Consider the following 112,051-nt stretch of genomic DNA (forward strand, 5'->3'; position numbering starts at 1 on the left):
CCGTGGTCGCGGACGCGCTGCGCGGGATGGCCGCCGCGCACCCCGAACTCGTCGTCGACGTGGAGAACCGGGTGATCGTGCGGCGGGACGCCCCCGTCGCGGGCAAGGTCGGGCTGATCTCCGGCGGAGGTTCGGGGCACGAGCCGCTGCACGGCGGATTCGTCGGTCCCGGCATGCTGTCGGCGGCCTGTCCCGGCGAGGTGTTCACCTCCCCGGTGCCGGACCAGATGGTGCGGGCCGCGGCCGCCGTGGACAGCGGGGCCGGGGTGCTCTTCATCGTGAAGAACTACACGGGCGACGTCCTCAACTTCGACATGGCCGCCGAACTCGCCGAGGACGAGGGCGTCCAGGTCGGCAAGGTGCTCGTCAACGACGACGTCGCGGTGACCGACAGCCTCTACACGGCCGGGCGGCGCGGCACGGGCGCGACCCTGTTCGTGGAGAAGATCGCCGGGGCCGCCGCCGACGAGGGGCAGCCGCTGGAGCGGGTGGAGGCCGTCGGGCGGCAGGTCAACGAGAACGCGCGCAGCTTCGGCGTCGCGCTGAGCGCCGTCACCACGCCCGCCAAGGGCAGCCCCACCTTCGACCTGCCGGCCGGCGAGCTGGAGCTGGGCATCGGCATCCACGGCGAGCCCGGCCGCGAGCGGCGGGCGATGATGACCTCGGGCGAGATCGCGGACTTCGCGGTCGGCGCCATCCTGGACGACATGACCCCGCGCAACCCGGTCCTCGTCCTGGTCAACGGCATGGGCGCGACCCCGCTGCTGGAGCTGTACGGCTTCAACGCCGAGGTGCAGCGGGTGCTCGCCGAGCGCGGGGTCGCGGTCGCGCGCACGCTGGTGGGCAACTACGTCACCTCGCTGGACATGGCCGGTGCCTCGGTCACCCTGTGCCAGGTCGACGAGGAGCTGCTGCGGCTGTGGGACGCGCCGGTGAGCACACCGGGCCTGCGCTGGGGTATGTGATCCGGGGCCGCACGAACACGAGCCACCTGCCACGCAAGGAGATCAAGTGCTCGACGCCGACTTCTTCCGCCGTTGGATGACGGCGACCGCCGCCTCCGTGGACCGCGAGGCGGAGAACCTCACCGCCCTCGACTCCCCCATCGGCGACGCCGACCACGGCAGCAATCTGCAGCGCGGGTTCGCCGCGGTCACGGCGGCGCTGGAGAAGGAGCAGCCGCAGACGCCCGGCGCGGTCCTGATCCTGGCCGGACGGCAGCTCATCTCCACGGTGGGCGGGGCGTCCGGGCCGCTGTACGGCACGCTGCTGCGCCGTACCGGCAAGGCGCTGGGCGACGCGGCCGAGGTCGGCGCCGAGCAGTTCGCGGAGGCCCTGCGTACCGGGGTCGATGCGGTCATGGCGCTCGGGGGCGCCGCTCCGGGCGACGCGACCATGCTCGACGCCCTCGTCCCCGCCGTGGAGGCGCTGGGCGACGGGTTCGCCGCGGCGGCGACGGCCGCGCGGGAGGGTGCCGTCGCGACGACGCCGATGCAGGCGCGCAAGGGACGGGCCAGCTATCTCGGGGAGCGCAGCATCGGGCACCAGGACCCGGGCGCCACGTCCTCGGCGCTGCTCGTCCAGGCTCTCGTGGAGGCGTCCGATGAGTGAGGCGAAGGAAGGCCGGCTGGTCGGCATCGTGCTGGTCTCGCACAGCGCGCAGGTGGCCGCGTCGGTGGCCGAGCTGGCGCAGAAGCTGGCGGGCGGCGGGACCGATGTGCCCGTGGCCCCCGCGGGCGGCACCGAGGGCGGTGGGCTGGGCACGAGCGCCGAGCTGATCGCGGCGGCGGCCGCGTCGGTGGACCGGGGTGCCGGGGTCGCGGTCCTCACCGATCTGGGGAGCGCGGTCCTCACCGTGAAGGCGCTGCTGGCCGAGGGCGACGAACTGCCGGAGAACACCCGGCTGGTGGACGCGCCGTTCGTGGAGGGCGCGGTGGCCGCGGTCGTGACGGCGGCGGCGGGCGCCGACCTCGCGGCGGTGGAGGCGGCCGCGGCGGACGCGTACAGCTACCGGAAGGTGTGAGCGGCGAGGGGTGCCGGCCGGGGGCCCCTGTCCGTCACTGTCCGCGCGTGAACTCCCTGGCCACGCGCTCCCCGGCGCGGACGGCCTCGGCCGCGTCCTCGATGGGCTTGACCACCTGGTCCTTGAAGACGATGTAGGTGACCCCGGACGCGGCGCCCCCGGAGCGGGGGTCGGCGGGGATGCCGAGCGCCTCGGCGGCGGCGTACGACGCCTCGCCGATGATGTCGTACGGGCCGACGTCGCCGACGACCGCGTACCGCACCCGGCCCTGGTGGATGACGGCGGCGAGCGAGCCGCCGCGGATCCCGTGGTCCCGGTAGTCCCATATGGTGCTCGGCGTCGGCACCACGATGTAGGGCAGCTTCTCGGCGCTCAGATAGCGGCCGTCGGACTGGGTGAACGCGGTGGCGGAGGAGAAGTGCGGGTCCGTGCGCCGGCTGCAGCGTGCGGTGGGGCGGCCGTCGCAGTCGATGTCCATGTCGGCCTTCCAGAACACCGCGTCCTCGGTCCCGCAGACCGGAACGGTCGCGGGCCGGCCGCTGTCCGTGCGGTAGCGGCCCCGGGAGACCTGGGCGCATCGGTTCACCTTGGCCAGCAGTTCGGCGGCGGTGACGTCGGCCTCCTGACTCACCCTCGGCTCCTCCGGAACGGGTGGCGGCGAGGGCGGCGGGCTCGTCGGGGCGAGCAGGGCGGCTCCTGCCGCGGCCAGCGTCAGCGCGTACGATCGCACGATTCGGGGCCTCACGTCGGGGACACGGACACGCGTCCACCGGCGACCCGGGGATGGGACCCGGCGGTCACGCACCGTGCACCGCACCGGCGAACACTCAGCCCAATCTGGTGGCCGTCCGATCATGCTGCCACCAGAGGGGTCCGTACGGTGCACACCGGCGGTGTCACGGCGGGGCGGCTCCGGGCGTCCGCCGGCGGCCGGGGGCCTGACTCCCTGACGGATCCAGGCCCCGGGCCACCCGCGTCCGGCGCGGGATCAGCGACGACAGCGGCCCACGCCGAGGGCATGAACTCCCGAGCCCTCGAGGGAAGTTCAGCCATGAGGACCTTCAGCATACGGAACGCCCTCCACCGGTCACCAGCGGCCACCCCTTCGCCCGCCCTCCTGCCCGCCCGCTTCCCCGCCCCTCTCGTCCGCCCTCTTGATGTGAGCGCGTCAGCGGGGTCATATTGGTCCGGACCATTGCCGTCGGTCGCCTTCGGGAGGCAGAGCCGTGCGACGCGTGTCCGCCCTCGTCCCCGCCGTCTGCGCCGCGCTCGTGCTCTCGTCCTGCGCCTGGGGCGGGGACGACGGCACGGGCGCCCGTCCGCCGGGGGCGCCGACCGGGGTGACGGCGCGGGCGGGCAGCGCGACCAGCGTCCATGTGATGTGGAACGCCGTACGGGCGGGCGATGCCGACGGGATCCGCGGCTACGAGGTGTACCGGGGCGGCACCAAGGTCGTGGAGGTGCCGGGCTCCGCGCACATGGCCGACGTCACCCGGCTGGAGCCCTCGCGCGGCTACGCGTTCACGGTCCGCGCCCGGGACACGGAAGGGCGGCTCGGGCCACCGAGCCGGACGGTCCGGGCGACCACCCCGGCGGCCGTGGCCGCGGACCGGGCGGCGCCGAGCCGGCCCGGGCGGGCGAAAGGGCGCGCGGTCGGCAGCCGGGCCGTCCAGCTGTCGTGGACGCGATCGACGGACGACCGGGACGTCCTGTCGTACGACGTCTATCAGGGCGACACGAGGATCCACAGTGTGGGCGGGAACCAGACGGCCACCGTGGTCACCGGGCTGCGGGCCGGGACCCGGTACTCGTTCACCGTGCGGGCCCGGGACGCCGCCGACAATCTGTCCCCGGCCTCGGACGCCGTGCGTGTCACCACACCGGGCACCGACGACGGCCGCGGCACCGCGCCGACGGACTTCCGGGCCACGACCCGGCGCGCGGACGGGGCGTACCACGTCGATCTGAGCTGGACACCGCCGCGCACGGACGGCACCGTCACGGAGTACCAGGTCCAGCTCGACGGGCGGGTGGCCACCTCGCTGGTGTTCGGCGGGAACCCGCCGCGCGAGAAGGCCACGTACAGCTTCTATCTGGGGCCGGAGGCCGGGGTGCGGCACCGGGTGCGGATCCGGGCCATGCTGCCGGACGGCACCTGGGGCGGCTTCTCGGCGGAACGGACCGTGACGACCGGGCCGTGAACGGCCTGTCGGGGCCGGCCGGGCGCCAAACCCGCTACGGCCGCCGGTCCCCCGAACGCGGCGCCGCGTCACCTGACCGGCGGATGCCCGCATGCGCCCCGGCCCCGGTACGCGTTGGCTGCACCTGAGGCAGCACGGGCGTTCCCGACCTACGGCGGCGCAACGGACGTACCGCCGACCGTGCCGCCGGAGGGCAACTCATGCGCAATACCTCGCTCTTCCGCTCGGGCCTGACCGTGGCAGCCGCCTCCGCACTCCCCCTGTTCGCGGCCGCCGTCCCGGCCACCGCACAGACGGGGATCTCCGTGAGCACCACCGGCTCCACGGTCTCCGTCACGACCAGCGCGTGCACCCGGTCGAACGGCAGCTGGGGCACCGCCTCGCTGCTCAACAGCCGGCAGTCCAACTTCTCGCAGGGCCGCAGGGTCTCCCTGACCGGCACGGAGGCCCTGCAGTCGGCGGCGTGGTCCGACGTGAGCTCCGGGACCCACACCGTCATCGTCATCTGCTCCGACGGCACCCGGGCCGGCACCCAGGCCGTCATAGTCTCGCCGACCGCGCGGCCCACGATCTCGGCCACGACCACCGCCTCGGCCACCCCCTCGCGCGGCGTGATGGGCGGCGTGGGCGGCAGCAGCCGCGACTACGGCACGCTGACCATGGTGGGCGGCGGTGTCCTGGTCGGCGCGGGGGTCGCGGGGACCGCCTGGTACCTGCGCCGCCGCTCGTCCCGGCCGCGCCACCTCTGACGGCCGCCCACCACCCGCACGGTCCCGGGACTCACCCTGTCCCGGGGCTCACGCGGTCCCGGGCTCACGCGGTCCCGGGTCCGGGCACGTCCTCCGGGAACTCCTCCAGCGCGTGCGTGAGCCACCGGGTCCAGAAGGTCTCCAGGTCGATCCCGGCGCGCAGCACCAGATGCCGCAGCCGGTCCTGGGAACTGTCCCGGCCGGGCGGGAAGTCGCGCTTCTCGATCTCCTCGTACTCGGCGAGCTGACGCCGGTGCAGTTCGAGATGGCGGCGCAGGTCCTCCCCGAGGCCCGCGGTGCCCACGACCGCGGCGGCACGCATACGCAGCAGCAGCGTGTCGCGCATCGGCCGCGGGTCCTGGGAGGCGGCGGTCCAGCGGGCCAGTTCGGCACGGCCCGCGGGCAGCACCTCGTAGCTCTTGCGCTGCCCGCGGGCGGGCTGTTCGGACGGCAGGGCCCGGATGAGCCCGTCGGTCTCCAGTCGTCCCAGCTCGCGGTAGATCTGCTGATGCGTCGCCGACCAGAAGTAACCGATCGACTTGTCGAAGCGACGGGTCAGCTCCAGCCCCGAGGACGGTTTCTCGAGCAGGGCCGTGAGGATCGCGTGCGGGAGTGACATGGGCTCATCCTAGGGACGCGCTCCGGGCGCCCTACAGGCTCGCCGCCAGCTCGGTGCCCTGCTTGATGGCCCGCTTGGCGTCGAGTTCGGCGGCCACGTCGGCGCCGCCGATCAGGTGCGCGCTGCGGCCCGCGGCGAGCAGCGCCTCGTACAGGTCGCGGCGCGGCTCCTGCCCGGTGCACAGCACCACGGTGTCGACCTCGAGGACGGTGCTCTCGTCGCCGACGGTGACATGCAGTCCGGCGTCGTCGATACGGTCGTAGCGCACACCCGGGACCATGGTGACGCCCCGGTGCTTCAGTTCGGTGCGGTGGATCCAGCCGGTCGTCTTGCCGAGGCCGGCGCCGACCTTGCTGGTCTTGCGCTGGAGCAGGTGCACGGTGCGCGGGGGTTCGGGGCGCTCGGGTGCGGTGAGTCCGCCGGGGGCCGTGTAGTCCATGTCGACGCCCCAGAGCCGGAAGTACGTCTCCGGGTCCTCGTTCGCCTTGTCGCCGCCGTCGGTGAGGAACTCGGCGACGTCGAAGCCGATGCCGCCCGCGCCGAGGACGGCGACGCGGTCGCCGACCGGGGCCCCGTCGCGCAGGACGTCGAGGTAGCCGACGACGCTCGGGTGGTCGACGCCCGGGATGTCCGGGACGCGCGGGGTGACGCCGGTGGCGACGACGACCTCGTCGTAGCCGGCGAGGTCGTCGGCCGACACCCAGGTGTTCAGGCGGACGTCGACGCCCTGCCAGTCGAGCTGGTGGCGGTAGTAGCGCAGCGTCTCGTCGAACTCCTGCTTGCCGGGGACCTTGCGGGCGACGTTCAGCTGGCCGCCGATCTCGCCGGCGCCGTCGAACAGCGTGACGTCGTGGCCGCGTTCGGCCGCGCTCACCGCGCAGGCCAGGCCGGCGGGTCCGGCGCCGACGACCGCGACCCGCTTGCGCAGCCGGGTCGGGGACAGGGTCAGCTCGGTCTCGTGGCAGGCGCGCGGGTTGACCAGACAGGAGGTGATCTTGCCGCTGAAGGTGTGGTCGAGGCAGGCCTGGTTGCAGCCGATGCAGGTGTTGATGGCCTCGGGCCGGCCGGCCGCGGCCTTGGCGACGAAGTCGGGGTCGGCGAGCATCGGACGGGCCATCGACACCATGTCCGCGCGGCCGTCGGCCAGCAACTCCTCGGCCAGTTCGGGGGTGTTGATGCGGTTGGTGGTGACGAGCGGGACCGACACCTCGCCCATCAGCCGCTGGGTGACCCAGGTGTACGCGCCGCGCGGCACAGAGGTGGCGATGGTGGGGATACGGGCCTCGTGCCAGCCGATGCCGGTGTTGATGATGGTCGCGCCGGCGGCCTCGACGGCCTTCGCGAGGGTGATGACCTCGTCCAGCGTGGAGCCGCCGGGGACCAGGTCGAGCATGGACAGCCGGTAGACGATGATGAAGTCCTCGCCGACGGCCTCGCGCACCCGGCGCACGATCTCGACCGGGAAGCGCATGCGGTTCTCGTAGGCGCCGCCCCAGCGGTCGGTGCGGTGGTTGGTCTGCGCGGCGATGAACTCGTTGATCAGATAGCCCTCGGAGCCCATGATCTCCACGCCGTCGTAACCGGCGCTCCGGGCGAGGCGGGCCGCGCGGGCGTAGTCGTCGATGGTCCGCTCGACCTCGGCGTCGGTGAGCTCGCGGGGCGGGAAGGGGCTGATCGGCGCCTGGAGGGGGCTCGGGGCGACCAGGTCCTGATGGTAGGCGTACCGCCCGAAGTGCAGGATCTGCATCGCGATCCTGCCGCCCTCGCGGTGCACGGCCTCGGTGATGACCTGGTGCTGCTCGGCCTCCGCCTCGGTGGTGAGTTTGGCGCCGCCCTCGTAGGGCCGCCCCTCGTCGTTGGGGGCGATGCCGCCGGTGACGATGAGGCCCACGCCGCCGCGTGCCCGCTCCGCGTAGAAGGCCGCCATGCGCTCGAAGCCGCGCTCGGCCTCCTCCAGGCCCACGTGCATCGAGCCCATGAGGACCCGGTTGGGCAGCGTGGTGAAGCCCAGGTCGAGCGGGCTCAGCAGATGCGGGTAACGGCTCATGGGGGCCTCCGTCGCGGTGTCGTCTGACGTAGTTGTAGAGGACCGCGGCGCCTTTATGCAACTAGTTGCACAACAGCTTGGGCGTGACTCCGGACACGGGGGGCGGGGAGCGGGAGTGGGGGTGGGTGGGTACTGGACACATGGCGTCCGCGCACACGGTGTCCCGGCACACGGCGTCCGGACACACGGAGGCCGCACACATGGCGTCCGGGCACACGGAAGCCCGCGTACCGGTGGTACGCGGGCCTCGGTGTGCCGGTCGCCCGGGGGGCGTGGGCTTCTACGACGCTCCGGAGCGGCTCTCCAGGACCACGTGGAGTTCCCGCTCCTGGTCGCCGGAGGCCGAGGCGAGGTCGTGGACGGTGAACAGGGAGTCCAGGGTGCTACGGAGCCGTTCGATGGCCCAGTAGCCGCCCTGCGCGTCCGCCTCGACGCGCGACGAGAGCCGGGCCGGGGGCGGGCACTGCTGCGCGTCCGTCACCTCGAACGTGCCGAGCCACACCATCGGCCGGGTCTCGTGGAGCTGCTGCGGCACGTCGTCCGGCCCCCGGTCCGACTCGAAGCACGTGGACAGCGCGTCGAAGACGATCCGGGCGTCCTCCTTGTTGCATCCGCTGATCTCGACGGACACAGCTTCGTCGTGCAGTCGTTCACGATCCATCGTGATCGCTCCTCTCGTGGCCACACCGCGGTGCCACGGGTAGCCCGCGGAACCGGACCCCAACCCAAGAAAAGCACCACACATGCCGGCGCACTACCGGCGAGGCCGTTCCCATGGGTCCCCGGCCACCGCTCAGCCCCTGGTGAACCGGTACGTCTTGCTGTCGGTCAGCACACAGAAGCCCGGCGAGATGACGATGACGCGCAGGGTGCCGGTACGGCGGTCGTAGTCGATGCCCTCCGTCTCGAAGGAGCCCGAGCAGGAGCTGCGCAGCGGGAGCTGGCGCAGGGCGGTGACCCGGCCCGTGACGTCGGAGGTGCCGGGGGCGGCGGAGAGGTCGATCTGCAGCAGGGGCTTGGTGGTGCCGAAGAGGCTGCCGTCGGGGTCGTCGGACGAGCACAGCAGTGTCGTGGCGTCACGGAAGTCGCAGCCCTGCACATCGCGGACGGGCCGGTCGAGCCGGATGCTGGAGGTCCAGGGCAGGTTCGCCGAGGGGGACGTGGACGGGTTGACGCCGGGCGTCGGGTGGACGAGCAACCGGGTCATGGTGCCCCACTCGCCGGAGACCATCCACTGCCCGCCCGGTGAGATCGCGACGAAGGAGTTGTTCAGCGCCTCGCCGGGGCCCAGCGCGTGGACGTACTCGGACCAGCCGCCGCCCGGCGCCTGGACCCGGAACATCTTCGCGGAGCCCGAGTCGGCCTGGTACGGCTCGATGTAGTAGCCGTCGTAGGAGGCGTCGGGGTCGCCCACATGGTTCCAGCCGCGGTTCCTGACCGACAGAGGGATGGTGCCGATGCCGGTGTAGCGGTTGGCGCTGTTCGCCGGGACCTCGACGGACGTCAGCCCCTGGCTCTCGGTCAGCGGGTCGGCACGGTCGGAGCCGACCTCCGTCCAGGTGTCGGCCGCCTGCGCGGGCGTGGCGGTGGACAGGACGGCGGCCGAGGCGAGGGCCACGAGGCCCGTCAGCAGGGCGTGACAACGTTGCCGGGCACGCTGGGCCATGGGGCGGCTCCTTGGGGGGGTGGGGGCGCGTCGGCGGACAGTGTGGCGGCCCCACATGGTCATGTACAGACCAATGACAGCCATGTCCGTTGTAGCGTCCGCCACAGTCGCCGTCCCACGTGTGTCTTCGGCACCCACCCGCTGTCGTGTTGAGGGATGGTGGAGGTGAGCGACCGAGGGGGCCCGAACACCGTCGGACGCGGTAGAACAAGGGGAGTCGGCACAGGGGATCGACGTGCCACGACTACGGGCGAAGGCGGTGCGTGGGATGTCTCCAGGCGAACGTCCCATGGCCGGGGGCGACGAGCCGACCCGGGGACCGATGGGTCCGAGCGGACTCCTCGACGTGCTCAAGGTGGCGTCCGTCGTGCTGGACGTCGAGGGCCGCATCGTGCTCTGGAGCCCTCAGGCCGAGGAGCTGTTCGGCTATCCGGCGCGCGAGGCGCTCGGCGAGTACGCCGCCCGGATCATGGTCCACGAACAGCACCTGGATCTGGTCGTCAAGCTCTTCGCCGACGTCATGGAGACCGGCGAGGGCTGGGCCGGCGCCTTCCCCATCCGGCGCAAGGACGGCGGCACCCGCTTGGTCGAGTTCCGCAACATGCGGCTGCTCGACGACCAGGGCGACGTCTACGCCCTCGGCCTGTGCGCCGACCAGTCGACGGTCCGTCAGGTGGAGCGGGACGTCGCGCTGTCCACGCGCACCATCGCCCAGGCGCCCGTCGGGCTCGCCGTCCTCGACACCGAGCTGCGCTACGTCTCCGTCAACCCGGCGCTGGCCGAGCTGAACGGCCTCCCCGCCGAGGCGCACCTCGGCCATATGCCGCACGAGCTGATGCAGGACGCCGAGGCGGCCCGCACCGTGGAGGCGGCGCTGCGCGCCGTGCTGCGCACCGGGGAGCCGGTCATCAACCGGCGGATCGTGGGCCGTACCCGGGCCCACCCCGACATGGACCGCTTCTGGTCCATCTCCCTGTACCGCCTGGAGGACACCGCCGGGACGGTGCTCGGCGTGGCCGGGATGGCGGTGGACATCACCGAGCAGCACCAGGCCGCGGTCGCGGCGGAGACCGCACGGCGCCGGCTCGCACTGATCGCCGATGCCTCCGCCCGGATCGGCACCACGCTGGAGCTGGACCGTACGGCCGGCGAGCTGGCGGACGTCGCCGTGCCGGAGCTCGCCGACGTGGCCGCGGTGGATCTGCTGGACGCCGTCGTGCAGGGCCGGCGCAGCACCCTCGGCCCCGCCGAGCCGGCGGTGATCCGCGCCCTCGCCGTCCGCTCGGCACACGACACCGGCGCCGTGGAGGCCGCCGATCCGCCCGGGCACATCGCCCGCTACGGGCCCGACCGTCTGGTCACGGAGTGCGTGCGCACGGGCGACCCGGTGCTGGTGGCGCGGGTCGGCGAGGAGGACCTGCCGCGTATCGCCCGCTCCCCCGAGGCCGCCCGTCAGCTCGGCCGCGCTGGACTGCACTCGTATCTCGCGGTGCCGCTGATCGCGCGCGGCGAGGTCCTCGGCGCCCTCGACCTCAAGCGCATCCACAACCCGCTGCCGTTCAGCGAGGACGACCTGCTGCTCGCCCGCGAGCTGGCCGCCCGCGCGGCCATCCAGATCGACAACGCCCGCTGGTACCAGAACGCCCGCGACACGGCCCTGACCCTCCAGCGCAGCATGCTGCCCAGCCACCCGCCGGTGACCGGTGGCCTGGAGGTCGCCTCCCGGTACCAGCCGGCCGGCGCGGCCGCGGAGGTCGGCGGCGACTGGTTCGACGTGATCCCGCTGGAGGGCGCCAAGACGGCGCTGGTCGTCGGCGACGTCATGGGCAGCGGCATCGAGGCCGCCGCGACGATGGGCCGGCTGCGCACCGCGACCCACACCCTGGCCTCCCTCGATCTGGAGCCGACGCGGCTCCTGGAGCACCTCGACACGATCACCCAGGGACTCGACCACTCCATCGCGACCTGTGTGTACGCCGTCCACGACCCGGAGCTGCGGCAGTGCCGCATCGCCAACGCCGGGCATCTGCCGCCCGTCCGCGTCCGCCCCGGCCGGCCGCCCGAGCTGCTGGAGCTGCCGACGGGCGCCCCGCTCGGCGTCGGCGGCGTCGCCTTCTCCACGACGACCGTCGACCTCGCACCGGGCGACCAGCTCGTCTTCTACACCGACGGTCTGGTGGAGACCCGCCGGCACCCGCTGGACGAACGCCTCGACGCGCTCCTCGCCCTGCTCGACGACCCGGGGCGTCCGCTGCAGGAGTGCTGCGACCTCCTGCTGCGGACGCTGCACCAGCCCGAGAACTCCGACGATGTGGCGCTGCTCATCGCCCGGGTGCTCGACCCCGCCTGAGCGGCCCGCACATGTGGTCGTCGGCCAGGTCTGAGACCTGGCCGACGACCACATGTGCGTAGAGCTCGTCGGAGACCAGCAGGCGGGCCGACAGCCCACTGGCCGTGAAGGTCTCCATGGCCTGCGGCGCCTGGCGCTCGCTGGTCTCGATCAGCAGGCAGCCGCCCGGCGCGAGCCAGCGCGGTGCCTCGGCGGCGACCCGGCGCAGCACGTCCAGGCCGTCCGGGCCCCCGTCGAGCGCCACCAGCGGCTCGTGCTCCCGCGCCTCGGCGGGCAGCAGCGGCACCTCGCCGGTGGGGACGTACGGCACGTTCGCCGCGAGGATGCCGACGCGGCCGCGCAGCCCGGCGGGCAGGGCCTCGAACAGGTCGCCCTCGTGCACCCGGCCATCGAAGGGCGCCACGTTGCCGCGGGCGCAGCGCACGGCGGCGGGGTCGATGTCGGCGGCGTGCAGTTCGGCCCCGTCGAGCGCGGCGGCGAGGGCAGCGCCGACCGCGCCGGACCCGCAGCACAGGTCGACGACCACCCGGGCGTCGGGGACGTGGGCGAGCGCCTGCCGCACCAGGAACTCGGTCCGGCGGCGCGGGACGAAGACGCCGGGTGCGACGGTGATCCGCAGACCGGCGAACTCGGCCCAGCCGACGACGAGTTCCAGAGGAAGACCGCTCACGCGCCGGTCCACCAGGGCGGCCAGTTCGCCGGGGTCGGCGGCTGCGGAGAGGATGAGCCGGGCCTCGTCCTCGGCGAACACACAGCCGGCGGCGCGCAGGGCGCTCACGACGGCGTCGTGGGAGAGGGGTGAGGGAGAGGCGGGGGGCCGGAACGGGGGCGGGGACGCGGGGGGCATGGAAGCCGAGAGCCTTTCGGAGGGCCGAAGGGTGCTCTGGCGGTCGCCTAGCGGCGGAGGTCCGCGCCGATCCGAAGGGTGAGCACCCGACCTGACACAGCGGTGATGGGTCCCACCTCCCGGCTCCTGGGCCGGGGCTCTCCCGGCTGGACGGCACACCCTACCGCAAGGGTGCGGGGCGTTCCGGGCCTGTCAGGCCCGGGTCTGTCCGCGGGCTGTGGCGACGCGGTGTCCGGTCGGCGTCACCGCACGTGAGCGGCCGGACGCCCGGGCGCGGGTCCGCCGCCGGGACGTCGTACGGTGGTACGCGCACCTGCTGTTCCCGTTCGACCAGCGGGCCGTCGCCCGCGGCGGCCTGGAGGCCCCACCCGCATGCATGTCACCCGAGGCTTCACCGGACGCCCGCGCGTCCCGAACGCCGCCCTGCCGCCGGGTCAGTACGACGCCGGTGACGACTGGCCCGTGCTGTCCGCCGAGGTCACCCCGGAGCTGACGGCCGAGGAGTGGTCGTTCCGCATCGACGGCCTGGTGGAGCGGCCGCACACCTGGAACTGGGACGAGGCGCACGCTCTGCCCGCCTCCGCGTACGAGGGCGACATCCACTGTGTGACGAGCTGGTCCAAGTTCGGCGTGCGGTTCGGCGGTGTCTCGCTGGACGCCTTCCTCGATGTGGTCCGGCCCCATGGGTCCGCCACCCATGTGGTCGCCTACGCGCACACCGGCTACACCACCAACCTGCCGCTCGCCGATGTGACCGGCGGGCGCGCGTGGATCGCCTGGGAGTACGACGGGCGTCCGCTCGCCCCCGAGCACGGTGGGCCGGCGCGGCTGATCGTGCCCCATCTGTACTTCTGGAAGAGCGCGAAATGGATCGCGGGTCTGCGGATCCTCGACCACGACGAGCCGGGTTTCTGGGAGAGCAACGGCTACCACCCGCGCGGCAACCCCTGGGAGGAGCAGCGGTACTCCGGTGACTGAGACCCTCGGTACGACACAGTCCTTCACTCCCCCGACCCGGTTCGCCGTGCCCGGCCGTATCGCCGTGGACGACCAGGTGGCGTCCGAGTGGCAGACCGCGACGATCACGGAGATCCGCCGCGAGACACCGCGGGCGGCCACCTTCCGGCTGGCGGTGCCCGTGTGGCCGGGACACCTGCCCGGCCAGCATTTGATGGTGCGGCTGCGCGCCCGGGACGGCTATGTGGCGCAGCGCCACTACTCGATCGCGTCCGCGCCCGACGACACCGGCCACATCGAGCTGACGCTGGACCATGTCGAGGGCGGTGAGGTGTCCGGCTGGTTCCACACGGTGGCCGAGCCGGGCGACACGGTCGAGGTGCGCGGCCCGGTCAGCGGGTTCTTCGCGTGGCCCGGCGACCGGCCGGCCCTGCTGCTCGGCGCCGGTTCCGGCGTCGTCCCGCTGATGTCGATGGTGCGGCACTCCCGCGCCCGCGGCTCGGACGTGCCGCTGCGGCTGCTGGTGTCGGCCCGCAGCCCCGAAGAGCTGATCTACGCACGGGAGTACGGCCCCGAGACGACGGCCGTCTTCACGCGCTCCGCACCGGCCGGTGTGCCCGTGGGACGTATGGCCGCCGCACATGTGGCGCCGCTCCTGGCCGATCCACCGCACGGTGGGTGGGAGGCCTATGTGTGTGGCTCCAACGGGTTCGCGGAGCACGCGTCACGGCTGCTCGTGGCGGCGGGCCAGCCCGTGGACCGCATCCGGATCGAGCGCTTCGGCTGACCGGCCCGGCCGGCCCGGGCGAGCCGCGGCCGGCCCATGGCGACCGCGTGGCCGATTGAGGTCGATGCGCTGCCGGTGCGAGGGCTGCGCGAGGAACAACGGCCGGTGTTCGGGGTACCTGGACGGCATGCGAAGCCGGGTGCGTGGCTGGCGCCGGCGGCCCAACGAGCTGCGGCGCCGGTCGGATGTCGTCGAGACGTGGACCTTGCTCGGGGTGGGCCTCCTGCTGTTCGTGGCCGCGCCCCTGGTGGGCGTGGTCGCGGCGTGGTGGGCCCACGGGGACGCCCACGCCACGGCGGAGAAACAGCGGGCCGAACGGCGCCAGGTGCGGGCGATGGTGGTCCGCACGGTGTCGGGCGCGCTGCACACCCCGCAGACCGGGCGCCGGCCGTCGGCGAAAGTGACGGTCCGTTGGGCGGAGCCCGGGACCGGCCCCCGGACGTCGGCCGTGCGCGTCCCCTCCGGGACGCGGCCCGGTGACACGGTCCATGTGTGGCTGGACTCCCGCGGCCGGGGTGTGCTGCCGCCGCCGGACGACTCCGCGGTCCGGCTGCACGCGGCGACGATGGGCGTGTGCGCGACGGGCGCCACGGCAGCCGTCGTCGTCCTCGGCCACGGCCTCGTCCGGGGCACGGCGATGCGCCGCAGGCTCGCCGAGTGGGACCGGGCCTGGGCCGCCACCGAACCGGCGTGGACCGGCCGCAACGTCTGATCACGGCCCGCGCCCCAAAGGCCGAGCCGAACACGGATCCTGTGAAGTGGCCCTGGTCAGCGCACCGATCACCGACGTAGCGTGCGGTGGTCCGCGCTCCCTCCCTCTCACAAGGTGAACTCCATGGCCCTCTTCGACCTCCCGCTCGACGAACTGCGCACGTACCGCAGCCGGTCCGTCGAGCCCGAGGACTTCGACGCCTTCTGGTCCACGACGCTGGAGGAGGCGCGCGCGTACGACCTGGACGTCCGCTACGAGCCCGTCGACACCGGCCTGTCCACGGTACGGGTGTACGACGTGACGTTCGCCGGGTTCGGCGGACACCCCGTCAAGGGCTGGCTGCGGCTGCCGGCCGGGGCGACCGAACCGCTGCCGCTGGTCGTGGAGTTCGTCGGCTACGGCGGTGGACGCGGGCTGCCGCACGAGAACCTCCTGTGGGCGTCCACGGGCCGTGCCCACTTCATGATGGACACCCGCGGGCAGGGCAGCACCTGGGGCGCCGGCGGCGACACCCCGGACCCGGTGGGGTCCGGTCCCGCGCACCCCGGCTATATGACCCGGGGCATCGAGGCGCCCGAGACGTACTACTACCGCCGGGTGCTCACCGACGCGGTCCGGGCCGTCGAGGCGGCCCGCGCGCACCCGCTCGCCGACGCCGCCCGTACGGTCGTGGCCGGGGAGAGCCAGGGCGGCGGCATCTCGATCGCGGTCGGCGGGCTGGTGCCCGACCTCACGGCGGTGGCGCCGGACGTGCCGTTCCTGTGCGACTTCCCGCGCGCGGTGACCCTGACGGACCGTCGCCCGTACCGGGAGATCGGCGCCTACCTCTCGACGCACCGGGGCCGCACCGCCGAAGCCCTGCGCACCCTGTCCTACTTCGACGGCGTCCACTTCGCCGCACGCGGCCGGGCACCCGCGCTGTTCTCGGCGGCGCTGGAGGACCAGACCTGCCCGCCGTCGACGGTGTTCGCGGCGTTCAACGCCTGGGCGCACGACGAGAAGGCCATCGAGGTCTACGACTTCAACGACCACGAGGGCGGCGGCCCGTACCACCAGGTGGCCAAGCTGGACTGGCTGCGCTCCTACGCCTGACGGGCGCTCGCGCGGCCGCCGCGCGCCCGTCCCCTTCCGCACAGTCCGACCAGTCGGTACGTTCAGGGAGCCCGGGACCGCTCCGGCGGGCCCCCGGTCACCTCGGTGGACGACGAAGGGTGGAGTGGCTCATGACGGACCTTGCGGCGCGGGTGCACGGGCATTGCGATCCACGGTTCGCGGCGGTGCGCACGGCGTTCGAGGCGAACTTCCGGGAGCGGGGCGAGCTGGGGGCCGCGGTCGCCGTGACGGTCGGCGGCGAGACGGTCGTGGACCTGTGGGGCGGCTGGGCGGACGGGGCCCGCAGCCGCCCCTGGGAGCGCGACACGCTGGTCAACGTCTGGTCGACGACCAAGGGGCCGACGGCCCTGTGCGCGCACATCCTGGCCGACCGGGGGCTGCTCGACCTGGACGCGCCGGTGGCCGCCTACTGGCCGGAGTTCGCGGCGGCGGGCAAGGAAGGGGTCCTCGTACGGCATCTGCTGGCGCACCGGGCCGGCCTGCCGGGGCTGCGCGAGCCGCACTCGCTCGAGCAGCTCTACGACTGGGAGGCGACGACCCGTCGGCTCGCTGCGACGGAGCCCTGGTGGACACCGGGGACCGCGTCCGGGTACCACGCGCTCACCTACGGCTTCCTGGTCGGGGAGGTCGTGCGGCGGGTGTCGGGGCTGCGGCCCTCGGCGTTCCTGGAGCGTGAGGTGACCGGGCCGCTCGGCGTCGACTTCACGATCGGGCTGCCGGAGAAGGAGTCCGGCCGTGCGGCCGAGCTGGTCCAGCCGCCGGCCGGCCCGGAGGGCGATGGATCCGCCGCACTGGCCGCGCTGCCGCCCGTGGCGCTGGCCGCGCTGGCCAATCCGGCGGTGGGCGCCGAGCAGGCCGGCACCGCCGCGTGGCGGGCTGCCGAGATCCCCGCCGCGAACGGGCACGGCACCGCGCGGGCGGTCGCGGCGCTGTACGGGATCTTCGCGGGCGGCGGTTCGTACGGCGGCCGGCGGTTCCTGTCCCCGGAGGCGGCCGAGCGGGTGCGGGAGGGGCAGGGCAGCTGCCGTGACCTGGTGCTGGGGGCCGGACTGGGGCACGACACGGAGATCGGGCTGGGGTTGTGGCTCAGCGGCGCCGGTGGCTCGTACGGGCCCAACCCGCGGGCTTTCGGACATGACGGCTTCGGCGGCTCCTGCGGTCTGGCCGATCCGGAGGCGGGGGTGTCGATGGGGTATGTGATGAACCGGATGGGGCCGCATATCGCCGACGATCCCCGCAAGATGACCTTGGTCGACGCCGTGTATGCCTCACTCTGAGTCAGCGGGCGACCACGCGGTTTCGGCCGAAGTGGAGGCCGACCCTTCCCTCATGGTTTAGACCAATGCTTGGATCTGGTGACGCAAGGAGCCCGCACGGCTACGACACGTCACCGATCAGGAGGCGCGGCATGGTCCGCACCACCCCGCACGAACGCCCCCTCACCACCGCAGAGCCGCTGTACTGGCGGATCGCCACCCAGCTGCTCGGCGAGCTGCGCGACGGCACCATCCCGCCCGGTGAACGGCTGCCGGGGGAACGCCAGTTGGCCGGGCACTTCGGAGTCAGCAGGGAGACCGTACGACAGGCGCTGGAGGTGCTGCGCAGCAGCGGTCTGGTCGCCACCGACCGGCGCGGCAGCCACGCCAGCCTGCCGGGCCTGCCGGTCGAGGCGCCGACGGCGGTGGCGTTCCCGATCGGCGCCCGGGCCACGGGTCCGGGCGCCGTGGACCGGGCCGCGGTCGCCTGGGAGCTTCCCTCGCCGGAGCACGCCGAGGCGCTGGGGGTCGATCCGCACCGCCCGACGCTGGTGCACCGCCACGAGTCCACCGGCGCCGACGGACGCGCCCGGCGCACGGCCGTGACGACGTTCTCGGCCGTGGCGCTCGCGGAGGTGGTGGAGTTGGCCCGCTACCGGGACCGTGCGGACGGCTCCGGTGCGGCCGAACTGCGCCGCGCCTACGACTGGATGCGCCGGGCGGGCCTGACGCTGCATCACCGGGACGCCATCACTCGACTGCCGGGCGGCTCCTCGGTACGGGTCACCCGGCGCTCCCACGACCAGTACGGGCGCCCGCTGGAGATCACGGACCTGGTCGTGGACGCCCATCAGGACGCGCTGGTCTACGAGTTCACGGTCCCGGCGGCGGGCTGAGGGCGGACGACCCTCGACTGCCGGGCCAGGGCCAGCAGGCGGCCGTCGGCGGCGCGGACGACACTGTCGTCGACGGCCCAGCCGCCACCGGCGTGCTCGGTGCGGATGGTCACCAGCGCCCAGCCGTCCACGGCACCCTCGTCGAGAACGTCGGTGAGATGGACGGTGAGTTCGGCGGTGGGCACCGGACGCGGGGTGTCCCAGACGGCGTACAGCGCGGGCGGCAGGACGTCGGTGAGGGTGACGATCGCCGCCGCGTCGAGCGGCCGGCCGTCCAGGAAGCGGATCCACGCGGTGAGTTCCGCCCGCTCCCCACCGGCGAGCGGGCGGTCCGCCGTCGGCGGGCGTATCTCCAACTGCTGAGAGAACGGCGACAGTTCGGCCGGGAGCCGCAGCAGCGGGGAGTCCTCGGGCCCGGGCACGCGCGGCGCCGGTTGCGCGTACGGCACGTCCTGGCGCCGGGCGCCGAAGAGGGCGGACCCCAGGACGACCGGGGTGCCGTTCTGATGGCCGGTGAAGACACAGGTCGCCGTGCGCCGACCCGGGGCGGCCGGGGCCGTACCGGAGAAGTGCAGCGGACTGCCGTCCACGGGGGCGAGGTAGTGGGTGGTCAGCGTGCGGACCGGGTGCGCGCCGCCGGGGAAGCGGTCGCGTACGGCGGTCAGCGCGAGGGCGGCGACATGGCCGCCGTGCGCCCCCTCCCAGGACCACCAGGCAGGGTCGACGCGGGTCTCGGTGTCGGTCGTGGTGCTCACCCGGTCACGATAGCCGGGTAAGTTTGAAAAACAAACCCTCGCCCTGGATTAAGTACGGAAATCCAACCCTGCTCTTCAGGAGCCGTCAGTAAGGCTCACAGGGGCCGGCGCGCCACCACCATCCGCACCCGAGGGCTGCCGTCCCGCCGCGCGCCGAACTCGGGCAGCGGCTGCCAGGACACCTCGAACCCCGCCTCCGCGAGGCCCGCCCGCACGTCCGCCAGCCGGAAGGTGCGGTAGTACATGACGAACGGCGGCCGCCGGACGGCGTTGCGCACGCGCATCACCGCGTCAAAGCCCAGCAGTGCCCAGTAGGCGGGCGACGTGGGGCGCGGCGGCGCCACGACCGGGAAGGCGAAGCGGCCGCCCGGCCGCAGGACCGTGTGGACCTGGGCGAAGAGTCCGGGCAGCTCACGCGGCAGGAAGTGGCCGAACGCCCCGAAGCTCACCACCAGGTCGAAGGCGGACGTGAACGGCAGCGCGCGGGCGTCCGCACGCACCCAGTGCACCCGAGGCTCGTCACCCGCCCGCGAGCCCGGCACCGCCCGCCGCCGGGCGACCTCGAGCATGCCCGCGCTGAAGTCGACACCGGTGACACTGCGCCGGCACAGCTCGCCCAGGACGCCCACCCCGGCGCCCGTACCGCAGCACAGGTCGAGTCCGTCGGCGTACGGGCCGTCGGCGGCGAGCGCGCCCGTGACGGCGGTCAGGACCGAATCCGGCGTGCGGAACGGCGTGTGGTCGAACTTGGGGGCGAGCAGGTCGTAGCCGCGCTCGACCGACGACAGGGCCTGGACGGTGAGTTCGCGCAGGCTGGGACCCTCGGGGCCGAACATCGGCGTCACCCCGCCGCGACGCGTCGGCCGAGGACCGCGAGGACGCGGTCGCACCAGCGCAGGTTCTCCTCCTCGAAGGAGATACCGGCCAGCAGCGTCAGATAGGGCCCGATGCGCTCCGCGTCCCGCAGATACTCCTCCTCGGTCCGGCCGTCCAGCAGCCGTTCGCGGACGCGTTCGTAGCGGTCGAGCTTTCCGCGTGCCCAGCCGCGGCGCTCCTCGACCAGCGCGCGGGCGGTCTCCGGGTCCTCCATGGCCTGCACCTTGATGAGGAGTTCGTCCCGGATGGCGGTGGGCCGCCGGGGCGGTTCGGCGGCGAAGGCGCGCAGGTCCTCGCGGCCGGCCTCGGTGAGCGTGAACATCCGCTTGTTGGGGCGGCGTTCCTGCTGCACGAACCTGGCCTCGACGAGGCCGTCCTGGGCGAGGCGTTCCAGCTCCCGGTAGAGCTGCTGCGGGGTCGCGGGCCAGAAGTTCGCGAACGAGATGTCGAAGAGCTTGGACAGCTCGTAGCCCGAGGCCTCGCCCTCGAGCAGGGCGGCGAGCACGGCGTACTTGAGGGACATGTGGACACCGTAACAGCGGGTGACTATTCTCATCCGCACCTACTCAACTAATTGACTATGAGGTGATCCGGATGCACGCTTTCCGTGCGGCGGTCGAGGCGGGTGACACCGACGCCATCGAGGCGTTGCTGGCGGAGGACGTCGTCTTCACCAGCCCGGCGGTGTTCAAGCCGTACACCGGCAAGGCGATCACGGCGGCGATCCTGCGCGGTGTCGTCCGGGTCTTCGAGGACTTCCGGTACGTCCGCGAGATCAACGACGCGGGCGGCCGCGACCACGCGCTGGTCTTCACCGCGCGGGTCGGCGACAAGCAGGTCACCGGGTGCGACTTCCTGTCGGTGAACGAGGACGGGCTGATCGACGACTTCATGGTCATGGTGCGCCCGCTGTCCGGGCTCCAGGCGCTGGCCGAGGCCATGGGCGCGCAGTTCGACCGGATCCTGGCGGACGCCGAGACGGGCTCCGCGTAGAGGTCGCGCACGGGCGGGCGGCGGGTGTGGTGGTCCTCCCGCCGCCCGTCGCGCTGCTCAACTCCCGTCGGCCCGGGCCCCGTTCCACAGGGCTTGAAGAGCCCCCGCCGTACGCACTGCTCGCCATGCGCTGAAGCCCCGTGGTACCGTCGAGACAGCACTTGTGTACGCCCCGTCGTGGGCGCCGGTGCCTGTCCTTCTCCCCAGTTCGCCGGTCGGCGTACCGGCGGCTTTCTCTTCCACCTCGTGTGACCAGCGATTTCGCGTCGTTCGACGAGGTGCTGTTCTCGCCGCCCGCGAAGGCACGTTCCACGCCTTCCCGTCTCTCACGCGGCCCTTCCCCTCCTCACGCGTGTCCTCTGTCTTCCGTCTGTCTTCCGTCCGAAAGGACACCCACCATGACCACCACACTCGAACACCCCGCGGCACCCGAGCGGGCCGCCGTCCACGCCGTCACCGGCGTCCTCGACATCGACGCGAGCGGGAAGGGGCATCTGCGGTCCCCGAGCCTGCTGCCCTCCCCCGACGACCCACAGGTCTCCCCCGCGCTGATCCGCCGGTACGGCCTGCGCAAGGGCGACCTCGTCGACGGCGAACGCGGCGAGCGCCGCACCCTCATCGGCGTCGTCCGCGTCGACGGGCGCGCACCCGGCCAGGACCGCCGCCGCTTCGGCGATCTGACGCCGCTGCACCCCCGGGAGCGCATCCGCCTGGAGCACCCCGCGTCCGGTGCGGCCGGGCGGGTCGCCGACCTCATCGCCCCCGTCGGCAAGGGGCAGCGCGGACTGATCGTGGCCCCGCCCAAGACGGGCAAGACCGTGCTGCTCCAGCAGATCGCGGCGGCCGTCGCCGGCAACCATCCGGAGTGCCGGCTGATGGTCGTGCTCCTCGACGAGCGCCCCGAGGAGGTCACCGACATGCGGCGCTCCGTGCGCGGCGAGGTGTACGCCTCGACCTTCGACCGGTCGCCCAAGCAGCACATCGCACTGGCCGAGCTGGTCGTCGAGCGGGCCAAGCGGCTGGTGGAGGCGGGCGACGACGTCGTCATCCTGTTCGACTCGCTGACCCGGCTGTGCCGGGCGCACAACAACGCGGCCGGTTCCGGCGGCCGCACCCTGAGCGGCGGTGTCGACGCTGCCGCGTTGCAGGGCCCCAAGCGGTTCTTCGGTGCCGCGCGGCTCGCCGAGGAGGGCGGCTCGCTCACCATTCTCGCCACGGCCCTCGTCGAGACGGGGTCCCGGGCCGACGACTTCTTCTTCGAGGAGCTCAAGAGCACCGGCAACATGGAGCTGCGGCTCAGCCGGGAGCTGGCCTCCCGGCGTGTCTTCCCCGCCGTCGAGATCGACCCGTCCGGCACCCGTCGCGAGGAACTGCTCCTGTCGCCGGGCGAGTTGAACGCGGCACGAGGCCTGCGCCGGGCCCTGCGCAGCCGGGACGGCCTCAGCGGTACGGAGACCCTGTTGGAGCGGATGCGCGAGACCCCGGACAACGCCACGTTCCTGCGGCGCATCCAGCCGACGCTGCCGGCCACCTGACCCAGCGCCCGCCGCCCGCCACCTGACCCCACCGCCCGCCGGGCATCGCCCGTCCGGGTGCCGGAGCGGCCCGCGCGGCCCGGGCAGCGCCCCGCAGCCGTCTCCCGTTCCTACGTTGGCAGTATGAAGATCGGATTTACCGCACGGGCCCTCGTGTCCGCCTGCGCCCTCGGCGCGGCCGGTCTGCTGGCGCTGGCGCCCGCCTCCGCGTCCGCGCACCCCGGGCACGACCCCGACCCGCCGCGCGGACCCCGCACGACCCCGCCACCCGCGCTGCTGTACCGGTCCGGCACCCAGGTGCGGCCCCACGCGGACGCCCCCGCGCTGCCCCGCCTCTCGGCGCGGTCCTGGCTGGTGGCCGACGCCGGCTCCGGCGAGGTGCTCGCCGCCCACGAGGCGCACCGCCCGCTGCCGCCCGCCAGCACGCTCAAGACCCTGTTCGCCCTCACGGTCCTGCCCACGCTCCCCGCCGGAGTCCCGCACACCGTGCGCCCGGAAGAGCTGGCGGGCATCGGTCCCGGCTCCAGCCTGGTCGGCGTCGCGGCGGGCCGCACCTACCGGGTCGCCGATCTGTGGCGCGGGGTGTTCCTCAGCTCGGGCAACGACGCCGTCCGGGTCCTGGCCGCGCTCAACGGCGGCTGGCGGGCCACGGCGGCACGGATGCAGGAGAAGGCGCGCGCCCTGGGCGCCCTCGACACCCGGGTGCTGTCGCCTGACGGCTACGACACCCCGGGGCAGGTGTCGTCGGCGTACGACCTGGCGGTGTTCGGGCGGGCGGGGCTGCGCAACGCCGACTTCGCGCGGTACTGCGGCACGGCGGAGGCCCTGTTCCCCGGCGCGGGCGGCCCGCCGTACGGGATCCGCAACACCAACCGGCTGCTGACCGGCGCGGACGGCGTGGCCCGCTACCCCGGGGCGATCGGCGTCAAGAACGGCTACACCACCGAGGCGGGCAACACCCTGGTCGCCGCCGCCCGCCGCGGCGGGCGCACGCTCGTGGTCACCGTGCTCAACCCGCGGGCGGGCGGTGGGCACGCCGTCTACGAGGAGGCGTCCGCGCTGCTCGACTGGGGTTTCGGTGCGGCTGGGCGCGTGGAGCCGGTCGGCTCGCTCGACGGGCGGCGGGCCAGACCCGGGCCGGGTCCCAGCGCCGTACCGGTGGTGGCCGCCGCGCCGCCCGAGCGGCGGGTGGGCTGGGCGGAGGCGTGCGCGATCGCCGGAGCGGCAGGGATGGGAGCGGGTGCCGTGTCGCTGGTGACGCGGGGCAGGACGGAGTGACCGGAGGCGGGCACCGGTGTCAGAAGACCGAGACGCCCGTGAGCGTGGTGAACCGGTCGAGGGCCGCCACACCGGCCACCGAGTTGCCGCGCTCGTCCAGGCCGGGGCTCCATACGCACAGCGTGCAGCGGCCGGGGACGACGGCGATGATGCCGCCGCCCACCCCGCTCTTGCCGGGCAGCCCGACCCGGTAGGCGAAGTCGCCGGCGGCGTCGTACGTGCCGCAGGTCAGCATGATCGCGTTGATCTGCTTGGCCTGGCTGAGGCTGAGCAGCCGGGTGCCGTCGGCCCGGACGCCGTGCCGCGCCAGGAACATGGTCGCCAGAGCGAGGTCCGCGCAGGACGCCATGATGGAGCACTGCCGGAAGTAGTCGTCCAGCAGGACGGGCACGGGGTTGTCGATGTTGCCGTAGGACGCCATCAGATGGGCGAGGGCGGCGTTGCGGTCCCCGTGCGCCGTCTCGGAGGCGGCCACCTCGAGGTCGAAGTCCAGGCCGTCGTTGCCGCTCTCGGCGCGCAGGAAGGCCAGCAGCTCGCTCGCGGCGTCACCGGTGCGGGTGTGGAGGCGGTCGGTGACGACGAGGGCGCCGGCGTTGATGAACGGGTTGCGCGGGATGCCGTTCTCGTACTCCAGCTGCACCAGCGAGTTGAACGGGTTGCCGGACGGTTCGCGGCCCACGTGCTCCCACAGCTCGTCGCCCTCGCGGGCGAGGTCGAGGGCGAGGGTGAACACCTTGGTGATGGACTGCGCGGAGAACGGCTCGCGCCAGTCCCCCACGCCGTACACGGTGCCGTCGAGCTCGGCGACCGCCATGCCGAAGCTGCGGGGGTCGCGGGCCGCGAGCGCCGGGATGTAGTCGGCGGGCCGGCCCCGGCCGGGGGTCCGCTCGATCTCCTCGGCGATGCGCTCCAGGATCGGCTGGAAGGTCAGGGGCGTCGACGCTGCCATGATCACATCATGCCCTTCGGGGGATCCCTTCGCGTGCCCGGCGGTTGCGGCCCCTCAGACCGTTCAAGCCGAGAGGGCCGAGACCGGGGCCGGCTCCAGCGCGGGCACGGGCCGCACCCGGCCCACCTCATGGCCGCCGCCCAGCAGGGCCTCGCCCCGGAACTCGGTGAGCGACGCGGGGTCCACACCGGCCCACGCGAGCGCCGCCGCGGCGACCGGGACGCGGGCCCGGTTCGCCCCGTCGGCGATCTTGACGGCGACGGCCCGTCCGTCCGGGAGGGCCGCGACCTGCACGCCCTCGAAGCCGTCCTTGGCGAGCAGGCCCGGCACGGCCCGCATCAGCGCCGCGACGTCCCGGCCCGAGCCGGAGGCCATCTCGGCGTGGGTGCGCATGGCGTCCGCGACGCGCGCCTCGGGGGTGCCGGGCGCTGCCGTGGTGATCCGGGCGGCGGCGCGCGCCAGCCCGTGCAGGGAGACGGAGAACAGCGGTGCCCCGCACCCGTCGACGCTGACCCGGGCTATGCGCTGCCCGGTGAGGTCCTCGACGATCTCGGCGATCGCCTGCTGGAGGGGGTGGGCGGGGTCGAGGTAGTCGTCCAGGGACCAGCCGTTGAGCCGGCAGGTGTAGAGCATGGCGGCGTGCTTGCCGGAGCAGTTCTGGGCGAGCCGGGACGGCGGACGGCCCTCGCGCACCCAGGTGTCCCGGACGACCGGGTCGTACGGCAGGTCCGGGACGTTGCGCAGGTCGTCCTCGGTGAGTCCGGCGAGTTCGAGGATGCGCCGGGTGCCGGCGAGGTGGCGTTCCTCGCCGGAGTGGCTGGCCGCGGCGAGCGAGAGCAGCGCGCCGTCGAGCGGGAGCCCGGCGCGCACCATGGCGACGGCCTGGACGGGCTTGATCGCGGAGCGCGGGTAGAAGGCGGCCTCGATGTCGCCGAGCTGGAGCTGTACGGCGCCGTCGGGGCCGAGGACGACGACGGAGCCGTGGTGGATGCCCTCGATGACGCCGCTGCGGACGAGGTGGGCGACGGGCGCGTGCAGGGGTGCGCGGACGAGGGGTGCGTCCGCCATGGTGCTGGAGTACATCACTGCCTGGGGGTCGTAGGTCGGTGCGGGGTGGCCGGCCGGCGCGGAGGTCACGCGCCGGGCCTGGGGTGCGGGGCGCGGTGCCCGGCGGCCGGGGTGGGGCCGTCCTGGCGTCCGCGGCGCACGATGTCGGTGAGGGTGGTCCCGACACGGTCGAGGTGGTGGGTCATGGCGGCGGTGGCGTCGCCCTCGCTGCCGTCGGTCAGGGCGCGCAGGATCGCGCGGTGTTCGCGGTCGGACTGCTCACGGCGGCCGCCCAGCTCGTTGAGGAAGGCGGACTGGCGGGCCAGCGCGTCGCGGATCTCCTCGATGACCCGGCGGAACACCGGGTTCTGCGCGGCCTCGGCGACGCCGAGGTGGAAGAGGGTGTCCATCGCGACCCACGCGGTGGTGTCGGTCTCCCGCTCCATACGGTCCAGCAGATGGGCGAGATGGTCGAGGTTCTCGGGGGTGCGGCGGAGGGCCGCGTACCCGGCGACCGGGATCTCGACGTGCCGGCGCACCTCCATGAGGTCGCTGGCGGTGTAGTCGCCGAAGGTGGGGTCCTCGACGCTGCGGGCGACGACGAAGGTGCCCTTGCCGGTCTTGGAGACGGTCAGCCCCATGGTCTGCAGGGCCCGAAGGGCCTCCCGCAGCACGGGCCGGCTGATCTCCAGGGTGCGGCACAGCTCGGCCTCGGACGGCAGCTTGTCGCCCACGGCGTAGTCGCCGCGCTCGATGGCGTCGCGCAGATGCGCGAGCACCGCCTCCATGGCGCTGACGCGGCGCGGCGGCTGTCCGGCTGTCCGGCTGTCTGACAGGTTCACGGAATCGATGGTCCGTTCGGGTGGCCGTTCCTGTCAAGCGGCGGCCCGACGAGTTCCTACGCCCACACCGCCTCGGCGATCATCACGCCCAGGAAGACGGCACCGAGTCCCGCGAGCACACTGCCCACCACGTTGGCGACGGCGTACCGCCCCGCCCCTGTCTCCGTGAGCCGCAGGGTCTCGTACGAGAAGGTCGAGTAGGTGGTGAGGGCGCCGCACAGGCCGGTGCCGAGGAGCAGCCGTACGTGGGAGTCCGCGGCGCCCGCGGCGACTGCGCCGGTGAGCAGGCCGAGGACGAGGCAGCCGGCGATGTTGACGGTGAAGGTGCCCCACGGGAACACCGAGGCGTGGCGGGACTGCACCGCACGGTCGGTGAGATAGCGCAGGGGCGCCCCGACGGCGGCGCCCGCGATCACCAGGAACCAGTTCACGCCGGCGCCTCCCCCGGCCCGCGCTCCCCGCGGTCGCCGTACCGGACGACCTCGCACGCGTCGAGGGTGACCAGCCCCTCCGTGACGAGTTCGTCGAGTTGCGGCAGGAAGCCGCGGACGCGTTCCTCGGTGTCGACGATCACGACGGCCACCGGCATGCACTCGCTGAGCGACAGCAGCCGCGAGGTGTGGACCAGCGAGGAGGCGCCGAAGCCCTCGATGCCCCGGAAGACGCTGGCACCGGCGAGACCGGCCCGGTGGGCCCGGTGCACGATCTCCGAGTACAGCGGGCGGTGGTGCCAGGTGTCGTGCTCGCCGACGAGCACGGTCAGGCGCAGGGCCCGGCCGGTCGTACCGGTCATGACGGCCTCCTCCTGAGGACGCGGCGGGTGACCGCCGACGCGAGCCATACGGCGGTGAGCGCCGCCACGAGGGTGGCGGCGAGATAGGCCAGCGCGGTGCGCGGGTGCCCGTCGTCCACGAGGGCGCGGATGTCGACGGCGTACGTGGAGAAGGTGGTGAAGCCACCGAGCACCCCCGTGCCGAAGAAGGGGCGGACCAGGCGGTGGGCGGCCCATCGCTCGGTGAGGAGCACCATGAACGCGCCGATCACGGCGCAGCCGCTCACGTTGACCCAGAAGGTCGCCCACGGGAACGCGCCGGGCGCGGCCGGCCACCGCAGGGAGGCCGCGTAGCGGGCGGTGGCGCCGAGGGCCCCGCCGAGCGCGACGACCGCGACGACCGGCACCTGGGCCCGCCAGGCCGGTGGCCGGGTGGCCCGCGCGGCGGCGGGCGCGCGGTCGGTGCCCTGGGTGGTCATGGGTGTCTCCTACTCGCCTGGGCCCGACAGCGGGCCGCGCGGTTGCAAGTAGGGACCGTTGGCGGCGCAGCTGCCGCGGTTCGGGTACGGCGGGCCCCACCGCCGCGCCGCGAGGTGCTCGCGGCCGGACACCAGGGTATCGACCCCGTGCCGTGCACGCCCGATCCGCCCCCGCCGCGCACGCCCGGCCCGCCCCCGCTCCGGATGCCCGCCGGGTGGCCGCCGGTTACGGTCGGAGGGCCCGTCGAGCCGGTCCGCGCACGGGGAAGGAGCGTGGTCGGGATGGCCCGCAACCGCCGTCTGATCCTCAGTTCACCGTCCGAGGTCTGGAGCCTGCTCGCCGACGGCAGTCGCTACGGGGAGTGGGTCACCGGGACCCAGCGGGTGCTCACCGTGGACCCGCACTGGCCGGACGTGGGCGCCCGGCTGCGGGTGCGCGTCGGGATGGGACCCGTGACGCTGGACGACGACGTCGTGGTGCGGATCTGCGAGCCCGAGCGGCGGCTGGAACTGGAGGCACGGGCCGAACCCTTCGGCGCGGCCCGGATCGCGATGCGGCTGATCCCCTGGGGCGAGCACACCCTCTTCGTCATCGACTGGCATCCGCTGCGGGGGCCCGGCACCCGGATGCACGGGCTGCCCGTCGACTACGTCGTGGCGATCCGCAACGGCATGATGCTGACGAAGCTGGCCCGGATCGCGGTGCGCGAGCACCACGAGCCCGCCCCCACCTGAGGCGGCGGGCTACCAGCCCTTCTCGAACATGCGGGCCATCTCGGCGATCCGCACCTCGTCCCGCCGGTAATAGGTGCGCCGGCCGACCCGCCGGGTGCGCAGCAGACCGAGCCCGGTGAGGAGCCCGAGGTGGGTCTCGGCGACCGCGCGGGGCACCCCGAGCCGCGCGGCCACGGCGGCGGCGGTGACCCCGTCCTCGACGGGGTCGGCGCCCCGCCGCGCGGGGAAGTGCGCGACCGGATCCCTGAGCCATTCAAGGATGGCGAGGCGCGTCTCGTTGACGGGAGTCCTCAGCATGGTCGTTCCCCTCCGTCCGGCCGCGGCGTGGCGCGTGCTTCCACTGTCCCGCAGGACCCACCCCCGTGTCCGGGACTCAGGGGTCGTTGTCCGGTACCGAACGTCCTTGTACGGAACGGCAGTTCGTGTCCGCGCCGCGGCCGGGCCGGAGGCTGGAGGGGTTCGTCGGGCCCCCGGAGACGGGACTGTCCCAGCGGAGCCCACACCCGCACTAGTTGCACGATCAACAAATGCCCGCATCGGTGCTACCGTGCGGGTATGGCAGCGAACACGGCCGAGGCGGGGCTCGAGGAACGGTGGCGGGACATCCTGTCCGTGCACGCCCGGACGATGTGCGAGATCGACCGCGTCCTGCATCCGCACGGGCTGGGCGCGAGCGACTTCGAAGTGCTCGACATCCTTGTGTCCTCGACGCCCGACGCACAGGCGCCGTGCCGGGTCCAGAACCTCGTCGGGCGGGTCCATCTGAGTCAGAGCGCGCTGTCGCGGCTCATCGGGCGCCTGGAGAAGGACGGTCTCGTCGAGCGTTCCGTGTGCGCGGAGGACCGGCGCGGCGTGTACGTGACGCTGACCCCCAAGGGCCGTGCCCTGCACGCCGAGGTACTGCCGCTGCAGCGCGCCGCGCTGGCCCGGATGCTCGGCGCCTGACCCGGGGGCCGGCGCCGGGCGTCCGGGCCGTCGCGCTCACGGACGCGCCAGCAGGGTGCGCACCCCTTCCGACGTGAGGGTCAACGGGTGCTCTGACCCGGCGTCTATCGACAGGGCCAGCTCGTCCGAGGGCCACTGCGAGGCGAGCGCGCCCAGCGGCACCAGACGGTAGCGGGAGACGGTCGGCAGGAGCTCCGCCATCGCGGGCTCCGAGGTGAAGACGGGGACCACGGGCTCGGCGCCCGACCGTTCGATCACCGGGAGCGCCACGACGCCGGGGTCCGTGGCGTCGCCGTCACCGGCGTCGTCGGGCACGGGCACGAGGACGTCGCTGCTCGCCAGCGTGTCCATCGCCGCCCGGTCCTCGGTGTTGTCGGCCAGCGCGTCCAGCGCTCGCCTGGCCGGTGTCGCGGAGTTGTCGTGCGCGGGTGTGTTCATGGCGAAATCCCCAGGTAGCGGCGGTCGTACAACCCGCCAAGGGCATGCTTGGGCCTCGGCGCGGTCATGCCCGCCTACCCGATCCGGAGTGCGGCATTCCTCCGCGGTGGCCCGGGTGTGCGCATGGCGCTGAGGGTCGCGCCGAACGGTCGTAGCCTGAAGGCACGGAACGAAGCGGATCCGGTCCTCGCGGGTGCGGGAGGCGGATATGCGGTACGACGACCGCCGGACTGCCGGGCGGCTCCTCGCCGGGGAGCTGGAGGAGCTGCGGGGCGGTGACGTGGTCGTTCTGGCCCTGCCGCGCGGCGGGGTGCCGGTGGCGGCCGAGGTCGCCCGGCACCTGCGCGCGCCCCTCGATGTGCTGGTGGTGCGCAAGCTGGGGGTGCCCGGTCAGCCGGAGTGGGCGTTCGGGGCGATCGGCGAGCACGGTGTGCGGGTCCTGAACCGGGATGTGATCGCGGCGGCCGGGGTCTCGTCCACCGCGCTGGAGTCGGTCGAGGCGGCCGAGCGCGCCGAGCTGGGGCGGCGGGTACGGGCCTACCGGCGGCGGCGGGAGGCGGTGCCGGTGAACGGACGTACGGCCGTGGTGGTGGACGACGGACTCGCCACCGGCGCGACCGCCGAGGCCGCCTGCCGGGTGGTCCGGGGTCAGGGCGCGGCCCGGGTCGTCCTCGCGGTGCCGGTCGCGCCCGAGCACTCGGTGACCCGGCTGCGGCAGGTGGCCGACGCCGTGGTGTGCCCGCGCACGCCCCGCGACTTCGGCTCGGTGGGCGCCTGGTACCGGGACTTCGACCAGGTCCCCGACGCGGAGGTGGTCTCCCTGCTGGCGCGGGCCACCGCCGCGGTCCCGCCGACCGGGAACACGGCGGTGCCGGTGGAGCGGGAGGTGCGGATCCCGGCCGCGGGGTCGCAGCTCGGCGCGTGGCTGGCGGTGCCGGACGGGGCGCCGGTGGCGGTGGCCTTCGCGCACGGCAGCGGCAGCAGCCGGCACAGTCCGCGCAACCGGTATGTGGCGGCCGCGCTGCAGCGCGCGGGCCTGGCGACGCTGCTGCTCGACCTGCTCACCGACGCCGAGGCGCACGACCGGCACAACGTCTTCGACATCCTGCTGCTGGCCCGGCGCCTGCACGCCGCGTCCGTGTGGCTGCACACGCAGACCGGGCTGCCCGTCGCCTACTTCGGCGCCAGCACCGGGGCGGCGGCAGCGCTGGAGGCCGCCGCGCTGTCCGGCTCCGGCATCCGCTCGGTGGTCTCCCGGGGCGGCCGGCCCGACCTCGCGACACCGGCGGCGCTGACCCGGCTGCGCGCGCCGACGCTGCTCATCGTCGGCAGCCGGGACACCCATGTGCTGAGCCTCAACCGGCTGGCGGCGGACCGGATGCACTGCGAGCACCGGATCGCCGTCGTCCCCGGCGCGACCCATCTGTTCGAGGAGCCCGGCGCTCTGTGCACGGTGGCGGAACTGGCCTGCGACTGGTTCACCGGCCATGTCGGACGGCCGACCGCGGGGGCCTCGCCGAGCCGCTCGGCCTGAGGGGCGGCTGATTTCGGCCGCCCGGGGGCCGGGCCTCCGCCAACCTCCCGCACCGTGGAGATTGAGTGTTGAACTTATGTCTAGACTCTGGGTCCGGTATGAAGAAGGACCCCCACGTGAGCGAACCCGACCGTCTCGTCTGCCCTGCGTGCGGCGCCCCCAGGGCGTCCGACGGCACCCCCGCGTGCGACTGCGGCGACCGGGCCGCCGACGCCCGCAGCCAGGCCCGTACGGCGGAGGTGGCGGCCGCGGAGGACTTCGATCCGGTGCGGATCCGCCCCTTCGTGGGCCTGGACGAGACGGACGGCACCGGAGCGCAGGCGCCACCACCGGCCGACCGGACCGAGGAGACGACACCCCTCTCCCCCGCCACCGACGACGAGCCGCCCACTGCCGAGCCAGGGCCGAAGCGCCCCAGGCGCCGTCGCGCCCCGCTGATCGCCGGGGCCGGCGCCCTGCTGGCGGTGGCGGTGACGGGTGCCTCCTTCGGCGGCCTGTTCGGCTACGACAGCCCGGCCCGGGACGGCGCCGCCGACGACGGCCTGCGGGCCCCGCTGCCCGACAGCTCGGCCGAGACCGGCACCGGAGCAGGCACCACCCCCGGCCCGGTGTCCACGGCACCGTCGTCGCCGTCGGCCGGCTCCCCCTCGGCGACCCGGTCGACCGGCCCCTCCCCCACGCCGACCCAGGCGTCCGGCACCGCGTCGGCGAAGCCGTCCGGTGCGGCCCCGACCGGTGGCCCGGACCCCACGCCGACCGGACCGGCGGGCGCACCGCCGGTCCTCCGCCCGGGCGACGAGGGGCCCGAGGTGGTCGAACTCCAGCTCCGGCTGCGCCGGACCGGCCTCTACGGCGGCGAGGCCGACGGTGTCTACGGCCGGTCCGTCGAGAACGCGGTCCGCGCCTACCAGCTGACCCGGGTCGTCCTCGACGACGAGTCCGGCGTCTACGGGCAGCCGACCCGCACGGCCCTGGAGTCCGAGACTCCCGAGCCCTGAGGCGTCACGCCGCGCACGCGCCCGCGGCGCACTCCGTCAGCCAGGCGTCGAAGTCGGCGTCGTAGCGGGTGCCGATCCCGGTGGCGTACACGGCGTGCCCGCCCGCGTAGTCACCCGCGCGGAACCGCTCCAGCATGCGGTGCACGTCGGCCGGGTGCCGTTCGAGCATGTAGCGCACCGCCAGATATCCCCAGGCGTAGGTGCGGTTGACGTCGCTGTTGGCGTAGGTGTTCCCGAAGAGCGTGCTCAGCCGGTACGTGTGCCGCCCGGCCTCGGCGACCGCGTTCGCGTACGTGAGGCCCCGGTAGCCGTAGGAGACGTACTCGGCGAAGCCCTCGATCCACCAGACGTCCGGCACCGAGGTCTGCTGGGCGAAGTCGCCCTTCAGGTTGTCGCGGGCGTCCAGGTAGTGCGTGTACTCGTGGTTGAGGTTCCAGATGCGGGCGGCGTGCCCGGTGTCCTCGCTCTTGCGGTACATGACCGCGAAGGGCGCGTTCGCGGGGTCCGCCGGATCGCCGATGAGGGTCATGCCGCCGTTGTCGGTGCTGATGCCGAAGATCGCGCCGGCGTAGGTGCGGTAGTCCTCGCGCCCGGCGAAGACGTAGAGGTCGAGCGTGGACAGGTGCTGGCCCGGGATGGGGCCCGGGTTCCGGACGACGTCGTGGACGTAGGCGTCCTGGCCGAGCACGCTGGCGCACGCCGCGTCGAGGTCGGTCCGGCTGAGGGACTGGGCGCGGATCGTGCGGGTGGCGTCGCAGCGGTGGGTGATCGGCAGGGCCGCGCGCATCAACCGGCCGCGCAGGTCGCAGATGCCGTAGTACGCGCAGTTGTCACCGTCGTAGGTGTCGGCCTGGGTGGCGACGCTCACCCAGAGGGCGGCGGTGGGGCCGGTGATCCGGGCGGTGTCCAGCAGGTGCCGTATGCGGGGGCGGACGGTGGTCCGCTGGCCGGGGTGCTCGACGTGCCGGGCCAGGTTCATCCCGGCGTTGGAGGTGAGGTGGCCGCGCTCGGTGCCCAGCAGGTCGAGATGGGCGAGGGCGAAGCTGTGCAGGGTGTACACGACGGACCGGTCGGCGGTGACGGCCCGGACGTAGTCGGGGTTCCAGTGGCCGCGCCAGAGCGGGGTGTGCACGGCGTTGACGGCGGCGAGCATGCTGGGGATGCCGTCGTAGGAGTGGTCGTAGTCGTCCAGGACGCGCTGGTAGACGTCGAGGTAGCGGGCCTGCCGGTCGGCGCTGTCGGTGAGGATGACGACCTCGCTCAGCACGTCGCCGTTGGCCGCCGTGACATCGCGGGAGCGGGGGCGGGCGAAGAAGGTGTCCAGGCCGCGGGTGGTGGCCCGGGTGAGGGTGGTGCCGTAGGGGCCGGTGGCGGCGGGGTGGTTGAACCGCACGTAGTAGCCGGCCCGCAGGAAGAGGACGAGCTGGCTGATACGGGCGCTGTTGTCGCCGTGGTACGTCCGCGCGACGCGCGTGAACGCGTCGGCGACCGTGACCATCCGGGACTCCCGGAAGACGGCGCGGGCGTCCGTGGCGCCGACCGCGAAGAGGCTGTTCACGCAGTCCCTGGTGGACGCCTTGACGAAGGCGACGAGCGCCGCCCCGGTACGGCTGCCGAAGTCGGCGGGGGTGCAGGCGGCGGGCGCGGCGGCCTTGCGGGCGGGGAGGTGGGCCGGGGTGAGGGGCGGCACCTGGGCCGGGCTGACCGGCCGCTCCCGGACGGCGGGGCCGGAGGAGGTGCCGGTGGGGGGCGGGACCGGTGTACTCGCGGGGGCGACGACAGGAGTGGGGTCGGGCCGCGCGGCCAGGGCGGGGACCGTCATCGTCGTGGTGAGGGCGACACCGGCGGCCAGTGCGGACGCCAGGCGTCCGGGCAGCACGAAGCGGTAGCGCATCGGGGATCCTCCAGGGACGGATGCGCCTCGGGGTGGGGTGCTGAGGCGTGAGAGGACTGTCTCAACGCGGGTGCGGCCCAACAACGGCGTACGGCATAGCAGTTGGGGCTGTTCGGTCATAACGTCCGGCGGCCCGGGGCTCGTCGCGGTTACGCGCCCGGCACTCCCCAGGTGCGGGCGGCCCAGGCCCTCAAGTGCGGTGACTGGGCGACGAGTTGGCGGTGTGCCTCGGCGGCGGACTGGAACAGCGCGTCGGCCAGCTCCTCGGTGACGGCCTCACGCCGCCAGGCCAGGACGTAACGGCACCACAGCGGTGTGCCCTGCAGCGGCTTCACGACCACCTGCGGGAGGGGCCGCATCGTCGGCTGCACGACGGCCACGCCCAGCCCGTCGGCGATCATGCCCTGCAGTTGCCGGTGGTCGCCGAGGAACTCGTGCGCGACGGCCGGCGTGAACCCTGCGGCCGTACAGGCCGCGTGGAACACCTCGGGCCAGCCCGCCCCGTCGTCCGGGGTCAGGAACCACTCCTCCCCCGCCAGGTCGGCGAGGGCGACCTGGGAGCGCTGGGCGAGCGGATGACGGGCCGGCAGGGCCACGAAGGTGGGCTCGGTGACGATCCCGCGATGGGCGACCTCGTCGGAGTGGCGGAGCTCACGCCCCGGGTAGTCGGCGGCGAGGGCGGCGTCCACCGCACCCTCCTCCAGCAGCTCGACGATCCGCGAGGACGCGTAGACGCTGTTCACCGCGAGGGAGACGTCCGGCATCCGGGCGCGCAGCCCGGACACCATGCCCGCCAGCATCGGCGAGTTGGTCGCGGCGACCTTCAGTGTGCGGCGGGCCGCCGCGCCGCCGCCGGCGGGCCGCCGGCCGATCGCGTCCGCGCGGGCCAGCACGTCCCGGGCGGAGGCGACGACCTCGAAGCCGTACGGGGTCAGCTGCACGCCGGCCGGGCCGCGCTCGAAGACGGGCTCACCGAAGTACCGCTCGATCCGGCGGAGCTGGGTGCTGACCGCGGGCTGCGAGTAGCCCAGCTCCGCCGCCGCCCGGCCGACGCTCCCCGCGTCCGCGATGGCGCACAGCACCCGCAGATGCCGCAGCTCCAGCTCCACCCGTCCCACCCTCCTCGTCGGGCCGCCGCTCCGCCGCACTCCGGCGAAACAGGGCGATAGAGGGCCATCTCATCATGTGCGGACCCCCCTTCGAACACCCGTCGAACCCTGCGGTTAGCATATGAGCGCCACCTAGCTCGAAAGATAGGCCCGCGCCCGTGACTGTCAACGACGACTCGTTCACCCACTGGAAGAACCGCGAGGAGATCGCGGAATCGATGATCCCGATCATCGGGAAGCTGCACCGGGAGAGGGACGTCACCGTCCTCGTCCACAGCCGCTCCTTGGTGAACAAGTCGGTGGTCAGCATCCTCAAGACCCACCGCTTCGCCCGGCAGATCGCGGGCGAGGAGCTCTCGGTCACCGAGACGCTCCCCTTCCTCAAGGCGCTCGCCGCTCTCGACCTCGGTCCGTCGCAGATCGACCTCGGCATGCTGGCGGCCACCTACAAGGCGGACGACCGCGGTCTGTCGGTGGAGGCGTTCACCGCCGAGGCCGTCGCGGGTGCCACCGGCGCCAACAAGATCGAGCGGGGCGAGGGACGCGATGTCGTCCTGTACGGCTTCGGCCGCATCGGCCGGCTCGTCGCCCGTCTGCTCATCGAGAAGTCGGGTTCGGGCAACGGCCTGCGGCTGCGCGCCATCGTCGTGCGCAGCGGCGGCGAGCAGGACATCGTCAAGCGGGCCTCGCTGCTGCGCCGCGACTCCATCCACGGGCAGTTCCAGGGCACGATCACCGTGGACGAGGCGAGCAGCACGATCTTCGCCAACGGCAACGCGATCAAGGTGATCTACGCCAACGACCCCTCCGAGGTCGACTACACGGCGTACGGCATCAAGAACGCCATCCTGATCGACAACACCGGCAAGTGGCGCGACCGCGAGGGCCTGTCGAAGCACCTGCGCCCCGGTGTCGACAAGGTCGTGCTGACCGCCCCCGGCAAGGGCGACGTCCCGAACATCGTGCACGGCGTCAACCACGACACGATCAAGCCGGACGAGCAGATCCTGTCCTGCGCCTCCTGCACCACCAACGCCATCGTGCCGCCGCTGAAGGCGATGGACGACGAGTACGGCGTGCAGCGCGGGCACGTGGAGACGGTCCACTCGTTCACCAACGACCAGAACCTGCTGGACAACTACCACAAGTCCGAGCGCCGGGGCCGCTCCGCGCCGCTCAACATGGTCATCACCGAGACCGGCGCCGCCTCGGCCGTCGCCAAGGCGCTGCCCGACCTCAAGGCCCGCATCACCGGCAGCTCGATCCGGGTGCCGGTGCCGGACGTCTCCATCGCGATCCTCAACCTGCAGCTGAAGCGGGAGGCGACCCGCGAGGAGGTGCACGACTACCTCCGCGAGGTGTCGCTGACCTCGCCGCTGCGCCGCCAGATCGACTTCATCACGGCGCCCGACGCGGTCTCCAGCGACTTCATCGGCTCCCGGCACGCGTCGATCGTGGACGCGGGCGCACTGAAGGTGGAGGGCGACAACGCCATCCTCTACCTCTGGTACGACAACGAGTTCGGCTACTCCTGCCAGGTCATCCGGGTCGTCCAGCACGTCTCCGGCGTCGAGTACCCGACGTACCCGGCCCCGGCCGTCTGATCCGGTCCCCGTGCCGCAAGGCCGGGACGGACCTCCACTACGGAGCGTCCGCCCCGGCCACCTGCCCGGCGACCCAGGCCAGGAACTCCCGCACCCGCTCGGCGGGGAGCGGGACCGCGGCCGTACGGGACGGCTGCTCGTAGCTGCGCAGGGCGGCCTCGACGAGCGGGCGGAAGCGCTCCTCTGCGGCCGCGACCGCACGGGCCGCTGCCCGCTTGGGCTCCCAGCGTCCGGTCCGGCGGTGGCGCACGGCCCGGCAGCCGTTGAGGACCCGGTTGTCCGCGAGGTGCCCGTCGCCGGTGCCGTGCTCCCGGACGGAGGCGCGGATCGCGGCGAGCAGATCGGCGCGGGCGGGTTCGGCGATCACCTCGCGCGCGGGCGCCCCGTACAGCGTCCGTCCGGCCTGGTGGGCGACCGAGCGGTCGATGACGTACCAGAACGCCGGGGACTCCCCCGGGTCGAGGCTCACGCGTGAGGGCAGCAGCGGCCCGGTGTTGAGGTCCAGCAGATAACCGGCGTCACCGGACGGCCCCGCCGCGAACCCGGCGTCGTACACCGCGAGTTCGAGTCCCGCCGCCGGGCAGGGCAGTGCGGGGTGCGCGAGTTCGGCGGCGAGGTCCAGCAGCAGGGAGGCGGGCGGTGTCCCGTCCAGTACGACGGTGACGTCGATGTCGCTGCGGCCGTGCCGGTAGTCGCCGAGCGCGACGGAACCGACGGCGACGGCGCTCACCAGGCGCGCGCCGCACAGGCGGTGCGTTCGGCGGACCAGTTCCGTGAAGTAGGGCCGCAGCACGGCGGGGACGGCGTGCGGGTCCACGAGGGTCGGGGTCATGGGCCCAGTGTTCCGTGCGGCCGGAAACCGCCGCATGCCCGATAGGCATCGGTCCGGTCCGTTCGTTCCGGTGGCGCCGGTGTCCCGGTTCCGGCCAATATCGGCGTACGACACGACAGGCGGCGCGCGGGAGCCCACGGCCGGGCCTCCACCCGGAACCCTCGGTCTGCCCTGCGCGTTCGCCACCCCGCCCACGCCTTCACATCGCCATCACGCCTCCTCCACATGACAGACACATCAAGCCGGGGTGCCCGGCGCGGGGCAGACGGTGCGCGTGACGCCTGCCTAGCCTCCCGGGCCATGCGATCACCACGTATGAGACGCCTGGGTCTCACCACCGTCCTCGCCCTCCTGCTGGCCGTGTTCGGGCTCGCCCCGAGCGCGAGCGCGGCGGACCCCGCACCGGCGGCCCTGACCTTCGCCACCGACGCCGCGACGACCACGCCCGGCGGCACGGTGCAGCTCTCGATGACGCTCACCAACAACAAGACGTACGACGTCCTGTTCGTCTACCAGACGATCGAGCCGACCTGGCTCACCACCCAGCGCCCCGACCTGAAGTACAGCTTCACCGGCTGCACCCTCGCCACGGCCGCGGGCAGCACGCCGTGCGCCGGCACCGGGCCCGCCAACCTGGGCACGAACTACGGGGCGACCGTGCCGCCCGGCCAGAGCCGCACCGTCACACTGACGCTCCAGATCGCCGCCGACTCCGGCTGCAACGGCAACATCGGCTTCTACTCGTACTACTACGCCGAGTTCAGCGACGCGACCAGCACCAGCGGGGGCCCGGTCTTCACACCGGAGACCCGGGTGCTCTGCGCCTGACCGCGTGACCGCCGGCCCCGCGCGGGACCCCTCTCCCGGGCGGGGCACGGTGACGAAAGCGAGCCGTATGGAGCAAGAGACCGGCCAGGGGGCGGCGAAACGCCGCCGTGGTCCTTCTCGCCCCTGGACAAAGGGACGAACATGCCCGGTCATGGAGATCTTGCTCGTCGCCAGTGCGTTCAACAGCCTGTCCCAGCGCGTGTACGCGGAACTGTCCGACCAAGGGCACCGGGTGGACGTCGTCCTCGCCTCGCAGGGCGACGAGGCGGTACGGACCGCGGTCCGCGCGACCCGCCCGGAACTGATCGTCGCCCCCATGCTGAAGACGGCCCTGCCGGAGGACGTGTGGCGGGAGCACACCTGTCTCGTCGTGCACCCCGGTCCGCCGGGGGACCGCGGGCCGTCCGCCCTGGACTGGGCCATCGCCGACGGGGCCACCCACTGGGGCGTGACCGTCCTGCAGGCCGAGGCGGCCATGGACGCGGGCGCCGTGTGGGCTGCCGAGACGTTCCCCGTGCCCGAGGTCGGCAAGAGCGACCTGTACCGGGGCGAGATGTCCGACGCCGCCTCCGCCGCCGTACTGCAGGCCGTGCGCCGGTACGCCGAAGGATCGTTCAAGCCGAAGCCCCAGACCGACCCCTCGATCCGGGTGCTGTGGCGCGACGCCTTCCGCCAGGAGCAGCGGCGGATCGACTGGGACCGGGACGACACCCGGACCGTGGTGCGCAAGCTGCGCGGCGCCGACTCCCAGCCCGGAGTCCTCGACGAACTCCTCGGCCGTGAGCTGTTCCTGCACGGCGGGCACCCCGAGGACCGGCTGCGGGGACGACCCGGCGAGCTGCTGGCGACCCGCGCCGGGGCGATCTGCCGGGCCACCGTGGACGGCGCGGTCTGGATCCCCGAGCTGCGCCCCCGCAAGGCGTCCGGCGACCCGGCGCCCTTCCGCCGCCCCGCCGCCTCCGTACTGGACTCCTTCCAGCGGCCCGCCGAGCCGCGGCTCCCGGAGATGGCCGCGCCCCTCGAACTGCCCGCCGACCGCACCACCTTCACCGACATCCGCTACCGGCAGCGCGGCGACGTCGGCTTCCTGCGCTTCTCGTTCCCCGGCGGCGCGATGAGCACCGAGCACTGCCGCCGGCTGCACGCCGCCTACCGGTACGCCCTCACCCGGCCGACCCGGCTGCTGGTGCTCGGCGGCGCCCGTGACTTCTTCTCCAACGGCATCCATCTGAACGTCATCGAGGCGGCGCCGGACAGCGCGGGCGAGTCCTGGTCGAACCTCAACGCCATGGACGACCTGGTCGAGGCCGTGCTGCGCACCACCGACCGGCTGGTGGTGGCGGCCCTGGGCGGCAACGCGGCGGCCGGCGGGGTCATGCTCGCCCTCGCCGCCGACGAGGTGTGGTGCCGCTCCGGCGCCGTCCTCAACCCGCACTACCGCCGGATGGGCCTGTACGGCTCGGAGTTCTGGACGTACTCGCTGCCGCGCCGGGTCGGCGTCGAGACGGCGCACCGGCTGACCACCGAGGCCTTCCCGGTGAGCGCCGCGACCGCCGCGCGGATCGGCCTGGTGGACCGTCTGGTGGCCACGCCACCGCAGGAGTTCGGCGCCGAGGTGGACCGGCTGGCCGCCGCGCTCGCCGGTGACCGGGACCTGGAGCGGCGGATCGAGGCCAAGGCGGCGGCCCGGCAGGCCGACGAGAAACGGCAGCCGCTCGCCGAGTACCGCCGGGACGAGCTCGCCCGGATGCGGGCGATCTTCTTCGACCCGCGCGCCCCGTACCACGCCCTGCGGTCGGCGTTCGTACGCAAGCAGCCGGCGGGCGCGCGATGAGCGGACGGGTGCTGGTGGCGGGGGTCGGGAACATCTTTCTCGCGGACGACGCCTTCGGCCCGGAGGTGATCCGCGCCCTGGACGAGAGGCCCCTGCCGTCCGGGGCGACGGTCCGGGACTTCGGCATCCGCGGGCTCGACCTCGCCTACACCCTGCTCGACGGCTACGACACCGCCCTCCTGGTCGACGCGGCGGTCCGGGGCCACACCCCGGGCACCCTGTCGCTCATCGAGCCGGACCTCCCCGACGGCACGCGCGGCGGGCCGCCCCCCGAGGCGCACGGCATGGATCCGGCGAAGGTCCTGGCGCTCGCCGCCCACCTGGGCGACGAACCGCTCCCCCGGGTCCTCGTCCTCGCCTGCGAGCCCGAACGGGTCCCGCGCGGCGACGAGGACATCACGCCCGGCATGAGCGCGACGGTCCTGACGGCGGTACGGCACGCGGTGGAGGCCCTGCACCACCTGGTCCCGGTGCTGCTCGCCGACCCCGCGGCGACGCCCGCGTTGCGCCGCCCGGACGAATCCCCCGCCCTGTCCCCGGCCGGGGTCCGGCCGACGGCGGCCGGGGGCGCGGAGGATCGGTAGCGGACCGGCACCCCGGTCCCTCCCCCACCGACCGCGAGGAGCAGCGCCGATGTGTGAGTCCGTGGACGAGGTCGGCCGGGCCGTCCTGGCGAGGAACGACGGTCTGGCCGCGCACCTGCGCGAGGAGCTGACCGGGCGCGGGGTCAGCGTGGTCAACCTGCTGTCCAGTCCGGGCAGCGGCAAGACCGAGCTGCTGGGCCGCGTCCTCGCCCGGGCGGTCGAGCAGGGCGTCCCGGTGGCCGCGCTCACCGCCGACCTGGCCACCGAGAACGACGCCCGGCGCCTCGCCCGCTCCGGCGCCCCCGTGAAGCAGCTCCTCACCGACGGGCTCTGCCATCTGGAGGCCCGTCAGCTGCGCGGGCACGTCGAGTCCTGGCTGCCCGAGGGCACCTCGCTGCTGTTCGTGGAGAACGTCGGCAACCTGGTCTGCCCGGCCTCCTACGACCTCGGGGAGAGCCTGCGGATCGTGCTCATGGCGGTGACCGAAGGCGAGGACAAGCCGCTGAAGTACCCCACCGCGTTCGGTTCGGCGCATCTGGTGGTGCTGACCAAGTCCGATCTGGCGGAGCCGGCCGGCTTCGACGCGGCCGCCTTCGAGGAGCATGTGCGCAGGGTCAACCCCGGGGTCGAGGTGCTGCGGTCCTGCGCCCGCACCGGGGACGGCGTCGACACCCTGCTGGAGCGGGTGCTCGCCGTACGGGACGGCGCCCCGGTGCACTCGCCTCCCCTCGCGCCCCGGCCGCACAGCCACACCCACGCGGCGGGCCCGGTCGCGTGACGGCGCCCGTCGGCAACGGGTCGGTGCGGCGCCGTGTCGTCGTGCGCGGCACCGTGCAGGGGGTGGGATTCCGGCCGTTCGTGCATCGTCTGGCCACCGATCTCGCGCTGGCCGGCTTCGTCAGCAACACGGCGAACGGAGTGCTCATCGAGGTGGAGGGCCTGCCGGACGGCGTCGAGCGGCTGTGCGACCGGCTGGCGGCCGAGCCGCCCCCGCTGGCGGCGGTCACCGGCGTCGAGGTCGAGGACCTGCCGGTCACCGGCGCCGACGACACCTTCACCATCCGCTCCACCGACCGCTCCCCCGGCCGCACGCTCCTCCCACCCGACACGGCGACCTGTGACGCCTGTCTGCGTGAGCTGGCCGATCCGGAGGACCGCCGCCACCGGCACCCCTTCATCACCTGCACCCACTGCGGCCCCCGCTTCACCATCGCCACGGGCCTGCCCTACGACCGGGCCGTCACCACCATGGACGGCTTCCCCATGTGCACGGCGTGCGCCCGGGAGTACCGCGATCCCGGCGACCGCCGCTTCCACGCCCAGCCGGTGGCCTGCCCGGACTGCGGTCCCCTGCTGCGTCTGGAGCCGGCCCCCGGCAGCGGGGTGCGGGCCGCCCGGGACGGGGACGCGCTGACGCTGGCCCGGGCGCTGCTGGCGGGCGGGCGGATCGTCGCCGTGAAGGGTCTCGGCGGCTACCACCTGGCGTGCGACGCGGCCGACGCCCGGGCCGTGGACACGCTGCGGGCCCGCAAGGAGCGCGGCGGGAAACCGTTCGCCGTGATGTGCGCCGACACCGATGCCGTACGGCGGGTGGCGCAGCCCTCGGCGGCCGAGCTGGCCGCCGTGACCGGCCCCCGGCGGCCGATCGTCCTGATGCGCCGGCGCGGGGCGGACGAGCCGCTCGCGCCCGGCGTCTGCCCCGGCAGTCCGCACCTCGGGGTGATGCTGCCGTACACCCCGCTGCACACCCTGCTGTTCGGGCTGCCGGGCGACCCGCCGGGGCCCCGGGTGCTGGTGATGACCAGCGGCAACCGGTCCGGGGAGCCGATCGTCACGGACGACGAGGAGGCCCTGACCCGGCTGGCGGGCCTCGCGGACGCCTGGCTCGCGCACGACCGGCCCATCGCCTCGCCGTGCGACGACTCGCTGCTACGGGTGCGCAGCGACGGCACCGAGCAGGTGCTGCGCCGCTCCCGCGGGTACGTCCCGCGCCCGCTGCGGCTGCCCGTGCCGGTGCGGCCGGCGCTCGCAGTGGGCGGTGACCTGAAGAACGCGCTGTGTGTCGGCGAGGGCGATCTGGCGTGGTTCGGGCCGCACATCGGCGACATGGGCGAGCTGGCCACCCTGGAGGCGGCCGGCCGGGCCGACGCGCACATGCGGCATCTGACCGGCGTGGCTCCCGAGGTGGTCGCCGCCGACCGGCATCCCGGGTACCACTCGGCGCGGTGGGCCCGGCTGCAGGCCGCCCATACGGGGCTGCGCTCACCGGTGTTCGTGCAGCACCACCACGCACACATCGCCTCCGCGATGGCCGAGCACGGGCTGGACGGCACCGAGCCGGTGATCGGGGTCGCGTTCGACGGCACCGGGTACGGCGACGACGGCACCGTGTGGGGCGGCGAGTTCCTGCTCGCCGGGTACGGCGGCTACCGGCGTCTCGCCCATCTCACCCCGGCGCCGCTGCCCGGCGGGGACGCCGGGGTGGCCAATCCCTGCCGGCTGGCGCTGGCGCGGCTGTGGGCGGCGGGCGTGCGGTGGGAGCCGGACCTGCCGTGTGTCGCCGCCTGCGAGTCCGACGAACTCGCGCTGCTGGAACGTCAGTTGACGCGGGACGTGGCGTGTGCGGCGACCTCCAGCATGGGCCGGTTGTTCGACGCGGTGTCGTCCCTGGTGGGGATCTGCCATCGCGCCGAGTACGAGGCGCAGGCGGCGCTCGAGCTGGAGGCGGCGGCGACCACGGCCTGGGACGCCGACGACGAGGCGTACGCGTTCGGGGTGGCCGGGGGCCTGTGCGACCCCGCGCCCGTGCTGCGCGCGCTCGTCGCCGGTCTGCGGGCGGGCACGCCCGTCCCCGTGCTCGCCGCCCGCTTCCACCGCGGTGTCGCGCGGGCCGTGGCCGAGCAGTGCCGGCACGTCCGCGAGGACGCCGGTCCGCGCACGGTCGCCCTGAGCGGCGGGGTGTTCGCCAACGCGCTGCTGGAGGAGGAGTGTGCGCGGCTGCTGGCCGCGGACGGCTTCACGGTGCTGCGGCACGGCGAGGTCCCGCCGAACGACGGCGGGTTGGCCCTCGGCCAGCTGATGGTCGCGGCGCACCGACGAACGAAGGAGTGACGCATGTGTCTGGCAGTGCCCGGCAAGGTGGTGGCCGTCGAGGACGGCTCCGACCCGCTCACCGGGCTCATCGACTTCGGCGGGGTGCGCAAACAGGCGTGCCTGGAGTACGTGCCCGACGTACGGGTGGGTGAGTACGTCATCGTGCACGTCGGTTTCGCGCTGCAACGCCTCGACGAGGAGTCCGCCCTGGCCTCGCTGAAGCTGTTCGAGGAACTGGGCCTGCTGGAGGAGGAGTTCGGGGACGCCTGGCAGCAGGCGGCCCGGGAGGCGGGCGAACCCGCGCCCGCGGGGCGCCCGGAGAGCGGGAGTGAGGCCCGGTGAAGTACATCGACGAGTTCAACGACCCGGAGCTGGCCCGCCGGCTGCTGGACGAGATCCGCGCGACCGCCACCCGACCCTGGGCGCTGATGGAGGTGTGCGGCGGGCAGACCCACTCGATCATCCGGCACGGCATCGACCAGCTGCTGCCCGAGCAGGTGGAGTTGATCCACGGCCCCGGCTGTCCGGTGTGCGTCACGCCGCTGGACGTCATCGACAAGGCGCTGGCCATCGCCGCCCGCCCCGGGGTGATCTTCTGCTCGTTCGGGGACATGCTGCGGGTGCCCGGCACCGACCGCGACCTGTTCCGGGTGAAGGGCGAGGGCGGTGACGTACGGGTGGTGTACTCGCCGCTCGACGCGCTGGAGCTGGCCCGCCGCAACCCGGACCGGCAGGTGGTGTTCTTCGCCATCGGCTTCGAGACGACGGCCCCCGCGAACGCCATGGCCGTGCACCGGGCCCGCCGCGAGGGGCTGGGCAACTTCAGCCTGCTGGTCTCGCACGTACGGGTCCCCCCGGCGATCGAGGCCATCATGACGGCGCCGGCCTGCCGGGTGCAGGGCTTCCTCGCCGCCGGGCATGTGTGCAGCGTGATGGGGACCGCCGAGTACCCGGGGCTCGCGGACCGGTTCGGGGTGCCGGTCGTGGTCACCGGGTTCGAGCCGCTGGACATCCTGGAGGGCATCCGGCGCACGGTGCGGCAGCTGGAGCGGGGCGAGCACCGGGTGGAGAACGCCTACCCGCGCGCGGTCCGCGACGACGGCAACCCGGCGGCCGTACGGATGATCGAGGAGGTCTTCGAGGTCACCGACCGCAACTGGCGGGGCATCGGGCCCATCCCGGCCAGCGGCTGGCGGCTGAGCGAGGCCTTCCGGGCGTACGACGCCGAGCACCGCTTCGACGTGGCCGGCATCCGCACGGAGGAGCCGGCGGAGTGCCGCAGCGGCGAGGTGCTGCAGGGCCTGATCAAGCCGACCGAGTGCGCCGCGTTCGGCACGACGTGCACCCCGCGCACACCGCTCGGCGCCACGATGGTCTCCAGCGAGGGCGCCTGCGCCGCCTACTACCTGTACCGCCGGATGAACGCGCCCGCGGCGCGGGGCGCCCGGCCCGCGGCCGAGGAGATGAACCCCGTTGCCTGAGCGTCTCGCCGAAGTCGTCGACCCGGCCGCCTGGACCTGTCCCGCCCCCCTGCGCGACCAGCCCGTCGTCGTGATGGGGCACGGGGGCGGCGGCGCGCTGTCGGCGGAGCTGATGGAGCAGGTCTTCACCCCCGCGTACGGCAACAGCACGCTGGCCGCGCTCACCGACTCCGCCGTCCTCGAACTCGGGGGCGCCCGGCTGGCGTTCTCCACCGACTCGTACGTGGTCAGGCCGCTGTTCTTCCCCGGTGGCTGCCTCGGGGACCTCGCGGTCAACGGGACCGTCAACGACCTGGCGATGAGCGGGGCCCGGCCGGCCTACCTGTCCGCCGCGTTCGTCCTGGAGGAAGGCGTGGAGCTGGCGGTCGTGGAGCGGATCGCGCGGGCCATGGGCGCCGCGTCCGAGGCGGCCGGGGTCACCATCGCCACCGGGGACACCAAAGTCGTGGAGTCGGGCCACGGCGACGGGGTGTACGTCACCACCGCCGGCGTGGGTCTGGTGCCCGCCGGGGTGGACATCCGGCCGCAGCGGGCGCGCCCCGGTGACGTCGTCATCGTCAGCGGGCCGATCGGGCTGCACGGCGTGGCGATCATGAGTGTCCGGGAGGGCCTCGAGTTCGGTGTCGAGGTCATCAGCGACAGCGCGCCGCTCGCTGACCTGGTCGCGGCCATGCTGGCCGTCACGCCGGACGTCCATGTGCTGCGCGATCCCACCCGGGGCGGGCTGGCCGCGTCCCTCAACGAGATCGCCCGCGCCTCCGGGACGGGGGTCCGGCTCAGCGAACGGGCCGTTCCGGTGCCGGACGCGGTGGCCAACGCCTGCGGGTTCCTCGGGCTCGACCCGCTGTACGTGGCCAACGAGGGGCGGCTGGTCGCCTTCGTGCCCCCGTCGGCGGCGGAGGAGGTCCTCGCGGCGATGCGGGCCCATCCGCACGGGGCGGAGGCCGTGGTGATCGGTGAGTGTGTCGCCGAGCATCCCGGGATGGTCGTCGTCGCGACCGGGCTGGGCGGCACCCGGGTGGTGGACCTGCCGCTGGGCGAGCAGCTGCCGCGGATCTGCTGAGCGGCGTGCGAGGGCCCCGGCGGTGCGTTCCCGCACCGCCGGGGCCCTCGTATGTCAGGTGACGGCCGGTTCGATCCCGGTGATCTCCAGTTCCCGACCGCTGCGCAGGTCCGAGGAGGGCCTGTCGCAGCGCGGGCACCAGAAGAACGGCGGCATGCCGACCGCGAACTCCTCGGCGCACTCCCCGCACCAGGCCTGCGCGGGGACCTGCTCGACGACCAGCCGCGCCGAGGCGAGGGCGGTGCCGTCGCGGGCCACCTCGAAGGCGAAGTCCAGGGCGTCGGGGACGACTCCGGCCAGTTCGCCGACGCGGACGGTCACCGCCGACACGGTGTCCGTCCCGTCGGCCCGGGCCAGTTCACCGGCCCGCTCGATGATCGCGGTCGCGATCGACAGTTCGTGCACGGCCGGCTCACGGGTAGCGGCGGCCCGCGCGCAGGCCGCCCGCCATCCGCCAGATCCGTGCCTCGCGCCGCAGGCTGGGCAGCTCCCACACCAGCAGGGCCACCACGAGGGCGCCCAGCAGGACGGCCTCGGCCTTCAGTACGCGCTCTCCGCTCATCTCGGCTCCTTTGCTCCCGGCGCCGCACCTGTGCGCCCGTCGTTCGTTCATCCCGGTGAGATGTTCGGCATCGCGTCCACCAGGGCGTCGTGCCGCTTCCAGTGGATCCCGGTGGAGCGGCGCGCGTCGGAGGTGCCGTCCGGGTGGTGACCCGTCTGGTCCTGGTAGCGGCCGTGGTTGCCCTGGTGCATGCCGGACACATGGCCGGGGGTGTCGGGCTTGGCCTGGGGCCTGCCGACTCGGATGCTGCCCATGGTGTTCTCCTTCCTCGTCCGCGCGCCGGGGCGCGCTCACGACCTCTCGGTGAGGCCGGCGAAGAACTGTTCGACGGCCGGCCAGACCGCGCCGCCGCCGGACAGACCGCGCCAATGCCGGCGGATGACGGCGACCATGCGGTAGCAGTCGTCGACCGGCACGATCCAGTGGTGGTCGGCGCCGTGCACGGTGTTCACCAGCAGGGCCTCCACCTCGGGTTCCACGCCGGCGAGCGGCGGACACGTCTCGGCGAGGCGCCGCCAGGCCGCCGCGTCCACCTCCCAGCGCATCGCCCCGGCCGGGCTCGGTCCCTCGGCGGTGACCGTTCCGTCGGCGCGGGGCACGAAGAAGACGAGCCCGACGGGCACGCCGAGGACGTCCGTGCCGACCGCGGGCAGCCTCACCCTGCGGCGGGGCACCAGCCGGTACCGGCCCTCGCCCGCGCCGCCCCGGTCGAACAGCACCGAGCAGGGGCCGCAGACGCAGCGCACCCGCTCCTCCTCGGCGTCGTGCAGATGGGGGTGCTCCTCGGCGACCGGTGCCGCGCACAGCTCGCACACCTCCGCGTCCCCTGCCGCCGCCCGGGCGGCCGTGGAGCGGATGAGCCGGGCCAGGGCGCCGCCGGTGGTCACGGCGCGCCCCGGTGGGTCAGGGTGGCCAGCGGTACGAACGCCGGGGCGGGCCTCCGGTCCTCGGGGTCCGGCACCGGTTCCACGCCCGTCAGCTCCGGCGCGGCGGCGAGCACGGCGGCCCGTACGGCGTCGGTGACGTCGACCCCGCCGCTGCCACCTCCGCCTCCGCATCCGGAGCCGCAGCCGCCGCCCGTCGTCAGCCGTACCCGGGCGACGCCGCCCTCCACGCCGGCCCACTCGACGTCGCCGCCGCGTTCGCGGACGGCGGGGCGCAGCCGTTCGACGGCGCGGGCGGCCCGGCGTTCGGCGGGCTCGGGGTGGACGTCGTGCAGCACCAGCAGATGCCCGAGGAGTTCGTCGTCGGCGAGGCGTGCGGCGAGGGCGGTGTCGGCGAGGTCCAGGACGCGGGCCAGCGCCTCGCCGTAGACCTCGGTCAGCAGGCCGACGGCCTCGGTGGCGGGGCGGGTGACGGGGCCGGGCGTGGACTCCAGGCCCTCCAGGAGTACGTCGAGCCGGGCGAGGCGGGCCTCGACGTCCGGGTCGGCCAGCCGGGCCGAACCCGCGTCAGCCATGGTTGGCCCCATAGGTCGGGGAGTGCATCGTGGTGAGCGTCTTGCCCTTGCCGACGTACATGTGGACGCCGCACGGCAGACAGGGGTCGAAGCTGCGGACGGTGCGCATGATGTCGACGCCCTTGAAGTCGTCGGGGCCGTTCTCCTCGAAGATCGGCTGTCCCTGCACGGCGTCCTCGTAGGGGCCGGGGGTGCCGTACATGTCGCGGGGGCTGGCGTTCCACGGGGTGGGCGGGTACGGGTGGTAGTTGGCGATCTTCTTGTCCTTGATCACCAGGTGGTGGGAGAGGACACCGCGGACCGCCTCGTGGAAGCCGCAGCCGATCGCCTCGTCGGGCACCTCGTAGTTCTCGAACACCTTGGTGTCGCCGGAGCGGACGAGGCCCATGGCCTCCTCCAGGAACTGCAGCGACATGGCGGCCGCGTAGGCGACGAAGTAGGGCCGGGCGCGATCCCGTTCGATGGTGTTGCTCCACTTGGGGATGCGCCACTCCAGGGTGGTCTCCGGCAGGCTCTCGCCCTTGGGCAGGGAGATGCGGACGCTGTCGCCGGTGGCCTTGACGTAGGGGGTGTCGACGATGCCGCTGAGCGCGGTGGACCACAGCCGGGCCAGCGGGCCGCCGCCGGTGTCCAGGGCGAGGTGGTCGCCGGTGCGCGGGTCGAGCCAGCGCGGGCTCATCACCCAGCTGTAGTTGCCGTCGAAGTCGCGCTTCTGCGGGACCGGCACGGTGGTCTGGTTCCAGGGGTGGCGCATGTCGACGGGGTTGCCGAGCGGGTCGCGGGTGACGAAGGGCTCCTCGTTGACCCAGTCCTCGTAGAAGGAGCTGCCGAGCATGATGCGCAGGCCGAGGTTGATGTCGACGAGGTTGTTGGTGACGAGTTCGCCGTCGACGACGATGCCGGGGGTGACGTACATCGCCTTGCCCCAGGTGTTCATCGTCTCGTAGCGGTAGTCGACGACCTTGGGGTCCTGGAAGGCGCCCCAGCAGCCGAGCAGGACGCGGCGCCGGCCGACCTCCTCGTAGCCGGGCAGCGCCTCGTAGAAGAAGTCGAAGACGTCGTCGTTGAGGGCGACGGCCTTCTTGATGAAGTCGATGATCCGCATGAGCCGGCTGAGGTAGTCGGTGAACGCGGTGGGCTGGGGCATCGTGCCGACGCCGCCCGGGTACAGCGTGGAGGGGTGGACGTGCCGGCCCTCCATCAGGCAGAACATCTCGCGGGTGACCCGGCTGACCTTCAGGGCCTCCTTGTAGATCTCGCCCTCGAAGGGGTTGAAGGCCCGCATGATGTCGGCGATGGTCCTGTAGCCGTGGATGTCGCCGCGGGGCGCCGCGGTGCGTTCGGCGCGGGCCAGGACGCCGGGGTTGGTGGCCTTGACCATCGCCTCGCAGAAGTCCACGAAGACCAGGTTGTCCTGGAAGATCGTGTGGTCGAACATGTACTCGGCGGCTTCGCCGAGGTTGACGATGTGCTCGGCGAGCATGGGCGGTTTGACGCCGTAGGCCATCTGCTGGGCGTAGTCGGAGCAGGTGGTGTGGTTGTCGCCGCAGATCCCGCAGATGCGGGAGGTGATGAAGCCGGCGTCCCGGGGGTCCTTGCCCTTCATGAACACCGAGTAGCCGCGGAACAGCGACGAGGTGCTGTGGCATTCGACGACTTCCCGGTTGGCGAAGTCGATCTTCGTGTAGATACCCAGGTTCCCGATGATCCGGGTGATGGGGTCCCAGGACATGTCCACGATCTGTGGCGGCTTGCGCTCCGCCGCGCGGGCCTCGGTGGTCGTCATCTGCGGTACTGCCCCTCGCTGTCGGTGTGGTGGTGAGTCGATCGGCGTGGTGACCCGGTGTCAGGGCCGGTAGCGCGGGTCGTAGCCGCTGGTCAGCTTGCGCTTGTTGTGCCGCCACTTCGGCTCGTGGTTGACGAGTTCGTTGGTCATCCCGCGCAGACGGCGCATGACGGCGCCGTACGGCTTGATGGCGAGCGACGACAGGGTGCCGCCGGGCGGCTCGTCCATGAACGGCATGAAGGCGTCGGGGAAGCCGGGCATCGTGCAGCCGATGCAGATGCCGCCCACGTTCGGGCAGCCGCCGATGCCGGCCATCCAGCCCCGCTTCGGCACGTTGCAGTTGACGACCGGACCCCAACAGCCCGTTTTCACGAGGCACTTCGGCGAGTTGTAGTCCTTCGCGAAGTTCGCCTGCTCGTAGTACGAGCCGCGGTCGCAGCCCTCGTGGACGGTCCGCCCGAACAGCCACTGCGGGCGCAGCATGTGGTCCAGCGGCGGCGGGGGCGCCGATCCGGCCGCGTGGTAGAGGACCCAGATCAGGGTCTCCATGAAGTTCTCCGGCTGGATGGGGCAGCCGGGCACGTTCACCACGGGAAGGCCGCCCTGCGAGCGGTAGTCCCAGCCCAGGTAGTCGGCCAGGCCCATGGAGCCGGTCGGGTTGCCGGCCATGGCGTGGATGCCGCCGAAGGTGGCGCAGGTGCCGGCGGCGACCACCGCCCAGGCGCGCGGGGCGAGGTCGTCGATCCAGGAGTTCAGGGTCTGCGGCTCGCCGGTCTCCGGGTCGTTGCCGAACGACGTCCAGTAGCCGTCGCCCTTGATGATGTTCTGGTTGGGGATGGACCCCTCGATGACGAGGATGAACGGCGTCAGGTCGCCGCGGGCCGCGGCCCGGTAGGGGGCGAGGAAGTCCTCGCCGCCCAGGCTCGGCGAGAGCACCTTGTTGACCAGGTTCACCTTCGGCAGCCCGGGGATCAGGCCAAGGACCAGGTCCTCGATGGACGGCTGGTCGGCGGCGGTCAGGGAGACCGTGTCGCCGTCGCAGCTCATGCCCTCGGAGATCCACAGGATGGTGATCTCGTCGAAGCCCTGCCGGTCCTCGCCGCGCGCGGGTTCGCCGGCGGCCTCGGTGGTGCTGCTGTGCGTCGTCATGTCATGCCTCCGCCGCGGGGGTGTCGGACGGTGCGGGCTCCCTTGCGGGCTCCAGCGGCTCGAGTTCGTCGGGCCGGAAGTAGTGGAAGCGGCCGTACCAGGTGTGCAGTTCGGATGCGGGATCGTCGTCGAGGGTGACGGCGAGGTGGACGCTGCCGTCCACGTCGTGGAAGACGGCGGCCACCTCGGCGGTCCGCCCGGCCAGGAACATGTCCTGCGCGTCGGCGCCGCGGCCCCGGGGGCTCAGCCGCACCCGGCTGCCGCCGCCGAGGGGCACGCCGTCGACGAGCACCGTGTCCGTGGCCGGGGCCGGCCCGTCGTCGCCGCCTTCCTGCCACCAGGCCGGGCGCTCGCCGGACGGGGTGGCCGGGTGTTCGCCCGGTGGGGCGGCCGGGCGGGACGGAGTCAGGGAGCGGACGGCGCCGTGCAGCCGGGCGAAGACCTCCGGCGGCATGGTGTCGACCCGGTCGAGGATCGCGGCGGCCCTCGGGTCGGTGGCGCGGGCCTCGCACTTCTCCTCGTCCGTCAGCAGCATCGTGCGCAGGGTGAGGATCTCGTCGATCTCGGCCGCGTCGTGCAGATCGCCCGGACTCTCCGGCGCCACCTGCGGGTGGTCGGGGAGGATGATCGGGGCGGACAGCAGGACGCGTGCGGTGGGCGGGTCGCCGCCGAGGGACGAGACACCCCCTAGGACCGGGAAGGTGAACTCGTTGCGGCAGGCGCGGACCTGGTCGTGCAGGGCGGCGGGCGGGTCGATCAGCGAGACGAACTCGACGCCGTCGCCGCCGATCAGCGTGTGGGTGGCGATGAACGCGCCGCGCAGGGCCTCGTCGCGCGCGGTCCGCGGGGCGGGGGCGAGCCCGGTGTGGGCGGTGCGGACCTGGAGCCGTACCAGATCCGGCGCGAGCCGCTCGGCGGTGACGGTGACGCTGCCGCGCAGCTCCTCGCGGACGCGCACCACACGCCCGGCGTCCCCGGGCAACGGCTCGACTTCGGTGCCGCCGGGCGCTCCGACCGGCACGGTGGTCCCGTGGTGGGCCCGCTCGTCGAGACGCAGGGTCACCTCGGCCTCGCGCGGCACCGCCTCGTCGAAGGTCAGGTGCACGGTCCCGTCGCCGGTGCGCAGCGACGGCACGTCCCGGTACCCGTCCGGGCCGGTCTCCTGGACCTGCTTGCGCTGCATCTGCAGGTACCGCAGCCGGACCCGCACCGTGGCGTCGGGCCGCCGGATCCGCGCCAGGCACTCGGTGCGCTGGTACCAGGAGTCGGCGGAGCCGGACACGGTGGGGGTGACGGGCTCGTCGGCCTCCACCCAGTCGCGGGGGAAGAGCACGCCGAACTGCCAGCGGACCCGGTTCTTCGCGGACGACCGGCGGTACGGGTAGAGCAGATAGCCCTCGTAGAGCACGGCGTCGGCGACCGCGCCGACCTGCTCGAATTCGGCGTGGGGTGAGACGTCCGCCGTGGCGGTGCTCGCGGCCGGTCCGTCCGCCATGCTGCCTCCTCGTGTGCGGGTGCACGCGGATCCCTTCCACCACGGAAACACCGCGCACCGGCCCTCGCCCCTCCGGCCCACTCCGGAGGCGGCATTCGGGTGACGGAGGGAGCCATCCGCCTCGGGAGCAACCGGCGGGGCGGGGAACACGTCTTCGAAGGCGGGGAACACGTCCTCGTACGGACGAGGCACCGTCCGGCTCCCCGCGACAGGAGGACGCGCACGATGAGCGACAAGGCACGGCGGCTGTTCGAAGCCCTGGACCTCGACGACAGCGGGACGCTGACCCGCGCGGAGGTCATCGTCGCGCTGCGGTCCAAGGGCCCTTCGCTGGCGGCCTCGGGGGATCTGCCTCCCTGGGGCCTGGGGGACGACAACGACTCGTCCGCGCTGTTCGACGCCGCCGACCTGAACGGCGACGAGGTGGTCACGCTGGAGGAGTTCACGGCGGTGGTCGACCGCCGGTTCGGCTGGCGGGACCGGTGACGGCGGCGCCCCGCGCGGGATGACTCCCCGCGCGGGGCGCTCGGTCGCACGGCGGTACGGATCAGGCGATTTCGACCAGCAGGTCTCCGCCCTCCACCTGCTGGATCTTCCCGATGGCGAGCCTGGCCACCCGGCCGGACTTCCCGGCGGTGATCGACGCCTCCATCTTCATGGCCTCGATGGTGGCGACCGTGGCACCGGCCTCCACCTCGTCGCCCTCGCTGACGGTGAGGGTGACCACGCCGGCGAACGGCGCCGCGACATGGCCGGGGTTGGACCGGTCGGCCTTCTCGGTCACCGGGACGTCCGTGGCGGCGGCCCGGTCCCGGACCTGGATGGGCCGCAGCTGGCCGTTCAGCGTCGACATCACGGTCCGCATGCCACGCTCGTCGGCGTCGCCGATCGCCTGCAGCTCGATGAGCAGCCGCACGCCGCGCTCCAGGTCGACGGCGTACTCCTTGCCCGGGCGCAGCCCGTAGAAGAAGTCCTTGCTGTCCAGAACGCTGGTGTCGCCGTAGGAGTCGCGGTGTGACTCGAACTCGCGTGTCGGGCCGGGGAACAGCAGCCGGTTCAGGGTGGCGCGCCGGTCCTTGGCGAGGCCCTCGCGTTCGTCGGCACTCAGCTCCGGGACCGGCTTGGCCTCGGCGCGACCCTGCAGCGCCTTGGTGCGGAACGGCTCGGGCCAGCCGCCGGGCGGCGTGCCCAGCTCGCCGCGCAGGAAGCCGATGACCGAGTCGGGGATGTCGAAGCGGTCGGGCGACGCCTCGAAGTCGTCCGGGGAGACACCGGCGCCCACCAGGTGCAGCGCGAGGTCGCCGACCACCTTCGAGGACGGGGTGACCTTGACGAGCCGGCCGAGCATCCGGTCCGCGGCGGCGTACATCGCCTCGATCTCCTCGAAGCGGTCGCCGAGGCCGAGGGCGACGGCCTGGGTGCGCAGGTTGGAGAGCTGCCCGCCGGGGATCTCGTGGTGGTAGACCCGGCCGGTGGGCGAGGCCAGGCCCGCCTCGAAGGGGGCGTAGACCTTGCGGACGCTCTCCCAGTACGGCTCCAGGTCGCCGACGGCCTGCAGGTCGAGGCCGGTGGGCCGCTCGGAGTGGTCGGTGGCGGCGACGATCGCCGACAGCGACGGCTGGGAGGTGGTGCCGGCCATGGACGCCACGGCCCCGTCGACCGCGTCCGCGCCGGCCTGGATCGCGGCGAGGTAGGTGGCGAGCTGACCGCCCGCGGTGTCGTGGGTGTGCAGGTGCACCGGCAGGTCGAACTCCCGGCGCAGGGCCGACACCAGCTTCGCCGCGGCCGGCGCCCGCAGCAGCCCGGCCATGTCCTTGACGGCGAGGACGTGCGCGCCCGCCTCCACGATCTGCTCGGCGAGACGCAGGTAGTAGTCCAGGGTGTACAGGCGCTCCGACGGGTCGGACAGGTCGGAGGTGTAGCACAGCGCCACCTCGGCGACGGCCGTGCCGGTCTCCCGTACGGCCTCGATGGCCGGGCGCATCTGGGAGACGTCGTTGAGGGCGTCGAAGATACGGAAGATGTCGATGCCGGTGGCCGCGGCCTCCTGCACGAACGCGTCGGTCACCTCGGTGGGGTACGGGGTGTAGCCGACGGTGTTGCGGCCGCGCAGCAGCATCTGGAGGCAGATGTTGGGGACGGCCTCGCGCAGGGCGGCGAGCCGCTCCCAGGGGTCCTCGGCGAGGAAGCGCAGCGCCACGTCGTACGTCGCGCCGCCCCAGCACTCCAGGGAGAGGAGCTGCGGGAGGGTGCGGGCGACCACGGGGGCGACGGCGAGCATGTCCTTGGTCCGCACCCGGGTGGCGAGCAGCGACTGGTGGGCGTCGCGGAAGGTGGTGTCGGTGATGCCGATGGTCGGCGAGGACCGCAGCCAGGCGGCGAAGCCCTCGGGGCCGAGTTCGGCCAGCTTCTGCCGGGAGCCCGGCGCCGGGTCGCCGGCCGGGAGCGGGGGCACCTTGGTCAGCGGGTCGAGCAGGTCGGGGCGTTCGCCGTGCGGCTTGTTGACGGTGACGTCGGCGAGATAGGTGAGCAGCTTGGTGCCGCGGTCGGCGGAGTGACGGGCCGTCAGCAGGTGCGGGCGCTGTTCGATGAACGACGTGGTGACCCGGCCGGCCTGGAAGTCGGGGTCGTCCAACACCGCCTGCAGGAAGGGGATGTTGGTGGCCACGCCGCGGATGCGGAACTCGGCGACGGCGCGCCGGGCGCGGCCCACCGCGGTGGGGAAGTCCCGGCCCCGGCAGGTCAGTTTGACCAGCATGGAGTCGAAGTGAGCGCTGATCTCCGTACCGGCGTGGGTGGTTCCGCCGTCGAGCCGGATGCCGGAGCCGCCGGGCGAGCGGTAGGCGCTGATACGGCCGGTGTCCGGGCGGAAGCCGTTGGCCGGGTCCTCGGTGGTGATCCGGCACTGCAGGGCGGCGCCGCGCAGGGTGATGGTCTCCTGGGCGAGGCCGAGGTCGCCGAGGGTCTCCCCTGCGGCGATGCGCAGCTGCGACTGGACCAGGTCGACGTCGGTGACCTCCTCGGTCACGGTGTGCTCGACCTGGATGCGCGGGTTCATCTCGATGAAGACGTGGTTGCCGTCGCGGTCGAGCAGGAACTCGACGGTGCCCGCGTTGCGGTAGCCGATCTGGCGGGCGAAGCGGACGGCGTCGGCGCAGATGCGGTCGCGCAGCTCCGGGTCGAGGTTGGGCGCGGGGGCGAGCTCGATGACCTTCTGGTGGCGGCGCTGCACGGAGCAGTCCCGCTCGTACAGGTGGATCACCTCGCCCCGGCCGTCGGCGAGGATCTGCACCTCGATGTGGCGGGGCTCGACCACGGCCTTCTCCAGGAAGACGGTGGGGTCGCCGAACGCCGACGCCGCCTCGCGGGACGCCGCCTCGATGGCCTCGCGCAGCTGGGCGGGCTCCTCGACCCGGCGCATACCGCGCCCGCCGCCGCCCGCGACGGCCTTGACGAAGACGGGGAACCCGACCTCGTCGGCGGCGCGGACGAGTTCGTCGACGTCGGTGGAGGGCGCCGACGAGCCGAGCACCGGGACCCCGGCCTCCCGGGCCGCGGCGACCGCGCGCGCCTTGTTGCCGGTCAGCTCCAGGATGTCCGCACTGGGGCCGACGAACGTGATGCCCGCCTCCTCGCAGGCCCGCGCCAGGTCCGGGTTCTCGGACAGGAAGCCGTACCCCGGGTAGACGGCGTCCGCTCCGGCGCGGCGCGCGGCGCGGACTATCTCCTCGACGGAGAGGTAGGCGCGGACGGGGTGCCCGGGCTGCCCGATCTCATACGCCTCGTCGGCCTTCAGCCGGTGCAGGGAGTTGCGGTCCTCGTACGGGAAGACGGCGACGGTGCGCGCGCCCAGCTCGTAGCCTGCGCGGAACGCGCGAATCGCGATCTCCCCGCGGTTGGCGACCAGCACCTTGCGGAACATTCTTGATCCCTTCGGCCGGAGACGGAGCACCCATGGTGTCGGGGCGATCGTTTCCACGCTATGTGAGCCGGGCCACTGACGTGCCGCCCCGCACCGGCGGGCGTGCATTGCCCGTACGCGGGCGACCGGACGGGCCTGGCTCGTGGGCGGCAGGCGGCAGGCGGCAGGCGGCAGGCGGCAGGCGGCAGGCGGCAGGCGGGATTTTACGGACACGGCCTACGCTGTTCCTGAGCCTTCTGTCGTCGCGGGAGGTGTGAGCGAGGTGCCCAATGGCCGGAGCGATTGACCACGGGCCGACGCACGACGCGATCGGTGACGTCACGGACCTGCTCACGGCCTCGGCGGGTCACGCGGGCGTCTTCGAGGAGCTGCTCCCGCTCGCCCTGTGGGTCGCCGACGGCGACGGGCGCCTCGTGCAGTGGTCGCTGGCCGCGCAGGATCTGCTCGGGCACACGCCGGAGCAGATGCTGGGGCGCGACGCCAAGCTGGCGCTGGTCCCCGAGGAGAACCACCAGCTCGCGGACCGGCTGACCGGGTCGGTGCGGACCGGCGCCGCGGTGGTGGCCCGGCTGCCCGTCCGCCATCGCGACGGCACCCTCGTCGACATGGAGATGTGGCACTGCCCGCTCGCCGACGCCCGGGGACGCACGGGGGTGCTCGCCATCGCCGCGGACACCTCCGCCGTGGAGGGGATGCGGGACGCGCTCGCGGCGCTGGAGGGGCTGTTCGAGCAGTCCCCCGTCGGGCTCGCCATGCTCGGGCCCGATCTGCGGTACCTGCGGGTCAACGAGGCGCTGGCCCGCATGCACGGCGTCGCGGCGGACGACCACGTCGGCCGCCGGGTCACGGACATCGCGCCCGGCACGGCCGTGCTGGAGACGGTGATGCGGCGGGTCCTGGACCGGGGCGAGGCCGTGGTGGACTACCGGTACACCTCCGACGGCCCGGATCCGGCGCTGCGGCGCACCTGGTCGTGCTCCTACGCGCCCCTGCTCGGCGGGGCCGGCCGGCGGGTCGGGGTGATCGCCTCGCTGATCGACGTCACCCGGGAGCAGCGCGCCCACCTGGAGGCCGAGCGGGCCCGGCGGCGGCTGGCGCTGCTGGCGGAGGCGGGCGCGCAGATGGGCTCGACGCTGGATCTGCGGCAGACCGCCGAGGAGGTCGTCCGGGTCCTGGTGCCCCGGCTGGCCGACTCCGCCGACGTCCAGCTGCTGGAGGAGGCGGTGGCACCCGATGAGACCGCCGCGTCGGCGCACGGGGTGGCCCGGCGCGCGGCGGCGTCCTTCGTCGACCCGCGGGCACCGGCCGAGCACCTCGAGGTCGGGATGACCATGCAGGTCCCGCCGGGTTCGGAGTACGAGCGGATCATCGACGCCGGCCGGCCCATGAACCTGTACCTGGACGACGTCGACCGGCTGATCCCCGGCTCCGAGTCCGAACCGCTGCGCGCGTACCTGTACGCCCGGGTCGGGTCGGCGCGGCTGGTGCCGCTGGTGGCCCGGGGGACGGTCCTCGGCGCGGTGGTGGTGACGCGGACGAGGGACCGCGAGCCGTTCGACGACCAGGACATCCTGCTGATCGACGAGCTGGTCGCGCGGGCCGCGCTGAACATCGACAACGCCCGTATGTACAGCCACGAGCGGGACGCCGCGCTCACCCTGCAGCGCAGCCTCATGGACCCGTGTCTGCCGGACGTCGGCGGCCTCGAGCTCACCGGGCGCTATCTGCCGGCGGGCGAGCACGAGGTCGGCGGTGACTGGTTCGACGCGATCGCCCTGCCGGGCGGGCGGACCGCGCTGGTGATCGGGGACGTGATGGGGCACGGCATCCACGCGGCGGCCGTCATGGGGCAGCTGCGCACGGCCGTACGGACCCTCGCGCGCCGCGGCACCGCCCCGGACCAGGTGCTGCGGTTCCTGGACGCCGTCGTGGCCGACCTCGGGGAGAACGAGATGGCCACCTGTCTGTACGCCGTGCACGACGAGGCGTCCGGGCACTGTCTGATCGCCAGCGCGGGGCATCCTCCGCCGCTGGTCGCCGACCGGCGGGGCACGGTCGCCTTCCTGGACGGTGCGGCGGGTCCGCCGCTCGGCGTGGGCCGGCAGGACTGGCATGTGCTGCATCTGAATCTGGAGCCGGGCAGCCTCCTGCTGACGTACACCGACGGGCTGATCGAGAGCCGGGGCACCGACCTGGAGCAGGGCATGCACCGGCTGGCCCGTGCCGTGCACGATCCGGGCCTGCCGCTGGAGCGGATCTGCGACGACCTCCTGGCGGACCTGGTGCCGGGGGCCGCCGACGACGACGTGGCCGTGCTGCTGGCCCGGGCGCTGCCCAGGTGAGGCGGCACCGGGCGGCAGGTGTCCGGCCCCGTCACCCGTCCGAGGGCCCCCGGCCACCGTGATCAAGCACGGGGTGCCCTCACGGCTGATACTGAGAGGGAACGCTGCAAGGCCAGGCATTCGGAACGGCAGCAGCGCCCGTGGCCGGGCCCCGTGGCCCCGCGCACGGCGCGAGATGGGTGGGCGATGCACGACACATCCCCTACGTCGCTCAGCGAGAGTCCGGAGGACCCGTTCTCGGTGCTCCGGTCCGCGTCGGCGGTGCTGGACCGGCGTGGACGGGTGGTCGCCTGGAGCGAGCAGGCGACCACGCTGCTGGGATACCGGGCGGACGAGGTGCTGGGCCGGACCGTGCACGAGTTCCTGGTCGACGCCGGGGACGAGGAGGTCGTCGCCGAGGCCGCCCGCTCCTGTCTGCGCGAGCACGGCTGGTTCGGTCTGCTCCCGGTGCGGCACAGCTCGGGGCGCCGGCTGCACGTGGGCTTCCGGGCCCGGCGGGTGCAGCGGCTGGACAGCGGTGCCGAGTGGCTGCTGGTCGGCTCGCTCGCCCATGAGGTCACCCAGTGGGAGATCGACCGCTCGGTACTGGACGGCTTCTTCCGCCGCTCCCCGATCGGGGTGGTGGTGCTGGGCCCCGATCTGCGGGTGCTGCGGGTCAACCAGGCGATCGCCCGCTTCGGCGGACTGCCCGCCGACGCCTACCGGGGGCGGCGGGCCGGGGACTTCCTGCTGGGGCCGGTCGCGGACTGGGTGGAGGGCAAGCTCCAGACGGTCCTGGCCACGGGGCGGCCACTGATCTTCGCCGAGCAGCGGTGCCGGCTGCTCAGCGACCCGCAGAAGGAGATCGTGATCTCCGTGTCGGCGTTCCGGATGGAGGACCCCTCCGGGCGGGTGCTGGGCGTCACCGAGATCGTCGAGGACGTCACCGACCGGCACCGGGCGCGCCGGCGGCTGGCCCTGCTCAACCAGGCCGGCACCAGGATCGGCAGCACCCTGGACGTGGGCCGCACCGCCCGCGAGCTCGCCGAGGCGGCCGTACCGGAGCTCGCGGACGCCCTCTCGGTCGACCTGCTGGAGCCGGTGACCCGCGGCGAGGAACCGGAACCGGACAGCTTGGGTCCGCTGCGCCGGATGGCGGCCCGCGCGGTCCGGCCCGAGGGCGTACGGCTGATGCACCCCGAGGGCCATCTGTTCTTCTTCCCGCCGGACACCGCGCCGCATCGCTGTCTGGCCGAGCACCGGCCGGTGCTGCTGCCCGAGCTGAAGACGGGCTCGGGCTGGATCGCCGCCGAACCGGAACGGGCCCGGCACGCGCTGGAGGCCGGCGTCCACTCGCTGATCGTGGTGCCGCTCGCCGCCCGCGGGGTCGTCCTCGGCGTGGTGTCCCTGTGGCGTTCGCAGCGCCCGGAGCCCTTCGAGGCCGACGACCTGACGCTGGCGGAGGAGTTCGCGGCCCGGGCGGCGGTCTGTATCGACAACGCCCGCCGCTACACCCAGCAGCACCAGGCCGCCGAGGCCCTCCAGCGCAGTCTGCTGCCGAGCGAGGTGCCGTGGCACCCGGCCGTGGAGACCGCGCACCGCTATCTGCCGGCGCGGGCCTCCACCGGCGTGGGCGGCGACTGGTTCGACGTGATCCCGCTGTCGGGGCTGCGCGTCGCCCTGGTGGTGGGCGACGTGGTCGGGCACGGGATGCACGCCTCCGCCACCATGGGGCGGCTGCGGGCCGCCGTGCACACGCTGGCGCACCTCGATCTGGCGCCGGACGAGGTGCTGGCCCGGCTCGACGACCTGGTGGACCATCTCGCCACCGAGCAGCGGCAGGCCGACGCCAACGCCCCCCAACTCGTGGGCGCCACCTGCCTGTACGCCATCTACGACCCGGTCACCCGGCACTGCGCCATGGCCCGCGCCGGGCATCCCCCGCCGACGGTGCTCGACCCGGAGGGGCAGGTGCTGGACGTCGACGTGCCCGCCGGGCCGCCCCTCGGCCTCGGTGGGCTGCCGTTCGAGAGCGCCGAGTGCGAGCTGGCGGAGGGCAGCCTGATCGGCCTGTGCAGTGACGGTCTGCTGCTGGCCGGCGACCGCGACATCGACGAGGGCCTGGCCCTGCTGCGGATCACGCTGGCCGGTACGGCACCGTCCCTGGAGCACACCTGCAAGGCGGTGGAGGACGCCATGCTGCCCGGCCGGCCCGACGACGACGTGACCCTGCTGCTGGGCCGCACCCGCGTCCTGCCGGCGGGGCACGTGGCCACCTGGGAGCTGTCCGCCGAGCCGACCGCCGCGGGCGACGCCCGGGCCCTGGTGCGGGACCAGCTGGCCGAGTGGGGGCTCGACGACGAGCTGGCCTTCACCACCGAACTCATCGTCAGTGAACTGGTCACCAACGCCTACCGGTACGCCGGCGGCCCCGTGCAGCTGCGGCTGATCCGGGACGGGCACCTGATCTGTGAGGTCTCCGACTCCAGCAGCACCTCGCCGCATCTGCGCCAGGCCAGCAGCACCGACGAGGGCGGACGCGGCCTGTTCCTGGTGGCGCAGCTCGCCGAGCGGTGGGGCACGCGCTACGGCCGCAACCGCAAGACGATCTGGACCGAGCAGCCCCTCACCGCGAACGGCGACGCGCTGAGCCTGTGACCCTCACCAGGGACTTTCTCAGAGCTTGGCGCCGAAGTTCTGGGTCCACCACGGGCCGCCCGGGCCCTCGTGGACGCCGACGCCGATGTCCTTGAACGAGCAGTTGAGGATGTTCGCCCGGTGACCCGGGCTGTTCATCCAGGACTCCATCACGGCCTCGGGCGTCTGCTGCCCCATCGCGATGTTCTCCCCGTACGTCGACCAGCGGTAGCCGGCCGCGGTGATGCGCTGCCCGGGGTCGGCGCCGTCGGGGTTGGTGTGGTCGAAGAAGTCGCGGGCTGCCATGTCGGCGGAGTGTTCCTGCGCCGACTTGTCGAGGAGGGAGTCCTCGGCGAGGGGACCGCAGCCGGCGGTGGCCCGCTCCTTGTTCACCAGGGCGACCACCTGGCCGACGGTGCCGGACGGGGCCTCCTGCTGCGGGGCGCTCGCCGCCTTGCGGGACGCCCGGGTGGGCGCCTGACTGGTCGGCGTGGCCTTCTCCGTCTTCTTCGCGGACGGGGAGGGGGTGGCCTTCTTCGAGGGCTTGGCGGAGGGCTTCGGGGACGTCGAGGCCGACGCCGACGGGGACGCCGAGGTGCTGACCGGGCTGGGCTCGACGAGTTCGTCCGGCACGGCGGCGCCGGCTCCGCGCGCGGCGGCCGGTTCCTGGCGGCCGGTGCCGGGGACGGAGTCGAAGTACCAGAGCCCACCGCCCGCCACACAGGCCGCCACGACGGCGCCTCCGACGGCGCGGCGCCGGTTGCGGCGGCGCCGGCGGGCCTCACCGCGGGCAGCGGACCGGCTGCCCGCGGCCCGGTGGCCGCCGTGTCCGTCGGCGGCGAGCGCGGAGGCCGAGCCAGCCGGGGCCAGGTCGGCGGCCGAACGGATCCGGTCCAGCAGCGCGGGGGCCGCTGCGACCAACGCCAGTCCGGCGAGCAGTCCTTCGGCGGGCATCAGCCCGCTCCACAGTCCGGAACAACGGGCACAACCCCGGGCATGCCGGGCTATTCGCTTGCGCCACAGCGCCGAGGGCCGGCCGTCCCAGGAGCCGAGCAGGCCGTGCAGCTCCTCGCACAGGGGCCGGGAGTCGAGCGCGCGCACCACGACCCGGGCGGCCTCCAGCTGCGCCTTCATCCGCTGCACCCGTACCGCCGTGTGCTGCGGCGACAGCTCCAGCGCCTGCGCGACCTCGGCGCGGGTGAGCTCACCGGCGCACTCCAGCCACCACAGTGACAGCAGACCCCGGTCGTCGGGCTCCAGCCAGCGCGTGGCGCGCGCGGTCTCCCGGCGCTGCCCGGACAGCTGGAGGCGGACCATGGTCAGGTCCACGAAGTCGGCCCCGGGGTCGGCGAGTTCGCGTGCCTCCTCGACCCCGCCGGGGGCGTTCTGCCGGGCGTGCCAGTGGGCGCGCACCTGGTTCATCGCGATCGCCACGAGCCAGGAGCGGAAACTCTCGGGCGTCCGCAGCCCGTCGAGCGCGTCGAGGGCCCGCAGCATGGTCTCCTGCACGACGTCGTCGACATCGACGGAACCGTTCAGAGCCCTCCCCACGACGTTGTAGACCAGCGGGAGGTACGCACCGACCAGGGCGTCCTGGGCCTGCGGGTCGCCGTCACGGGCAGCGGTGACCAGGGCCGTCAGTTCCCTCGTGCGCTCTGTACTCATCAATGCTTCCCTGTCGTCGACGCCGGACGGTGGTGTCCGATACCTGGGAGATCGCTCGGCGGGCCTCGGATAACGGTTCTTCGACGATTTCGCCGGACCGTTTCCCGGATGGGGCTCGGGAGGGACTCGAAGGTTTCGGACGGTTCAGGCCGCGCGCTGTCCGTGAGACTCACGAGCCCCGGCCGGGTCCGCAATGGGGAACATCACACCAAGGACGGTGTGCACGGGAACATCCGTGAATCTGCTGAATGGAACGGTCGGGAACGCCGGTTCCGATATGTACACCCCGTCGGCCGGACGCCCGGCGGCCGCGAACTACCCTGGCGCCACACCGGCTTGCCGGGCCCCGGCCCGCCAGGCCCCTCGCACCCTGGGGAGAAGACGCGCTGTGACGCCCGACAGCTACTTCGAGGCCATAGACGACCGCCGCTACAAGCCGACCCCGCATGTGGGCGGCGCCTGGCGCCGCGACGAGCAGCACTTCAGCCCGCTGGGCGGGCTGGTCGTCCACGCCCTCGACCGGCATCGCGCGGCGTCACCGGACGACGGGCTGGTGCTCTCCCGGATCAGCTACGACATCCTGGGCAAGCTCGCCGTGGACGAGTGCGAGATCGAGGTGGAGACCGTCCGCCCCGGGCGCACCATCGCCCTGCTCGAGGCGGTCGTCCGGATCGCCGGGCGCCCTGTGGTGCGCGCCCGCGCCTGGTACCTCACAGCCCTGGACACCACGGAGGTCGCGGGCGGTACGGCCGAGCCCCCGACCCCGCCCGACGCGCTGGACCGGTGGCCGATGGCCGAGCTGTGGTCCGGCGGCTACATCGCCTCCCTGGACGTCCGTGCCGTCGCACCGCCCCGGCCGGGCCGCACCACGGCCTGGGTGTCCACCCCGCTGGACCTGGTGGCCGGGGAGACCGTCAGCCCGCTCGCCTCGTATCTCGCGCTGGTCGACACCGCCAACGGCATCGCCGTGCTGCGGCCGCCGACCGAGTGGATGTTCCCCAACGTGGATCTGACCGTCCATCTGCACCGGCAGCCCCGCGGCGGCTGGACCGGCCTGGACACCACGGTCTCCTTCGGCCCGTCCGGGCAGGGCCTGACCAGCACCGTCCTCCACGACGTGGACGGTCCCGTCGGCACGGCGCAGCAGATCCTCACGGTCCGCCCCCGGTAGGTGCCCTCAGGCCCCGTCGCGGGGAGCGGTGGCAGGTTCGTGAGGAGCCGGCCCGGCGGCTCCGTGCCGGCGTTGCCGGTGCGTGTACTCGGTGATGGCCCGCCACAGGTCGCGCCGGTCGACGTCGGGCCAGTGGTCGGGCGTGAAGTGGAGTTCGGCGTAGGCGGCCTGCCAGGGCAGGAAGTTCGAGGTGCGCTGCTCGTTGCCGGTGCGCCACAGCAGGTCGACGTCGGGCATGTCCGGCCGGGGCAGATGCTCGGCGAAGTCCTGCTCGCCGATGAGGTCCGGGTCGAGCCGTCCGTTGCGCGCCCGCCGGGCGAGGGCGGCGGCGGTCCGGGCGATCTCGTCGCGGCCGCCGTAGTTGACGCAGGTCGTCACGGTCAGCCCGGTGCGGTCGCGGGTGCTGCGCTCCCGCATGTCCAGCAGGTCGACCAGGTCCTGCGGGAGGTTGTCGGCGCGGCCGTGCCAGCGCATCCGGACGTCGAGGTCCTCGAACGGGTACGCCCGTGTCTCCTGGCGCAGGAGGTCGAGGATCGCGCCGGTCTCCTCGGGGTCGCGCTTCCAGTTCTCGGTGGAGAAGGCGTACAGGGTCAGATGCCGCAGTCCGATCTCCAGGGCGCCGTGGACGACGTCGCGCACGGCTGCGGCTCCGGCGCGGTGGCCCTCGTGCCGGGGCAGGCCGTGCCGCTGCGCCCAGCGGCCGTTGCCGTCCATGATCACGGCGACATGCGCGGGCATCCGCTCCACCGGGATCCGTGGCGGGCGCTCGCCGCTGGGGTGGGGCGGCGGGCTGCGGAAGGCGGGGCGGCGCAGCGGGCGGGGGTGTACGGCCGGGAGGTGCGGTGCGGGGCGCCGTGCGGGCGGGGCGGGCACCGGGGTGAGGGACCAGGCGAGGGCCGCGCGGGCCCGGGCGGGGGCGAGCAGACGGGCGGTGGTGAGCAGCGCGGGCCGGGGCCGGGCGCGCAGCAGGGCGGGGCCGGCGGCGTCGACGGCGTCGAGCTGGGCGAGCAGCAGGTCGGCCATGGCGGCGAGGACCGTCGCGGGCCCGGGATGCATGCCCCGGGTGAGGGACGGCTGGGTGACCCACTGGCGGCCGAGGTCCGTGAGGTGGGCGACCAGTCCGGCGACGGCGGGGCTCCAGCGCAGCGCGGTCAGGTCCTCCTCGGCGCCCGGGCAGCGGTCGAGGGCTTCGGCGGGCAGCAGGAGGTCGCCCTGCGCGAGGTCGGCGGACAGGTCGGTGAGGATGTCGGCGAGACGCATCCCGTCGAGGAACCGCTCGTACGACTCCTGCCGGTCCAGCCGCAGGGCGACGGGCACGCCGGCCCGGTCGAACAGGTCGCGGACCTGCTCGAACCAGGGCAGCAGATTGCCCCGGCCCCAGGCGCGCCAGCCGCTCCAGTCGGCGAACCGCCTGCCGTGCGCGTCGACCGCGACCTCGGTCATGGCGTGGTGCAGTCCGCTCAGGTCCAGCCGCCAGCGGGCCGCGGTGTCCACCAGGGCCCGGCGGACGGGGTCCGGGCTGGTGCCGGTGGTCAGCTCACGCTCCAGGGCGTCGATCCACCGCCGGACCCGCGCGGCCCGTTCCCCGGCGGAGGCCGTACGGTCGTCGGCGAGGTCGTCGATGGTGTTGGCGGCGGCCCACAGGGCCCAGCAGGCGGGGCGCAGGGCGACGGGCACGAGCTGGATCAGCGCGTACTCCGCCGGGTCCTGCCGCCGGGTGCGGTCGCGGCACAACCGGTACGCCGACCGGAGCGCGGGGTCGTCACCGATCACCGCCGCTACGGATCTGGCCGGGCGGTCGGCCGCTCGCGGGGCATGCCGCCGCCGGCCTGAGAAGGTGAAGAACACGCAGTTCACAACGAGAGCGGCACGCCGAGGTTTTTCGGCCGCTCAACGGGGGGTGCGGGGGCGCGAGTTGACGGGGGGCCGGGGCGGGCGTACGGGGGCGCGGGTCGCTGCGGTGCCTTGCCAGGCGCGGTCACGGGGGCCCACTCCCCCACCCCCGCATGGTGATCCCACGCATAAGAGCCCATGGAACTATGTAGCCCCACCACATGTGCGCCCGACCTGCGTGTTCCTACGGTGTGCCGACACGTACCCGTCCCCACCGCACACGAGGAAGTGGCGCACATGGCCTCCGCAGCATCCGCTCCACCACAGCCCACAAGCCCCGGCAATCTGAAGCGCATCGTCGCCGCCAGCCTCATCGGCACCACCATCGAGTGGTACGACTTCTTCCTCTACGGCTCCGCCGCCGCTCTTGTCTTCAACAAGCTGTTCTTCCCCGAGGAGGACCCCCTGGTGGGTACCCTCCTCTCCTTCCTCACCTATGCCGTGGGCTTCGCCGCCCGGCCGTTGGGCGCGCTGGTGTTCGGGCACTACGGCGACCGGCTGGGCCGGAAGAAGCTGCTGGTGCTGAGCCTGCTGATGATGGGCGGGGCGACCTTCGCGATCGGTCTGCTGCCGACGCATGCCAGCGTCGGCAGCGCCGCCCCGGTGCTGCTGACCGTGCTGCGTCTGGTGCAGGGCTTCGCGCTGGGCGGTGAGTGGGGCGGTGCGGTGCTGCTGGTGTCCGAGCACGGCGACGCGCGCCGGCGCGGGTTCTGGGCGTCGTGGCCGCAGACCGGGGCGCCCGCCGGGCAGTTGCTGGCGACGGGTGTGCTCTCGCTGCTGACGGCCGTGCTGTCGGAGAGCGCCTTCGGCAGCTGGGGCTGGCGTGTGCCCTTCCTGCTCTCCGGCGTGCTGGTGATCGTCGGCTTGTGGATTCGTCTCTCTGTCGATGAATCCCCGGTCTTCAAGCAGGCGTTGGAGCAGGCCGAGGCGCGCAAGAAGTCCGCCGACGCCATCGCGGAGAAGATGCCACTGGTCGCCGTGCTGCGCCACCACTGGCGGGACGTGCTGGTGGCGATGGGCGCGCGTATGGCGGAGAACATCAGCTACTACGTCATCACCGCGTTCATCCTCGTGTACGCCACGACGTCGGCCGGAGTGTCCAAGCAGACCGCCCTCAACGCGGTGCTGATCGCCTCCGCCATCCACTTCGCCGTCATCCCGGCCTGGGGCGCGCTGTCGGACCGGCTCGGCCGGCGTCCCGTCTATCTGATCGGCGCGGTCGGTGTGGGCCTGTGGATGTTCCCGTTCTTCGCCCTCATCGACACCGGCGGCTTCGGCAACCTGCTCCTCGCGGTGACCGTGGGCCTCGTGCTGCACGGCGCCATGTACGCGCCGCAGGCCGCGTTCTTCTCCGAGATGTTCGCGACCCGGATGCGCTACTCCGGTGCCTCCATCGGCGCCCAGTTCGCCTCGGTCGCGGCGGGGGCGCCCGCTCCGCTGATCGCCACCGCGCTGCTGAAGGACTACGGCACCTCGACGCCGATCTCCCTGTACGTCATCGCGGCGGCGCTGCTGACGGTGGTCGCCATCCTCGTGGCCAAGGAGACCCGCGACCGGGATCTCACCGACGTCGAGCCCTCGGACGGTGAGGTGCCCGCCAAGGCTCCCGCCGCCGGCGCCCCGCTCGTCTGACGCGGACGGCGTCTCGACAAGCCGACCCCCGTATCCCCCGCACTCCGGGGGTGCGGGGGTCAGCGCTGTGCGGGGGCGGACAGGCGGTGCAGCCGCAGCGCCAGCTGGATCTCCAGGGCGCGGGCCGGGCTCTGCCAGTCGTCGCCGAGGAGGCGCGCGACGCGCTCCAGGCGCTGGGCGACGGTGTTCACATGGACGTGCAGGTCGTCCTTGGTGCGGGCCGGGCTCATCCCGCAGGCGAAGTAGGCGTCGAGGGTGCGCAGCAGGTCGGTGCCGCGGCGTCGGTCGTAGGCGACGACCGGGCCGATCGTACGGGTGACGAAGCCGGTGACGTCACGGTCGCCGGCCAGGAGCAGGCCGAGGAAGCCGAAGTCCTCGGCGGCGGCGCCGTCGCCGGGCCGGCCGAGGAGACGCAGGGCCTCCAGACAGCGGCGGCCCTCCTCGTAGGCGGCGGCCACGGCGTCCGGGTGGGCGGCGAGATCCTCGACCGGGGCGGAGGCGCCGACGGTGACCGCCTCGTGGACGGCCGTGCCGAGGTGGCGGGCGGTGCGCCGGGCCAGCGCGGTGGCGGTGTCGTCCCCGGTGAGGGGCAGCAGGAGCACCGTGCCGCCGTCGCGGGCGGCGGCCAGGCCGTGCCGGGTCGCGGCGAGGTGGGAGGCGGCGGACCACAGCCGCCGGCGGGCGTCCGCCTCCTGCTCGGCGTCGGCCGGGACGGCGTCGAGGCGGGCGGCGAGGACGACGTGCCGGGCGTCGAGGTCGGCGTGCAGCCGGGAGGCGCGCTCGCGCAGCAGGCGCGGGTCGCGGTCGCGGGCGTCAAGCAGGTCGTCGAGCAGCTCACCCCGGACGCGCTGCTCGGCCTCGGCGGCGGAACGCCGGGCGAGGAGCAGCAGGGAGGTGACGGTGGCCGCCCGCTCCAGGGTGCTCTGGTCGACGGGGTCGAGGCCGGGCTGGCCGCGCAGGACGAGGGCGCCGAGCAGTTCGCCGCCGGCCACCACGGCCGCGACCCAGTCGCCGCCGTGCCGCACGGCGTGGCCCTCGGCGCGGGACGCCTCCAGGGCGGCGGCCGGGACTCCGGCGGCCTCGGTGAACTCGACGGTGCCGTCGAGGACTTCGGAGACCGCGGCGGCCACGTCGTGCACCCCGCCGCCGTGCAGCACGAGTTGCGCGAGCCGGTCGTGCACGTCGGAGGCCCGCTCGATGACCCCGCTGCGGTCCCGGATGATCTCGTTGGCCCGCTCCAGGTCGGCGAGGGCCGAGCGGGTCTCGGAGAGCAGGTTCGCCGTGTCGATGGCGGCCGCGGCGAGCGCGGCGAAGGAGCCGAGCAGCGCGATCTGCTCGCGCTCGAAGACGCGGGCGCGCCGGTCGGCGGCGAAGAGCACGCCGATGACGTGGTGCCCCAGCGTCAGCGGTACGCCGAGGATCGCGACCAGCCCCTCGTCGCGCACGCCCGCGTCGATGGCGAGGGTGTGCTGGAACCGGTCGTCCTTGAAGTAGTCGTCGGTGACATAGGGGCGGGCGGTCTGGGCGACGAGTCCGCCGAGGCCCTCCCCCATGCCGAGGCGCAGCTGCTGGAAGCGGGCGGCGACCGAGCCCTCGGTGACCCGCATATAGGTGTCGCCCCTGGCCGGGTCGTTGAGGCTGAGGTAGGCGACGTCCGTGCCGAGGAGCGAGCGGGCGCGCTGGACGATGGCCTGGAGGACGGCGTCCAGGTCCCGCAGGCCGGCCAGGTCGTGGGCGGTCTCGAAGAGGGCCGACAGCTCGGCCTCGCGTCTGCGCCGGCCCTCCAGCTCCGAGCGCACACGCAGCGCGAGCAGCTTGGCCTGTTCGAGGGCGACGATCTGCTCGGTGGGGCGGCCCTCGGCGCGCGCGAGGAGCACGGGCTGCTCGTAGGCGTCGGCGGACGCGCCCCTGGCCAGCAGTTCGAGGAACGGCGTCTCGGCACCGGTCAGGGAGGCTGCGGCGGGACGCCCGGTGGGCTGCACGTGATCGCGGGACATGCCGACAGAATTGCTCATCGCGCCACCACCTCGTCAGCCCTGTGGACAACTCGATGTCCGGCCGGTCCGGGCCGTCGCCGTGCCATGACTCAGTGCGCGGTCCAGCCGCCGTCGAGCACGAGCGAGGTGCCCGTGACGAAGGACGCCTGCGGCCCGCACAGATACGCCACCGCCTCGGCGACCTCCTCCGGCTCGATGAGCCGCTTGACCGCGCTGTCCTGGAGCATCACCTCGGCCAGCACCCGCTCCTCGGGGATGCCGTGCGCCCGGGCCTGGTCGGCGAGCTGCTTCTCGACCAGTGGGGTGCGCACATAGCCGGGGTTCACACAGTTCGAGGTCACCCCATGGGAGGCGCCCTCCAGGGCCGCGACCTTGGAGAGGCCCTCCAGCCCATGTTTGGCGGCCACATAGGCCGACTTGAACGCCGAGGCGCGCAGCCCATGGACGGAGGACACATTCACGATGCGGCCCCAGCCCTGCTCGTACATATGGGGCAGAGCGCCACGGATGAGCCGGAACGGCGCCTCCAGCATCACCGTGAGCACGGTGTGGAAGGTGTCCGGCGGGAACACCTCGATCGGGCGCACCAGCTGGAGCCCGGCGTTGTTGACCAGCACATCGGTGCCGGCGGCGGCCTGCTCGGCGGCGTCGAGGTCCGTCAGGTCGAGGACATGGGGTTCCACGGCACCCCCGAGGTCCTGCGCCCGCTCGGCGAGCGCCTCCAGTCCTGCCGCGTCCCGGTCGACGGCTCTGACCTTGGCCCCCGCGGCCGCGAGCCGGAGCGCACAGGCGCGCCCGATGCCGCCGGCGGCACCGGTGACCAGGGCGGTGCGCCCCCCGAGATCGAGCGGGGAGGGCGGGGCGGACGGGGTCGAGCCATGGGCGGGAGGGATGCTGGGCGGGGTCATGGCTCGACCCTAGGCAGCCCCCTCACCTGGCCACATATGGCCGCAGCCCATACTTGAGGCTCAATCCATAGGTTCGAACCACGTGGGTTCATCGGCCAGGGCTTGCTTGATCCGGAAGAGCTGGCTCTCCTTCATCTGCGGCAGGGCGTCCACCTCGAACCAGCCCACCTCCAGGGACTCGTCGTCGTTCACCCGGGCCTCACCGCCCAGCGCACGGCAGCGGAAGGTGATGTCCATGAACTGGCACATGTCCCCGTTGGGGTAGGTGACCTCCTGGCTGGACCTGACCAGGACGACCCGTTCGGCGACGCACCGGACGCCGGTCTCCTCGTAAACCTCGCGCACGGCGGCGGCCGCGGGCTGCTCGCCGGGGTCCGGGATGCCGTTGACCACCGTCCACTGCTGGTTGTCGGCCCGCTGCCCGAGCAGGACCCGCCCCTCGTCATCGAACACGACGGCGCTGACGCCCGGCAGCCACAGCAACTGGTGGCCCGCGGCGGCACGGATCGTCCGGATGAAGTCAGGAGTAGCCATGGCCCGACCCTAACGGCGCCACCCTCGCCTCCGGAGACGGGACCGGGTGCGAGGGCGGGGCGGGGGCGTGGGTCTCGGCGACCGACCGTGCGCGGGTCATGGCGACCGTGCGCGGGTCTTGGCGACCCTGGGCAGGTGCCGGCGACCGTGCGCAGATGTTGGCGAACAGGAGTCCGGGTCAGGCCTCGGCGGCCCGGCGCGCGCGGATGCCGGAGCCGATCGCCCAGCCCAGTCCGCCCGCGGCGAGCAGCACCAGGGCGATCTCCGGCAGGACGCCCAGCCGGGTGGCGGGGGTCTCACCGGAGCGCAGCGGCACCTTCTGGACGAGGGAGTCGGCGACGAACATGCCCGTCCGCTGGGTGATGGTCCCGTCCGGCATGATGATCGCGCTGACGCCGCTGGTCACCGGAACCGTGACGGTCCGGCTGTGCTCGACGGCCCGTACCCGGGACATGGCGAGCTGCTGGTAGGTCATCTCGCTGCGGTCGAAGGTGGCGTTGTTGCTCGGCACGGAGATGATCTGCGCGCCGTCCTCGACCTCGGAGCGCACCGCCCAGTCGAAGGCGGCCTCGTAGCAGGTGACGAGGCCGACCCGGGTTCCGGCCATGGTGAACACGCCCGGTTCGATGCCCCGGCTGAAGTCCTTGCGGACCATCGAGGTCCACTCCTCGTTGATGGCCCCGACGAGCGAGCGCAGCGGCAGATACTCGCCGAAGGGCTGGATCTGCCGCTTGTCATAGGTGTCCACGGGGCCCTTCTCCGGGTCCCACAGGATCTGCTCGTTGAGCAGCTTGCCGTCCCGCTCGACGACACCGCCGACCGAGATGGGCACGCCGATCGCCTCGGCCGCCGTGTCGATGACGGCACGGGCGTCGGCGTTGGCGAAGGGGTCGATGTCGGAGGAGTTCTCCGGCCACAGCACGAAGTCGGGCCGGGCGACCTTGCCGGCCTTCACCTCGGCGGCCAGCCGCTCGGTCTCCCGGGCGTGGTGGTCGAGGACGGCCCGGCGCTGGGCGTTGAAGTCGAGGCCGGCGCGGGGCACATTGCCCTGGATGACCGCGACGGTCGCGGTGCCGTCCTCCGCGGTGTCGCTGACCAGGGGCCGCGCGGCCAGGGCGCCGGCCACGGGCACGGCCACGCTCAGCAGGGCCACGGTCGCGGCCGACCGCCGCAGCATACGGGTCCGGCGGCGCTCGACGGCGAGCCGCACGAGCTCGTACAGGCCGAAGCCGCACAGGACGACGGCGAAACCGAGCACCGGGGTGCCGCCCACGGCGGCCAGCGGCAGGAAGACGCCGTCGGCCTGGCCGAACGCGATCTTGCCCCAGGGGAAGCCGTTGAACGGCGCCCGCGCGCGGGCCGCCTCACCGGCGATCCACAGGGCCGCCGCCCAGATCGGCGAGCCCGGGAGCTTCGACACCGCGGCGATCCCGGCAGCCACCAGCGCGACGAAGACCGCCTCGATGGCCACGAGCGCGAGCCAGGGCCCGGGGCCCACCTCCACACCGGTCCACACCAGCAGCGGCAGCAGGAAGCCGAGGCCGAAGAGGTAGCCGAGGCCGAGTCCCGCCTTCCAGCTGCGGCCGCGCAGCACCCAGCCGAGGGCGGCGAAGGCGGGCAGGGCCAGCCACCAGAGGGTGCGGGGCGGGAAACTGACGTAGAGCAGCACTCCGGAGAGCGCCGCGGTGAGGGCCGGAACCAGCCGCAGGAGCTTCGCCGCGCGCGGCGAGGGCGCGATCGGCGGCTTGAGCTGGTCCGACTCGTCCACGGAGGTTGCGGTGACGGTCACTCCCGGAGTGTACGGCGGGCGGGCTCGGGGCCGACAGCTCGGCCGGCGGCGGGAAGGCGACGGTGGGCACCTCGCCCACGCACCGCTCGACCTCACGGCTACGGGCCCCACCTCCCCCACCCGTGAATGCCCCATGCACGAGACGTCCACAAACCGCCCATCTGCCGTTACGGTATGCCGCAGCCCCGATCGCATCCGGTTCAGGTCCGGTGGGACGGGGTCCGTCACCGGTCGGGGGACCGGGTTCAGGGGGCGGGGTGGGTCTCACGGGGATGACGTCTGCGGCAGGTCCGGACGAGGACAGCGACAGACGAAACGTTTCTGACGCGACGGGCGTCGTGGTGCTGGGCGCCTGTGCCGCGTGGTCGCTGATCTCGGCGGCCGTCCACGGCGGGCGCCCCGAGGGCGTTCTGCTGGCGGTGCTCGCGGTGGCCGCCGGCTACGCGGTGGGGCGGATCAGCGGCGCGCTGCTGCCGGTCGCCGCTCCCTGCGCCGGTGCGCTGGCCGGGGTGACCCTCACCCTGGCCGTCCCGCGGTTGGCGCCCGGCCCCCAGCTGGTCGCCCCGCTGGGCCACGCCGGAGCCACGGCCGCCGTACTGACCCTCTCGGCCGGCGCCGCCTGCTGCGCGGCCTGGTCGGCGCGGTCCGCGGTGCTCCGCCTGGGTCTGCGCCTGCTCGCCGCCGGGATCGCGGTGACCGCGGCGGTGCTGGGCTCCACCAGTGGTCTCGTCGGCTGCGCCGCCGTACTGCTGTGCTCGCTCGCCGCCGGTCACGTGCGCCGCCGGGGCCTTGGCATCGCCGGGCTGGCCGTGGCGGCGCTGGCGGTGACCGGGCTGACCTGGGCGGTCGCGGCGAGGGCGGTGCCGGGCGGGTTCGGCGGCTGGCTGGAGGGGCAGCTCACCCGGCAGCGGGTGCGGCTGTGGCACGAGGCCCTGCGGCTGGCCCACCAGGATCTCGCCCTCGGCGTCGGTCCCGGCCGCTTCGGCGAGCTCGGCGGGACGGCCGACGGCGCGGTGCCGGTGGACGGCAAACCTCACTCGGCGCTGCTGCAGCAGGTCGCGGAGCAGGGAGTCGTAGGACTGCTGCTGCTCGCGGGAGCCTTCTGCTGGATGCTGTTCGCCCTGTGGCGCACGGGCCGCCCGACGCCGGTCGCCCTCACGGCGGGCGCGACCCTGACGGCCCTGGCCGCGATCGCCGCCGTCGGCAACGCGCTCAGCTTCACGGCGGTCTCGGTCGGCGCGGGCCTCCTGGCGGGCCTGGCGACGGCACGACCCCTGACGACCGAACCATCCCCGAGCGACGAGGCACCGACCCACGCCCGCGACAGTCATCCCGTGCCGTGAGCCACCACCCGCGGGCCTGGCGACGGCACGATCCCTGACGACCGAACCATCCCGGAGCGACGAGTCACCGGCCCACGCCCTGGACAGTCATCCCGTGACCCGCAGCCCTCAGAGCGCCGTGCCCGCCGTCCGTGTGCGCAGCCGCTCCTCGATGACCCGGACGGCCGCCTCGGCGTCGTCCACGGTCACGGTGAAGGTGTGACCGTCCCCCAGTCGCAGGACCAGGCCCTCGCCCCGGCGTACGACGACGGCGGTGCCCTTGTCCGGGCGCCACCGGTAGCCCCAGCCGCCCCAGTGGCGCGGGGTGACCAGCGGCAGGAAGTCGGCGCCGACGATCTCGGAGAGCGGGATACGGCGGCGCGGCACGCCGATGTGGCCGCAGCGCACCTCCAGGCACTCCTGGTCGACCTTCAGCGCGACGTGCACGAAGGCGAGGGTGCCGAAGAGGACGAGCAGTCCGGCGGCGATGCAGCCGACGACGGCCATCACGAGGGGGGCGAGGCCGCCGGTCCACGCGGAGTCGACGGCCAGCCCGATGCCGAGCGCCATGCAGGCGGCGCCGGCGAGTGCGAGCAGCCACTGGACCCTGTTGGTCGCCCGCCCGGTCCAGATGTCGGGGTGCGGCTTCCTGCCGTGGGGGTGGTCCCTCATGGCTATGAGGTTACTCAGCTTTCGCTGCGGTGGTACCGCGCTGCACAGAGTGACTGCTCCGACCGGACCAGCCCGGAGCAGATGGTTCCGCCCGGGGGCCCGGGGGTCAGCCGGCGGGGCTGGTCGCCTTGAGGAGCCGGCCCTCCGCGTAGGTGAGGGCCGCTTCCGGCAGGGCGCCCTCGCGGCCGCTGAGCAGCACGGTCAGGGTGCCGGTGGACTCCGCGCGCGGGGCGGGCTGCTCGCCGAGCCGGCGCATGGCCTGCGCGGCGACCGCTCCGGCGGAGCCGTGCAGGACGAGCGGCGGGAGGCCGGGGCGCTGGACGGCGGTGCGGATGCGTTCGGCGACCAGCTCGTAGTGGGTGCAGCCGAGGACGACGGTGGTGACGTCGTCGGGGGTGAGCGCGGCGGCCGCGGCGACGGCGGCGTCGATGGCCGTCTCGTCCGCGTGCTCGACCGCCTCGGCCAGCCCGAAGCAGGGGACCTCGGTGACCTTCACACCGGCGGCGAAGTCCTCGATCAGTCCGCGCTGGTAGGGGCTGCCGGTGGTGGCGGGGGTGGCCCAGATCGCGACGGGGCCGCCACCGGCGGCGGCCGGCTTGATCGCCGGGACCGTACCGATGACCGGTATGCCCGGTTCGAAGCAGGCCCGCAGCGTCGGCAGGGCGTGCACGGTGGCGGTGTTGCAGCCGATGATCAGGGCGTCGGGGCGGTGCGCGGCGGCGGCCTCGGCGACGGCCACGGCGCGCCGGGTGAGGTCCTCGGGGGTCCGCGGTCCCCAGGGCATGCCGTCGGGGTCGAGCGAGAGCACGAGATCCGCGTCGGGTCGCAGCCGCCGTACGGCGGCCGTCGCCGCCAGCAGGCCGATTCCGGAGTCCATCAGCGCGATCTTCACCCGGCCACGATAGACGATGGGCCCTTGCGGGCGGCCGTCGTGGGGCAGACTGCGCGCGTGAGCGCCTACGCGTGGATCGCCGCCGGATCCCTGGCCGCCTGGCTGTGGCTGCTGCTGTTCCAGGGCTTCTTCTGGCGTACGGACGTCCGGCTTCCCAGGCGTACGGATCCCGGTGAATGGCCGTCCGTCTGTGTGGTCGTGCCGGCCCGGGACGAGGCGGCGGTACTGCCCGCGAGCCTGCCGTCGCTGCTCGCCCAGGACTACCCGGGGCGTGCGGAGGTCTTCCTCGTCGACGACGGAAGCACCGACGGCACGGGCGAACTGGCGCGGCGGCTCGCGCGCGAGCGGGGCGGGCTCGCGCTGACCGTGGACTCCCCCGGTGAACCGCCGGCCGGCTGGACCGGCAAGCTCTGGGCGGTGCGGCACGGCATCGGTCTGGCCCGCGCGCGTGATCCCGAGTATCTGCTGCTGACGGACGCGGACATCGCGCACGCCCCCGACAGCCTGCGGGAGCTGGTGGCTGCGGCACGCACCGGCGGCTTCGACGCGGTGTCACAGATGGCCCGGCTGCGGGTGGACAGTCTCTGGGAGCGGCTGGTGGTGCCGGCGTTCGTGTACTTCTTCGCCCAGCTGTACCCGTTCCGCCGGATCGGCCGTACGGGCACGCGGACGGCCGCCGCGGCGGGCGGCTGTGTCCTGCTGCGGACCGAGGCGGCCGTACGGGCGCGGATCCCGGACACCATCCGGGGTGCCGTCATCGACGACGTCGCGCTCGCGCGCGCGGTGAAGCGCGGCGGGGGCCGGGTCTGGCTGGGGCTCGCGGACCGGGTGGACAGTGTGCGGCCGTATCCGCGGCTGGCGGACCTGTGGCGGATGGTCTCGCGCAGCGCCTACGCGCAACTGCGGCACCAGCCCGCACTGCTGCTCGGGACGATCGCCGGGCTGGCGCTCGTCTATCTGGTGCCGCCCGTGGCCGTGGCCTTCGGCGCAGCCTCCGGGGACGGGGTGACGGCGGTCCTGGGCGGGCTGGCGTGGCTGGTGATGACGGGCACGTACGTACCGATGCTCCGTTACTACCGGCAGCCGCTGTGGCCGGCACCGCTGCTGCCGGTGACGGCGTTCCTCTATCTGCTGATGACGGCCGACTCCGCGGTCCAGCATTACCGGGGGCGCGGCGCGGCCTGGAAGGGCCGCACCTATACGCGTCCCGGGACGGTGTCCGACGAGGGCTGACTACTTGCGGCCCGGAGTCCAGTTCATGCCCCAGCCATAGGCGTGGTCGACGGTGCGCTGGGGGCTGACGCCGCGTTCCGGGACGAGGTAGCGGGCCTCGCGCTGGACGACGAGGTCGTCGCCGGTCCGGGTGATGAGGGCGAGGGCGCAGACCGTGGAGGGGACGGTGCACTCGTCGAGGGAGAAGTCGACGGGGGCGCCGTGCTGCGGGGTGAGGGTGACCGTGGCGTTCAGGTCGGCGAAGGAGCGCGCGCCCTGGTAGATGGTGACGAAGACCAGGATGCGCCGGAAGGCCTGCTGGTGGTCGAGGTTGATGGTGAGGTTCTCGCCGGTGGCCATGGCGCCGGTCCGGTCGTCACCGTCGAGGTGGATGTACGGCGGCTGGTGCAGGGCTCCGTAGGCGTTGCCGAGGGCCTGGATGACGCCCTTGCGGCCGTCGGCCAGTTCGTACAGGGCGCACAGGTCGAGGTCGAGGTCGTTGTGCATGGCGACCGGGCGGCCCAGCTTGCTCGCCCAGCCGGAGAACTGCTTGCGCACCTGCCAGTTGAGGTTGACGCGCATGGCGCCGGAGGTGCCGCCCTGCTTGGTCAGGGAGACGGACGGGGACGCCTTGGTGAGCGTCACCTTGCTCAGGCTGACCGGGGGCGCCTGGGGGACCGGCGGCATGGCGGGCGGCGGGGGCATCGTCACGGGCGGCGCCGGGGGCGGGGTCATGGGGGCGGCCGGTGTGGGCGCCGCCTGCTGGGGTTCGTCGACGCTGATGCCGTAGTCGGTGGCCAGGCCCGCGAGCCCGGTGCCGTAACCCTGGCCGACGGCACGGAACTTCCAGGCGCCCTGCCGGCGGTAGAACTCGCCGAGGACGAACGCGGTCTCCACGGTGGCGCCGGTGCTGTCGAAGCGGGCGACGACGGTGCCCCGGGCGTCCCGGACCTCGATGTAGAGGCCGGGGACCTGGCCGAAGGCGCCGCCGTCCGCGGAGGCGGCGAGGATGACGGTCTCGATCGACGGTTCCACGCGCGGGAGGTCGACGAGGAGGCGGTCGGTGACCTGGGCGCCGGCCGTCGTCTTGCCCTCGTGCCGGACGGCCCCGGACGCGTGGGCGGGCTGGTTGTAGAAGACGAAGTCGTCGTCGGAGCGGACCTTGCCGCCGACGAGCAGCAGGGCCGAGGCGTCCACGTCGGGGGTGCCCGGTGCCGAGTGCCAGCCCAATTCGACCGTCAATGCCGTGGCCGGCACCGGAACATTGGACCCTTTCGACATTGTCATGTCCGCCCCCATCGTTTGATCTTCGCCGGGGTGTCCCGGCGGGCCGTCGAGTTCTCCAGGGTCAACCTATTCCGTGGGTCCCGGAAGTCTCGCGAGGGGGATCGGAAGAGGGGAGGTCAACCGCCGGTAACGCCCTGGGAACTCGGCCTTTACCTGATCCGAACACCGATTGGCGTCCCTTTTTGACAAGTTCGCTCGCATTGGGGATCCGGCGTCACTGCGGAACCGTAAAACAACCCTCTTATCGGTCTCCCCAACCAGCACATCGTGGGCTTACCTTATGTGCCATGACCTCCCCCCGCTCCACGTATGGCGGCGGCTACTACTCCGCTGCCTTCCCGGACACCCCGATCTACGACTCGCTCGTGGCCGAGCGGGGCACCCCGCAGATCGCCCCGATCCGGGTCCCCGCCGCGTACGACAGCCCGGGCAGCCATCTGCCGGCCCTGCCGTCCGCGCTGCCCGCCCTCCCGGCGGCACCGTCCCAGCCCTCCTACGGCTATCCGCAGGCACCGCAGCCCGCACCGCTGCAGCAGGCGCCCGCGGCCTACATCCCGCAGCAGGCCGCCCCGCGCGGGTACCCCGGTCCGCAGGCTCCGCAGCAGCCGCGCCCGGTGGCCCCGGGCGGCATGGGCTACGAGGCGATGCGCCCCGCGGCTCCCCGGCCCGCGCCGCAGCAGTACCAGGACCCGTACAACAACCAGCAGCAGTACCGCGGCTACTGATCCGTCCCAGGGGTTGTCGGTGCCGCCTGGCACGATGACCCCATGGGACACCCGCGGCTGCAGTCGATCCACGTCCACCCGGTCAAGGCGTTCCGGAGCATCGAACTCCGGGAAGCCGTCGTGGAGCCCTGGGGGCTGGCCGGAGACCGGCGCTGGGCGCTGATCGACGCGGGGGCGAAGGTCGTGACACAGCGCGGACACCCGCGCCTGGCGCGCGCCGCCGCCGAGCTTCTGCCCGGCGGCGGCGTCCGTCTGTCCGCGCCCGGCATGGAGCCCTTGACGGTGGCCGTGCCGCGCGCCTCGGACACCGTGCCGACGGACGTCTTCGGCGACAAGGTGGAGACGGTCCCCGCCGACGGCGACGCCGCGCACACCTGGTGCAGCACCTACCTCGGCGCTCCGATGCGCCTCGTCCATCTGGACTCCCCCGCGACCCGCCGGCCCGTCGACCCGGAGTACGCGCTGCCCGGCGAGACCGTGAGCCTCGCCGACGGCTATCCGCTGCTGCTCACCACCACGGCCTCCCTCGACGCCCTCAACTCCCTCATCGCGCGCGGCGACCACGCCGCCGAGGGTCCGCTGCCCATGGACCGCTTCCGGCCGAACATCGTCGTCTCCGGCACGGACGCCTGGACCGAGGACGAGTGGAGCCGCGTCGCCATCGGGGACGTCACCTTCCGGGTCGCCAAGGTGTGCGGACGCTGCACGGTCACCACCACCGACCAGCGCACCGGCGCGCGCGGCAAGGAGCCCCTGCACACCCTCGCCCGGCACCGGCGTATGCGGGGCAAGCTGGTGTTCGGCCAGAATCTGGTCCCCCTCGGCCCGGGCACGATCCGGACCGGCGACCCGGTCCGGGTCCTCGGCTGAGAAGATCTGTGCGAGTGCGCCGGTTCGCGGGAACCGCGGCCGGGGCGCCGCGCGTTGGGCATGCTGTGAGACGGATGTGAAGGACGCGGGGCGCCAGGGGCGCGGGGTGACGGCGGAGCCGGAAGGGGGGTGAGCGACGATGCGGGCGATCACGGGTCTGTGGCGCTGGCGGCACAATCCGCTGCGCCGCCGGACCGATGTGGCCGAGGGCTGGATCGCCCTGCTGGCGCTGCTGCTGATCGTCGTCGCCGCGCCCACGGCCGGCTCCGTGGTCGGCGGCCTCGCCCAGGAGTCCCTCCAGGAGTCCGTACGGCAGCAGCGCGCGTCGCGGCACCAGGTGTGGGCGACCGTGGTCCGCAAGCTCGACGGGACACGGCTCGACGCCGACCCCGAGACCACCACGGGACGCGGCATACGGGCCCGCGTCCTGGCCGACTGGACCACCGCGGACGGCACCGCGCGCCGGGGTGCGGTCACGGTCGACCTGCTCAGCCCCGACCCGGGCACGCGTTTCCCGCTGTGGATCGACCGCCGGGGCCGGGCCGTGGCCCCGCCGCTGGACTCCGCGACGGCGTCGACGCATGCCGTGATCGCCGGGTTCGGCGCCGCGCTGCTCGCGATCGCCCTGATAGAGGCCGCCAGACGCCTGATCGTCTGGCGTATGGTCCGCCACCGGTACCTGAGTTGGGACCGGGCCTGGGACAAGGCGGGCCCCGACTGGGGCCGGACCGGCGCCGGCAGCTGACGGCCTTCCGGCTCCGGTCAACCCACCGTCCGCGCGCACGCTACGGTGGACCGGCCGAAGTCTTCGGCTGGGAGACCCGCGTACTACGAGGTGGGGGCACGTCAACACCATGGCACAGGGCACGGTCCAGGTGACGCACACCGGCACTTCGCGGTGGCGGCGCCGCACGGGTGAGTACGCGTCGCTCGCCGCCGCCCTGGAGGCCGCGGCGGACGGTGACGTCCTCACCGTCGCCCCCGGCACCTACCGGGAGAACCTCGTGGTGCAGCGGGCGGTGACCCTGCGCGGCCCCGAGGGCTCCCCCGGCTCGGTGCGGATCGCGCCGCTGGACGGTGTGCCGTTGACCGTGCGCGCCTCGGCGGTGGTCCTCGACCTCCATGTGGAGGGCCAGGACGCGGCGGCGCCCGCGCTGCTCATCGAGGAGGGCACCCCGGAGCTGTCCGGCGTGCGGGTCGTCACCCGCTCCGCCGCCGGTATCGAGGTGCGCGGCGGCGCCCGGCCCACCGTGCGGCGCTGCACGGTGGACAATCCCGCGGGCATCGGCATCGCCGTGCTCGACGGCGGGGGCGGGGTGTTCGAGGAGTGCGAGGTCGTCGCGGCCGGCCAGGCCGGCATCGCGGTGCGCGGCGGCGGCCACCCCCGCCTGGAGCGCTGCCGGGTGCACCACGCCTCCGGCTCCGGCCTGACGGCCACCGGGGAGAACTCCGCGCTGGAGGCCGTGGGTTGCGAGATCTACGAGGTGCGGGGCTCCGGGGTCCAGATCACCGGCCGGGCCACCGCTCACCTCACGGACTGCGATGTGCACCGGACCACGTCCGACGGGGTCACCCTCGACACGGACGCCGTGCTGACCCTCGCGGACTGCCGGATCCACGACGTCCCGGAGAACGCGGTCGACCTGCGATCCCGGTCGGTGCTCACCCTGACCCGTACGACGGTCCGTCAGTTCGGGCGCAACGGCCTGTCCGTGTGGGACCCGGGCACCCGCGTCGACGCCAACCAGTGCGAGATCTTCGACAGCACCGGCGACTACCCGGCGGTGTGGGTCAGCGACGGCGCCACCGCGGTGCTGGACTCCTGCAGGGTGCACGACGTGCCGGACGCGCTGTTCGTCCTCGACCGGGGCTCCCGCGCGGACGTCGTGGACAGCGATCTGTTCCAGGTGCGGAACACCGCGGTGTCGGTGAGCGACGGCGCCACCGCCCAGCTCGACGACTGCCGTATCCGGGAGGCCGCGACGGGCGCCTGGTTCCGTGACCACGGCAGCGGCGGCACACTCAGCAACTGCACGGTGGACGGCACGCAGACCGGGGTCATCGTCACCAAGGGCGCCGACCCGACGATCGAGCGCTGCACCGTCGACTCCCCGGCGGAGGCCGGCTTCTACGTCTCGGCGGGCGGCCGCGGCACCTTCACCAACTGCCGGGTCAGGGGCAGCGCGGGCTACGGCTTCCATGTGATCGACGGCTGCCGTACGACACTGCGCAAGTGCCGTACGGAGCGCTGCGCGCGCGGGGGTTACGAGTTCGCGGACGGTGCCGGGGACGGGCCGGGCACAGGTCCGGACGTGGAGGACTGCACGAGCGACGAGAGCGGGAGCCTGCGGCAGCAGCCGTCGGCGCCGGAGCCCGTGGTGCAGACGGCGCACCAGGCGCCGGGCGGTCTGCTCGGCTCGGTCCCGGGCCCGCGCGGCACCGGGGAGGAGCCCGCGGCCCCCGACACGCGGCCCGGTGAGCCGTCCCGCACCTCCCAGGACGTCCTCGGTGAACTCGACGCGCTGGTCGGCCTGGAGAGCGTCAAGCGCGAGGTGCGGGCCCTCACCGACATGATCGAGGTGGGCCGCCGCCGCCGCGAGGCCGGGCTGAAGGCGGCCTCGGTCAAGCGCCATCTGGTGTTCACGGGCTCCCCCGGCACCGGCAAGACGACGGTCGCCCGGCTCTACGGGGAGATCCTCGCCTCCCTGGGCGTGCTGGAGAAGGGGCATCTGGTGGAGGTGTCCCGGGTCGACCTGGTCGGTGAGCACATCGGCTCGACGGCGATCCGTACGCAGGAGGCGTTCGAGAAGGCGCGCGGCGGTGTGCTGTTCATCGACGAGGCGTACGCGCTGTCTCCGGAGGACTCGGGCCGGGACTTCGGCAAGGAGGCCATCGACACCCTGGTGAAGCTGATGGAGGACCACCGGGACGCGGTCGTCGTCATCGTGGCGGGCTACACGGCCGAGATGGAGCGGTTCCTCCAGGTCAACCCCGGTGTGGCGTCCCGGTTCTCACGGACCATCACCTTCAGCGACTACGGCCCCGAGGAGCTGCTGCGGATCGTGGAGCAGCAGGCCGAGGAGCACGAGTACCGGCTGGGCCCGGGGGTCGCCGAGGCGCTGCAGAAGTACTTCACGGTGCTTCCCAAGGGGCCCGCGTTCGGCAACGGCCGTACGGCCCGGCAGACGTTCGAGGCGATGGTGGAGCGGCACGCGGGCCGGGTCGCCCAGCTCGCCGAGCCCAGCACGGACGATCTGACGCTCCTCTACGCCGAGGACCTGCCCGAGCTGGGCTGACCGGGCGCCTCGGCGGCCCGGGTCAGCTCTCGGGGCGCTGCCCCGGCACCTCCGGTCCCAGCCGCCCGAGCAGCCGCTGCCGTTCCTCCGCGAAGGCGGGGTCGGCCTGGTAGTCGCTGTGACCGTGGATCGGCGCGGGCAGCGGGTGTGCGGCGGTGCGCCCGTAGGCCAGCGGATCCTTGAGGGCCTCGCGGTCCACGGCGGGTCCGGCGTCGCCGGGCAGGCGGACGGGCCCGCCGATGGGGTCGGTGGGCCGGTGCAGATTGCGCCAGCAGTCCACCTCGGCGTGCAGCGCGGTGAGCGCGTCGGGGCCGAAGTGGGCGGGGAACCAGCGGCCGTACAGGCGTTCCAGCGGGGAGCCGTAGGTGAGCAGCGCGACCCGCCGGCGGTCGGCCGGGGTGAGCTGCCAGGCCGCGGCCGCCGCGAGGACGCTGCCCTGGGAGTGCCCGGAGAGGACCAGCCGGCGGCCCTCTCCGGCCCGGGTCCAGGTGGCGATGCGCCAGGTCAGGTCGGGCACCGCGCGTTCGGCGTAGCAGGGCGGCGCGAAGGGGTGCGCGGCGCGCGGCCAGAAGGTGCCGACGTCCCAGAGGATGCCGATGGTGCGGCGGGCGGAGGCGTCCTTGTAGGCGCGCCGGCCCCAGGTGACGAAGAGTATGAAGCCGAAGCCGATCAGCCAGGAGCCGATCGCCTGCGCGGTCTGGGCGGCCCCGTGGACGACGGCGTACGTGCCCTCCGCGGTCTCGCCCGGGGTGTCCCCGGTGATCAGCGCCCCGGCGAGGGCGCCGGCGCCCAGCAGCAGGGTGGCGACGGCGGTGACGGCGACGACGAGGGGCGCGCGGTCGGTGAGGGTGGCCATGGCGCGGGTGCTGGCGATGCGGCGGGTGCGGGCGCTGTCGTGGGGCTCGCCCGCGTAGTCGCTTTCGACGGCGGCGAGTTCGGCGCGGCGCAGCAGCCAGGCGCGCCGCGCGAGCAGGGCGCAGAGCAGCAGCAGGAGGACCAGCAGGGGCGGGATGACGGAGGCCTGCCAGGTCAGCAGGACGGGTGGGCCGGGGAGGGAGGCGCGGGTGCCGTCCAGCCAGTCGGCGACGCGCTGGGAGACGCCGCCGGACATCACACCGCCGAGGGCGCAGGCCAGCATCACCACGGCGGGTCCGCCGAGACCGCGCAGGGCGGCGCGCGGGTCGGGTGCCGTGCGGTGCAGGAGGTGCGCGACGACGGCGAGGACGACGGCGGTCAGGCCCTGCATGAGGGCGATGGCGCCGAAGGTGGCGTCGCCGGGGAGGCGCCCGGCCGACTGCCAGCCGGGGCGATCCCATCCGGCGTAGACGAGGGTGAGCACGAGCAGGGCGAGCGCGGCGAGCGGCAGCCGGCGGACCAGATGGGCGTCGAGTTCGCGGTCGAGGCGGTTCTCGCTGCGGCCCCGGCGGCACACCACCCACACGACGGCGGCCGCACCGGTGACGAGGGCGGCGTCGAGGAGCCAGCCGAGCACGTCGAGGAGGGCGGGTCCGCCGGGGCGGCGGTCGAAGCGGGCCGCGGCCGAGCCGACCGCCGCGGCGACCGTCAGCAGTCCGGCGGCGGTGTGCGCGGCGCGCAGCCGGGCGACCAGGCGGCGGCCGTACCAGAAGCCGGGGCGGCCCAGGGCGCCGCCGGCCGTCTCGTCGGGCTCGGGCTGCTGGAAGAGAGGCTGCTGGGACTCGTAGGCGCTCCAGGTGCGGCGGGAGAGGTACCAGAGGAGTCCGGTGAGGGCCGTGGGCACCACGGCGGCGAGGGCGAGTCTGCGGCCGGGTGCGCTCCACCAGCCGCCGTCCGACAGGAAGCCCAGCCAGCTGTGCCGGCCCGCGCAGTCGGGGGTGCCGGCGCACTGCCAGGCCGTGAGGTCCAGGGCGACCTCGCAGGCGGCGGCGACGAGCAGCACGGTCAGGCTGAGCGCGGCGAGCCGGACGAGCAGGCCGTACAGGCGGATCGTGCGGGTGCGGTCGCGGGCGGCGGGGCGCATCCAGTGGGCGAGGTTGACCACCATGAAGGGCAGCAGGAGCAGCCATAACGCGCGGGCGCTGTTGCCGGAGGTGAGGTTGCACCAGACGTACGCCTCGGGCACCGGCCGGCCCCGGTAGTCGTCGGGCCGGTCCTCGGCGTCGACGTCGTCGGCGCGGCGGAAGACGGCGGCGGTGTCGTCGCCGGTGATCCGCTGGGTCCGCGGATCGTCCAGCATCTGCTGGGGTGTGGTGCCGCCGACGCCGTGGACGAGGAGTTCCAGGGCGATCCTGGCCTCCCCGGCGCAGGATCCGGCTGTCAGCGGTGCGGTGTCCGCGCTGTTCGCGGCGGCGTGTCTGTCCGTGCGGCCCATGTCGGCGGCTCCCCCGTGAGCGCTGAGGCGTGTGTCCGTGCGGGCACAGGATCTCCGTTTCCGGACCGCCGTACACCTCTCGTCACGGAATCTCCCCGGTGCGTGCGCGGGGCGGCCGGAGGGGGCGTCCGAATGTGGCATGCACGCGTCGGGGCGACCGGTGGCGCGGGTGGGGGCGGCCCGTGCGAGGATGGGTCGTCCCGCGCCCGGGCAGGGGCGAGAATGTCCTTGTCGGACAGGGTGGCCGGGGCAGGTCGGACGGCAGCGGCGAGAGGACCGGAGCGTACGTGAGCGAGAATCAGAACCTCCTCGCGGAGCAGCGACGCGCCCTGATCCTGGACGAGGTACGGCGCCGAGGCGGGGTGCGTGTCAACGAGCTGACCCGCAAGCTCGGCGTGTCGGACATGACGGTGCGCCGGGACCTCGACGCGCTCGCCCGGCAGGGCGTGCTGGAGAAGGTGCACGGCGGTGCCGTCCCGGTGGTCGAGGCGAGCACGCACGAGCCGGGTTTCGAGGCCAAGTCGGGTCTGGAGCTGACCGCGAAGGAGGACATCGCGCGGGCGGCGGCCGAGCTGGTCGTCCCGGGCAGCGCGATCGCCCTGTCCGGCGGCACGACGACGTACGCGCTGGCGCACCGGCTGGTCGACGTTCCCGATCTTACGGTGGTCACCAACTCGGTGCGGGTGGCCGATGTCTTCCACGCCGCGCAGCGCACGACCGGCCCCCGGCAGGGCGCGGCCACGGTCGTGCTGACCGGCGGGGTGCGCACCCCGTCCGACTCGCTGGTGGGGCCGGTCGCCGACCAGGCGATCGCGGCGCTCCACTTCGACATGCTGTTCCTGGGCGTGCACGGGATATCGGCCGAGGCCGGCCTGTCCACGCCGAATCTGGCGGAGGCCGAGACGAACCGCCGTCTGGTGCAGTCGGCGCGGCGTGTCGTGGTGATCGCCGACCACACCAAGTGGGGTGTGGTGGGCCTGAGTTCGTTCGCCTCGCTGGAGCAGGTCGACACCCTGGTGACGGACTCGGGGCTGGACGGCGGCGCCCGCGCGGAGATCGCGGAGCATCTGCGGCTGGTGGTGGCGGGCGAGCCCGATGAGGGTGCAGACATCTGAGGAGGCGCCAGCTAGGGTGACGCTGCCCGGTGCAGCGTCACCCACAGGGGGTTGTCGTCCATGGTTCATCTGCTGCGTGAGGTGGGGCTCGACTTCGTCGGGGCCGCCCCCGTACGGCATGTCTTCGCACGGGAGACGGCCGCGCCGCCCGAGGCGGTCTACACGGCGCTCGCCGAGGATGTGCCCGGGTGGACCCAGTGGTACGGCGCGGTCACCCTGGCCCGGCCGCTGGACGGCGGGGCGCGGCGCGAGATCCGGCTCAAGGGCGGTGCCCGCTTCGAGGAGACGGTCCTGGCGGCCGAACGCCCCGAGGTGTACGCCTACCGCATCGACCTGACGAACACACCGGGATCGCGGGCGATCGTCGAGGAGTGGCGGCTCACCCCGTCCGGCGCGGGCACCCGGGTCCAGTGGACCGTCGCGGTGGACGGCACCGCCCCCTTCAGGACCTCGGTGCGGCTGGCGCGCCCCGGTCTCAGCCGGGCGTTCCGGGGCGCGGTGGCCTCCCTGGACCGGCGGCTGGCCGCCTCGGGCTCCTGAACCGGCGCGCCGCGCGGTCTCACTCGGGCCAGACGCCGGTGGCGAGGACCTGCTCCAGGGCCGCCGCGTACGGCGTGATGTCCAGGCCCTGTTCGGCGAGCCAGGCGTCCGAGTAGTACTTGTCGAGGTACCGGTCCCCCGGGTCGCACAGCAGCGTCACCACGCTGCCCTGCCGCCCCACGGCCACCATCTCGGCGACGATCTTCAGCGCGCTCCACAGACCGGTGCCGGTGGAGCCGCCCGCCTTGCGGCCGATGGCCCGCTCCAGGGCGCGGACGGCGGCCACGCTGGCGGCGTCGGGCACCTTCATCATCCGGTCGACGGCGCCGGGCACGAAGCTCGGTTCCATCCGGGGCCGGCCGATGCCCTCGATCCGGGAGCCGCAGTCGCAGGTGACATGGGCGTCCCCGGTCGTCCAGCCCTCGAAGAAACAGGAGTTCTCCGGATCGGCGACGCAGATACGGGTGTCGTACTGCATGTAGTGCACGTAGCGGGCGAGGGTCGCGGAGGTGCCGCCGGTGCCGGCCGTGGCGACGATCCAGGCGGGCTCCGGATACCGCTCGAGCCGCAACTGACGGAAGATCGACTCGGCGATGTTGTTGTTCCCGCGCCAGTCCGTGGCCCGTTCCGCGTAGGTGAACTGGTCCATGTAGTGGCCGCCCGTCTCCACCGCGAGCCGGGCCGACTCCTCGTACATCCGGCGCGAGTCGTCCACGAAGTGGCACCGGCCGCCGTGGAACTCGATCAGACGGCACTTCTCGGCGCTCGTCGTGCGCGGCATGACCGCGATGAAGGGCACGCCGATCAGCTTCGCGAAGTACGCCTCGGAGACGGCCGTCGAGCCGCTGGACGCCTCGATCACCGGGCGGCCCGGCCGGATCCAGCCATTGCACAGTCCGTAAAGGAACAGCGAGCGGGCCAGCCGGTGCTTGAGGCTGCCGGTGGGGTGCGTCGACTCGTCCTTGAGGTACAGGTCGATGCCCCAGCGCTCGGGCAGCGGGAAGCGCAGGAGGTGGGTGTCGGCCGAGCGGTTGGCGTCGGCCTGCACCTTGCGCACGGCGTCTTTGAGCCAGGCCCGGTAGGCGGGATCGCTGCGGTCGACGTCGAGGGTCACGCCGGACGGGGTCTGCTGGACGGTGCTCACGGCGCTGCTCCTCGGGCTCGCGGCAGCGGCGACTCGCACTGCCGTCCCTTCGAGCATAGACATCTTCAGGACGCTTCTCACCTGCATAAACACACCTTTGAGAGGCTCAAAGTCACCCCTGGGCAGGCGGTCGCGGCGCACCCGGCGGGGGCGCATCCGCGCGAGTGCTCCGAGCGCCCCCGGCAAGGGGCACGCGCGCACTGGTGCGGGACGCGGGACGGGGGCAGACTGCACCCGACGGGGTGCACACTGGATCACGACCGGGGCCCGGCCGATGCCCGCGCGGAGGCGGGCCGGCCACCGAGACGCACGAGGGGGCGGGGCATGGCGGAGGCGGAGTTCACGGCCAAGGGCGTGCGGATCGGGAAGCGCCTGCGCTCCCTGACCCGGGCCGGGCAGGTGCGGATCAGCGAGGGCCGGCTGCAGTTGCTCACGAGCTACGGCACCGAGATCGACAGCGCGCCGGTGCAGGCGGTGCGCGCGTCCCGGCCCTGGTTCGCGCCGGACGACCGGGCGCTCGCCGACCTCAACGGCAAGCGGTACTCACTGACGTTGGGGGATCACGACCCCGCCCCGGGCGAGCCCGGACCGCCCGCCGCGCGCCGGTTCATCGAGGCCGTACGGAGGGCTGCGGGGCGTAACGGCTGAGTCACCGCGAGTTGCGTTACCGCGCCTCCTGCGCCACGCTGGTCTCACGTCACTCTGGGTTTACCGGCGATAACGCTGCGAACCAGCCCGCCGGCCACGACAGCAGGCGGCCGTTTCCTTCAAGCACCCTGCTGGATCCGTACTCCGTGTTCTTCCGGACCTCTTCAGTCGGGGAGTCGCAGCCGTGATCAGTTACCCAAGCAGGCACTGCGCGGTGGAGCTCCAAGCCCTGCCGTCGCGGATCGGCCAGGTCCGCAGAATCGTATCGGCGCAGTTGCGCTACTGGCATCTGGACCCGTTGATAGACCGCGCCGCGCTCGGTGTGACCGAGCTGCTGACCAACGTCCATCAGCACGCACGGCCGGACAAGACGTGCACCGTGGAGATCGAGCTGCTGCTCGACCGCCTCACGGTCTCCGTGCACGACCACGACCCCCGGCTCCCGGTCGTCGCCGACGCCGGGGACACCGAGGCGCTCGCCACCTGCGGGCGCGGGCTCGCGATGGTCGCGGCCCTCAGCGAGAGCTGGGGCGTACGGCCGGAGGGCGAGTCCGGCAAGGTCGTGTGGTTCTCGCTGCCGACGCCCGGCGCGGCGCCGTCCACGGCCGCGCGGCCACCGCGCCGCGTCACCGTGGAACAGCCCGTGCGCCGGCTCGCGGCCGTCGGACCACCGGTCGACCTGCGTCGGCCGGAACGCGCTCCCGCCCGGTCGGCCGTTGCCGGCTGACCGGGCGGTGAGGGGGTCACGGGGGCCGCCCCTGCTGCCGCGCACCCTCAGGTGTCACATGGGGCCGCCCTTGCCCGTGCGGCCGAACTCCTCGTTGAGGACGGACAGTCGGCGCCAGTACTCGTCCTCGTCGATCTCGCCGGAGGCGAACCGGTGGCCGAGGACGGTGATCGGCGAGCTGTCGTCGGGCCCCGTCGGCCGGGGTCCACGGCGCGGGCGCCATCCCGTGCGGCGCAGCAGCGTGATGCCGCCGACCACGACGGCCGCCCAGATCAGCGGGAAGAAGAGGATCCACGGGCCGGGCCCGCCGTCGGCGAAGTGCGCGAAGGTCTGCATGTCGGGTCATCTCCCGGGTGGTCGGGACGTTCCTGAGTGATGACTCGAGCTTCGCGCCGCGAGGGGGTCCGGGTCGTCGTACGGGCAGCGGCATCGCGCGTACCACCCGAGGAGTACGCCGTGGATTTCGGCGTCAGGTCCCGTCGGGCCGTTCGAGGTACGCCACGTTCTCCCGGTCCTCGGCGTCCGTGCCGGCCCCGGTGGCGAACCAGGCGTCGAGGATCTCCTTGAGCAGCGGCTCCGAGGTCAGGCGCAGGCTGAGGGCGAGGACGTTGGCGTCGTTCCAGCGCCGGGCGCCCTCCGCGGTGTAGGCGTCGGTGCACAGGGCCGCTCGGACGCCGGGCACCTTGTTCGCGGCGATCGACGCGCCCGTGCCGGTCCAGCAGCACACCACGGCCTGGTCGGCCGTGCCCTCCGCCACCTCGCGGGCCGCCGCCTGCGAGCAGACGGCCCAGCGCTCGTCGTCGCCGGGGCTGAGCGCGCCGTGCGCCCGCACGTCGTGGCCCCGCTCGCGCAGCTCGGAGACGAGGCGCCGCGCGACGGGTTCGTCCATGTCCGAGGAGACGGAGATCCGCATACCGAAAAGCCTACCGACCGCTACGCCGCCAGCGCGGTGAGCGGGTCGTCGAGCACCGGCTGCCAGGCCAACTCGGCGGCGCCGACCAGGCTGTTGTGGTCGAGGCTGCACGCGAGGATGGGGACGCCGCCGCTCTGCCCCCACAGGCTGCGGTCGGCGACGACCGCGCGCAGCCGGCCGGGGTCGGCGTCGAAGAGCGTGCGGTGCAGACCACCGAGGATGATGCGGTCGGGGTTGAGGATGTTGACCAGGCCGGCCAGGCCGAGGCCGAGCCGGTCGATGAGGGCCTCGGTGGCGGTGCGGACCGTCGGGTCGTCGTAGTGGTCCTGGATCAGGTCGATGGCCTGCTTCAGCAGCGACACCTCGGGGCCGGGCTCGCGGCCGGCCGCCGTGAGCAGGGCCAGCGGGTCGGCCTCGACGTCCAGGCAGCCGCGGCTGCCGCAGTGGCAGGGCCGGCCCTCGGGGTTGACGGTGAGGTGTCCGACCTCCAGGGCGAGCCCCGAACTCCCGGTGTGCAGACGGCCGTCCAGGACGAGCGCGCCGCCGACGCCCCGGTGCCCGGTGGCCACGCACAGCAGATCGCGGGCGCCGCGCCCGGCGCCGTGCCGGTGTTCGGCGAGCGCGGCCAGGTTGACGTCGTTGCCGGTGAACGCCGGTCCGGTGATCCCGGCCGCGCGTACGCACTCGGTGAAGATACGGCGGACGGGGGCGCCCACGGGCCACGCCAGATGCAGCGGGTTGAGGGCGAGGCCGTCCGGTTCAGCGACGGCGGACGGGACGGCGAGTCCGGCGCCGACACAGCGCCGGCCGGTCGCGCTCAGCAGGTCCGCGCCGGCCTCGACGACCGAGCCGAGCACCTTGGCCGGATCGGCCTCCACGGTCTCGCAGCCCGGGGCGGTGGCGACGATACGGCCGCCGAGGCCGACCAGCGCCGCCCGGAACCCGTCGGCGTGCACCTGGGCGGCGAGGACGACCGGGCCGTCCTCGGCGACGGACAGCCGGTGCGAGGGCCGCCCCTGGGAGCCGGCCGCCGCGCCCGGCCGGGCGTCGACCCGGATCAGCCCGAGCGCCTCCAGTTCGGCGGCGACCACCCCGGCCGTGGCCCGGGTGACGCCGAGTTCGGCGGTGAGGACGGCGCGGGTGGGGGCGCGCCCGGTGTGCACGAGCTCCAACGCGGGCCCGAGCGCACCGCGCCCCCGCTCCAGTCGCGTCCTCGGGGTGGTGGTCCCTTCCCCCGCCGGCCGGGGGTCCGCCTTGCCGCTCATGAGGGCGAGTCTCCCATGATCCCGGAACGCCGTGACCTACAGGCCGCTCACTCTCAGCGTGAGGTTCAGCCGCCCCGTGAGACCGAGCTCCGGGGGCGCCGTGCCCGGGTGCACGGTGGGCACCCCGTGGTAGGCGAGCCGCGCGGGGCCGCCGAATACGAAGAGGTCGCCGCTGCGCAGTTCGACGTCCGTGTACGGCCGGGTCCGGGTCTCGGTGTTGCCGAAGCGGAAGACGCAGGTGTCGCCGAGGCTCAGGGAGACCACGGGCTGCGGCGACCGCTCGTCGGCGTCGCGGTGCATGCCCATCCGGGCCTCGGCGTCATAGAAGTTGATCAGCGCGATGTCGTAGGGGCCGGCCTCCTCGCCGAGGGCGTCGCGGACCGCGCCTCGGGCCAGTTCGTCCAGCCACTCCGGGAACGGCTTGACCGGGGCGCCGTCGCCGTCGACGGCCGTGGGGGCGTAGCCGTAGGGGTACCAGTGCCGGCCGAGGCACACCTGCCGGGCCGTCATCGTGCCGCCGCCGGGGGTGCGGACGGTGCGCAGGCCGGCCGGGGGGCGGGCCCAGACCCGGCAGGCGTCCAGCAGCTCGCGCTGCGCGGCGGCGTCCAGCCAGTCGGGGACGTGCACCGCGCCCGGCGCGACGACGGTGCGCTCCCGCGGGAACAGCTCGGCGTCCATGTCCCCCATCCTCCCCCACGGTCCTCGCCTACGGTCAGGCGTCGCGGCTCGGGTGCGGGCGGGCGCCCGTGGTCGATCCGGCGTCGCAGCTCGGGTGCGGGCGGGCGCCCGTGGTCGCTTAGCCTTGACGCACGATGAACGACCGGATGACGACGCCCTGGGGCGCTCTCGCGCTGACCCGCTTCCCCGAGGACCCCCGCGACAGGCTGCGCGCCTGGGACGCCTCCGACGAGTACCTTCTGGCGCACCTCGCCGAGCAGGACGTCCCGCTGTCGGGCACGGTCGTGGTCGTCGGCGACCGCTGGGGCGCCCTGGTCACGGCGCTGGCGGCGCACCGGCCGACCCAGATCACGGACTCCTGGCTGGCGCAGGAGGCCACCCGGGCCAACCTCGCGCGGCAAGGCGTCGAGCCGGGGGCGGTCCGGCTGCTCACGACCCAGGACCCGCCGCCGGCGCGGATCGACGTGCTGCTGGTGCGGGTGCCGAAGAGCCTGGCGCTGCTGGAGGACCAGCTGCTGCGGCTGGCGCCCTCCGTGCACGAGGGCACGGTCGTGGTGGGCACTGGCATGGTGCGGGAGATCCACACGTCCACGCTGGAGCTGTTCGGACGCATCCTCGGGCCGACCCGGACGTCGCTGGCGAAGCGGAAGGCCCGCCTGATCTTCTGCACGCCCGAGCCGTCGGTGGAGCGGCCCGCGAACCCGTGGCCGTACACCTACACGCTGCCGGACGGGGTGGGGGCCGTGTCCGGGAGTACGGTCGTCAATCACGCGGGGGTGTTCTGCGCCGACCGGCTGGACATCGGCACGCGGTTCTTCCTGGCGCATCTGCCGGGCGGGCGCGGGCCGCGGCGGGTGGTGGACCTGGGCTGCGGCAACGGCGTCGTGGGGACGGCGGTGGCGCTGGCGAACCCGGAGGCCGAGGTGCTGTTCGTCGACGAGTCGTTCCAGGCGGTGGCGTCGGCGGAGGCCACCTTCAAGGCGAACGGCGTCCCCGGGCACGCCGAGTTCCGGGTGGGCGACGGGATGGCGGGGGTGCCGGCGGGCAGTGTCGACCTGGTGCTGAACAATCCGCCGTTCCACTCCCACCAGGCGACCACCGACGCGACGGCCTGGCGGATGTTCACCGGGGCGCGGCGGGCGCTGCGGCCGGGCGGTGAGCTGTGGGTGGTCGGCAACCGGCACCTCGGCTACCACGTGAAGCTGCGGCGGCTGTTCGGGAACAGCGAAGTGGTCGCCTCCGACCCCAAGTTCGTGGTGCTGCGGGCGGTCCGCCGCTAAGGCGTGCCGGCCAGGAGGGTGATGATCCGGGCGACCGCGCGCACCATCGCCTCCCGTCCCACGCTGAGGTACGTGCGCGAGTCGACGGCGTCCGGGTGGGCGGCGAGGAATTCGCGGATCGCGGTCGTCATCGCGAGATTGAGGGCGGTGCCGACGTTCACCTTGGCGATGCCGCCCACGACGGCCTCGGTCAGCTCGCCGTCGGGGACGCCGGAGGAGCCGTGCAGGACGAGGGGGACGTCGAGGGCGGCGGACAGGCGCTTGAGCAGGGTGTGGTCGAGAGTGGCGGTGCGGGTCGTCATGGCGTGCGCGCTGCCGATGGCGACGGCGAGGGCGTCCACGCCGGAGTCGGCGACGAACGCGTGCGCCTCCGCCGGGTCGGTGCGGGCGCCGGGGGCGTGCGCGTCCAGGGGCGGCTCGCCGTTCTTGCCGCCGAGGCGGCCCAGCTCGGCCTCGATCCACAGGCCCTGGGCGTGCGCCCAGTCCGCGGCGGCCTTGGTCGCGGCGAGGTTGTCGAGGTAGGGCAGCCGGGCCGCGTCGTACATCACGGAGCTGAATCCGGCGGCGGGCGCCTGGCGCAGCAGGTCGTCGCTCTGGACGTGGTCCAGGTGCAGGGCGACGGGGACGTCCGCGCGTTCGGCGGCGGCGACGGCCGCGCGGGCGAGCGGCAGCAGCCGTCCGTAACGGAACTTGACGGCGTTCTCGCTGACCTGGAGGACGACGGGTGAACCGGCGCTCTCCGCGCCGGCGACGACGGCCTCGATGTGCTCCAGGGTGATGACGTTGAACGCGGCGACGGCGGAACGGTCGGCGGCGGCGCGGGTGACGAGCTCACCGGTGGTCACGAGGGGCACGGCCTGTCCTTTCTGGGCGGGCGGCGGGCGTGGACGGGCGCGGTGCGTCAGGGGGTGAGGATCACCGAGCGGGTGAGGTGGCGCGGCCGGTCGGGGTCGAGGCCGCGCGCCGCGGCGACGGCGACGGCGAGGCGCTGGGCGCGGACCAGTTCGGCGAGCGGGTCGAGCCGGCCCTCGATCCACTGGGCGCCGGTGGCGCGGACCTGCTCGGCCAGCCCTTCGGGGGCCTCGCCGAACATCCAGGTGGCGGTGCCGGTGGTGGTGACGCTGATGGGGCCGTGCCGGTACTCCATCGCCGGGTACGCCTCGGTCCAGGACAGCGACGCCTCGCGCATCTTCAGGGCGGCCTCGTTGGCGAGACCGACGGTCCAGCCCCGGCCCAGGAAGGTGAACTGGCTGGATGCTACGAGGCCTTCGGGGAGGTCGGCGGCGAGCGCGGTGCGCGCGTCGGCCACAGCGGTGTCGGGGTGCCGGCCGAGGTGTGCGCGGAGCAGGGTGAGCGCGGTGGTGGCGAAGCGGGTCTGTACGACGGAGCGTTCGTCCGCGTAGTCGAGGACCACGACGTCGTCGGCGGCGCTCATCACGGGGGTGTCCGGGTCGGCAGTGATCGCCGTGGTGCGGGTGCGTCCTTCGGCCCGCTCCAGCAGGTCCAGCACCTCGGTGGTCGTGCCGGAGCGGGTGAGGGCGAGGATCCGGTCGTAGGCGCGGCCGTGCGGGAACTCCGACGCGGCGAAGGCGTCCGTCTCTCCGCCGCCGGTCCCTTCGCGCAGCGCTGCGTAGGCCTGCGCCATGAAGTACGAGGTGCCGCAGCCGACGACCGCGACCCGCTCCCCCGGCTCCGGCAGCCTCGCGCCCGCGTCCGAGGCGTCCGCCGCCGCACGGGTCCAGCACTCCGGCTGGCTGTTGAGCTCGTCCTCGACGTACGTCATGCCGCCACCCCTCCCGGCCCTGCATCCAAGATGCTCGTTCTTGCAAGATATAGCGAGTTTTCAAGCAGGATCAAGCAAAACGGGGGAACGGGCGTGCGCTAAGGTCACGGGAGATCGACGGATTGGAGGGCGGATGTCGCGCGACGCCCGCTGGAAGGCGCTCCTGGACCTGCTCGTGGATCGGGGACGGCTGGACGTCGAGGAGGCGGCCGCCGAACTGGAGGTGTCCGCCGCCACGATCCGCCGCGACTTCGACCAGCTCGCCGCCCAGCAGATGCTGGTCCGCACCCGGGGCGGCGCGGTCGTGCACGGGGTGTCGTACGAGCTGCCGCTGCGCTACAAGACGGCCCGCAACGCCTCCGAGAAGCAGCGCATCGCCGCCGCGGTGGCCGACCTCCTGGCGCCCGACGAGGCGGTCGGGCTGACCGGTGGCACGACCACGACCGAGGTGGCCCGCGCCCTCGCCGTACGCGGCGACCTCACCTCGGGCACGCCCGCGCTGACCGTCGTCACCAACGCGCTCAACATCGCCAACGAGCTCGCCGTACGGCCCCAGTTCAAGATCGTGCTGACCGGCGGGGTCGCGCGCCCGCAGTCGTACGAGCTGATCGGGCCGCTCGCGGACGGGGTGCTGTCCCAGATCACCCTGGACGTGGCCGTGCTCGGCGTGGTGGCCCTCGACGTAACGCATGGTGCGGCCGCGCACGACGAGGCGGAGGCGGCGATCAACCGGCTGCTGTGCGAGCGCGCCGAACGCGTGGTCGTGGCGGCCGACTCCAGCAAGCTGGGCCGGCGGGCCTTCGCCCGGATCTGCGCGGTGGACACGGTGGACACCCTGGTCACCGACACGGCGGCCGACCCGGAGCTGGTACGCGGCTTCGAGGAGGCCGGCCTGCGGGTCCTCACGGTCTGAGCGGCCGTGACGGCGCCGGTCCGCGCGATTGCTTCTACGCTGGGAGCGAGGCGTACCCCCTAGGAGGCTGCGATGAGCACGACTCCCGTCGAGGCGGACGCGCCCGGGGCGAAGGGCTATGTGCCGATCGCCGACCACGGGCTGATCGGTGATCTGCGCAGTGTCGCCCTGGTGGGTGTGGACGGCACCATCGACTGGTACTGCTGCGGGGCCTTCGACGCCCCGAGCGTCTTCGCCTCGATCCTGGACACCGAGCGCGGGGGGTGCTTCGAGCTGGCGGCGGCGGTGCCCGCTCGCACCAAGCAGTTCTACTTCCCGGACACCAACGTCCTGATCACCCGCTTCTTCACCGAGGACGGCGTCGGTGAGATCCAGGACTTCATGCCGGTCGGCGGGACTTCGGCCGAGACGGACCGGCACCGGCTGTTCCGGCGTGTGGTGTGCGTGCGCGGGTCCATCCCGTTCCGCACCCGGATCGCGCCCCGCTTCGGCTACGGCGCCGATGCGCATACCCTGCGCATGATCGACGACGTCGCGGTCTTCGAGTCCGCGAAGCTGTCGCTGGGGCTGACCTCGACCGTGCCGCTGGAGATCGACGGCGCCGACGTGCACGCCGAGTTCAAGATCGCCGAGGGTGAGGGGGCGGTGTTCGCCCTGGACCAGGTCGGCGGCGAGGTGACCCCGCGGCGGTGCGCGTGGACCGAGGCGGAGGACGAGTTCAACGACACGGTGGCGTACTGGCGGCGCTGGCTGTCCTCCTCCCGGTACCGGGGCCGCTGGCGGGAGATGGTGCACCGCTCGGCCCTCACCCTGAAGCTGCTCACCTACGCCCCGACCGGCGCCATCGTGGCCGCGCCGACCACCAGCCTGCCCGAGCAGGTGGGCGGCGAGCGCAACTGGGACTACCGGTACGCCTGGGTGCGCGACGCCGCCTTCGCCGTGTACGCCATGCTGCGGCTCGGGTTCACCAGCGAGGCCGAGGCGTTCATGCGGTTCCTGAGCCGGCACATCACCCCGGGCGACGGCCACGGCTCGGGACCGCTGCAGATCATGTACGGCATCGACGGCCGCACCGACCTGCCCGAGCGCGAGCTCGGCCATCTCGAAGGGCATCTGTGCTCGGCGCCGGTCCGGGTCGGCAACGGCGCCGTCGGCCAGCTCCAGCTCGACATCTACGGCGCGCTGATCGACTCCGTCTACCTGTACGACAAGTGGGCGCAGCCGATCTCCAGCGACCAGTGGGACGACGTGTGCGGCCTGGTCGACTGGGTGTGCACACACTGGGACCAGCCCGACGAGGGGATCTGGGAGACGCGGGGCGGGCGCCGGAAGTTCCTCTACTCCCGGCTGATGTGCTGGGTGGCGATCGAACGGGCCATCCGGATGGCGCTGCGGCGCGGCCTGCCCGCCGACCTGGCCCGCTGGCAGGGCTGCCGGGACACCATCTACCGCCGGATCATGCGCCACGGCTGGTCCCAGTCCCGGCAGGCGTTCGTCCAGCACGAGGACACCGACGTACTGGACGCGGCCGTCTTGATGATGCCGTTGACGAAGTTCATCGCGCCGACGGACCCCAAGTGGCTGTCCACGCTGGACGCGCTCAGCGAGGAGCTGGTGTCCGACTCGCTGGTCTACCGGTACGACCCCCGGGTGAGCCCGGACGGGCTGCGCGGCGACGAGGGCACGTTCTCCATCTGCTCCTTCTGGTACGTGGAGGCCCTGGTGCGCGCGGGCCGGCTGGACGAGGCCCGGCTGGCCTTCGAGAAGATGCTCACGTACGCCAACCATCTGGGCCTGTACGCCGAGGAGATCAGCCACACGGGCGAGCAACAGGGCAACTTCCCCCAGGCGTTCACGCATCTGGCCCTGATCAGCGCCGCGTTCAACCTGGACCGGGCGCTGGGCTGAGGCTCAGTGCCCGTGCCCCGACTCGTCGGCGTGGGGCTCGTCGATGCCTTGCGCGGCGCCGGCGCGGACGGTGAAGGCGGCGGTGTGGACCTTGCCCTCGTGCTTGAAGTCCAGGAAGAGGCGGTAGCTGTCGGCGCTCGGTGCCGTGGCCGTGAAGGAGACCTCCGGGCCGGGCTTCGTGGTGCCGTCGCCGGGCTCGCCGTTGGGGTGGACGTGGAGGTAGGCGAGGTCGCCGGAGCGCAGGGCGACCAGGTGGCCGTAGGCGCCCAGGTAGGGCTGGAGGTCGGTCACGGGGCGGCCGTCGCGGGACACCTTCAGCTTGAGCTCGCCCTCCTTGCCCGGCCGCAGGCCGCCGTCGAGCCGGACCTCGTAGCCGTCGACCTTCGCGGTGCTGTTCGGGGCGGGGAGCCGCTGCGGCTCGTAGGGGCCGGAGGCCGCGAGGTCCGCGCCGAGGGTGAGGTTCTCGGCGCCCTTCCTCGCCGGGGTGAAGTCGGCGAAGACCCGGTAGCCGCCCGCCCGCGGCAGGTCCACGGGGATGCTCCAGGTGCCGTCGGCGGCGCGGGTGGGGTGCAGATGGCGGTAGGTGCCCAGGTCGCGTGAGGCCACGATCAGGTGCAGCTCCTTCTCGTGCTCGCGCTGGTACGCGGTGACCGCCCGGCCCGCGCTGTCGCGGATCACGAAGCTCAGCTTCGAGCGCTCGCCGGCGGCGACCCTCGGGGTGGCGAGGTCGAGGGTGTAGCCGCCCTCGGAGATCTGCAGTCCCCCGGCCGGCTTCGCCTCATGCCCGCCGTGTTCACCCTCCTGCGCCGGCTCCGACGAGACCCTCGGGTGGGTTTCGTGGCGGGCGGGCGCGGCGTCCTCGACAACGGGGTCGAACGCCTGGCCGACGCCGTAGGCCGTGCCGAATGTCGCGGCCAGCGCGGCGGTGAACGCGGTGATCCTCAGTCCGGCATGCATGGCGGTCTCCTGCGGGTCGGATGCTGCTGCGTCGTGTCCTTCGATGCACCTCACCATACCCCTGGGGGGTATCAAGTCAAGTCGGGAAGGAGACTTGCCTCGGCTACCCCCCGGGGGTATACATGGACTCCGGCGAGGGTACCCCCGCCCCGTATCCAGGTCGATCACCGGCCCCCTGCCAAGGAGGAACGCATGTCCACCACCACGTACGCCGTCTCCGGGATGAGCTGCGGCCACTGCCGGGCCACGCTCACCGAGGCCATCGGCGGGCTGGACGGCGTCACCGGAGTCGACGTCGATCTCGCCACCGGACTGGTCACCGTCACCAGCGCCGCCGAGCCGGACGACGCACGCGTGGCCGCCGTCGTGGACGACGCCGGCTACGAGCTCACCGGCCGCGCCGCCTAGACCCCACATTTCTCACCAGGAGCAGCGATGACCACCACCGCGACCGGCCCGACGAGCGACGTGGAGCTCGCCATCGGCGGCATGACGTGCGCCTCGTGCGCGGCACGCGTCGAGAAGAAGCTGAACCGCATGGAGGGCGTGACCGCCACCGTCAACTACGCCACCGAGAAGGCCAGGGTCAGCTTCGCCGCCGGGGTCTCCGTCCAGGACCTGATCTCCACCGTCGAGGCGACCGGGTACACCGCCCGGGAGCCCGAGCCGCCCGCCGCCGACACACCGGCGGGCGAGGGCGGAGAGGAGGGCGAGGACGACGGCTTGCGGTCGCTGCGGCAGCGGCTGGTGACGGCGGTGGTCCTGGCGGTGCCCGTCGTGGCGATGGCGATGGTCCCGGCCCTGCAGTTCGAGTACTGGCAGTGGTTGTCGCTCACCCTGGCGGCGCCCGTGGTGACGTATGCCGCCTGGCCCTTCCACCGGGCCGCGTTCACCAATCTGCGGCACGGCGCCGCCACCATGGACACCCTGATCTCGGTCGGCACGTCCGCCGCGTTCCTGTGGTCGCTGTGGGCGCTGTTCCTGGGCACGGCCGGTGAGCCCGGTATGACCCACCCCTTCGAGCTGACGATCGCCCGCGGCGACGGCTCGGGGAACATCTACCTGGAGGCGGCCGCCGGTGTCACCGCCTTCATCCTGGCCGGGCGCTACTTCGAGGCCCGTTCCAAGCGCAAGGCGGGCGCGGCGCTGAAGGCCCTGCTGGAGCTGGGCGCCAAGGACGTCACCGTCCTGGGGCCGGACGGCACCGAACGGACCGTGCCGGTCGGGCAGTTGGCCGTGGGCGACCGCTTCCTGGTCCGTCCCGGCGAGAAGATCGCCACCGACGGCACGGTGGTCGAGGGTTCCTCCGCGGTGGACGCCTCGATGCTGACCGGAGAGTCCGTGCCGGTCGAGGTCTCCGTCGGCGACCCGGTGACGGGCGCGACGCTCAACGCGGGCGGCCGGCTGGTCGTCGAGGCGACACGCGTCGGCGAGGACACCCAACTGGCGCGGATGGCCCGGCTGGTGGAGGACGCGCAGAACGGCAAGGCCGCCGCCCAGCGGCTGGCGGACCGGATCTCCGCCGTGTTCGTGCCGATCGTCATCGCCCTGGCGCTGGGCACCCTCGGCTTCTGGCTGGGCAACGGTGCCGGTACGGCCGCCGCGTTCACGGCGGCGGTGGCCGTACTCATCATCGCCTGCCCCTGCGCGCTGGGCCTGGCCACGCCGACCGCGCTGCTGGTCGGCACCGGGCGCGGCGCCCAGCTCGGCATCCTCATCAAGGGCCCCGAGGTACTGGAGTCCACGCGCCGGGTCGACACCGTCGTCCTGGACAAGACGGGCACCGTCACGACCGGCCGGATGACGCTGCTGGCCGTGCACACCGCCGCCGGCACCGAGGAGGAGGACGTGCTGCGGCTGGCGGGGGCGCTGGAGCACGCCTCCGAGCACCCGGTCGCCCGCGCGGTGGCCGAAGGGGCGCTGGCCCGGCTCGGATCACTGCCCACGCCCGAGGAGTTCGCGAACGTGCCGGGGCTCGGCGTGCGGGGCGTGGTCGAGGGGCACAGCGTGCTCGTGGGCCGCGAACGGCTGCTGACCGGCGAGGTGCCGGAGCTGCCGGAGGAGCTGCGGCGGGCCCTGGAGTCCGCCGAGGCGGCGGGCCGTACGGCGATCGTGGTGGCCTGGGGCGGCGCGGCACGGGCGGTGCTGGAGGTCGCCGACGCGGTGAAGCCGACCAGCCGGGAGGCTGTCGCACGGCTGCGCGACCTCGGTCTGACGCCGATGCTGCTGACGGGTGACAACCGTCGGGTCGCCCTGGCGGTCGCCGCCGAGGTCGGCATCGCGGTCGACGACGTGATCGCCGAGGTGCTGCCGCAGGACAAGGCCGACATCGTCAAGCGGCTGCAGGGCGAGGGCCGTTCGGTCGCCATGGTGGGTGACGGCGTCAACGACGCGGCCGCGCTGGCCCAGGCCGACCTGGGGCTCGCGATGGGCACCGGGACGGACGCGGCGATCGAGGCCGGCGACCTCACTCTCGTGCGCGGTGACCTGCGGGCCGCCGCCGACGCCATCCGGCTCGCCCGCCGTACGCTCGGCACGATCCGGTCGAACCTGTTCTGGGCCTTCGCCTACAACGTCGCCGCGCTGCCGCTGGCGGCGGCCGGGCTGCTCAACCCGATGATCGCGGGGGCGGCGATGGCCTTCTCCTCGGTGTTCGTGGTCGGCAACTCGCTGCGGCTGCGGTCCTTCCGCGCCACGGACTGAGCACGGGAAGGGACGGGAGGGGCGCCGCGGTCGCGGCGCCCCTCCGCCGTGTGCGGCCGGCTCAGCCGAACGCCTTCACGGCCTGGTAGTAGGTCCACGCCGTGCTGTTGCAGGCGGTATTGCTCGCGCCGCTGTATCCGGCGCACACGCGCTTGAGGTCTTCGTAGAAGGCGCTGTCCAGTCGGGACTTGTTGGCGCTGAACGTGCCCAGGGCCTTGTAGTTGCGATAGCCGAAGTCGTGCCGGGCACAGGACGTCTGGAACGGGAAGCCGAAGGGGTTGTCCGGGGACGAGGAGCAGTAGTCGGTGGACCAGTCGAATCCGTAGGCGGCCCAGGCGGACTGGTTGTTGCGGGCGGAGACCCAGGCGTTGTAGCTGGACGCGGACGTCTGCGTCCAACTGGACAGTACCTGGGGCTTGTCCGCGGGGGTGGCGGCCTGGGCGGCCGGTGCGAGGACGACGAGAGTCGCGACGGACACGGCCGAGGCGGCGAGCGTGGTGGTGAGTGTGCGGCGCATTTCCACACCTCCATGAGGCTGCGGTCCGCCCGTCGGACCGCAGGTTCATGACAAGATGATTGACACCTGAACGGTCGTTTACTCCGTTGCGGCTCAACAAACCGTCAACTCGGCGGACTTGACAGAGGTTCGGGGCACTCGGGGGAGGAATCCGGACGGCCCGGAACAGGGGGTCTCAGCGGTCTCCAGGGGCTCGCGCCGCTCAATCCGCCGTCCGGGCCCGCCCCTTGTCGAAGAAGCGGCCCAGCCGGCTCAGCGGCCAGGCGTTGATCACGTCGTCCGCGGTGAGCCAGCCGCGCTGTGCCGTGCCCACCCCGAAGCGCAGATTGGCCAGATGGGTCACCGCGTGGGCGTCGCTGTCGACGGCGAACCGCGCCCCGTGCCGCCGGGCCCGCGCGATGTCCTCGTCCCGCAGATCGAGGCGGTCCGGATGGGAGTTGATCTCCAGCGCGGTGCCGGTGCGCGCGCAGGCCTCGAAGACCGCGTCGAGGTCGGCGTCGACGCCGGGACGCCGGCCGATGAGACGGGTGGTGGGGTGCCCGATGATGTGGACGTGCGGGTTCTCGCAGGCCCGGATCAGACGGCGGGTCATCGTGGCGCGGTCCTGGTCGAAGTGCGAGTGCACCGAGGCCACGCACACGTCGAAGTCCGCCAGGAACTCGGCGGGCCAGTCCACCTCGCCGTCGGGGCCGATGTTCAGCTCCACACCGTGCAGCAGCCGCATCCCGCCGTACGTCCCCTCCAGCGCGCGGAGGCGGGCGCGCTGGGCGAGCATCCGCTCGGCCGTCATCCGCTGCATCGCCATGTCCGGGCCGTGGTCGGTGACGGCGTAGTAGGCGTGGCCCCGTGCGGCGGCCGCCGCGGCCATCTCCTCCAGCGGGGCGAGGCCGTCCGTCAGATCGGTGTGCGTGTGCAGATCGCCCCGGAGGTCCGACTCCTGGAGCAGGGCGGGCAGTTCGCCGCGCAGCCCGGCCTCGATCTCGCCCCGGTCCTCGCGCAGCGGCGGCGGGATCCACGGCAGGCCGAGCCGGGCGTAGACCTCCTCCTCGGTCTCGGAGACGATCCGCACCCCGCTCTCCACGTCGAACAGCCCGTACTCGGAGAGCTTGAGCTTCTGGCGGACGGCCAGCTCGCGGACGCGGATGTTGTGCGCCTTGGAGCCGGTGAAGTACTGCATCGCGGCGCCCCACGCGTCCGGCGGGACGACCCGGAGATCGACCTGGAGGCCCTGGGCGGTGCGGACCGACGTCTTCTTGTCGCCGCCCGCGACGACCTCCCGGACGTCGGGCAGCGCGGTGAAGGCCCGCATCACCGGGCCGGGCTCGGTGGCCGCGGCCAGGATGTCGACGTCGCCGATCGTCTCGCGGGCGCGGCGCAGCGATCCCGCGTAGGCGCAGCGCTCGCAGCCGGGCACCCGGGACAGCGCGGCGACGATGTCCTCGGCCAGTTCCAGGGCGACGTCGATCAGGACGCGGTCGCCGAAGGACCGCAGCAGGCGGATGCCGTGGAGGATCTTGGCCTCGGTCCGGGGCCCGAAGCCCTTGAGGTCGCGCAGCCTCTCCTGGGCGATGGCGTCCTCGAGTTCGTCGACGGTGGAGATGCCCAGCTCCCGGTGGAGGACGAGGGCCTTCTTCGGGCCGAGCGTCGGGATGGCGGTCAGCTGCCGGACCCCGGCGGGGACGCGCTCCCGCAGTTCCTCCACCGCCGCGATCCGGCCGGTGGAGAAGTACTCGACGACCTTCTCGGCGATGGACCGGCCGACGTTCGGGATCTCCTTGAGCTGGTCCACGTCGAGGGTGGACACGTCGACGGGGTGGGCGCCCAGGGCACGGGCCGCCTTCTCGTAGACACGTGCCTTGAACGCGTCGCCTCCCGTGAGGGGGATCAGGTCCGCGTACTCCTGGAGGAGCGCGGCCACCTCGTCGTTGGACCGGGCCACCCCTCCAGCGTAGGCGCGGATCAGGCAGGGCTCCCGGCGGGCGGTGTGGCAGCCGGGTCCGGTTCGCCCGCCGTGGCGGAGAGCGGCGGGTGGGCCGGGGTGACCTGCTCCCTGGTCAGGCAGGCGTCGATCCCGCGGGCCAGGAGGGGGTCGGCCGGCAGGACGTGCCGGGCGAACCAGCGGGCCGCCGTCGGGTCGGACGACGGTTCCACGAACTCGGCGCCCGCGTAGTCGTCGAGCGGCGGGTCGTAGATGTAGCCCGTGACCACACCGCGGTCGACGAGCCGGTCCACCAGCGCGTCACGGTCGTGGACCAGCAGCGGGGCGCGGAAGAGGGCGGGCGGGCCGTCGTGCGCGGTCCGCTCCCGCAGCGCCGGGCTGGCCCAGGTGGTGCCGGCCAGCCGGGAGACACCGTCCCTGCGGCGGGCGAGGTCGCCGTCGAGCAGGGCCATGCGCAGCTGCAGCTGCCCGCGCACCAGCGCCCCGTGCCGGTTCCGGAAACCGTGCAGGTCGACCCGTACCCAGGGCTCGTACGCGGCCAGACTGGGCGCGCGACGGGCGCTCGCGGTGAGGCGCGGGGCGTGCAGGGCCATCCGGAACTCGTCGCGTTCCATCAGGCCGAGCCGCTGCATGGTGCGCCACACGGGCCGCACCAGGTGGAGCGAGCGGACCGCGGACCGGGCCAGCGGGCGCAGGGTGACGGTGAGGTCGGCCCGCAGCCGGCGCGGGGTGAGCAGGTCGTCGCGCAGCCGTTCGAGTTCGCGCCGGGTGCGGACGTCTTCGACGGCGAGGAAGCCGCCGGCCGTGGCCGCGACATGTTTGGAGAGGCTGAACGCGGCGGCCGTGCCGAAGGTCCCGACGGGCTGTCCGTCCACATGGGTGCCGATGGCGTGCGCCGCGTCCTCGATCAGCGGGATGCCGAGCGCCTCGCAGCGCCGCCGCAGCTCGACGACCCGGTCCGGCAGGCCGTACAGGTTGGTGGTCAGGACGGCGTCGATCCCGCGCCAGGTGGACTCCGGTACGGCGTCCGGGTCGATGTTGCCGTCCCAGCGGGAGACGGGGGCCTGCACCGGGCGCAGTCCTGCGGCGAGGACGACGAAGAGGATCACGTCGTCGTTCACGGGGGACATCAGCACGCGTCCACCCGGCCGGCACCAGCGCCGCAGCGCCAGATAGAGGGCGAGTCGGGCCGAGGGCGTGTAGACGCATTCGCGTCCGATGCGCCGCGTCATCATCGCGGCGAGCCGCGATCCGTACGGCATGGTCACCTCTTCCGTGAGAGCTTCGGCGAAGACCGCCCGGGGGCGGGCTGTGCGGGCTGGCAGACGTCGTGCGGGGCCGTCTCGCGGGGGGATGAGGGCGTGCGGGGGCAGGGCCGCGGCGTCCGTGGTGGACGGACGGCGGCGGTGAGTGAGGGGGTGCGGCGGTCAGCGGGTGCCGGAGTCGGTGCCTCTCGTGCGGGAGACGACGGAGGTGCGGGAGACGACGGAGGTGCGCAGGCCGCCGGCGGTTCTGAGCAGCCGGTCGGCGGGGTCCCGCAGGGCCGGGTGGGCGAGGACGGTGTTGCGTAGGCCGCGGACGGGTCTGCGCCACATCCGGTGGGCCGCCGCGACCGGGTGGGGGCGCGTCGCGAACCCTTCGGCCACCCGCAGCTCACGGGTCTTCAGCCAGTCCTTGTACTCCTTCTCGCCGCGCCCCATGTCCATGAGGGTGACGCCGTCCCGGCCCGCGGCGTACGCCATCCGCAGGTGCATCATCAGGCCGGGCGAGTAGTACGCGAACTCCGGGTCGTAGGCGGTGAACCAGGCGGCGAGCACGCTGCGCGAACGGGGCCCGAAGTGCGCGGCGACGGGCCGGTCCCCGGCGTACACGACGGACAGGATGCCGGTGAAGTGGTCCTCGCGGACCTGGAAGAGATGGTCGACCAGAGCGACGATCCACGGCTTGGAGAACCGGTCCATCCGCCCCGTCCTGCGGTACTGGGCGGACTTCCAGCGCATGAGCGTGCGCAGGACGCGCGGGTCGCGCTCGTCGTACACGAAGCGGAACTCGCCGACGTTCCGGCCGAGCCGGCGCTCCTTCTTCAGCGTCGTCTTGGCCTGCCCCGGGTAGGTGGCCCGCAGCCAGGCCGGGTAGTCGCCCTCGGCGGGCTTGAGGTCGAGCACGGGCGAGGCGAAGGTGCCCGTGACGTACGGGGCGAACGGCCGCTGCTCCTCGACCAGATGGTCGAACTCCAGGACGGACAGGCCGCACGCCGCCAGCAGTTCACGGGTGTCCCAGCCGACGCCGGGCCGGTGCACCAGCGCCTGGCAGTCGGACAGCCCGAGGCCGATGGCCCGGCCCACGCCGAGGGCGTTGCGTTCGTACGGGAGGAAGCCGACGGCCTCCCCCTCCTGGTGCAGTACGGCCACCCGCGCGCCCGGCCGGAACCGGCCGACGCCGAGCGCGAACTCGGGTGACAGGAACGGGTTGGCGTACTCGGGCGACTCGTCCATGGCCCGGTGCCACGCCGCGCGCAGCGGGCCGCTCAGGTCCTCGGGCCGGTGAATGGTGATGGCGTTCGTGGATCGCATGGCGACCGCTCCCCCCAGATGTCCCCCCAGGGCGCGCTTTCCGGCGCGCCCGCCACACGGTCTCCCCCTCTGTCGAACCATGCGGCGAGGATCAAACGTCGCGAAGCGGGACGCACACTGTCAAGGCAGGTGAAGAATCCTTTAGCAGTACTTGGGATCGGACGGCGCCGGGCCGGTGCGGCCCGGCGGCCTCCGCTCAGCCCTGCTGACCGGTGATGTCGACCATCCATGTGACGCCGAACCGGTCCGTGCACATGCCGAAGACGTCGCCCCACATCTGCTTCTCCAGCGGGACGCTCACCGTGGCGCCGTCGCTCAGCTTCTCCCAGTAGCCGCGCAGCTCGGACTCGTCGTCGCCGCTCAGGCTCACGGAGATGTTGTTGCCGGGACGGTGGTCGCCCGTCGGGGTGTCGGCGCCCATGAGGGTGAAGCCGCTCGGGGTCTCCAGCATGCCGTGCATGATCTTGTCCGCGAGCGGTGTGTCCGCCTGGCCGAACGCGGCGTAGGTGTTCACGTCGAGCGTGCCGCCGAAGACCTGCTGGTAGAACTCCAGCGCCTCGCGGGCGTCGCCGGCGAAGGTGATGTAGGGGTTGAGTCGTGAGGCCATGGTTCCTCCTCCTGGAGTGACGGAAGCCGACTCCGAGGAACGTAGCGCGGGCCACTGACAGCGGCCCGCGCTCACGGCCGTACGGGGCACACGCCCGGCTACAGGGTGCGCTCCATGCGCTCCGCGACCAGCTTCACGAACCGCGCGGGGTCCTTGGCCTGGCCGCCCTCGGCGAGCACCGCCAGGGTGTGCAGCAGTTCGGCGGCCTCGGCGAGGCGCGTGCGGTCGTCGTCGTTCTTGAACGCCTGGTTGAGGCCCTTGACCAGCGGGTGGTCGGCGTTGAGCTCCAGGATGCGCTTGGTGCGCGGCACCTCCTGACCCATGGCGCGGTACATCTGCTCCAGGGCCGGGGTGAGGTCCTGCGCGTCCGAGACGACACAGGCGGGCGAGACCGTCAGCCGGGTCGACAGCCGGACCTCCTTGATGTCCTCCGCGAGCCGCTCCCCCATCCAGCCGAGCAGCCCCGCGTAGTCCTCGGCCTGCTTCTCGCGCTCCTCGTCGGCCTGCTCGTCGCCCTTGGCGTCGAGGTCGATCTCGCCCTTCGTGACGGACCGCAGCTTCTTGCCCTGGTACTCGCCGACGGCGTCGACCCACACCTCGTCGACGGGGTCGGTGAGCAGCAGCACCTCGATGCCCTTGTCCCGGAACGCCTCCATGTGCGGGGAGTTCTCGACGCTCTGCCGGGACTCGCCGGTGATGTAGTAGATGTCCTTCTGCTCGTCGCCCATCCGTTCGACGTACTGCGCCAGGGTGGTCGGCTCGTCGTCGGAGTGGGTGGTCGCGAACGAGGCGACGGCGAGAATGGCCTCGCTGTTCTCGGAGTCGGTGACCAGGCCCTCCTTGAGGACGGTGCCGAACTCCCGCCAGAACGTGGCATACCGCTCGCTGTCCTTGGTCATGATCTCCTTGACCGTGGACAGCACCTTCTTGGTGAGCCGGCGCTGCATCATCCGGATGTGCCGGTCCTGCTGCAGGATCTCGCGCGAGACGTTCAGCGAGAGGTCGGCCGCGTCGACGACGCCCTTGACGAAGCGCAGATAGGGCGGGAGCAGCTCCTCGCAGTCGTCCATGATGAACACGCGCTTCACATACAGCTGCACACCGCGCTTGTGATCGCGGGTGAACAGGTCGTACGGGGCGTGCGAGGGCAGGAACAGCAGGGCCTGGTACTCGAAGGTGCCCTCGGCCTGGAGCCGGATGGTCTCCAGCGGTTCACGCCAGTCGTGGCTGATGTGCTTGTACAGCTCGTGGTACTCGTCGTCGGTCACCTGGTCGCGCGAGCGCGCCCAGAGGGCCTTCATCGAGTTCAGCGTCTCCGGCTCGGGCGTGCCGTCGCCGTCGGCGGTCTCCGGGACCATCCGGATCGGCCAGGTGATGAAGTCCGAGTACCGCTTGACGATCTCCCGGATCTTCCACGGCGAGGTGTAGTCGTGGAGCTGGTTCTCGGGGTCGGCGGGCTTCAGATGGAGGGTGACGGAGGTGCCCTGCGGGGCGTCCTCGACGGTCTCCAGCGTGTACGTGGCCTCGCCGCGCGACGACCAGCGCGTGCCCTTGCTCTCGCCGGCCCGCCGGGTCACCAGGGTCATCTCGTCGGCCACCATGAAGCCGGAGTAGAAGCCGACGCCGAACTGGCCGATCAGGCCCTCGGCGCCCTTCTCGTCCTCGGCCTCCCGCAGCTCCTTCAGGAAGCCGGCGGTGCCGGAGTTGGCGATGGTGCCGATGAGCCGCCCCACCTCGTCGTACGACATCCCGATGCCGTTGTCCCGCACGGTGAGGGTGCGGGCCTCCTTGTCCACGTCGATCTCGATGTGGAGGTCGGACACATCGGCGTCGAGCGCGTCGTCCCGCAGCTTCTCCAGGCGCAGCTTGTCGAGCGCGTCGGAGGCGTTGGAGACGAGCTCGCGGAGGAAGACATCCTTGTTCGAGTAGACCGAGTGGATCATCAGCTGGAGCAGCTGCCTGGCCTCTACCTGGAACTCAAACGTCTCGGTCGGCATGGTTAGCGACTACCTCACAGGTTCGTTCACCGGATCTGGTAGCAGTCACTGTAAGACACGAGGTCAGCGCGGAGAGCGGGGCCGGGGGAACCCGGCCCGGGCGGCTCAGACGAGGTGCGCGAAGACGACCAGGTTGGCGGTGTAGTCGCGGACCTGGCGGTCGTAGTCGCCCGCGCAGGTGATGAGCCGAACCTGGGCGGTGGAGGTGTCCTCGTAGACGCGGTCGCTCGGGAAGCTGTCCTTGTCGAAGGTCTGCGCCTCGTCGACCTCGAAGACGGCCTTCTGCCCGTCGGCGCGGCGCACCTCGAAGCGGTCCCCCTTCGCCAGCCGGTGGAGCTCGGCGAAGACGGCCGGGGACGTCGCCGTGTCGACGTGCCCGGCGATGATCGACGTGCCCCGCTCGCCCGGTGAGGCGCCCTTGGCGTACCAGCCGACGAGGTTGGTGTCATGGGCGGGCGGCGGCTCGAGGCGGCCGGCGCGGCCGATGGCCAGGTCGGTGAAGGGGGCGTCCACCGAGATCTTCGGGATGACCAGGCGCACCGGGCGTGACCTGGGCAGATGATTGCTGCCTGGACGCGCGTCGGGCCCGGCCGGTTCGGCCGTCGCGGGTGCGGAGGGGGTGGCGGCGGGCGGCGCGTGGGGGGCGCCGACGCGCCCGTCCCCCTCGGTACGGCCGCCGGAGAACAGCGTGAAGAGGATCGTCGCGGCGAGGGCGCTCCAGAACACCACGGCCACGCGTCGGGTCCGCCGCGAGCGCGCGGGCGGGTCGTCGCGACCGGCCGGGTCGGGCTGGGGTACGGGAGGACGGCCGGCGTCCATCGGGGAACCACCTCACTGGGACGGGGCAGCGGACAGCGGACGGTCGGGGTGGAGGGGCGGGCGGGGCCGCCGCGACGCGCGGGCACGTGCGGCGGCCTCGACGGCCGGTCGCCGGGTGTGGGTCAGGCCACGGACCCGGCGGCCTTCCTGCGGCGCATCGCGTACACGCCGGCGCCCGCGACCCCGAGGACGGCCAGTCCGCCGGCCGTCACACCCGAGGAGGCGAGGCCGCCGCCACCGGTGTGCATCCCGCCGCGCGGCTTGTCGTGGTCACCGCCGCCGCCCCACGACTCCTCCTCGTCGTGGTCTCCGCCCCAGGAGTCGTCACCGTGGTCACCGCCGCCCCACGAGTCGTTCTTCTCCTCCGCCTTCCACGAGTCCTTGTCGTGGTCGCCCTTCCAGCCGTCCTTCTCGCCGTCGTCCTTGTTCCGGTACGTGTCCGGGTCGTGCTTGGGGTCGCCGCCCCAGTCGTCGCCGTTCATGACGGAGCTGAGCGCTCCGCCACCGGTGTGGATCCCGCCGCGCGGACCGTCGTGCTTGTCCTCCTCGTCGTGCTCCTTGCTGTAGGACTGGTCGTGGTCCGGCTTTCCGTGGTCCTCGGACTTGCCGTGCTCGTCGGACTTGCCGTGGTCCTCGGACTTCGCGTGCTCGTCGGACTTGCCGTGTTCGTCTGACTTGTCGGTGCCCTTGCCGTGCTCCTTGCTGTGGGACGGGTCGTCGTTGTTGTCCCAGTCACCGGTGGTGACGGCGTGGGCGGC

General features: G+C 73.4%; 103 protein-coding genes (2 of these 103 cut by a window edge). 48 read left to right on the forward strand and 55 right to left on the reverse strand.

The genetic code is table 11. From position 1 onward, the window contains the following. The 3 genes in view from dhaK to dhaM are tightly spaced (at most 46 nt apart) and all read left to right on the forward strand, a layout consistent with a single transcriptional unit that may run on beyond the window. A protein-coding gene (dhaK, locus tag KBY32_RS07645; RefSeq protein WP_210979343.1) for a dihydroxyacetone kinase subunit DhaK crosses the window boundary here: on the forward strand, positions 1-965 show its 3' portion. Its footprint begins 28 nt before the window's first position; 965 of the gene's 993 nt are visible here — the last part of the coding sequence; its start codon lies off the left edge, out of view; it ends in the stop codon at positions 963-965. Between the two features lie 46 nt (positions 966-1,011). Further along, positions 1,012-1,611 carry a dihydroxyacetone kinase subunit DhaL gene (dhaL, locus tag KBY32_RS07650; protein ID WP_210979344.1) on the forward strand — a complete coding sequence of 200 codons (600 nt, stop codon included), beginning with the start codon at positions 1,012-1,014 and terminating at the stop codon, positions 1,609-1,611. Further along, a complete protein-coding gene (gene dhaM / locus KBY32_RS07655; RefSeq protein WP_210979345.1) occupies positions 1,604-2,023 on the forward strand; it encodes a dihydroxyacetone kinase phosphoryl donor subunit DhaM in 420 nt (139 codons plus the stop codon). The genes dhaL and dhaM overlap by 8 nt, the downstream gene beginning before the upstream one ends. 34 nt (positions 2,024-2,057) lie before the next feature. On the opposite strand, the gene KBY32_RS07660 is transcribed toward dhaM, so the two are convergent. Further along, positions 2,058-2,753 (reverse strand): glycoside hydrolase family 75 protein, encoded by a 696-nt coding sequence (locus tag KBY32_RS07660; protein ID WP_210979346.1) that lies wholly within the window; start codon positions 2,751-2,753, stop codon positions 2,058-2,060. Between the two features lie 496 nt (positions 2,754-3,249). Here KBY32_RS07660 and KBY32_RS07665 point away from each other — a divergent pair, with 496 nt between their 5' ends. Then, positions 3,250-4,224, forward strand: a complete 975-nt coding sequence (locus KBY32_RS07665; protein ID WP_210979347.1) for a fibronectin type III domain-containing protein — start codon at positions 3,250-3,252, stop codon at positions 4,222-4,224. Positions 4,225-4,424: 200 nt separating this feature from the next. Further along, positions 4,425-4,973, forward strand: coding sequence for a hypothetical protein (locus KBY32_RS07670; RefSeq protein ID WP_055619669.1), 549 nt, complete (start codon positions 4,425-4,427; stop codon positions 4,971-4,973). Between the two features lie 64 nt (positions 4,974-5,037). Here KBY32_RS07670 and KBY32_RS07675 read toward each other — a convergent pair whose 3' ends face one another. From KBY32_RS07675 to KBY32_RS07690, 4 genes are all read right to left on the reverse strand, one after another. After that, positions 5,038-5,592: a PadR family transcriptional regulator gene (locus KBY32_RS07675; protein WP_210979348.1), complete on the reverse strand. Its 555-nt coding sequence runs from the start codon at positions 5,590-5,592 to the stop codon at positions 5,038-5,040. 31 nt (positions 5,593-5,623) lie between these two features. Further along, positions 5,624-7,639: an NADPH-dependent 2,4-dienoyl-CoA reductase gene (locus tag KBY32_RS07680; RefSeq protein ID WP_210979349.1), complete on the reverse strand. Its 2,016-nt coding sequence runs from the start codon at positions 7,637-7,639 to the stop codon at positions 5,624-5,626. A 280-nt stretch (positions 7,640-7,919) separates the two neighbouring features. Then, on the reverse strand, positions 7,920-8,300 hold the full coding sequence (locus tag KBY32_RS07685) for a hypothetical protein (RefSeq protein WP_210979350.1): 381 nt from the start codon (positions 8,298-8,300) through the stop codon (positions 7,920-7,922). Between the two features lie 132 nt (positions 8,301-8,432). Continuing rightward, positions 8,433-9,305 carry a hypothetical protein gene (locus KBY32_RS07690; protein ID WP_210979351.1) on the reverse strand — a complete coding sequence of 291 codons (873 nt, stop codon included), beginning with the start codon at positions 9,303-9,305 and terminating at the stop codon, positions 8,433-8,435. A 289-nt stretch (positions 9,306-9,594) separates the two neighbouring features. Between KBY32_RS07690 and KBY32_RS07695 the strand changes: the two genes are divergently transcribed. Beyond that, on the forward strand, positions 9,595-11,655 hold the full coding sequence (locus KBY32_RS07695) for a SpoIIE family protein phosphatase (protein ID WP_210979352.1): 2,061 nt from the start codon (positions 9,595-9,597) through the stop codon (positions 11,653-11,655). Here the strand turns inward: KBY32_RS07695 and KBY32_RS07700 are convergent. After that, positions 11,627-12,502 (reverse strand): putative protein N(5)-glutamine methyltransferase, encoded by an 876-nt coding sequence (locus KBY32_RS07700; RefSeq protein ID WP_210979353.1) that lies wholly within the window; start codon positions 12,500-12,502, stop codon positions 11,627-11,629. The two genes, KBY32_RS07695 and KBY32_RS07700, sit on opposite strands and share 29 nt — an antisense overlap. Positions 12,503-12,874: 372 nt before the next feature. On the opposite strand from KBY32_RS07700, the gene KBY32_RS07705 reads away from it, so the two are divergent. The 6 genes from KBY32_RS07705 (at position 12,875) to KBY32_RS07730 (ending at position 18,223) form a co-directional block, all read left to right on the forward strand. After that, the gene (locus KBY32_RS07705) at positions 12,875-13,480 is read left to right on the forward strand and encodes a sulfite oxidase-like oxidoreductase (RefSeq protein WP_210979354.1); all 606 of its coding nucleotides are present in this window, start codon (positions 12,875-12,877) and stop codon (positions 13,478-13,480) included. Further along, positions 13,473-14,246, forward strand: a complete 774-nt coding sequence (locus KBY32_RS07710; protein ID WP_210979355.1) for a ferredoxin reductase — start codon at positions 13,473-13,475, stop codon at positions 14,244-14,246. Before KBY32_RS07705 ends, KBY32_RS07710 begins: the two co-directional genes overlap by 8 nt. Positions 14,247-14,373: 127 nt before the next feature. After that, the gene (locus KBY32_RS07715) at positions 14,374-14,958 is read left to right on the forward strand and encodes a hypothetical protein (protein ID WP_210979356.1); all 585 of its coding nucleotides are present in this window, start codon (positions 14,374-14,376) and stop codon (positions 14,956-14,958) included. Between the two features lie 123 nt (positions 14,959-15,081). Next, a complete protein-coding gene (locus tag KBY32_RS07720; protein WP_210979357.1) occupies positions 15,082-16,050 on the forward strand; it encodes an acetylxylan esterase in 969 nt (322 codons plus the stop codon). Between the two features lie 131 nt (positions 16,051-16,181). Next, the gene (locus KBY32_RS07725; protein WP_210979358.1) at positions 16,182-17,348 is read left to right on the forward strand and encodes a serine hydrolase; all 1,167 of its coding nucleotides are present in this window, start codon (positions 16,182-16,184) and stop codon (positions 17,346-17,348) included. 131 nt (positions 17,349-17,479) lie between these two features. Beyond that, complete coding sequence (locus tag KBY32_RS07730) at positions 17,480-18,223, forward strand: GntR family transcriptional regulator (protein ID WP_210979359.1); 744 nt, start codon at positions 17,480-17,482, stop codon at positions 18,221-18,223. Here the strand turns inward: KBY32_RS07730 and KBY32_RS07735 are convergent. From KBY32_RS07735 to KBY32_RS07745, 3 genes are all read right to left on the reverse strand, one after another. After that, positions 18,193-18,978 carry an acyl-CoA thioesterase II gene (locus KBY32_RS07735; protein WP_210979360.1) on the reverse strand — a complete coding sequence of 262 codons (786 nt, stop codon included), beginning with the start codon at positions 18,976-18,978 and terminating at the stop codon, positions 18,193-18,195. The two genes, KBY32_RS07730 and KBY32_RS07735, sit on opposite strands and share 31 nt — an antisense overlap. A gap of 95 nt (positions 18,979-19,073) precedes the next feature. Next, complete coding sequence (locus KBY32_RS07740; protein ID WP_210979361.1) at positions 19,074-19,814, reverse strand: class I SAM-dependent methyltransferase; 741 nt, start codon at positions 19,812-19,814, stop codon at positions 19,074-19,076. A 5-nt stretch (positions 19,815-19,819) separates the two neighbouring features. Beyond that, on the reverse strand, positions 19,820-20,377 hold the full coding sequence (locus tag KBY32_RS07745) for a PadR family transcriptional regulator (RefSeq protein ID WP_210979362.1): 558 nt from the start codon (positions 20,375-20,377) through the stop codon (positions 19,820-19,822). Positions 20,378-20,448: 71 nt separating this feature from the next. Between KBY32_RS07745 and KBY32_RS07750 the strand changes: the two genes are divergently transcribed. The 3 genes from KBY32_RS07750 (at position 20,449) to KBY32_RS07760 (ending at position 23,660) form a co-directional block, all read left to right on the forward strand. Beyond that, positions 20,449-20,847 carry a nuclear transport factor 2 family protein gene (locus KBY32_RS07750; RefSeq protein WP_210979363.1) on the forward strand — a complete coding sequence of 133 codons (399 nt, stop codon included), beginning with the start codon at positions 20,449-20,451 and terminating at the stop codon, positions 20,845-20,847. 398 nt (positions 20,848-21,245) lie between these two features. After that, on the forward strand, positions 21,246-22,382 hold the full coding sequence (rho, locus tag KBY32_RS07755; protein WP_210979364.1) for a transcription termination factor Rho: 1,137 nt from the start codon (positions 21,246-21,248) through the stop codon (positions 22,380-22,382). 123 nt (positions 22,383-22,505) lie between these two features. Continuing rightward, positions 22,506-23,660 carry a D-alanyl-D-alanine carboxypeptidase family protein gene (locus KBY32_RS07760; protein WP_210979365.1) on the forward strand — a complete coding sequence of 385 codons (1,155 nt, stop codon included), beginning with the start codon at positions 22,506-22,508 and terminating at the stop codon, positions 23,658-23,660. A 19-nt stretch (positions 23,661-23,679) separates the two neighbouring features. On the opposite strand, the gene KBY32_RS07765 is transcribed toward KBY32_RS07760, so the two are convergent. The 6 genes from KBY32_RS07765 to crcB (KBY32_RS07790) form a co-directional block, all read right to left on the reverse strand. Then, on the reverse strand, positions 23,680-24,609 hold the full coding sequence (locus KBY32_RS07765) for a glutaminase (RefSeq protein ID WP_115505875.1): 930 nt from the start codon (positions 24,607-24,609) through the stop codon (positions 23,680-23,682). Positions 24,610-24,672: 63 nt separating this feature from the next. Then, a complete protein-coding gene (locus KBY32_RS07770; RefSeq protein ID WP_210979522.1) occupies positions 24,673-25,692 on the reverse strand; it encodes an asparaginase in 1,020 nt (339 codons plus the stop codon). Positions 25,693-25,742: 50 nt separating this feature from the next. Continuing rightward, on the reverse strand, positions 25,743-26,498 hold the full coding sequence (locus KBY32_RS07775) for a FadR/GntR family transcriptional regulator (protein ID WP_115505877.1): 756 nt from the start codon (positions 26,496-26,498) through the stop codon (positions 25,743-25,745). A gap of 56 nt (positions 26,499-26,554) precedes the next feature. Further along, positions 26,555-26,929 (reverse strand): fluoride efflux transporter CrcB, encoded by a 375-nt coding sequence (crcB, locus tag KBY32_RS07780; protein ID WP_210979366.1) that lies wholly within the window; start codon positions 26,927-26,929, stop codon positions 26,555-26,557. Then, positions 26,926-27,291, reverse strand: coding sequence for a DUF190 domain-containing protein (locus KBY32_RS07785; protein ID WP_055619648.1), 366 nt, complete (start codon positions 27,289-27,291; stop codon positions 26,926-26,928). The genes crcB (KBY32_RS07780) and KBY32_RS07785 overlap by 4 nt, the downstream gene beginning before the upstream one ends. Next, complete coding sequence (gene crcB / locus KBY32_RS07790; protein ID WP_210979367.1) at positions 27,288-27,749, reverse strand: fluoride efflux transporter CrcB; 462 nt, start codon at positions 27,747-27,749, stop codon at positions 27,288-27,290. Before crcB (KBY32_RS07790) ends, KBY32_RS07785 begins: the two co-directional genes overlap by 4 nt. Positions 27,750-28,031: 282 nt before the next feature. On the opposite strand from crcB (KBY32_RS07790), the gene KBY32_RS07795 reads away from it, so the two are divergent. Next, a complete protein-coding gene (locus KBY32_RS07795) occupies positions 28,032-28,484 on the forward strand; it encodes an SRPBCC family protein (protein WP_210979368.1) in 453 nt (150 codons plus the stop codon). A 9-nt stretch (positions 28,485-28,493) separates the two neighbouring features. Here KBY32_RS07795 and KBY32_RS07800 read toward each other — a convergent pair whose 3' ends face one another. Further along, positions 28,494-28,781 (reverse strand): helix-turn-helix domain-containing protein, encoded by a 288-nt coding sequence (locus tag KBY32_RS07800; protein WP_210979369.1) that lies wholly within the window; start codon positions 28,779-28,781, stop codon positions 28,494-28,496. A gap of 258 nt (positions 28,782-29,039) precedes the next feature. On the opposite strand from KBY32_RS07800, the gene KBY32_RS07805 reads away from it, so the two are divergent. Continuing rightward, positions 29,040-29,429, forward strand: coding sequence for a MarR family winged helix-turn-helix transcriptional regulator (locus KBY32_RS07805; protein WP_055619645.1), 390 nt, complete (start codon positions 29,040-29,042; stop codon positions 29,427-29,429). A 36-nt stretch (positions 29,430-29,465) separates the two neighbouring features. On the opposite strand, the gene KBY32_RS07810 is transcribed toward KBY32_RS07805, so the two are convergent. Beyond that, complete coding sequence (locus KBY32_RS07810; RefSeq protein WP_055619644.1) at positions 29,466-29,867, reverse strand: SseB family protein; 402 nt, start codon at positions 29,865-29,867, stop codon at positions 29,466-29,468. 208 nt (positions 29,868-30,075) lie between these two features. Between KBY32_RS07810 and KBY32_RS07815 the strand changes: the two genes are divergently transcribed. Further along, positions 30,076-31,401, forward strand: coding sequence for a phosphoribosyltransferase family protein (locus tag KBY32_RS07815; protein ID WP_210979370.1), 1,326 nt, complete (start codon positions 30,076-30,078; stop codon positions 31,399-31,401). A 116-nt stretch (positions 31,402-31,517) separates the two neighbouring features. Beyond that, positions 31,518-32,399: a peptidoglycan-binding protein gene (locus KBY32_RS07820; RefSeq protein ID WP_210979371.1), complete on the forward strand. Its 882-nt coding sequence runs from the start codon at positions 31,518-31,520 to the stop codon at positions 32,397-32,399. Positions 32,400-32,403: 4 nt separating this feature from the next. On the opposite strand, the gene KBY32_RS07825 is transcribed toward KBY32_RS07820, so the two are convergent. Both KBY32_RS07825 and KBY32_RS07830 read right to left on the reverse strand, forming a co-directional pair. Then, positions 32,404-34,293: a collagenase gene (locus tag KBY32_RS07825; RefSeq protein WP_210979372.1), complete on the reverse strand. Its 1,890-nt coding sequence runs from the start codon at positions 34,291-34,293 to the stop codon at positions 32,404-32,406. Between the two features lie 149 nt (positions 34,294-34,442). Next, positions 34,443-35,402, reverse strand: a complete 960-nt coding sequence (locus KBY32_RS07830) for a LysR family transcriptional regulator (protein WP_210979373.1) — start codon at positions 35,400-35,402, stop codon at positions 34,443-34,445. Positions 35,403-35,560: 158 nt separating this feature from the next. Here KBY32_RS07830 and KBY32_RS07835 point away from each other — a divergent pair, with 158 nt between their 5' ends. Then, a complete protein-coding gene (locus KBY32_RS07835) occupies positions 35,561-37,006 on the forward strand; it encodes a glyceraldehyde-3-phosphate dehydrogenase (RefSeq protein ID WP_055619640.1) in 1,446 nt (481 codons plus the stop codon). A gap of 37 nt (positions 37,007-37,043) precedes the next feature. Here KBY32_RS07835 and KBY32_RS07840 read toward each other — a convergent pair whose 3' ends face one another. After that, positions 37,044-37,838 (reverse strand): aminoglycoside adenylyltransferase domain-containing protein, encoded by a 795-nt coding sequence (locus KBY32_RS07840; RefSeq protein WP_210979374.1) that lies wholly within the window; start codon positions 37,836-37,838, stop codon positions 37,044-37,046. A 315-nt stretch (positions 37,839-38,153) separates the two neighbouring features. Here KBY32_RS07840 and KBY32_RS07845 point away from each other — a divergent pair, with 315 nt between their 5' ends. The 8 genes from KBY32_RS07845 to hypE all read left to right on the forward strand — a co-directional run bounded on the left by KBY32_RS07845 (position 38,154) and on the right by hypE (position 46,721). Continuing rightward, positions 38,154-38,666 carry a hypothetical protein gene (locus KBY32_RS07845; RefSeq protein WP_234350730.1) on the forward strand — a complete coding sequence of 171 codons (513 nt, stop codon included), beginning with the start codon at positions 38,154-38,156 and terminating at the stop codon, positions 38,664-38,666. A 151-nt stretch (positions 38,667-38,817) separates the two neighbouring features. Continuing rightward, positions 38,818-40,500: a hydrogenase maturation protein gene (locus tag KBY32_RS07850; RefSeq protein ID WP_210979375.1), complete on the forward strand. Its 1,683-nt coding sequence runs from the start codon at positions 38,818-38,820 to the stop codon at positions 40,498-40,500. After that, positions 40,497-41,084, forward strand: coding sequence for a hydrogenase maturation protease (locus KBY32_RS07855; protein ID WP_210979376.1), 588 nt, complete (start codon positions 40,497-40,499; stop codon positions 41,082-41,084). Before KBY32_RS07850 ends, KBY32_RS07855 begins: the two co-directional genes overlap by 4 nt. 49 nt (positions 41,085-41,133) lie before the next feature. Beyond that, positions 41,134-41,862: a hydrogenase nickel incorporation protein HypB gene (gene hypB, locus KBY32_RS07860; protein WP_210979377.1), complete on the forward strand. Its 729-nt coding sequence runs from the start codon at positions 41,134-41,136 to the stop codon at positions 41,860-41,862. Beyond that, the gene (gene hypF / locus KBY32_RS07865) at positions 41,859-44,195 is read left to right on the forward strand and encodes a carbamoyltransferase HypF (RefSeq protein WP_210979378.1); all 2,337 of its coding nucleotides are present in this window, start codon (positions 41,859-41,861) and stop codon (positions 44,193-44,195) included. The genes hypB and hypF overlap by 4 nt, the downstream gene beginning before the upstream one ends. Positions 44,196-44,198: 3 nt before the next feature. Further along, positions 44,199-44,519 carry a HypC/HybG/HupF family hydrogenase formation chaperone gene (locus KBY32_RS07870; RefSeq protein ID WP_210979379.1) on the forward strand — a complete coding sequence of 107 codons (321 nt, stop codon included), beginning with the start codon at positions 44,199-44,201 and terminating at the stop codon, positions 44,517-44,519. Continuing rightward, positions 44,516-45,658, forward strand: coding sequence for a hydrogenase formation protein HypD (hypD, locus tag KBY32_RS07875; RefSeq protein ID WP_210979380.1), 1,143 nt, complete (start codon positions 44,516-44,518; stop codon positions 45,656-45,658). Before KBY32_RS07870 ends, hypD begins: the two co-directional genes overlap by 4 nt. Further along, positions 45,651-46,721, forward strand: coding sequence for a hydrogenase expression/formation protein HypE (gene hypE / locus KBY32_RS07880; RefSeq protein ID WP_374224911.1), 1,071 nt, complete (start codon positions 45,651-45,653; stop codon positions 46,719-46,721). Before hypD ends, hypE begins: the two co-directional genes overlap by 8 nt. Positions 46,722-46,775: 54 nt before the next feature. On the opposite strand, the gene hypA is transcribed toward hypE, so the two are convergent. From hypA to KBY32_RS07920, 8 genes are read right to left on the reverse strand one after another with little or no spacing between them, the layout of a single operon-like run. After that, the gene (gene hypA, locus KBY32_RS07885) at positions 46,776-47,126 is read right to left on the reverse strand and encodes a hydrogenase maturation nickel metallochaperone HypA (RefSeq protein WP_055619630.1); all 351 of its coding nucleotides are present in this window, start codon (positions 47,124-47,126) and stop codon (positions 46,776-46,778) included. Between the two features lie 7 nt (positions 47,127-47,133). Beyond that, positions 47,134-47,283, reverse strand: coding sequence for a hypothetical protein (locus KBY32_RS07890; RefSeq protein WP_210979381.1), 150 nt, complete (start codon positions 47,281-47,283; stop codon positions 47,134-47,136). A gap of 47 nt (positions 47,284-47,330) precedes the next feature. Further along, positions 47,331-47,537, reverse strand: a complete 207-nt coding sequence (locus KBY32_RS07895) for a hypothetical protein (RefSeq protein ID WP_055619628.1) — start codon at positions 47,535-47,537, stop codon at positions 47,331-47,333. 36 nt (positions 47,538-47,573) lie between these two features. Beyond that, positions 47,574-48,170: a DUF5947 family protein gene (locus tag KBY32_RS07900; protein ID WP_210979382.1), complete on the reverse strand. Its 597-nt coding sequence runs from the start codon at positions 48,168-48,170 to the stop codon at positions 47,574-47,576. After that, positions 48,167-48,742 carry a NifU family protein gene (locus KBY32_RS07905; RefSeq protein ID WP_210979383.1) on the reverse strand — a complete coding sequence of 192 codons (576 nt, stop codon included), beginning with the start codon at positions 48,740-48,742 and terminating at the stop codon, positions 48,167-48,169. Before KBY32_RS07905 ends, KBY32_RS07900 begins: the two co-directional genes overlap by 4 nt. Continuing rightward, entirely contained in the window at positions 48,735-50,528 is a 1,794-nt protein-coding gene (locus tag KBY32_RS07910) for a nickel-dependent hydrogenase large subunit (protein WP_055619625.1), read from the reverse strand. The genes KBY32_RS07905 and KBY32_RS07910 overlap by 8 nt, the downstream gene beginning before the upstream one ends. A gap of 60 nt (positions 50,529-50,588) precedes the next feature. Further along, complete coding sequence (locus tag KBY32_RS07915) at positions 50,589-51,677, reverse strand: hydrogenase expression protein HypE (protein ID WP_210979384.1); 1,089 nt, start codon at positions 51,675-51,677, stop codon at positions 50,589-50,591. A 1-nt stretch (position 51,678) separates the two neighbouring features. Beyond that, a complete protein-coding gene (locus KBY32_RS07920) occupies positions 51,679-53,172 on the reverse strand; it encodes a hypothetical protein (RefSeq protein ID WP_247689131.1) in 1,494 nt (497 codons plus the stop codon). A gap of 225 nt (positions 53,173-53,397) precedes the next feature. Between KBY32_RS07920 and KBY32_RS07925 the strand changes: the two genes are divergently transcribed. Then, complete coding sequence (locus KBY32_RS07925) at positions 53,398-53,658, forward strand: EF-hand domain-containing protein (protein WP_210979385.1); 261 nt, start codon at positions 53,398-53,400, stop codon at positions 53,656-53,658. A gap of 61 nt (positions 53,659-53,719) precedes the next feature. On the opposite strand, the gene KBY32_RS07930 is transcribed toward KBY32_RS07925, so the two are convergent. Continuing rightward, positions 53,720-57,094 carry a pyruvate carboxylase gene (locus tag KBY32_RS07930; protein WP_210979386.1) on the reverse strand — a complete coding sequence of 1,125 codons (3,375 nt, stop codon included), beginning with the start codon at positions 57,092-57,094 and terminating at the stop codon, positions 53,720-53,722. A gap of 269 nt (positions 57,095-57,363) precedes the next feature. Here KBY32_RS07930 and KBY32_RS07935 point away from each other — a divergent pair, with 269 nt between their 5' ends. Together KBY32_RS07935 and KBY32_RS07940 are read left to right on the forward strand one after the other, a co-directional pair. Further along, positions 57,364-59,436, forward strand: coding sequence for a SpoIIE family protein phosphatase (locus KBY32_RS07935; protein WP_210979387.1), 2,073 nt, complete (start codon positions 57,364-57,366; stop codon positions 59,434-59,436). Positions 59,437-59,622: 186 nt separating this feature from the next. Beyond that, on the forward strand, positions 59,623-62,073 hold the full coding sequence (locus KBY32_RS07940) for a SpoIIE family protein phosphatase (protein WP_210979388.1): 2,451 nt from the start codon (positions 59,623-59,625) through the stop codon (positions 62,071-62,073). Positions 62,074-62,091: 18 nt separating this feature from the next. On the opposite strand, the gene KBY32_RS07945 is transcribed toward KBY32_RS07940, so the two are convergent. Continuing rightward, the gene (locus KBY32_RS07945; protein WP_210979389.1) at positions 62,092-63,717 is read right to left on the reverse strand and encodes a sigma-70 family RNA polymerase sigma factor; all 1,626 of its coding nucleotides are present in this window, start codon (positions 63,715-63,717) and stop codon (positions 62,092-62,094) included. Between the two features lie 388 nt (positions 63,718-64,105). On the opposite strand from KBY32_RS07945, the gene KBY32_RS07950 reads away from it, so the two are divergent. Further along, positions 64,106-64,888 (forward strand): thioesterase family protein, encoded by a 783-nt coding sequence (locus KBY32_RS07950; RefSeq protein WP_308293671.1) that lies wholly within the window; start codon positions 64,106-64,108, stop codon positions 64,886-64,888. Positions 64,889-64,894: 6 nt separating this feature from the next. Here the strand turns inward: KBY32_RS07950 and uppS are convergent, their stop codons facing one another. Beyond that, complete coding sequence (uppS, locus tag KBY32_RS07955) at positions 64,895-66,661, reverse strand: polyprenyl diphosphate synthase (protein ID WP_210979391.1); 1,767 nt, start codon at positions 66,659-66,661, stop codon at positions 64,895-64,897. Between the two features lie 357 nt (positions 66,662-67,018). Here uppS and KBY32_RS07960 point away from each other — a divergent pair, with 357 nt between their 5' ends. Then, positions 67,019-68,413 carry an MFS transporter gene (locus tag KBY32_RS07960; RefSeq protein WP_115505904.1) on the forward strand — a complete coding sequence of 465 codons (1,395 nt, stop codon included), beginning with the start codon at positions 67,019-67,021 and terminating at the stop codon, positions 68,411-68,413. Between the two features lie 59 nt (positions 68,414-68,472). Here the strand turns inward: KBY32_RS07960 and KBY32_RS07965 are convergent, their stop codons facing one another. The 4 genes from KBY32_RS07965 to lnt form a co-directional block, all read right to left on the reverse strand. Then, complete coding sequence (locus KBY32_RS07965; RefSeq protein ID WP_210979525.1) at positions 68,473-70,410, reverse strand: GAF domain-containing protein; 1,938 nt, start codon at positions 70,408-70,410, stop codon at positions 68,473-68,475. Positions 70,411-70,499: 89 nt separating this feature from the next. Next, the gene (locus tag KBY32_RS07970; RefSeq protein WP_210979392.1) at positions 70,500-71,318 is read right to left on the reverse strand and encodes a 3-hydroxybutyrate dehydrogenase; all 819 of its coding nucleotides are present in this window, start codon (positions 71,316-71,318) and stop codon (positions 70,500-70,502) included. Between the two features lie 60 nt (positions 71,319-71,378). Next, on the reverse strand, positions 71,379-71,852 hold the full coding sequence (locus tag KBY32_RS07975) for an NUDIX domain-containing protein (RefSeq protein WP_210979393.1): 474 nt from the start codon (positions 71,850-71,852) through the stop codon (positions 71,379-71,381). A gap of 178 nt (positions 71,853-72,030) precedes the next feature. After that, on the reverse strand, positions 72,031-73,641 hold the full coding sequence (gene lnt / locus KBY32_RS07980) for an apolipoprotein N-acyltransferase (protein ID WP_210979394.1): 1,611 nt from the start codon (positions 73,639-73,641) through the stop codon (positions 72,031-72,033). Between the two features lie 272 nt (positions 73,642-73,913). Between lnt and KBY32_RS07985 the strand changes: the two genes are divergently transcribed. Further along, positions 73,914-74,984 (forward strand): O-antigen ligase, encoded by a 1,071-nt coding sequence (locus KBY32_RS07985; protein ID WP_210979395.1) that lies wholly within the window; start codon positions 73,914-73,916, stop codon positions 74,982-74,984. A gap of 108 nt (positions 74,985-75,092) precedes the next feature. On the opposite strand, the gene KBY32_RS07990 is transcribed toward KBY32_RS07985, so the two are convergent. Both KBY32_RS07990 and KBY32_RS07995 read right to left on the reverse strand, forming a co-directional pair. Then, entirely contained in the window at positions 75,093-75,635 is a 543-nt protein-coding gene (locus tag KBY32_RS07990) for a hypothetical protein (RefSeq protein WP_055619611.1), read from the reverse strand. Between the two features lie 106 nt (positions 75,636-75,741). Next, positions 75,742-76,527: an aspartate/glutamate racemase family protein gene (locus tag KBY32_RS07995; protein WP_210979396.1), complete on the reverse strand. Its 786-nt coding sequence runs from the start codon at positions 76,525-76,527 to the stop codon at positions 75,742-75,744. Positions 76,528-76,566: 39 nt separating this feature from the next. On the opposite strand from KBY32_RS07995, the gene KBY32_RS08000 reads away from it, so the two are divergent. Then, the gene (locus KBY32_RS08000; protein ID WP_210979397.1) at positions 76,567-77,760 is read left to right on the forward strand and encodes a glycosyltransferase; all 1,194 of its coding nucleotides are present in this window, start codon (positions 76,567-76,569) and stop codon (positions 77,758-77,760) included. Here KBY32_RS08000 and KBY32_RS08005 read toward each other — a convergent pair whose 3' ends face one another. Next, entirely contained in the window at positions 77,761-79,020 is a 1,260-nt protein-coding gene (locus KBY32_RS08005) for a TerD family protein (RefSeq protein ID WP_210979526.1), read from the reverse strand. It lies immediately after the preceding gene. 293 nt (positions 79,021-79,313) lie between these two features. Here KBY32_RS08005 and KBY32_RS08010 point away from each other — a divergent pair, with 293 nt between their 5' ends. From KBY32_RS08010 to KBY32_RS08025, 4 genes are all read left to right on the forward strand, one after another. Then, entirely contained in the window at positions 79,314-79,751 is a 438-nt protein-coding gene (locus KBY32_RS08010) for a DUF6643 family protein (protein WP_108705624.1), read from the forward strand. Positions 79,752-79,793: 42 nt separating this feature from the next. Next, positions 79,794-80,621, forward strand: coding sequence for an MOSC domain-containing protein (locus KBY32_RS08015; RefSeq protein ID WP_210979398.1), 828 nt, complete (start codon positions 79,794-79,796; stop codon positions 80,619-80,621). 139 nt (positions 80,622-80,760) lie between these two features. Then, positions 80,761-81,366 (forward strand): hypothetical protein, encoded by a 606-nt coding sequence (locus KBY32_RS08020; protein WP_115505911.1) that lies wholly within the window; start codon positions 80,761-80,763, stop codon positions 81,364-81,366. A gap of 109 nt (positions 81,367-81,475) precedes the next feature. Beyond that, positions 81,476-83,917 (forward strand): right-handed parallel beta-helix repeat-containing protein, encoded by a 2,442-nt coding sequence (locus KBY32_RS08025; RefSeq protein WP_210979399.1) that lies wholly within the window; start codon positions 81,476-81,478, stop codon positions 83,915-83,917. 22 nt (positions 83,918-83,939) lie between these two features. Here KBY32_RS08025 and KBY32_RS08030 read toward each other — a convergent pair whose 3' ends face one another. Beyond that, positions 83,940-86,267, reverse strand: a complete 2,328-nt coding sequence (locus KBY32_RS08030) for a hypothetical protein (RefSeq protein ID WP_247689133.1) — start codon at positions 86,265-86,267, stop codon at positions 83,940-83,942. Between the two features lie 287 nt (positions 86,268-86,554). On the opposite strand from KBY32_RS08030, the gene KBY32_RS08035 reads away from it, so the two are divergent. Together KBY32_RS08035 and KBY32_RS08040 are read left to right on the forward strand one after the other, a co-directional pair. After that, a complete protein-coding gene (locus tag KBY32_RS08035; protein WP_055619605.1) occupies positions 86,555-87,382 on the forward strand; it encodes a DeoR/GlpR family DNA-binding transcription regulator in 828 nt (275 codons plus the stop codon). Between the two features lie 60 nt (positions 87,383-87,442). Beyond that, positions 87,443-87,922 (forward strand): SRPBCC family protein, encoded by a 480-nt coding sequence (locus tag KBY32_RS08040; protein ID WP_115505913.1) that lies wholly within the window; start codon positions 87,443-87,445, stop codon positions 87,920-87,922. 19 nt (positions 87,923-87,941) lie between these two features. Here KBY32_RS08040 and KBY32_RS08045 read toward each other — a convergent pair whose 3' ends face one another. Then, positions 87,942-89,066, reverse strand: a complete 1,125-nt coding sequence (locus KBY32_RS08045; RefSeq protein WP_055619603.1) for a PLP-dependent cysteine synthase family protein — start codon at positions 89,064-89,066, stop codon at positions 87,942-87,944. Between the two features lie 324 nt (positions 89,067-89,390). On the opposite strand from KBY32_RS08045, the gene KBY32_RS08050 reads away from it, so the two are divergent. After that, positions 89,391-89,714, forward strand: a complete 324-nt coding sequence (locus KBY32_RS08050; RefSeq protein WP_055619602.1) for a hypothetical protein — start codon at positions 89,391-89,393, stop codon at positions 89,712-89,714. A gap of 184 nt (positions 89,715-89,898) precedes the next feature. Continuing rightward, positions 89,899-90,441 carry an ATP-binding protein gene (locus KBY32_RS08055; RefSeq protein ID WP_079033433.1) on the forward strand — a complete coding sequence of 181 codons (543 nt, stop codon included), beginning with the start codon at positions 89,899-89,901 and terminating at the stop codon, positions 90,439-90,441. 54 nt (positions 90,442-90,495) lie between these two features. Here the strand turns inward: KBY32_RS08055 and KBY32_RS08060 are convergent, their stop codons facing one another. From KBY32_RS08060 to KBY32_RS08075, 4 genes are all read right to left on the reverse strand, one after another. Next, positions 90,496-90,777, reverse strand: a complete 282-nt coding sequence (locus tag KBY32_RS08060; RefSeq protein ID WP_210979400.1) for an SHOCT domain-containing protein — start codon at positions 90,775-90,777, stop codon at positions 90,496-90,498. Positions 90,778-90,910: 133 nt separating this feature from the next. Further along, positions 90,911-91,354: an RpiB/LacA/LacB family sugar-phosphate isomerase gene (locus KBY32_RS08065; protein WP_210979401.1), complete on the reverse strand. Its 444-nt coding sequence runs from the start codon at positions 91,352-91,354 to the stop codon at positions 90,911-90,913. Positions 91,355-91,374: 20 nt separating this feature from the next. Further along, complete coding sequence (locus KBY32_RS08070; RefSeq protein ID WP_079033432.1) at positions 91,375-92,619, reverse strand: ROK family protein; 1,245 nt, start codon at positions 92,617-92,619, stop codon at positions 91,375-91,377. Between the two features lie 36 nt (positions 92,620-92,655). After that, positions 92,656-93,297: an alpha-ketoglutarate-dependent dioxygenase AlkB gene (locus KBY32_RS08075; RefSeq protein ID WP_210979402.1), complete on the reverse strand. Its 642-nt coding sequence runs from the start codon at positions 93,295-93,297 to the stop codon at positions 92,656-92,658. A 146-nt stretch (positions 93,298-93,443) separates the two neighbouring features. Here KBY32_RS08075 and KBY32_RS08080 point away from each other — a divergent pair, with 146 nt between their 5' ends. Then, positions 93,444-94,577, forward strand: coding sequence for a methyltransferase (locus KBY32_RS08080; RefSeq protein ID WP_210979528.1), 1,134 nt, complete (start codon positions 93,444-93,446; stop codon positions 94,575-94,577). On the opposite strand, the gene KBY32_RS08085 is transcribed toward KBY32_RS08080, so the two are convergent. Next, positions 94,574-95,431 (reverse strand): class II fructose-bisphosphate aldolase, encoded by an 858-nt coding sequence (locus tag KBY32_RS08085; RefSeq protein WP_210979403.1) that lies wholly within the window; start codon positions 95,429-95,431, stop codon positions 94,574-94,576. The genes KBY32_RS08080 and KBY32_RS08085 overlap by 4 nt on opposite strands. A 47-nt stretch (positions 95,432-95,478) precedes the next feature. Beyond that, positions 95,479-96,360, reverse strand: coding sequence for an SIS domain-containing protein (locus KBY32_RS08090; RefSeq protein ID WP_210979404.1), 882 nt, complete (start codon positions 96,358-96,360; stop codon positions 95,479-95,481). 133 nt (positions 96,361-96,493) lie between these two features. On the opposite strand from KBY32_RS08090, the gene KBY32_RS08095 reads away from it, so the two are divergent. Both KBY32_RS08095 and KBY32_RS08100 read left to right on the forward strand, forming a co-directional pair. Continuing rightward, complete coding sequence (locus tag KBY32_RS08095) at positions 96,494-97,273, forward strand: DeoR/GlpR family DNA-binding transcription regulator (RefSeq protein ID WP_210979405.1); 780 nt, start codon at positions 96,494-96,496, stop codon at positions 97,271-97,273. Between the two features lie 72 nt (positions 97,274-97,345). After that, a complete protein-coding gene (locus KBY32_RS08100; protein WP_210979406.1) occupies positions 97,346-99,181 on the forward strand; it encodes a glycoside hydrolase family 15 protein in 1,836 nt (611 codons plus the stop codon). Between the two features lie 3 nt (positions 99,182-99,184). Here the strand turns inward: KBY32_RS08100 and KBY32_RS08105 are convergent, their stop codons facing one another. Beyond that, complete coding sequence (locus tag KBY32_RS08105; protein ID WP_210979407.1) at positions 99,185-100,138, reverse strand: hypothetical protein; 954 nt, start codon at positions 100,136-100,138, stop codon at positions 99,185-99,187. 192 nt (positions 100,139-100,330) lie between these two features. On the opposite strand from KBY32_RS08105, the gene KBY32_RS08110 reads away from it, so the two are divergent. Then, positions 100,331-100,546 carry a heavy-metal-associated domain-containing protein gene (locus tag KBY32_RS08110; RefSeq protein WP_055619592.1) on the forward strand — a complete coding sequence of 72 codons (216 nt, stop codon included), beginning with the start codon at positions 100,331-100,333 and terminating at the stop codon, positions 100,544-100,546. Between the two features lie 27 nt (positions 100,547-100,573). After that, positions 100,574-102,841 (forward strand): cation-translocating P-type ATPase, encoded by a 2,268-nt coding sequence (locus KBY32_RS08115; RefSeq protein WP_210979408.1) that lies wholly within the window; start codon positions 100,574-100,576, stop codon positions 102,839-102,841. Positions 102,842-102,902: 61 nt separating this feature from the next. Here the strand turns inward: KBY32_RS08115 and KBY32_RS08120 are convergent, their stop codons facing one another. From KBY32_RS08120 to KBY32_RS08155, 8 genes are all read right to left on the reverse strand, one after another. Further along, positions 102,903-103,358 (reverse strand): phospholipase, encoded by a 456-nt coding sequence (locus tag KBY32_RS08120; protein ID WP_210979409.1) that lies wholly within the window; start codon positions 103,356-103,358, stop codon positions 102,903-102,905. A gap of 202 nt (positions 103,359-103,560) precedes the next feature. Then, the gene (gene polX / locus KBY32_RS08125; RefSeq protein ID WP_210979410.1) at positions 103,561-105,297 is read right to left on the reverse strand and encodes a DNA polymerase/3'-5' exonuclease PolX; all 1,737 of its coding nucleotides are present in this window, start codon (positions 105,295-105,297) and stop codon (positions 103,561-103,563) included. A 20-nt stretch (positions 105,298-105,317) separates the two neighbouring features. Then, entirely contained in the window at positions 105,318-106,559 is a 1,242-nt protein-coding gene (locus KBY32_RS08130) for a DegT/DnrJ/EryC1/StrS family aminotransferase (protein ID WP_210979411.1), read from the reverse strand. 165 nt (positions 106,560-106,724) lie between these two features. Beyond that, positions 106,725-107,870 carry a GNAT family N-acetyltransferase gene (locus KBY32_RS08135; protein WP_210979412.1) on the reverse strand — a complete coding sequence of 382 codons (1,146 nt, stop codon included), beginning with the start codon at positions 107,868-107,870 and terminating at the stop codon, positions 106,725-106,727. 196 nt (positions 107,871-108,066) lie between these two features. Then, entirely contained in the window at positions 108,067-108,477 is a 411-nt protein-coding gene (locus tag KBY32_RS08140) for a VOC family protein (RefSeq protein ID WP_055619587.1), read from the reverse strand. Positions 108,478-108,575: 98 nt separating this feature from the next. Then, positions 108,576-110,474 (reverse strand): molecular chaperone HtpG, encoded by a 1,899-nt coding sequence (gene htpG, locus KBY32_RS08145; protein WP_210979413.1) that lies wholly within the window; start codon positions 110,472-110,474, stop codon positions 108,576-108,578. 105 nt (positions 110,475-110,579) lie between these two features. Next, positions 110,580-111,293, reverse strand: a complete 714-nt coding sequence (locus tag KBY32_RS08150; protein ID WP_079033431.1) for a class F sortase — start codon at positions 111,291-111,293, stop codon at positions 110,580-110,582. A 122-nt stretch (positions 111,294-111,415) separates the two neighbouring features. After that, positions 111,416-112,051, reverse strand: partial view of a hypothetical protein gene (locus KBY32_RS08155; RefSeq protein WP_210979414.1) — the 3' portion only. The gene runs 63 nt beyond the window's last position; only the last 636 of its 699 coding nucleotides appear in the window; the start codon falls outside the window, past its right edge — the gene reads right to left on this strand; its stop codon occupies positions 111,416-111,418.

It is taken from the genome of Streptomyces sp. RK62 (genome assembly GCF_018070255.1).
In the GTDB taxonomy this organism is placed as follows: domain Bacteria; phylum Actinomycetota; class Actinomycetes; order Streptomycetales; family Streptomycetaceae; genus Streptomyces; species Streptomyces nigra.

What these genes read in the sequence shown, in the direction of transcription:
- KBY32_RS07750 (WP_210979363.1), top strand. Translation starts at nt 20,449, where the DNA reads ATGCACGCTTTCCGTGCGGCGGTCGAGGCGGGTGACACCGACGCCATC.
- KBY32_RS07940 (WP_210979388.1), top strand. Translation starts at nt 59,623, where the DNA reads ATGCACGACACATCCCCTACGTCGCTCAGCGAGAGTCCGGAGGACCCG.
- KBY32_RS07770 (WP_210979522.1), bottom strand. Translation starts at nt 25,692, where the DNA reads ATGTACTCCAGCACCATGGCGGACGCACCCCTCGTCCGCGCACCCCTG.
- KBY32_RS08015 (WP_210979398.1), top strand. Translation starts at nt 79,794, where the DNA reads ATGGGACACCCGCGGCTGCAGTCGATCCACGTCCACCCGGTCAAGGCG.
- KBY32_RS07765 (WP_115505875.1), bottom strand. Translation starts at nt 24,609, where the DNA reads ATGGCAGCGTCGACGCCCCTGACCTTCCAGCCGATCCTGGAGCGCATC.
- KBY32_RS07930 (WP_210979386.1), bottom strand. Translation starts at nt 57,094, where the DNA reads ATGTTCCGCAAGGTGCTGGTCGCCAACCGCGGGGAGATCGCGATTCGC.
- KBY32_RS08025 (WP_210979399.1), top strand. Translation starts at nt 81,476, where the DNA reads ATGGCACAGGGCACGGTCCAGGTGACGCACACCGGCACTTCGCGGTGG.
- KBY32_RS08020 (WP_115505911.1), top strand. Translation starts at nt 80,761, where the DNA reads ATGCGGGCGATCACGGGTCTGTGGCGCTGGCGGCACAATCCGCTGCGC.
- KBY32_RS08090 (WP_210979404.1), bottom strand. Translation starts at nt 96,360, where the DNA reads ATGACGTACGTCGAGGACGAGCTCAACAGCCAGCCGGAGTGCTGGACC.
- KBY32_RS07970 (WP_210979392.1), bottom strand. Translation starts at nt 71,318, where the DNA reads ATGACCCCGCCCAGCATCCCTCCCGCCCATGGCTCGACCCCGTCCGCC.
- KBY32_RS07700 (WP_210979353.1), bottom strand. Translation starts at nt 12,502, where the DNA reads ATGCCCCCCGCGTCCCCGCCCCCGTTCCGGCCCCCCGCCTCTCCCTCA.
- KBY32_RS07760 (WP_210979365.1), top strand. Translation starts at nt 22,506, where the DNA reads ATGAAGATCGGATTTACCGCACGGGCCCTCGTGTCCGCCTGCGCCCTC.
- KBY32_RS08065 (WP_210979401.1), bottom strand. Translation starts at nt 91,354, where the DNA reads ATGCGGATCTCCGTCTCCTCGGACATGGACGAACCCGTCGCGCGGCGC.
- KBY32_RS07740 (WP_210979361.1), bottom strand. Translation starts at nt 19,814, where the DNA reads ATGTTCGGCCCCGAGGGTCCCAGCCTGCGCGAACTCACCGTCCAGGCC.
- KBY32_RS07905 (WP_210979383.1), bottom strand. Translation starts at nt 48,742, where the DNA reads ATGGCTGACGCGGGTTCGGCCCGGCTGGCCGACCCGGACGTCGAGGCC.
- KBY32_RS07745 (WP_210979362.1), bottom strand. Translation starts at nt 20,377, where the DNA reads ATGTCCCTCAAGTACGCCGTGCTCGCCGCCCTGCTCGAGGGCGAGGCC.
- KBY32_RS07785 (WP_055619648.1), bottom strand. Translation starts at nt 27,291, where the DNA reads ATGACCGGTACGACCGGCCGGGCCCTGCGCCTGACCGTGCTCGTCGGC.
- KBY32_RS07685 (WP_210979350.1), bottom strand. Translation starts at nt 8,300, where the DNA reads ATGGATCGTGAACGACTGCACGACGAAGCTGTGTCCGTCGAGATCAGC.
- KBY32_RS08105 (WP_210979407.1), bottom strand. Translation starts at nt 100,138, where the DNA reads ATGCATGCCGGACTGAGGATCACCGCGTTCACCGCCGCGCTGGCCGCG.
- KBY32_RS08110 (WP_055619592.1), top strand. Translation starts at nt 100,331, where the DNA reads ATGTCCACCACCACGTACGCCGTCTCCGGGATGAGCTGCGGCCACTGC.
- KBY32_RS07690 (WP_210979351.1), bottom strand. Translation starts at nt 9,305, where the DNA reads ATGGCCCAGCGTGCCCGGCAACGTTGTCACGCCCTGCTGACGGGCCTC.
- KBY32_RS07720 (WP_210979357.1), top strand. Translation starts at nt 15,082, where the DNA reads ATGGCCCTCTTCGACCTCCCGCTCGACGAACTGCGCACGTACCGCAGC.
- KBY32_RS07680 (WP_210979349.1), bottom strand. Translation starts at nt 7,639, where the DNA reads ATGAGCCGTTACCCGCATCTGCTGAGCCCGCTCGACCTGGGCTTCACC.
- KBY32_RS07870 (WP_210979379.1), top strand. Translation starts at nt 44,199, where the DNA reads ATGTGTCTGGCAGTGCCCGGCAAGGTGGTGGCCGTCGAGGACGGCTCC.
- KBY32_RS07935 (WP_210979387.1), top strand. Translation starts at nt 57,364, where the DNA reads ATGGCCGGAGCGATTGACCACGGGCCGACGCACGACGCGATCGGTGAC.
- KBY32_RS07965 (WP_210979525.1), bottom strand. Translation starts at nt 70,410, where the DNA reads ATGTCCCGCGATCACGTGCAGCCCACCGGGCGTCCCGCCGCAGCCTCC.
- KBY32_RS08120 (WP_210979409.1), bottom strand. Translation starts at nt 103,358, where the DNA reads ATGCGCCGCACACTCACCACCACGCTCGCCGCCTCGGCCGTGTCCGTC.
- KBY32_RS07960 (WP_115505904.1), top strand. Translation starts at nt 67,019, where the DNA reads ATGGCCTCCGCAGCATCCGCTCCACCACAGCCCACAAGCCCCGGCAAT.
- KBY32_RS07670 (WP_055619669.1), top strand. Translation starts at nt 4,425, where the DNA reads ATGCGCAATACCTCGCTCTTCCGCTCGGGCCTGACCGTGGCAGCCGCC.
- KBY32_RS08075 (WP_210979402.1), bottom strand. Translation starts at nt 93,297, where the DNA reads ATGGACGCCGAGCTGTTCCCGCGGGAGCGCACCGTCGTCGCGCCGGGC.
- hypB (WP_210979377.1), top strand. Translation starts at nt 41,134, where the DNA reads ATGTGTGAGTCCGTGGACGAGGTCGGCCGGGCCGTCCTGGCGAGGAAC.
- KBY32_RS07840 (WP_210979374.1), bottom strand. Translation starts at nt 37,838, where the DNA reads ATGACCCCGACCCTCGTGGACCCGCACGCCGTCCCCGCCGTGCTGCGG.
- KBY32_RS07945 (WP_210979389.1), bottom strand. Translation starts at nt 63,717, where the DNA reads ATGAGTACAGAGCGCACGAGGGAACTGACGGCCCTGGTCACCGCTGCC.
- KBY32_RS08095 (WP_210979405.1), top strand. Translation starts at nt 96,494, where the DNA reads ATGTCGCGCGACGCCCGCTGGAAGGCGCTCCTGGACCTGCTCGTGGAT.
- KBY32_RS07705 (WP_210979354.1), top strand. Translation starts at nt 12,875, where the DNA reads ATGCATGTCACCCGAGGCTTCACCGGACGCCCGCGCGTCCCGAACGCC.
- KBY32_RS08005 (WP_210979526.1), bottom strand. Translation starts at nt 79,020, where the DNA reads ATGTCGAAAGGGTCCAATGTTCCGGTGCCGGCCACGGCATTGACGGTC.
- KBY32_RS07890 (WP_210979381.1), bottom strand. Translation starts at nt 47,283, where the DNA reads ATGAGCGGAGAGCGCGTACTGAAGGCCGAGGCCGTCCTGCTGGGCGCC.
- KBY32_RS07990 (WP_055619611.1), bottom strand. Translation starts at nt 75,635, where the DNA reads ATGAGGGACCACCCCCACGGCAGGAAGCCGCACCCCGACATCTGGACC.
- KBY32_RS08135 (WP_210979412.1), bottom strand. Translation starts at nt 107,870, where the DNA reads ATGCGATCCACGAACGCCATCACCATTCACCGGCCCGAGGACCTGAGC.
- KBY32_RS07925 (WP_210979385.1), top strand. Translation starts at nt 53,398, where the DNA reads ATGAGCGACAAGGCACGGCGGCTGTTCGAAGCCCTGGACCTCGACGAC.
- KBY32_RS07795 (WP_210979368.1), top strand. Translation starts at nt 28,032, where the DNA reads ATGGCCCGCAACCGCCGTCTGATCCTCAGTTCACCGTCCGAGGTCTGG.
- KBY32_RS08030 (WP_247689133.1), bottom strand. Translation starts at nt 86,267, where the DNA reads ATGGGCCGCACGGACAGACACGCCGCCGCGAACAGCGCGGACACCGCA.
- KBY32_RS07810 (WP_055619644.1), bottom strand. Translation starts at nt 29,867, where the DNA reads ATGAACACACCCGCGCACGACAACTCCGCGACACCGGCCAGGCGAGCG.
- KBY32_RS07675 (WP_210979348.1), bottom strand. Translation starts at nt 5,592, where the DNA reads ATGTCACTCCCGCACGCGATCCTCACGGCCCTGCTCGAGAAACCGTCC.
- KBY32_RS08115 (WP_210979408.1), top strand. Translation starts at nt 100,574, where the DNA reads ATGACCACCACCGCGACCGGCCCGACGAGCGACGTGGAGCTCGCCATC.
- KBY32_RS08010 (WP_108705624.1), top strand. Translation starts at nt 79,314, where the DNA reads ATGACCTCCCCCCGCTCCACGTATGGCGGCGGCTACTACTCCGCTGCC.
- KBY32_RS07695 (WP_210979352.1), top strand. Translation starts at nt 9,595, where the DNA reads ATGGCCGGGGGCGACGAGCCGACCCGGGGACCGATGGGTCCGAGCGGA.
- KBY32_RS08040 (WP_115505913.1), top strand. Translation starts at nt 87,443, where the DNA reads ATGGTTCATCTGCTGCGTGAGGTGGGGCTCGACTTCGTCGGGGCCGCC.
- KBY32_RS08060 (WP_210979400.1), bottom strand. Translation starts at nt 90,777, where the DNA reads ATGCAGACCTTCGCGCACTTCGCCGACGGCGGGCCCGGCCCGTGGATC.
- KBY32_RS08130 (WP_210979411.1), bottom strand. Translation starts at nt 106,559, where the DNA reads ATGCCGTACGGATCGCGGCTCGCCGCGATGATGACGCGGCGCATCGGA.
- KBY32_RS07805 (WP_055619645.1), top strand. Translation starts at nt 29,040, where the DNA reads ATGGCAGCGAACACGGCCGAGGCGGGGCTCGAGGAACGGTGGCGGGAC.
- KBY32_RS07715 (WP_210979356.1), top strand. Translation starts at nt 14,374, where the DNA reads ATGCGAAGCCGGGTGCGTGGCTGGCGCCGGCGGCCCAACGAGCTGCGG.
- KBY32_RS07920 (WP_247689131.1), bottom strand. Translation starts at nt 53,172, where the DNA reads ATGGCGGACGGACCGGCCGCGAGCACCGCCACGGCGGACGTCTCACCC.
- dhaM (WP_210979345.1), top strand. Translation starts at nt 1,604, where the DNA reads ATGAGTGAGGCGAAGGAAGGCCGGCTGGTCGGCATCGTGCTGGTCTCG.
- KBY32_RS07845 (WP_234350730.1), top strand. Translation starts at nt 38,154, where the DNA reads ATGAGACGCCTGGGTCTCACCACCGTCCTCGCCCTCCTGCTGGCCGTG.
- KBY32_RS07855 (WP_210979376.1), top strand. Translation starts at nt 40,497, where the DNA reads ATGAGCGGACGGGTGCTGGTGGCGGGGGTCGGGAACATCTTTCTCGCG.
- KBY32_RS07725 (WP_210979358.1), top strand. Translation starts at nt 16,182, where the DNA reads ATGACGGACCTTGCGGCGCGGGTGCACGGGCATTGCGATCCACGGTTC.
- KBY32_RS07850 (WP_210979375.1), top strand. Translation starts at nt 38,818, where the DNA reads ATGGAGATCTTGCTCGTCGCCAGTGCGTTCAACAGCCTGTCCCAGCGC.
- KBY32_RS07730 (WP_210979359.1), top strand. Translation starts at nt 17,480, where the DNA reads ATGGTCCGCACCACCCCGCACGAACGCCCCCTCACCACCGCAGAGCCG.
- KBY32_RS07915 (WP_210979384.1), bottom strand. Translation starts at nt 51,677, where the DNA reads ATGACGACGCACAGCAGCACCACCGAGGCCGCCGGCGAACCCGCGCGC.
- KBY32_RS07825 (WP_210979372.1), bottom strand. Translation starts at nt 34,293, where the DNA reads ATGCGCTACCGCTTCGTGCTGCCCGGACGCCTGGCGTCCGCACTGGCC.
- KBY32_RS07910 (WP_055619625.1), bottom strand. Translation starts at nt 50,528, where the DNA reads ATGACGACCACCGAGGCCCGCGCGGCGGAGCGCAAGCCGCCACAGATC.
- KBY32_RS08050 (WP_055619602.1), top strand. Translation starts at nt 89,391, where the DNA reads ATGGCGGAGGCGGAGTTCACGGCCAAGGGCGTGCGGATCGGGAAGCGC.
- KBY32_RS08080 (WP_210979528.1), top strand. Translation starts at nt 93,444, where the DNA reads ATGACGACGCCCTGGGGCGCTCTCGCGCTGACCCGCTTCCCCGAGGAC.
- KBY32_RS08070 (WP_079033432.1), bottom strand. Translation starts at nt 92,619, where the DNA reads ATGAGCGGCAAGGCGGACCCCCGGCCGGCGGGGGAAGGGACCACCACC.
- KBY32_RS07800 (WP_210979369.1), bottom strand. Translation starts at nt 28,781, where the DNA reads ATGCTGAGGACTCCCGTCAACGAGACGCGCCTCGCCATCCTTGAATGG.
- KBY32_RS08150 (WP_079033431.1), bottom strand. Translation starts at nt 111,293, where the DNA reads ATGGACGCCGGCCGTCCTCCCGTACCCCAGCCCGACCCGGCCGGTCGC.
- KBY32_RS07815 (WP_210979370.1), top strand. Translation starts at nt 30,076, where the DNA reads ATGCGGTACGACGACCGCCGGACTGCCGGGCGGCTCCTCGCCGGGGAG.
- KBY32_RS07985 (WP_210979395.1), top strand. Translation starts at nt 73,914, where the DNA reads ATGACGTCTGCGGCAGGTCCGGACGAGGACAGCGACAGACGAAACGTT.
- htpG (WP_210979413.1), bottom strand. Translation starts at nt 110,474, where the DNA reads ATGCCGACCGAGACGTTTGAGTTCCAGGTAGAGGCCAGGCAGCTGCTC.
- KBY32_RS08100 (WP_210979406.1), top strand. Translation starts at nt 97,346, where the DNA reads ATGAGCACGACTCCCGTCGAGGCGGACGCGCCCGGGGCGAAGGGCTAT.
- rho (WP_210979364.1), top strand. Translation starts at nt 21,246, where the DNA reads ATGACCACCACACTCGAACACCCCGCGGCACCCGAGCGGGCCGCCGTC.
- KBY32_RS07895 (WP_055619628.1), bottom strand. Translation starts at nt 47,537, where the DNA reads ATGGGCAGCATCCGAGTCGGCAGGCCCCAGGCCAAGCCCGACACCCCC.
- KBY32_RS07975 (WP_210979393.1), bottom strand. Translation starts at nt 71,852, where the DNA reads ATGGCTACTCCTGACTTCATCCGGACGATCCGTGCCGCCGCGGGCCAC.
- crcB (WP_210979367.1), bottom strand. Translation starts at nt 27,749, where the DNA reads ATGACCACCCAGGGCACCGACCGCGCGCCCGCCGCCGCGCGGGCCACC.
- KBY32_RS08140 (WP_055619587.1), bottom strand. Translation starts at nt 108,477, where the DNA reads ATGGCCTCACGACTCAACCCCTACATCACCTTCGCCGGCGACGCCCGC.